The following is a 113,828-nucleotide window of genomic DNA, read 5'->3' on the forward strand; positions in this document are numbered from 1 at the left end:
GGCGCTGACGACGCAGCTGGAAATCATCTCGCGCCAGTTCGACGAGATGGACGATGAATACCTGCGCGAACGCAAGGCCGACCTGGAGCAGGTGGTCGAACGCATTCTGCGGCACATGAAGGGAGCGCCAAGCCCCATTGCCGCCCCCGCAGCGGCGGCCCGGGCGAATGCCGGCCAGCCTGCCATGGAGCTGGATGGCGCCACAGAAACGCCGCTGGTGCTGGTGGCGCAGGATCTGTCGCCGGCCGACATGCTGCAGTTCAAGAGCAAGGTCTTCGCAGGCTTCATCACCGCCGTGGGCGGCAAGACCAGCCACACCGCCATCGTGGCGCGCAGCATGGACATTCCCGCCGTGGTGGGCGCCCGCGCAGCCAGCCAGCTGATTCGCCAGGATGACTGGGTCATCATTGATGGCAACGAGGGCGTGGTCATCGTGGACCCCACGCCCATCATTCTGGCCGAGTACGGCTTTCGCCAGCGCCAGAATGAGCTGGAGCGCGAACGCCTGTCGCGCCTGCGCTTTACGCCGTCTCTCACCATGGATGGCCAGAAGGTCGAGCTACTGGCCAATGTGGAGCAGCCCAGCGATGGCGCCGCCGCCGTGCGCGCTGGCGCTGTGGGCGTGGGGCTGTTTCGTACCGAATTTCTTTTCATGGGCCGAAGCGGCAACCTGCCGGGCGAGGAAGAGCAGTACCGCGCCTACCGCGAGATCATTGACGGCATGCAAGGCATGCCCGTCACCATCCGCACGCTGGATGTGGGTGCGGACAAGCCGCTTGATAAAGCTCAGCCCAAGGATTACTACCTGAACCCGGCCCTGGGCCTGCGCGCCATTCGCTGGAGCCTGGCAGACCCCGCCATGTTCCGTACCCAGCTGCGCGCCATTCTGCGGGCGGCGGCCCATGGCCAGGTCAAGCTGCTCTTTCCCATGCTCGCCCATCGCAGTGAGATTGAACAGACCCTGGCCCAGCTGCGCCAGGCGCAGGCCGAGCTGGATGCCCGTGGCATCTCTTACGGCCCCGTCAAGCTGGGCGCGATGATTGAAATTCCTGCTGCGGCGCTGACGGTGCGCAGCTTCCTCAAGTATTTCGACTTTCTATCCATCGGCACCAACGACCTGATTCAGTACACGCTGGCCATCGACCGGGCAGACGAGGCCGTGGCCCATCTCTACGACCCCATGCATCCGGCGGTGTTGCGGCTGGTGGCCGAGGTCATTGAGGCCAGCAATGCGGCAGGCAAGGAAATCTGCGTTTGCGGCGAAATGGCGGGCGATATCGGCATGACCCGGCTACTGCTGGGCCTGGGGCTGCGCAGCTTTTCCATGCACCCGGCGCAGATTCTGGCCGTCAAGCAGGAAGTGCTGCGTGCTGATGCCGACAAGCTTGCACCGTGGGCACATGCGGTGATGGACAGCGACAGCCCTGCAGAAATGCTGGCACCCTGACGCTGCACGCTATGGGCTACGCCAATATCAGTGAGATTGAGCAGGCGCTGCTTGCCGCGCTGGGCGACGAAGCCGCTGCAAAGCAACTGGCGCAGCAAGCCCGTCCCGGCGTGTGGCTGCAAACCGGGCGGGTTGAGCGCGAGGCACAGATAGCGCTGGGAAGCACCAAGCTTGGCGGCTGCCCCGATCTGCCAGTGGGTGCGAGCTGGCCTTTGCGGCCCGCCTACCCGGATGCGGCCAGCCGGGGCCAGTATCCGCGTGCCAGTGAACGGCCTTTTCAGACCCGTCTGCATAGCGAATTTCCACTCAACTTTCTGGCGCAGATCAATTTTGCGCAACTGCATGCCGCTGCAGATCTGGGCGAAGACTGGCCGCGCCAGGGCTTGCTGTCCATCTTCTACGACCTGACGGAGCAACCCTGGGGGCACAGCCCGGCAGATGCGGTGGGCTTGAAGCTGTTCTATAGCGACGAGGCAGCAGGCCCGCTGCAGCGCCTGCCGCAACCGGAGGCCCTGCAGGCCTTGCCCGCACACTGGCACATGGCTCCGCTTCAATGCAGTCTGCACGCCTGCGTGACGCCTTTGCCGGTGGCTGTGGCAGAGTGGAAGCAGCAGGCAAAGATGCTGGAGCGCGATGTGCAGGACAGCTATGCCGACTGGTACGAAGCGGAAGCGGAGCCCGCCGTGAATGGCGAGAGCTGGGCTTGCCACCATGCGGGCGGCTGGCCCACCCCCATTCAGGGTGATATGCAGACCCAGTGCGCGCTGGTGGCTGCAGGGCTTGATAGTGGCAAGGGTGAGCACTGGTGCGACCCTGCCACGCAGGTGGTGCGTGACGGTGCACGAGACTGGCTGCTCTTGCTGCAGATCGGTAGCGATGAAAAAAGCACGATTAACTGGGGCGATGAAGGCCAGCTCTACCTCTGGATTCGCCGTGAAGACCTGCGTGCGCGGCGCTTCGATCAAGCTCAGTTGGTGCTGCAGTGCTACTAGGGTCTGTTGAGAATTGAGCGAGGTCGCGAAGGATTCTGGCCGCCCGCCAATCTAGGCGCGTGACGCCGTGCGGGTGCCCACCCGCACAAGGAGTGCAACAACGAGTGGCGTGCGGCCAGAGTCCTTCCCTTCGGGTTGTAGGGACAGGAGGCCGTCTGCGTTGTTGCATGCCCTCGCAAGGCATGAGCATTGCTTCGGTCATGCGCCTAGGGCGTGTCATCGAATTCGATAGCTGCTTCGTTATTGATAGTGTGACTCGTAGATACGCTTTGACAGATACACAGTGGGATTGCATCAAAGACCTTCTGCCCGGCAGGGCTGGACACGTCGGTGCTCCTGGTAAAAACAACCGCCTTTTTGTAGATGCAGTGCTTTACCGCTATCGCTCTGGCATTGCATGGCGGGATCTGCCTGAGCGCTTTGGTGATTTTCGTATCATTCATACGCGGCATATGCGCTGGAGCCGTTCTGGTATTTGGCAGCGTGTGTTTGAAACGATCAGTGCCCAAGCTGACAACGAATACACCATGATCGATGCAACCATCGTGCGTGCCCATCAGCACAGCGCTGGCGCAAAAGGGGGATCCAAAAGCATGCTATCGGACGTAGCCGAGGAGGCTTGAGTACCAAGATCCACGCGACGGTTGATGCGCTGGGCAACCCAACTGGCTTTCATCTGACTCCCGGTCAAGCCTCAGACTTGGAAGGCGCAGATGTGCTTTTGAAAGACATTCAGGCTAATGCTGTGCTCGCAGACAAAGCCTATGACGCTCAGGACCGGGTAATTGCGCCCCTGTCAGAGAAGGGCAAGCAAGCTGTCATTCCAAGTCGCCGCGGTCGCAAAGAAAGTAGAGAGCACGACCGGCACATATACAAAGAGCGTCATCTGATTGAGAACCTCTTTGCCCGGTTAAAACAGTATCGGTGCATCGCGACGAGGTATGACAAGACGGCCGCTGCATTTTTAGGTGGAATTCATCTGGCTGCAGCTGTCATCTGGTTGATTTGATGACGGGCCCTAGCATCTAGCCTCCTGTCGCTGCAACGCGATCCTCGCCTAAATCTCAACAGACCCTAACTGTAATGTCCGCTCGAAAATAGCGATTGGTCATACGCAAGCCGTATGCTGTGTGCGTCTATATCAAGCACCGGATACAGCCCATGAACTATTGCAGAGAGCAGGAGATTGCCCAAGCCATCACCGATGTACTGGACGATGCCAGTCTGGCCAGACAACTGGCGGCACAGTCCAAGCCTGCAGTCTGGCTGCAAACGCGGCAGGTGGAGGTTGAAGATGAAATCCCTCTTGCTGCGACCAAGCTGGGTGGCCGTCCAGACCTGACGGCCGAAACCCCGTGGCCGCAGCGCAATCCCTACCCCGATACCCACAAGCGAGTGCAGTCGCACCGCGAAGACAGCGTGGCGCCCGACAGTCGCTGGCGCTGGGCGACACCCGAGCAGGCGCAAAAAATTCGTACCGAAGCGCTGCAGCACATTGCCCGTCTGGAGAGTGTGTTTCCCCTGCACTTTCTGGCGCAGATCAATTTTGCGCAGGTCTGGGCCGCTGGGCCTGTCGATGAAGACATGCCGCGCGGCGGCCTGCTATCGGTGTTTTATGACATGGCCGAGCAACCCTGGGGTTACGACCCCACAGATGCCTGCGCGCTGGCGCTGGTCTGGAGCGAGGATGGGGCGCCCATGCAGCGCAGGCAGCAACCTGAGGCATTGCAAGCGATGGATGATGAGTGGCAGATCAAGCCCGCGGCCTGCACGCTGCATGCCTGCCAGACACCGCTGCCCATGGAGTCGGCCCAATGGAGTGCGCTGCAGCTGGAGCTGACAGAGGAGCAGGGCGACGACTTTGTTGAATGGTGGTTTGACGAAGCCGAAAACGGCGCCAGCAATGATGGTGAAGATGCGTGCTGCCACCGCATCAGTGGCTGGCCCACGCCAGTGCAGGGCGATATGCAGACCGAATGTGCCCTGGTTGCCGCAGGGCACTACTGCGGCAGCGGTCAGTCCTATCAGGACCCTGCTTTGCAGTCGGTGCGCGATAGTGCTGGCGACTGGCTGCTGCTGTTGCAGCTGGGCACGGATGAAAAGCTGGGCATGAACTGGGGTGACGACGGTCAGCTCTACATCTGGATTCGCCGTGAGGATCTTCGTGCGCGGCGCTTTGACCAGGCCAGACTGGTGCTGCAGTGCCACTGATGTAACGAACAGGGCTGCTGCACGGCCTGCGGATCAGCATTGTTTGCAATGTTGTGACGGCTGGCGTTGCAGCCCGGCGACATGAAACTGAAGAACAGCCTGAATCTTTTTGCGGGAATCAATTGATATTGATTCTCATTTAATGCTAAGATTCATTCCAGCTTGCAACGCTGAACTCTGGTGGGATCCATGCGCTGCAAGCTTCAGTTTCATCGTGGGGCGACTCGTCAGGCCTGTTCTGCCTGCAGTCGTTTTTGCCAGCCAGCGGTTTGCCGGTTAGCCAGGCATTTTTTGCGATCGAAGCTGTTTTGTATAGATTTAATAGCATCCCGCGCAAGACCACACTCATATTCCAAGCGATTTGGCCCTGAGGCCACCAGAAATAAGCGATTAAAGCTCCTAATTCAGGAGCTTTTTTGTTTCTGGAGACCCTGTTTTTAGGGCGTTTGTCCAGCAGACTGAAGCCGGGTAGGGGTATGCCTGTTACATCCACGAAACCAAGGGTTTTCCCCTAAATTCAGAAATGTCTGAAGAGAGTGTGCGCAAACTTGCGTGTGATGCGCGCCGCCTTAACTCTCAGGCAAGAGCCTTTTGGGGTTGTCAGCAGCCACATTTCGACTGCCCCATTTCACACGCATGCTGATGTGCTGCTGGCGGTGGTTGCCAGGGCACTTGTTGCGCACAAGCCGAGCTTGCACTGCGCATTGAGAGACACGCATGAAGACTCTTTCTGTGATTGGCACCCGTCCTGAAGCCATCAAGATGGCCCCGGTCGTGCGACTGCTTGCCGCTACTCCTGGTGTGGAATCCGTGGTGGCTGTCAGTGGGCAGCACCGCAGCATGCTGGAGCAGGTGCTGAACCTGTTTCATATCCAGCCTGAATACGACTTGTCCGTCATGGCGCAGGGGCAGTCGCTGAACAGCCTGTCTGCCCGCATTCTGCAGGGCATGGATGAGCTGCTGGAAAAAGTGCAGCCCGACCAGGTGCTGGTGCATGGCGACACCACCACGGCCATGGCTGCGGCCATGGCAGCATTTCACCGTCATATTCCCGTGGTGCATGTGGAGGCGGGACTGCGCACCGGCTCCTTGACCGAACCCTGGCCCGAGGAAATGAACCGCCGGGTGATCGACGTCATGGCGGATCTGCTGCTGGCACCTACCGAAAAGGCCAAGGCCAATCTGCTGGCGGAAAACCTGCAAGGCCGCATCCATGTGGTGGGCAACACCGTGATTGACGCGCTTCAGTGGGTGGCCCAGCGCCTGGAAAAAGATGCTGCGCTGCAAGAGCGCGTGGATGCGGGATTGCCCCGCATTGCCGAAGGTAAGCGCATGGTGCTGCTGACCAGCCACCGCCGCGAAAACCATGGCGATGGCCTGGCCCATATCTGCGATGCCGTGACCGAGCTGGTGGCCGGTGGCGAGGTGGAAGTGGTCTACCCCGTGCACCTGAACCCGCTGGTCAAGGATGTGGTGCAGCAGCGCCTGGGCCATGTGGCGGGCGTGCACCTGATTGCACCGCAGGACTACGTGGGCTTTGTGCGCCTCATGCAGCGCGCTTTCTTTGTGCTGACCGACTCGGGCGGCGTGCAGGAAGAAGCGCCCGCGCTGGGCAAGCCTGTGCTGCTGCTGCGCGATGTGACTGAGCGCCCGTCCGTGGTCGAAGCCGGTGTGGTGAAGCTGGTCGGCACGGACAGGCAGCGCATTGTTTCTGCTGCCAACGCCTTGCTGCATGACAGCGCTGCCTATCAGCGCATGACGCAGGCCGCCCACCCCTACGGCCATGGTGATGCCAGCGAGCAGATCGTGAAAATTCTTCTGGCTGCAAAGGCGGTTTGATCATGGAGATGCTGTCTGATTTTTTCAGTGCCAATTACCGCTTTCTGGAAGCGGCCACGGCCTTTGTTGCCGTGGTGGTGCTGATTTCCTGTATTGATGACCTGTTCATTGATGTGCGCTACTGGGTGCGCGAGATCTGGCGTAAGTTCAAGGTCTGGCCCCACCACAAGGCGCTGACGCCCGAGCAGTTGCGCACCGAGCCTGAAAAACCCATCGCCATCATGGTGCCTGCGTGGCAGGAGCACGACGTGATCGCCTCCATGATCGAGAACATGGTGGCCACACTGGAATACCGTGAATTCATGGTCTTTGTGGGCACCTACCCCAACGACCAGCGCACGATTGACGAGGTGGAGCGCATGCGCCGCCGCTATAAGCAGCTGGTGCGCGTGCCCGTGCCCCATGATGGCCCCACCTGCAAGGCAGACTGCCTGAACTGGATCGTGCAAAGCATCGAACAGACGGGCAAGACGCGCGGCATTGAATTTGCCGGCATGGTGCTGCATGACAGCGAGGATGTGCTGCACCCGCTGGAGCTGAAATACTTCAACTACCTGCTGCCACGCATCGACTTCATTCAGTTGCCCGTCACATCGCTGGAGCGCAACTGGAATGAATGGGTGGCGGGCGTCTATATGGACGAGTTTGCCGAATGGCATGCCAAGGATCTGGTCGTGCGCGAAAGCATGAGCGGCATGGTGCCGTCTGCGGGCGTGGGCACCTGTTTCTCGCGCCGCGCCATGCTGGCGCTGGCTGCCGAGACGCATAACCAGCCTTTCAACCCCAGCACGCTGACCGAAGACTACGACGTGGGCACACGTCTGGCACGCATGGGTATGCGCCAGATTTTTGGCAAATTCCCGGTGACCTATCGCGTCAAACGCAAGGGCTGGACGGGCAAGGAAAAGCAGCTGGACATCACCATGCCGCTGGGCGTGCGTGAGTTCTTTCCCAACACCTTCCGCACAGCCTATCGCCAGAAAGCGCGCTGGACGCTGGGCATTGGCCTGCAAGGCTGGGAACAAGTGGGCTGGAAGGGCAATGCTGCCGTCAAATACCTGCTGTTTCGCGACCGCAAGGGCCTGATTACCTCGTTCGTGGCCATTGCGGGCTACCTGATCTTCTTCAACTACATGATGCTGGCGCTGTTTGGCGCGCTGGGCTGGTGGACGAACAACCTGCCCCCCATCCAGTCGCTGCAGCACTGGGTGCAGGTCGTGATTGCGCTGAACTTTGTCGGCCTGCTGATTCGCGCCGTGCAGCGAGCCTATTTTGTGGGCCGTATCTATGGCGGCATGCATGCCGTGCTGTCCATCCCGCGCATGGTGGTGGGCAACTTCATCAACGCCGCAGCCGCAGGCCGCGCCTGGAAGCAGTACCTGAGCAACAAGTTCTTTGGCACCAAGCTGGTCTGGGACAAAACCATGCACGACTTTCCTTCGGCGGAGCAGCTGACGGAGCAAAAACAGCGTCTGGGCGATTTGCTCAAGACCTGGCACGCCATTGATGACACACAGCTGCAAACTGCGCTGCAGGTGCAGGCTGAAACCGGCGGCTCGCCACTGGGCAGCGTGCTGCTGGGCAGAGGGTGGGTCAAGGAAGAGATGCTGGCCGAAGCGCTGGCCTACCAGTCAGACCTGCCGCGCCTGCACCTGGCGGATGGTGAAGATCGTGTGGATCTGAGCCTGCTGCCCGCGCAGGACATGATTCGCTGGCGTGTGCTGCCACTGGCCAGCAGCAATGCCGAGGCCGTGCATGTGGCCGTGGCCTCGGCTCTGCCTGCCCGCGCGCAGGAGGTGTTCGAGATTCGTCTGCGCCGCCCGGTTCGCCAGTTTGTGGTGTGCGAGAGTGAAATCACGGCTGGCCTGCGTCAGCTCAGCGGCGTGGAAAGTGATGCGCATGCTGCATCGCAATTGCTGGGGGACAGCCTTGTCTATCAAGGCTATCTGCAGCGTGATGATCTGGAAAAGGTACTTGCCTCCTATGACGTTGCGCGGGATGGCCGTTTGGGTGGCTATCTGGTGCGCAAGGGGCTGGTGACGGCTGAGAATGTGCAGAAAGCCTTGCTGCGGCAGCAGAAGGCCTGGTTGCAGCAGGCGAATGCTTCGGAGGTGCTGGCATGAAACACCTCTCGGAAATGCGCATGCGTGCGCTGCCGTTCGCGGTGGCCCTGATGTGCGTGGCGGGCAGTGCCATGGCAGAGCCCGCATTGACCGGCACCGCCTGGAAGCATGCAGACCAAGCTTACAAAGCCTATGCCAAAGGCCAATTTGCGCAGGCGCTCAAGCAGGCGCAAGCCGCACGCCGACTGCGCCCGGATGTGGCGCGACTGGCTGACCTGGAGGCCAAGGCACAGGGTGCCTTGAATGCTGCGACGGCAGCGCAGGCTGAGCAGGGTCAGGCGCAGCGCGCTCAGGAACTGGCGCAGCAGGCCTATGCCAGGGCGCAGCAACCAGAGCAGGCCAAAGCGGCGGTTCTGGATATTCAGCAGGCATTGCAGATCAACCCGCAGCCGCTGCCCTGGCATGTGCTGCTTGCACGGCTGCTGCTGCAGGATCAGCGCTGGGGCGAGGTTGTAGTCGCCGCCGATGCGGGGCTGCAAGTTCACGGCAACGAGGTGGCCTTGCTGCAGGCCAAGGCCTATGCCTTGCAGCAGCTAGGCCAGACAGAGCAGGCCTTGCAGGTATTGAGTCAGGCATTGGCACAGGCGCAAGGCCTCAGTGCCGCTGATCGCGCCAGTGTGTCGCTTCAGGGTGTGGATACCGCACTGCTGGCGGGCGCACCGGCGCAGGGTGAGCAAACCCGCGCATGGCTGCAGCAGTGGCAGAACTTGCCCGCCAGCGATGCAGCTGCTCGTCAGCCCTTGCTGCAAGGCATGGCCTTGTCTGCACTGAAAATGCCAGTGCCTGATTTGGCCTGTAACGGCGATGAAGTATGCGTGGCGCGCTACGCTTTTGATATTGAATCGGGGCTGGCCAATGCCGCCTATGCCGCAGCGCAAGCCAAGCAATGGGCACAGGTGCAGCTACTGGCCGAAACGCTGCTGAAGCTGCAGCCCGCCAAGGGCGCCTATTGGCAGCTGCTGATTGCAGCGCAGCAAGGGTTGGGGCAGGGCGAAGCGGCACGCAGCAGCGCGCAGCGGGCTTTGCTGGCACTGCAAGGGCAGGAATCCGGTCTTGCACCTGTGCAACTGGCGCAGCTGGCCCACACCGCGGGTGACAAGCAGGCCGAAGCGCAGTTCTACAGCGCAGCCGAGCAGGCACGAAGCATTCCGCCCCAGCAGCTGGAAGATGCCGCCTATGCCGCTGAGCATGTGGGCGATGCACCGGCAGCAGTGCGCCGCCATGTCGCCGCGCTGGACAGTGCGGACGCAGGGCAGATTGAGCTGACTGACAAGCAGCGCCAGGACCTGCGCCTGGCCGTGGGTGATCTGGACCGCGAATGGGGCAGCTCTGCAGGCCTGTTCAGCAGCCGAGGCAGCACCTTGCCCGGCGGGCAGAGCAGTGCCAGCGGCTACCGCAGTGTGCAGACCGTGGGTGAGGTGTACTGGCGCCCGCAGGCCCTGCGTGGCGACGGCACCTTTGTGGACTTGTATGGCCGCTACATGGGCAATTTGCGCGCCGCGCCGCAGGATGCCAGGGGCGCAGAGTCCTCCCAGCTGGCGCTGGGCGTGCGTGCCAAGCCTTTTGGCGATCACAACTTCATCGTGGCCGCAGAGCGCTGGGTCAAGCTGGGTGACGCGAGCCGTGATGACTGGCTGCTGCGCGCAGCGTATTCATACACCAAGGATATGTATGGCCCGGTCAACCGCGATCGCTGGATGACGGGCGACCTGTATCTGGAGGCCGGGCGTTATCTGCATGCGCGCGAGAACTACGCCACGGGCGAGTTGCGCTATGGCCCGCAGTGGCGGCTCAAGGGCTCGGACACGGGCGACTGGGGACTGTGGGGCTATGGCGTGGCGGCTGCGGAATACAACAGCAGCTATCGCCGCACATCGGCCAGCAGCGCGGGGGTGGGCGTGAGCCTGCGCCGCTGGCTGCGCGAAGGCCGCACGCATGCGGGCCGTTCCTGGGTAGATTTCACGCTGCAGTATCGTGTGCATCTGGGCGGCGATGACAGGGCCAGCGGACTGGTGGCTCGCGCTTCCTGGTTCTATTGAAGGAGCTGCGCCTTTGCCCAACCGTCGTGAACTGCTGTCTGCTGCGCTGATGCTGCCTGCTATGGCTTGGTCGCAGCCTCACCAGCGCCTGAATCTTCGCGTTCCGGGCATGGTCTGGCAGCCCGACAACGCCACGGCGCGGCCCGAAGGTGAATGGCAGCGACTGGGCATTGATACGCTGCTGATTCAATGGCTGGCCACCGATAACGGCTCAGGCCATGTCTGGAATGTGCCTGCGCTGGAGCAACTGCGCGGCCAGCCCTGGGCGCAGAACATCATTGCGGGCCTGGTGGGTGATGGTGATGAGCCACGGGCGCGCAGCCGCGTGCAGGAGCTTGCGCGCGCCTCGCAACTGCTGGCGCAGCAGCCCCTGCCGTTCGAGCCAGCGGGCTGGTATTTCCCTGTGGAATCCGACCCCAGCTGGGCCGAGGTGCATCGTCTGGCCGAAAGCCTGCGCGACCTGCCGCGCCCGCTATGGGTCAGCGTGTATGACAACAGCAATATCGGCCCCGATGCGCTGGTGCGCTGGCTGCAGCAATGGCTGCCTGATGATGTGGGCGTGTTCTTTCAGGACGGTGTGGGCCTGCACACCCGGGATGCCGCCACGGCTGCGCAGTACACGCTGGCGCTGGCCGATGCACTGGGCTGGCAGCGCGTGAAACTGATTGCCGAGGCTTTCCGGCCTGACGGTTCAGGCAGTTTTCGCAGCGCCACGGCGCAGGAGCTGCGTTCCCAGCTATCGTTTTATGCAGGCTGGCCGGTGCTGCTGTTTGATGGGCCGCACTATCTGCCGCCGGCACTGGTCAATGAGCTGGCGCCTCTTTAGCGTCACGCAGTCTTAGGCGTTGCTATTGAATGAATAGCTGCAGGCGCTTTTGAAATAAACGCTTGGGGCCAATAAGGCAATAAAAAAGCAGCCGCAAAGGCTGCTTTTTTTGTGCTGTCAGTGCACTCACACGCCAGCGGCGTGGGCCTGCTGGTCAGCGTGGTAGCTGGAACGCACCATGGCGCCCACAGCGGCGTGGGTGAAGCCCATTTTGTAGGCTTCTTCCTCGAACATCTTGAAGGTGTCGGGGTGCACATAGCGGCGCACGGGCAGGTGGCTGTTGGTAGGGGCCAGATACTGGCCAATGGTCAGCATATCGATGTTGTGGGCGCGCATATCGCGCATCACCTGCAGGATTTCCTCGTCTGTCTCGCCCAGGCCCACCATGATGCCGCTCTTGGTGGGCACATTGGGGTGCAGTTCCTTGAACTTCTTGAGCAGGTTCAGGCTGAACTGGTAGTCCGAGCCGGGGCGCGCTTCCTTGTACAGGCGGGGCGCAGTTTCCAGGTTGTGGTTCATCACATCGGGCGGGGCCGATTTGAGGATTTCCAGCGCACGGTCATCACGGCCACGGAAGTCGGGCACCAGAATTTCGATCTGTGTCTGGGGCGAGAGTTCGCGGATGTTCTTGATGCATTCCACGAAGTGGCCCGAGCCGCCGTCGCGCAGGTCGTCGCGGTCCACGCTGGTAATCACCACGTACTTGAGCTTGAGCTGGGCAATCGTCTTGGCCAGGTTCAGCGGCTCATCCACATCCAGTGGGTCAGGGCGGCCATGGCCCACGTCGCAGAACGGGCAGCGGCGCGTGCACTTGTCGCCCATGATCATGAAGGTGGCTGTGCCCTTACCAAAGCATTCGCCGATATTGGGGCAGCTGGCTTCTTCGCAGACGGTGTGCAGCTTGTTCTCGCGCAGGATGTCCTTGATTTCATAGAAGCGCGTGGTGGGGCTGCCCGCCTTGACGCGAATCCACTCTGGCTTCTTGAGCACTTCGGCCTGCTCGACCTTCACGGGGATGCGCGAGAGCTTGGCCGCAGCTTTTTGCTTGGCCAGCGGGTTGTAATCGGCTTGGGATTGCGCTTCGCGCACGACTTCATTGGTGCTCATGATCTTGCCTTCAGGGAGTCAGGCGCGCTTTCAACTGGCGACCCAGTATGTGCGCGGCTTCGTCCCAGGTTGTCTGTACGCCGATTGTAGAAAGGTCCACCGTCCTCAGTCCTGCGTATCCGCAAGGATTGATTCGACCGTAGGGTTCCAAATCCATGTTTACATTGAGTGCGACGCCGTGGTAGGTGCTGTGACGGCTCACTTTGATGCCCAGGGCTGCAATTTTGCCCAGCCCCTCGAAATGCGGCTCGGGCGCAGGGCTGCCGGGTTCGCGGTGCTGGGGGCGCTGCTCCAGCATGGCGTGGCTGCGCGGGTCATCCAGGCGCACATAAATGCCGGGCGCACCCGCCACACGGTGGCCGGTGACGCCAAAGTGCTCCAGCGTGCGGATCACTGCATCTTCCAGCCGGTACACATATTCCTTGACGAAGTAGCCCATGCGCTGCAAATCCAGCAGCGGATAGGCCACGACTTGGCCGGGGCCGTGATACGTCACCTGCCCACCGCGATTGGTTGCCACCACGGGAATATCGCCTGGGTGCAACAAATGATCGCTTTTGCCAGCCAGTCCCTGTGTGAAATGGGGTGAGTGCTCACAAATCCATAGTTCATCGCGCGTGCTTGCGTCGCGGGTGCGCGTGAACTCCTGCATGGCTGTGACAGTGGCTTCATAGCCGGTGCGGCCCAGAATTCGCAAATCCATGGGCTCGGGCGGTGTGAAAGGCTCTGTGGAGCTGGCTTGCGCCTGGCTCACAGCACCACCTTGACCAGGGGGTGAGCGGTCAGGGCGCGATAGGTGTCATCCAGCTGCTCGCGGCTGGTGGCCGTGATGGTGATGGTCACGCCCAGATATTTACCGCCCGAGCTGGGGCGCAGCTCAATGGTGCTGGCGTCAAAGCTGGGGTCGAATTTTTCGGCAATCTTCGTGATCTCGTGCACCAGATGATCGTCTTTGATGCCCATGACCTTGATCGGAAACAGGCTCGGGTACTCGATCAGCGAATCCTTGCGCGGATCTTCGGGCTGCTCGGTGGCGGGAGTGGTGTTATTGACGTCGCTCATGTTGTGGTTCCCGTTCAGGCTGAATATGGCGCCCTGTGCAGCAGGGCTAAGTTGCAAAGATTGTGCGCCACGGCTGCTGGGCGCGTGCACGTGGGCCTAATTGCGAGGGCGGGCCTTCAATGTCCCCTGAATGTGGCGGGCAATTCAGGGCAATCAAGTATTTCAGCTGAGGCACACTTGCGCCCGCTCCAAGGTACTGACCCGTAAGTGTTGGCTCTCGACGACAGGCTGCTGCCAACATCAAAGACCTTTTGCGCATGACGGTATCAACCCCTATCGAACGTCGGGGGTTTTTACTTATAATCAGAGGCTTTGTAAAAAAGTCTTGTCCGGTTTACTAGATAAGTGCTGAGTCTTACTGGTCAGTGGCGCGAAAGAAAACATGCAGAAAATGCCCGCTGATTTTCAGGATGAGGACGAAGTCGAAGACTTCAAGCCCCTCACGGCTCAGGAAGCTACAGCCTGGCGCTCACGGTTTCCGCAAGTCTCGGTCTGGCGCATTGTTGCGGTCCAGACTGTGGTGGGGATTGTGGTTGCAGCACTGGCCTGGCTGGTAACAGGACGTGCGGCGGTGGGTTGGTCGGCAGGCTATGGAGCTTTGTCGGTGGTGCTGCCAGCGGCTTTGTTTGCAAGAGGTGTGGTTCGTCAGCGGCCGGGAGGTGCCGGGGCGGCCATGGCAGGAATTTTCGGTTGGGAACTGGTAAAGCTGGTGCTGTGCATCGCCATGTTGGCTGCTGCGCCCAAGCTGGTTCCTGATCTGAGCTGGCTGGCTCTGCTGGTTGGCTTGATTGTTGTAATGAAAACGTATTGGGTTGCGCTGCTGGTGCGATCCGGTGTCCGAAAAACTGAAGCTTAAGAAGAGAGTTGACGATGGCCGCTGATGCGAACGCCCCAACTGCAAGTGAATACATCGTTCACCACTTGCAACACCTGCAAAACATCAAGCAGAAGTCCGTCATTGATTTCTCAGTTGTGAACTACGACTCGATCGCCGTGGCAGCCATCCTTGGCCTGCTGGGCATCTTCGTGCTCTGGCTGGCCGCTCGCAAGGCCACTTCCGGTGTTCCTGGTCGCTTCCAGGCCGCCGTGGAAATGCTGGTCGAAATGGTGGACAACCAGGCCAAGGCCAATATTCACAACGCTCAGTCCCGCAAGTTCATCGCTCCTCTGGCGCTGACCGTGTTTGTCTGGATTTTCCTGATGAACGCCATGGACATGCTGCCCGTGGACCTGCTGCCCGTGCTGTGGCAAGGCGCTACTGCTGACCATCACGCCTATCTGCGTGTTGTGCCTACCGCCGATCTGTCCACGACTCTGGGCCTGTCCTTCGCCGTTCTGGTTCTGTGCCTGTGGTACAGCGTCAAGATCAAGGGCCTGGGCGGCTGGGGCCACGAACTGGTGACCGCTCCCTTCGGCACCTCCAAGAATCCTGTCTTCGCCCTGATCCTGGGCGTGGTCAATCTGCTGATGCAGATCATTGAATACGTTGCCAAGACGGTTTCGCACGGTATGCGACTGTTCGGCAACATGTACGCTGGTGAGTTGGTGTTCATGCTGATCGCTCTGATGGGCGGCGCAGCGGCTATGTCGCTCTCTGGTGTGTTGCTCCCTGTGGGGCACATCATTGCAGGCACGATCTGGGCAATCTTCCACATTTTGGTGATTACCCTGCAAGCCTTCATTTTCATGATGCTGACGCTGATTTATCTCGGCCAGGCACATGAAGCTCACTGACCTTTCCCTTTCAACTTTACTTTCCCTTAATCCCTAGGAGTCATCATGGAAAACGTTCTCGGTCTCGTCGCTCTGGCTTGCGGTCTGATTGTTGGTCTGGGCGCTATCGGCGCTTCGATCGGTATCGCTCTGATGGGCGGCAAGTTCCTGGAATCTTCGGCACGTCAGCCTGAGCTGATCAACGAACTGCAAACCAAGATGTTCATCTTGGCTGGTCTGATCGACGCCGCCTTCCTGATCGGTGTGGCTATTGCCCTGCTGTTTGCTTTCGCCAACCCCTTCCAACTGGTGGCCTAAGCTCCGATCAACGCCCTAAATAGAAAGGTGTTGCCGTGAGTATCAACGCGACCCTGTTCGTTCAGGCCATTGTTTTCCTGATCCTGGTGCTGTTCACGATGAAGTTCGTGTGGCCCCCGATTGCGAAGGCACTGGATGAGCGAGCCCAGAAAATCGCCGATGGCCTCGCTGCTGCCGACAAGGCCAAGACCGAATTGACCGCTGTAAACAAGCGTGTCGAGCAGGAATTGTCCCAGACGCGCAACGAAACAGCTTCGCGGCTTGCGGACGCCGATCGCCGCGCCCAGGCCATCATCGAAGAGGCCAAGGCCCGTGCGACAGAAGAAGGCAACAAGATTGTTGCCGCTGCCCGCGCCGAAGCTGAGCAGCAAGCCATTGCTGCCCGTGAAGCCCTGCGTGAGCAAGTGGCTGCACTGGCTGTCAAGGGTGCCGAGCAAATCCTCCGCAAGGAAGTGAACGCCGGTGTCCACGCTGATCTGCTGAACCGCCTGAAGACAGAGCTGTAAGGAAAAGCAAAAATGGCAGAACTCGCCACCATTGCCCGCCCTTACGCCGAAGCACTGTTCAAAGCCTGCGCCGACAAGGGCGCAGATTTGAGCGGCACTGTCGCTTGGGTGGAGGAATTGGCGGCGATTGCCGCCAATCCGCAATTGCGCCAACTGGCTGACAACCCCAATGTGAGCAGCACGCAAGTGTTTGATCTCATTACGGGTGTGGCCAAGTCGGCATTGCCCGATTCCGCACGCAACTTTCTGCGTGTGATTCTCGATAACGGCCGTCTGGACGCGCTGCCCGAAGCGGCAGCTCAGTTCCGCAGCCTCGTGAACAGCAAGAGCGGCTCTTCGGATGCCGTGGTGTTCAGCGCTTTCCCCATTGCGGATGCAGCGCTGGCCGAGCTGGGCGCTTCGCTGGAAAAGCGCTTTGGCCGCAAGCTGAACCTCACTGTGAAGCAGGATGACTCGCTGATCGGTGGTGTTCGCGTCGTGGTGGGCGACGAGGTGCTGGACACCTCCGTCAAGTCCCGTCTGGAACAAATGAAAGCGGCCCTCACCGCGTAATGCGCGCTTGAGGTCTCGGCTAACACAAGAAAGAAGGAAAGAGTCATGCAACTCAATCCCGCAGAAATTTCTGAACTGATCAAGAGCCGCATCGAAGGGCTGGCTGCTAGCACCGACGTCCGTAACGAAGGCACCGTGGTTTCCGTGACCGACGGTATCGTGCGCGTGCACGGCCTGTCCGACGTGATGGCCGGCGAAATGCTGGAATTCCCCGCAGATGCCGATGGTCAGCCCACCTATGGTCTGGCTCTGAACCTGGAGCGTGACTCCGTGGGCGCCGTTATTCTGGGCGGCTACGAGCACATCGCTGAAGGCAACACCGTCAAGTGCACCGGCCGTATTCTGGAAGTCCCCGTGGGCCCAGAACTGGTTGGTCGCGTGGTGAACGCCCTGGGTCAGCCTATCGACGGCAAGGGCCCCATCAACGCCAAGCTGACAGACGTGATCGAAAAGGTCGCTCCTGGTGTGATTGCACGTCAATCCGTGGATCAGCCTCTGCAGACCGGTATCAAGTCCATCGACTCCATGGTTCCCGTGGGCCGTGGTCAGCGTGAACTGATCATTGGTGACCGTCAGACCGGCAAGACTGCCGTGGCTATTGACGCCATCATCAACCAAAAGGGTCAAGGCGTTACCTGCGTGTACGTGGCGATTGGTCAGAAGGCTTCTTCGATCAAGAACGTGGTGCGCGCTCTGGAACAAGCTGGCGCGATGGAATACACCATCGTTGTGGCTGCTACCGCCTCCGAATCCGCTGCCATGCAGTACGTGTCGGCCTACTCTGGCTGCACGATGGGCGAATACTTCCGCGACCGCGGCGAAGACGCTCTGATCGTTTATGACGATCTGTCCAAGCAAGCTGTGGCTTACCGTCAGGTTTCCCTGCTGCTGCGTCGCCCACCAGGACGTGAAGCCTTCCCTGGCGACGTGTTCTATCTCCACTCGCGTCTGCTGGAGCGTGCTGCTCGCGTGAACGCCGATTACGTGGAAGCCTTCACCAAGGGTGAAGTCAAGGGCAAGACCGGTTCCCTGACAGCTCTGCCTATCATCGAAACACAAGCTGGCGACGTGTCCGCTTTCGTTCCTACGAACGTGATTTCGATTACTGACGGCCAGATCTTCCTGGAAACCAGCCTGTTCAACGCTGGTGTGCGTCCCGCTATCAACGCTGGTATCTCCGTGTCCCGCGTGGGTGGTTCCGCTCAGACCAAGGTTGTGAAGGGCCTGTCCGGCGGTATCCGTACCGACCTGGCTCAGTACCGTGAACTGGCCGCCTTCGCGCAGTTCGCTTCCGACCTGGACGATGCAACCCGCAAGCAGCTGGACCGCGGCGCCCGCGTGACCGAACTGCTCAAGCAAGCTCAGTACTCTCCTCTGTCGACCGCTCTGATGGCCTCTTCGCTGTTCGCAGTGAACAAGGGCTACATGGACGACATCGAAGTCAAGCAAGTGCTGCCTTTCGAAGCTGGTCTGCACCAGTTCCTGAAGACCAGCCACGGTGCTCTGCTGGATCGTCTGAACGAAAAGCGTGCTTTCGACAAGGAAGGCAAGGACGAAGCTGAACTGACTGCAGCCATTACTGCATTCAAGAAGTCCTTCGCTTAATCGTAGCGAGGAGTCATCATGGCAGCAGGTAAGGAAATACGCGGCAAGATCAAATCGGTGGAAAACACCAAGAAGATCACCAAAGCCATGGAAATGGTGGCTGCATCCAAAATGCGCAAGGCGCAGGACCGGATGCTGGCTGCTCGTCCATACAGCGAAAAAATCCGCAACATTGCAGCCCATCTTGGCGAAGCCAACCCCGAATATGTGCACTCGTTCATGCAAGTGAACGATGCCAAGAAGGTCGGCGTCATCGTGGTGACGACCGACAAGGGTTTGTGCGGCGGCATGAACACCAACGTGTTGCGTGTCGTCACCAACAAGTTGCGTGAACTGCAGGATGCGGGTGTTGCGGCAGAGGCAGTGGCCATTGGCGGCAAGGGACTGGGTTTCCTGAACCGTGTCGGTGCCAAGGTGGTTTCCCATGCTACAGGCCTGGGCGACACCCCACACCTCGACAAGCTCATCGGGCCTGTCAAGGTGCTGCTGGACCAATATGCTGAAGGCAAGCTGAGCGCGGTGTACCTCTCGTACACCAAGTTCATCAACACCATGAAGCAGGAATCGGTGGTGGAGCAACTGCTCCCCCTGTCGTCCGACAAAATGCAAGCCGAGAAGACGGGTGCATCGTGGGAATACATCTACGAACCTGACGCTCAAAGCGTCATCGACGAACTGCTGGTTCGTTACGTAGAGTCCCTCGTGTACCAGGCGGTGGCGGAAAACATGGCGTCCGAACAATCGGCGCGCATGGTGGCCATGAAGGCCGCAACCGACAACGCCGGCAACGTCATCAGCGAGTTGAAGCTGGTCTACAACAAGACGCGTCAGGCAGCGATTACGACCGAGTTGTCGGAAATCGTGGCAGGCGCCGCCGCTGTGTAAACGGCTTTAACAGACAAACAGATTGGAGCAAAGAATGGCTCAAGTACAAGGCAAGATTGTTCAATGTATCGGCGCCGTGGTGGACGTGGAGTTCGCTCACGGCCAGGTGCCCAAGGTCTACGATGCCCTGAAGCTCGAAGGCTCGGCCCTGACTCTGGAAGTTCAGCAACAGCTGGGCGACGGCGTGGTGCGTACCATTGCCCTGGGTTCGTCCGACGGTTTGAAGCGTGGCCTGATGGTCACCAACACTGGCAACCCCATCACCGTGCCCGTGGGTCCCGCGACCCTGGGCCGTATCATGGACGTGCTGGGCAACCCTATCGACGAACGCGGTCCTGTGGACCAGTCGCTGATGGCTGCCATCCACCGCAAGGCTCCTGCATACGACGAACTGTCGCCTTCGCAGGAACTGCTGGAAACCGGCATCAAGGTGATCGACCTGATCTCTCCTTTCGCCAAGGGCGGTAAGGTGGGTCTGTTCGGTGGCGCCGGTGTGGGCAAGACCGTGAACATGATGGAACTCATCAACAACATCGCCAAGGGCCACGGTGGTCTGTCGGTGTTTGCTGGTGTGGGCGAGCGTACCCGTGAAGGTAACGACTTCTATCACGAAATGTCTGATGCAGGCGTTGTGAACCAAGCCAACCTGGGCGAGTCCAAGGTTGCCATGGTTTACGGTCAGATGAACGAGCCCCCAGGAAACCGTCTGCGCGTTGCGCTGACCGGCCTGACCATGGCTGAGTCGTTCCGTGACGAAGGCAAGGACGTGCTGTTCTTCGTGGACAACATCTACCGCTACACACTGGCCGGTACCGAAGTGTCCGCTCTGCTGGGCCGTATGCCTTCCGCCGTGGGTTATCAGCCTACTCTGGCTGAAGAAATGGGTAAGCTGCAAGAGCGTATTACCTCCACCAAGGTTGGCTCGATCACTTCCATCCAGGCCGTTTACGTGCCTGCCGATGACTTGACCGACCCCTCTCCTGCAACCACCTTTGCTCACTTGGACTCCACTGTTGTGTTGTCTCGTGACATCGCTTCGCTGGGTATCTACCCCGCTGTGGACCCTCTGGACTCCACCAGCCGTCAGCTGGACCCCCAGGTTGTGGGTGAAGAGCACTACTCCGTGGCTCGCCAAGTGCAGAACACGCTGCAGCGCTACAAGGAACTGCGTGACATCATCGCGATTCTGGGCATGGACGAACTGGCTCCTGAAGACAAGCAGACAGTGTCCCGCGCTCGTAAGATTCAGCGTTTCCTGTCGCAGCCTTTCCACGTGGCTGAAGTGTTTACCGGCGCTCCTGGCAAGTACGTTCCTCTGGCTGAAACCATCCGTGGTTTCAAGATGATCGTGAACGGCGAAGCCGACCACCTGCCCGAACAGGCTTTCTACATGGTTGGTACCATCGACGAAGCCTTCGAGAAGGCCAAAAAACTGGCCGCCTAATCGGCTCGCACCCCCTGAGCGACTGCGTCGCTTCCCCCTCTCTTTCAGGAGGGGGACGACACCTTCGCTGCGGGGCGGCCCTTGCTCGGTGTCACTGGGTTGGGCTGTGTGAGTTTTTAGGACCGGTTTTAACCTTTTCAAGGAGCAAAGATGAACACCATTCACGTTGATGTGGTCAGTGCCGAAGAGTCCATCTTCTCTGGTGAAGCGCGCTTTGTCGCCTTGCCTGGTGAAGCGGGCGAGCTGGGCATTTATCCCCGCCACACACCGCTGATCACCCGCATCAAGCCGGGTTCGGTGCGCATCGAAATGCCTGATGGCAGCGAAGAGTTCGTCTTCGTGGCCGGTGGCATTTTGGAAGTGCAACCCAACTGCGTGACTGTGCTGTCCGACACCGCCATCCGTGGCAAGGATCTGGACGAGCAGAAGGCCAACGAGGCCAAGAAGGCAGCCGAAGAAGCTTTGAAGAACGCCAAGGGCGAACTGGACATTGCTCGCGCTCAGTCCGAGCTGGCCGTCATGGCCGCTCAGATTGCTGCTCTGCGCAAGTTCCGCCAGAAGCGTTAATCATTTCGGGCGCCGGCGGGCGTCTCGACATGAAAAAAAGCCACCCGAGCGATCAGGTGGCTTTTTTATTTTTGCTCACAATATAAGAGCGCGCTGCGCAGATAAGAAAAGGGCTTGAGTGCCAAAAACACTCAAGCCCTTTTGCAGATGGACGCTGCGGTAGCGTCTATCTGGCTATTACTGGTTGCAGGCGGCCTGATAGCCGTAGGTCACCGAGTTGTCCTTGGGGTCCACATGGCGGGACTTGCGGATCACGGCCTTGCTGGGGTCATCGCACATGGCGCGGATCTGGGCTTCGCACTTCTTGGGATCATCGATCTTGAGCTTGCAGCTCAGTGCATAGTCGAATTCCTCAGGCGTTTCGGCGCCCCTGGGGCTGATGGTGGAGCAAGCGCTCAGGGCCAGGGCCGAGCTGATGATGGCAAGAGAGAGCAGAGATTTCTTCATGCTTTAGTGCTTTCTTAGGAAAATACGGCTGCCCTGACGCTAACACAGTCATGTGCAATAGCGCAGATGCTTCTGTGCAGGACAAACATGCATTTTGCCGCTCACAGCGGCGGCACGCAGCGATTTCAACGCTCAATTTTTGGGAAGACGCAGGGAATATGCGATATCAGGGAAGTCTGCTGCAGTGGAACGATGAGCGAGGCTTTGGCTGGATTGCGCCAGACAGCGGTGGCGAGAAGATTTTTGTGCACATCAGCGCGTTCACGCCGCGCCCCTCTGCAGAGCAGCGTCCCAGGGATGGCCTGCGAGTGGAGTTCGGCGTGGGCATGGACAAAGGCAAGAAGCGCGCAGAGCAGGTGGCATGGCGCCTGCCAGCGGCTCGCAGCCCTCAGGCGAGGCCTTCTGCGCAGCCCCAGCGTCGCACGGCATCGGTGAGTGGATCGCAGTCTGCGCGCCAGGACGGTGGCTGGCATGCCTCCAGCCGCTTCAGCTATGGCTCTTTGTTGATCTGGGTGGCGGTGATGCTGGCCTGCATCTCGAAATGGGCTATTGCGGGCTGGATTGTGATCGCGTATCTGGTGCTGAGCGTTGTGACCTTTATGGTCTATTGGCAGGACAAGTGGGCGGCCCAAAAAGGCCATTGGCGCACCCCTGAGAAGACTTTGCAGCTGCTTGCGCTGGCTGGCGGCTGGCCGGGTGCCGTGCTGGCCCAGCAATGGCTGCGCCACAAATCCAGCAAGACCAGCTTTCAGCTGCAATTCTGGTTCATGGTCTTGCTCAATGTGGCTGGCATTCTCTGGTTTTTGTACGGGCGCTATTGAGTAATCTGAAGCCATTTTGGCCTCAAGTCCTTACAGATAAAGCGCTTCAAGCGATTGAATCAAGAGCAATTATTGCTTGCGACCGGGCAGGTGGTGCTGCACCACGGGCGCGTCGGGCAGGTTGGTGTCATCAGATGCGGAGCCTGTCTTTCGCGGAAAGTGGTGCGTCAGTTGCTGGCTCACGCGCTCCAGCGCGGTAACCAGGCCCACGCTGAAATGGCCGCTTTGAAAGGCGGATTGCATATCGCTGATCAGCGTCTGCCATTGCTCGGCACTCATGGTACGGTCCAGCGCACGGTCGGCCACGATTTCGATGGCGTGGTCGGCCAGCAGCAGATAGATGAGGGCGCCGTTGTTGTGCTCGGTATCCCAGACGCGCAGCTTGCCAAACAGCGTGATTGCACGCTGGCGCGCACTGGCATCGCGCCAGATGTAGCTGAAGGGCAGGCCTGCTTCCACACAGATGCGCACCTGGCCGGTGTGGCCCAGTTCGCTTTTGGCGATCAGCGTTTCAAGTTCTTTGAGGGTGGCCGGGGGCAGGGCCTTGCGCAGATGCATTTCGGCCCAGCGGTGACGCACCAGACGTGCAAAGCGTTGAAAAACATTGCGCATATCACCAATCCCCCGAGGCGCCGCCACCACCAAAGCTGCCGCCCCCACCGGAGCTGAATCCGCCTCCGCCGCCAAAGTCTCCGCTGCTGCCGCTACCGCTGCTCCAGCCCCCACCGCCGCCAGTGCTGATATAGGGGCCGCCACCGCCTCCTCCCCCCCCGGAAATATTGGACAGCAGGGTGAACAGCAGGCCCACAAGGGCGGCAAGGCCCGCCGCGATAAGGCTGGCGGTGAAGACATAGACACCGAAACCGACCACGCCCGCCACGACCAGCGAGCCGATGAAACGCCCGAAGATCGCACGGGCCATGGCCATGCCTACGGGAATGCCAAAAAACAGCAGCGGCAGCAGAAAGTCCAGATGGTCTGTCCACGATTGGCTGGCGCGCTGGGGTTGCTGCGTGGGGGCGGGCAGCTTTTCGCCGTGAATCAGCAGACCCATCTGGTCAATGGCGGCAGACAGGCCGCCTGCATAGTCATCAGCGCGAAAGCGTGGCTTCATGGCGCCGTCGATGATGCGCGCGGCCATGATGTCGGGAATGGCGCCTTCGAGCTTGCGCGCCACTTCAATGCGCATGCGTCTGTCATTCTTGGCGACGACGATCAGCGTGCCGTCGCCAATTTCCTTGCGGCCCAGCTTCCAGCTGCTGGCCACGCGCCAGGCGTAGGAGGCAATGTCCTCGGGCGCAGTGCTGGGCACCATCAGCACCACGACCTGCGCGCCAGTCTCGTCTTCCAGCTTTTTGAGCTGGGCGGTGAGCGACTGCACATCGCTGCTGCTGAGCGTGCCGCTTTGGTCAATGACGCGGCCCGTGAGCACGGGAACGGGCGCAACCGGAGCCTGTGCCATGGCTGCAGAGATGCCGAGCAGAGGCAGCAGCATGGCAAGCATCAGCCTGCACAGCCAAGAATTCAAGGAGATCAAACCTGCCTGCATTACCAGCCTCCAGAGGCGCCACCGCCACCAAAACGGCCGCCTCCGCCCGAGCGAAAACCACCGCCTCTGCCGCCACGCCCGCCGCCAAATAGCCTGGACAAACCCAGCAAGGTAATGAGCATGCCAACCAAGGCCGCGCCTCCTGCGACTGGCAGGCTGCGCTCCATTACAAAAACGGCAACGCCGGTGATTGCACCGACGAGCATGGAGGCCTTGACCCGGCCCAGCATCCAGCTGGCGGCAGGGGCGCCCAGCAGCCAGAGCAGGGTAACAGCTGTTACCGCCGGGCTGGATGAGAATTCAGAGGGCGATTCTTCAGGTGCCGGCAGCTTCTCACCCTTGATCAGCAGCGACATTTTTTCAATCGCTGAAGACAGCCCGCCCGCATAGTCGTTGGCCTGAAAGCGGGGCTGCATGCTTTCATCAAGGATGCGGGCAACCATGATGTCGGAGAGCACGCCTTCAAGCGCTCGTGCGACTTCGATGCGCATGCGCCGGTCATCCTTGGCGACAACGATGACCGCACCATCGCCAACGTCCCTTCGCCCCAGTTTCCAGCTGCTGGCCACGCGAAACGCATAGGCGGCAATGTCTTCAGGGGCGGTGCTGGGCACCATCAGCACCACAAGTTGCGCGCCGGTTTCGCTCTCCAGTTGCTGTAGTTGCGTGCTGAGCGATTGCACATCGGCACTGCTCAGGGTATGGCTCTGGTCGATGACTCTGCCGGTGAGCGCAGGCACCGGCTGCAACGCGGTGCTTGCGCCGGTTTGCGCCCAGGAGGCAGGTGCAATCAGCAGGCAGAACCATGCAAAAACAATAGCTGCAAGCGCTCTAATATCAAAGGCTGGAAGCTTGTTTTGCATGGATTGACTGGGCGCGCGTTGCCCTTACTTGCCGCCTGCGGGGGCTGCAGGGGCCGTGGGCGAGAAGTCCACAGTAGGGGGCTGCGAGATCTGCGCTTCGTTTTGCACCGTGAAGGTGGGCTTGACGGCGTAGCTGAAGATCTTGGCCGTGATGTTGGTGGGGAAGCTGCGCGCCAGCACGTTATAGGCCTGCACCGTGCCGATGTACTCGTTGCGCGCCACGGTGATGCGGTTTTCTGTGCCGTCCAGTGTCACGCGCAGGTCGCGGAAGGCCTGGTTGGCTTTCAGTTCGGGGTATTTTTCCGCCACCACCATCAGGCGCGACAGCGCACCGGACAGCTCGCCCTGGGCTTGCTGGAATTTGTTGAAGGCTTCAGGGTTGTTGATCAGCTCGGGCGTGGCCTGAATGGAGGTTGCCTTGGAGCGCGCCTCGATCACCTTGGTCAGCGTGTCTTGCTCGAAGTTGGCCTCGCCCTTGACGGTGGCTACGATATTGGGAATCAGGTCAGCGCGGCGCTGATACTGGTTCAGCACTTCGCTCCAGGCGGCCTTGGATTTTTCATCCAGACGCTGAAAGTCGTTGTAGCCACAACCAGTCAGAGAGAACATCGACGCAGCGGTCGCAAGAACGAGGAACCAGCGTTTCATGGGGGTCTTCCATTCGCGAGAATAAGGCTGAAACGATAGCATAAGGCTCTGTCTGCATCACGTGCGCCCTTGGCTGACAGGCCTGTCCGCCGCTCTTGTCCGTTGCTATTGCGCTTTTCTTTGATTCATGTCCTCTGCCTCACCTCTTGATGCTTTGCGCGCCGCACAACGGCCAGGCCCGGCCACGCCCGTCAGGCCGCACATGCTGGTGGCGGGAGCGACAGGCCCGCTGGGCAACGAGGTGCTCAATCGCGTGGTGGGCGGGCAGAAATACGCGCTGGTGCAGGTGCTGGCCCGCGAGCGCTACACCGAAGGACTGCGCGGCATGCAACTGCTGCCGCAGGCCGGAGACGACCCTGCGCAGTGGCCGCTGCAGATTGCCGAGGTGGGGCTCATCATGTTCGAGCCGCCACGCCCCTTCTATCAGCGTGAACGCGCACTGTGGACGCCCCAGCCCGAGCAGTTGAAGGCCGTGGCGCAGTGGATGCGCTCCTGCGGCGTGAAGACGCTGGCAGTGGTGTTGCCGCACGATATGGGCAGTCTGCCGCAGTCCATACGCCAGGGGCTGGCCAATGTGGATGAGCAGAGGGTGGCGGCGCTGGGCTTTGAGCGCTTGATTCTGGTGCGCTCGGCCAGAGAACCTGCCAAACGCCGCTTGGGGAATTTTCTGCAGCGCACGGCAGGCATGCTGCTTTCGGCGCTGAGCTATATGGTTGCGCAAAGCGACAGGCCGGTGCGCGCCATGCATGTGGCCAGACTGGTGGAAGCCGCTTTGCTGCAGGCGCCCGAGGGCATTCATGTGGCTTCGCCAGAGCGCGTCTGGCGCGCAGCGCAAAAGGACGGTTTGCATGCCGAGTTGCAGGACTGGCTGAAGGCGCGGCATGGGTCTTGAGCAGTTTCGCTCACCCTGGTGGCAGCCCGGCGGCCATGTGCAGACCATCTGGTCGGCACTGTATGCACGCCGTCATTTGCGGGGACAGACTGTGAGAGCGTGGCGGCGCGAGCGCTGGGAGACGGATGACGGTGACTTCATCGATGTCGATTTTTCCAGCCATGCAGTGCCTGCCGCTGCCCCCACGCTGGCTCTGTTTCATGGGCTGGAGGGCTCGTCTGCCAGCCACTATGCACAGGCTATGGCGCATATCTGCGAGCAGCGCGGCTGGCAGCTGGCGGTGCCGCATTTTCGTGGCTGCAGCGGTGAGGCCAACCGGCTCTTGCGCGCCTACCACTCAGGCGATGCGGCCGATGTGGACTGGGTGCTGCGCAGCCTGCGTGCGCACTGCGATGGGCCGCTGCTGGCCATGGGGGTATCGCTGGGTGGCAATGCACTGGCGCGCTGGGCCGGTTTGCAGGGGCGTGCAGCGGCCGATGTGGTGAGTGCGGCAGCCGTGGTCTGCGCGCCGCTGGATTTGGTGGCCGGTGGCGTGCAACTGGGCAAAGGGCTGTGCCGCTGGCTGTACACACCCATGTTCATGAAAACGCTGGTGCCCAAAGCGCTGGGAAAATGGCAGCAGTCGCCGGGCTTGTTTGACAAGGCCAGGCTGCAGCGCGCCCGCACATTGCACGAATTTGATGACGTGTTTACCGCGCCGGTGCACGGGTTTGCCGATGCGGATGACTACTGGCGCAAGGCGTCTGCCAAGCCGCTGCTCAAGCAGGTGGCCCTGCCCATGCTGCTGCTCAATGCCCGCAACGACCCTTTTGTGCCTGTGCATAGCTTGCCCTCGGTGGCGGATGTCAGCACCTCAGTGCAGCTGTGGCAGCCAGCGCATGGCGGCCATGTCGGTTTTTCTGCAGGGCCATGGCCTGCCCATGTGCAAGCCATGCCGCAGGCGGTGGCCGCGTGGCTGGCGCAATGGCTGCAGCACACGAATTTGCAAGATCAGGAGACAGGGAATGGATGACATCGTCAAACAGGCCATGGCCAAGTGGCCCAATGTGCCGGCCTGCTATGGTTGGCTGGCGCTGGATGCACGTGGCCAGTGGTGGTTGAGGGATGCGCAGGCACAGGCCTGCGGTGCGTTCACCAGTGGCATTGAAGGCGCCAAGGGCCATGTGCTGCGCCACGAAAAGCTGGCGGAGTTCATCGGACGCAACTATCTGGTGGAGGCCGATGGCTGCTGGTTCTTTCAAAACGGCCCGCAGCGTGTGTATGTAGAGCTGGAAGTGGCGCCCTGGATCTGGCGTGTGCATCGTGCGCCGCAGGGGCTGGAAATCAGCAGTCATACCGGGCAGCGGCAATCTCTGGCTGATGTGCAGCAAGCTGTGATGGATGAGGCAGGGCGCTTGTATCTGCAACTGCCGCAAGGTCTGGGCATGGTGCACAGCATGGACATGCTGGATGCCGCAGCAGCACTGGAACATGGCGAGTTGCCCGAACCGCAGGAGCAGGCTTGTGCACATTTGCAGCAACAGTTTGGCTTTGTTTTAAGCCCTGAAATGCTTCAAAAAGAATAGCTGTTAGCGCTTGATACATAAGCGCTAGGAGGCTCAAAATAAAAAAACCGGCGCAAGGCCGGTTTTTTCATGAAAGAGGCTGCTTTTTACAGAAAGCGGCTCTTATTTGGCGGCGTCCACCATGTACTGGATGGCTGCCTTGAAATCTGCATCCGAAGCGGTTGAGCCGCCCTTGGGGGGCATGGCACCCACGCCTTGAGTCGCTTTTTGAACCATGTCGTCAATGCCCTTGGCAATAAAGGGCGCCCATGCAGCCTTGTCACCGAACTTGGGTGCACCGGCCACGCCGCTGCCGTGGCAGGCCACGCAGGTGGTGCTGTAGATGTTTTTGCCCACATCAGCGGCAGGCGCAGCTGCAGCCGCCGCTGGTGCTGCTTCAGCTGCGGGGGCGGGAGTGGCCAGGGCTGCAGCAGGTGCTGGTGCGGCTGCTGTCTCTGCGGCAGGGGCTGCATCACCGGCGGCGCCTGCAGGTGCCTTGGGTTCAGGAAAGTTGCCGCCAGCCGCATTGGCCATGAAGACTACGCCACGTGCAATTTCGGTGTCATTGAATTCGCCGCCGCCCTGGGGTGCCATTGCGCCCTTGCCCGCCAGCGCCGAATGAACCAGCGTGTCAAAGCCTTGCTTGATGCGCGGGCCCCAGGCAGCTGCATCCTGGAATTTGGGTGCACCCGCAGCGCCTGTAGCGTGGCAGGCTGAGCACTGGGATTTGTAAACCTCTTCACCGCCGCGCAGAGGACGGTTGGCATCGCGGATTTCCACGGAGCCGACTTTTTGCAGGCGCATGGCCTTGGCCATTTCTGCATTGGCAGAGCCTGCGCCCACCGTGTCGGAAGCGGTCACGAACTTCACCAAGCCAATGATGACGAAGACTGGAACGACAAACGAGAAGAAGACGGCAAGCAGCAAATGCTTGGGGTTTTTGATGGGGCCGGTATGGGCTTCTTCGTGGTGTTGCTCGCTCATGAAGTCCTCTGAGGTCGTGGGTATGAAATTAACAATCCATTATAGAAGTGGGGGTAAAGAACGCCAGTGCACGACGATACGGGTTGACGGCTGCGACATAAAGGAGTTGAGTTGGATCAACCTCTGCATGGCTTTTGCGCCACAGCTTGGCGCTGGCATGAAAAAAGGCGTCCGAAGACGCCTTGATAAAAGATGCGCAATTTGCGCGTATGCCGCAGTGCTTACTGGGGCGCGCTGCCGCTGGCAGTTGCCTGAGCTTCGCGGGCTGGCTCTGTCCAGCCGCCACCCAGCACCTTGTACAGATTGACCTGGTTTTGCAGCTGCTGTAGGCGAACCTGAACCACAGATTGTTCCAGTGCAAACAGCGAGCGCTGTGCATCCAGCAAGTCCAGGTAGCTGGCTACGCCGTTGGTGTAGCGCAGGTCAGACAGCTTGTAGCGCACTTGCTCGGCTTCCAGCTGGCGGCTTTGGGCCAGCAGCTGTTCCTGCAGGGTCTGGCGGCTGACCAGTGCATCGGCAGATTCGCGGAATGCGGTCTGGATGGCCTTTTCATACTGAGCCACGGCAATCTTCTGGTTGGCTTCGGCCACCTGTAGATTGGCACGGTTGCGGCCCGCATTGAAGATAGGCAGGTACAGCGATGGCGCAATGCTGAAGTACTTGGAGCCCGAGCTGAACAGGTCCGAGATTTCGGGGTTGGCAAAGCCAGCAGACGCCGTCAGCGAAATATTCGGGAAGAACGCTGCACGCGCCGCGCCAATGCTGGCGTTGGCGGCAACCATGCTTTGTTCTGCCTGGCGAATATCGGGGCGGCGCAGCAGCAGGTCGGAGGGCAGGCCTGCTGGCACGTCTGCCAGAGGCGGCAGATCTGTCAGCTTCTTGCCCTGCAGACCGGCCAGCAGCTCAGGCGGCAGAGTCTGGCCCACCAGCAGGGTCAGTGCATTGGCATCCAGCTCGCGCTGGCGCGTTTGCTGGGCCAGCGTGGCGCGGGCGCTTTCGGTCAGCGACTGTGCCTGGCGGAAGTCCAGCTCGGAGGTGACGCCAGCATCCAGGCGCAGCTTGGTCAGCTTGATGGACTGCTCTCGCGTACCCAGCGTGCGGCGCGAGATGGCCATCAGCTCTTCATCCGCCTGCAGGTTCAGCCAGGTGTTGGCCACGTTGGAGATCAGGCTGATTTGCGCAGCCTTGCGACCTTCTTCGGTTGCCAGGTACTGGGCCAGGGCTTGCTCCTTGAGGCTGCTGATGCGGCCCCAGAAGTCAATTTCCCAGCTGGGCATGCTCAGGCCGGCGCTGAAGCTGTTGCCGTACTTGCCTGTCAGCTGGCTGCGTGCGCGTTGACCGCCTGCAGCAGCGCCCAGTTCGGGGAACTGGCTGGAGCGCTGGATCTGGTACTGAGCCTGTGCTTTTTCAATATTGAGCACGGCCACACGCAGGTCGCGGTTGTTATCCAGCGCCTGCTGGATGACTTGCTGCAGACGGGGATCGGTGAAGAACTGCTGCCATGGAATATCAGCGGCCGCCACCGAGCCAGCCGTCTGAGAGACTGCCGCCGGGAATTGCTCGGCCACCGGCAGGGCCGGGCGGTCAAGCTGGGGGATGAAGGAGCAGCCGCTGGCCAGCAGCGCGCTGGCCAAGGCGATAGGAAGCAAAGTCTTAGTCATGTTGCGAGCCTCCCTGTGCTGCAGAAGTTGCCGCGGGGGAAGTGGCGTTGTTGTCTTGTTCGGATTTCTTGCCGAAGAACTTGAAGATCGCGACAAAGAACACCGGCACCAGGAACACGGACAGAGGCGTACCAATCACCATGCCCCAGAACACGCCCGTACCAATGGCTTGCTGGCTGGCTGCGCTGGCGCCCGAGGCGATATACAGCGGCACCACACCCAGAATGAAGGCCAGAGAGGTCATCAAAATGGGGCGGAAGCGCAGGTGACCGGCTTCCAGTGCGGATTCCAGCGCGCTCTTGCCTTGTGCATGCAGGTCCTTGGCGAACTCCACAATCAGAATGGCGTTCTTGGCCGAGAGACCAATCACCGTAATCAACGCCACCTGGAAGTAGATGTCGTTAGGCATGTTGCGCATCAGTACACCGGCCACGGCACCGAACACGCCCAGAGGCACGACCAGCATCACGGACAGAGGAATGCTCCAGCTTTCATACAGCGCGGCCAGGCACAGGAACACGGCCAGCAGAGAGAACGCGTACAGCAGCATGGCGGAGGAGCCAGCCTTGCGCTCGTCCAGCGACTGACCTGTCCATTCGTAGCCAAAGCCCTGAGGCAGGTCCATGGCCAGCTTTTCCATTTCCTTCATGGCGTCACCACTGGTGTAGCCAGGTTTGGCTTGACCCGTAATGCTCATGGAGGGGTAGCCGTTGTAGCGGGACATCTGCATGGGGCCGCTGGTCCACTTGGTGGTCGCCAGTGTGGACAGCTCCACCAGCTTGCCATCCGAGTTGGGGATGGTCAGCTTCAGCACATCCTCAGGCTGCATGCGTCGGGACGCATCGGCCTGAATCGTCACGCGCTGCATGTAACCCTTGTTGGGAAAGTCCGTGGAGTTGGTCGAACCCAGGGCTGCAGACAGTGTGGTGGCAATGTCAGAGATGCTGACCTTCTGGGCATAGACGGCATCGCGGTTGATGTCGATCTGCCACTGCGGTGCATCGTCCACGCCATCAAAGCGCACACCCGTGAGGACGGGGCTTGCATTGGCCTTCTTGATCAGCTCATTACGGGCTGCCAGCAGCGCTGCGTGGCCGCTGGCGGAGCGGTCTTGCAGTCGGAAGGTGAAACCGTCGCTGTTACCCAGTTCAGGAATCGATGGAGGAACCAGGGTGTAGATGAAGCCATCGCGCAGCGAGGACATGGCACCCATGGTGCGCCCTGCAAACGACTTCGCATCCGAGCCCTTGGCCTTTCGTTCAGACCAGTCCTTGAAGGTGGTGAAAGACAAGCCCACGTTCTGACCCTGGCCTGCGAAGCTGAAGCCGATGATGCTCACGATGTCCGAGGTTTCAGGCTGGCTCAGGGCAAATTTTTCCAGCTCGCCCATGGTTTTGCTCGTGCGCTCCAGCGTTGCGCCGGGGGGCAGCTGGGTCAGCGAGATCACATAGCCCTGGTCTTCCACAGGCAGGAAGGAGGTGGGCAGCTTCAGGAAGATGAAGGCTGCGCCTGCAATCACCAGCGCGTAAACGATAAGGGCTTGCACAGAGCGCTTGACCACGCCACCCAGGGCGTTGGAATAGCGGTTGGTGCCCGCTTCGAACTTGCGGTTGAACCAGTTGTAGAAGGGGCCAAGCAGGCCGGTCTTCTTGTCATGCGCATGGCCCTGGGGAATAGGCTTGAGCATGGTGGCGCAAAGCGCAGGCGTCAGCGTCAGCGCGAAGAAGCCCGAAAAGAAGATGGAAATGGCCATCACCAGCGAGAACTGGCGGTAGATCGCGCCGGTGGCACCGCCGAACAGCGCCAGAGGCAAGAACACGGTCACCAGAATCACGGTAATACCGACCACGGCGCCCTGAATCTGGCCCATGGCCTTGATCGTGGCGTCCTTCGGAGAAAGCCCTTCCTCCGCCATGATGCGCTCGACGTTTTCAACCACCACGATGGCATCGTCAACGACGATACCAATCACCAGAACCATGGCGAACATGGCCAGAATGTTGATGGTCAGACCCGACACCAGCATGACGGAGAACGTGCCCAGCAGTGCAATAGGCACCACGATGGTTGGGATCAGTGTGTAGCGGATGTTCTGCAGGAAAATCAGCATCACAATGAACACCAGCACGATGGCTTCCAGCAGCGTGTGAACCACCTTTTCGATGGAGATCTTCACAAACTTGGAGGTATCGTAAGGCGAGGACCACTTCACGCCTGCTGGCAGGAAGGGCTCCACTTCAGCCATCTTGGCGTAGACCAGCTTGGCGGTTGCCATGGCGTTGGCCGAGGCGGTCAGCTGCACAGCCATGGCCACGGCAGGCTTGCCATTCAGGCGGGACTCAAAGCCGTAGCTTTCGGTGCCCAGTTCCACGCGGCCGATGTCCTTGATGCGGACGGTCGAGCCATCGGAGTTGGAACGCAGAACCACTTGTCCAAACTCTTCAGGTGTAGACAGCTGGCCAGGAACCACAATCGTGGCATTCATGCCGGTGCCGGGAAGGCTGGGGGTGTTGCCCAGCGAACCACCGGAAATCTGCAGATTTTGCGATGCAATGGCAGAGTTGATCTGCGCGATCGACATGTTGTAGCCCTGCAGCTTGACCGGGTCCACCCAGATGCGCATGGCGCGGCCGGAGGCAAAAAGCTGAGCCTTGCCGACGCCGTCCAGACGCTGAATTTCTGGCAGCACGTTGCGGTTGACGTAGTCCGCGATGTCATCGCGTGAGGTCTCGCCTGTGTCTGACTGGAAGGCCAGAATCATCAGGAAGTTGCTCATGGACTTTTCAACGCGCACACCCAGTGCCTGAACAATCTGAGGCAGGCGGGACTGCACGCGGGCCAGACGGTTTTGAACGTCCACCTGTGCCAGGTCCTGATTGGTGCCAGGCTCGAAAGTGACAGTCAGCGTGCCCTGGCCGGTGGCCGAGGCGCTGGTGTCCATGTACATCATGCCGGTTGCGCCGTTCATCTCACGTTCAATGAGCTGAAGCACGGAGTCCGTCATGGTCTCGGCCGTTGCACCAGGGTAGGTTGCAGTCACCGTGATGGTGGGCGGGGCCACCGTCGGGAACTGAGAAACCGGTAGTTTGGTGATGGAGATCACGCCTGCGAGGATCACGAAAATCGCGATCACCCAGGCAAAAATCGGTCGGTGGATAAAAAATTTGGACATACAGTGCGGCCTGATTTACTTGGCAGCCTGGGTGCTGTCTGCGTTTGCGGATGGGGCTGCGGCGGGCTTGTCCTGCGCTGCAGGGGCTGCTGCGGGGGCGGCAGGCTGCGCGGCTGCAGGAGCATTACCCTTCCATGGCACAGGGGTCACTTTCTTGGCGCCCATGCCGACCTTGATCAGGCCGTCCACCATGACTTTTTCGCCAGCTTTCAGGCCGGAAGTCACAATCCAGTTGGTACCCTGAGACTGGCTGATTTGAACGGGGCGCGGAGCAATGGAGCCATCGTCCGCAACAACCATCACAAAGTTGCCTTTTTCATTGCGCGTTACGGCCTGCTGAGGGATCAGCGCCGCGCTGTCGATCTGGGCTTGTTCCAGTCGCACGCGCACATAGGTTCCGGGCAGCAGCATTCCCTCGGGGTTGGGCAGCTCGGCGCGCACGCTGACCTGGCCAGTCGATGGGTCAACAGTCAAGTCGGTAAACAGCAGTTTGCCGGGCAAGGGGTATTCCTTGCCATCGTCCAAATGGACGTGGACTTTGATGCCGTTGTCGCCTACCTTTGCTAACTTGCCAGAATTGACTGCTTCACGCATGCGCATGATGTCAGAGGCCGATTGGGTCACATTCACATACAGTGGGTTGACCTGCTGGATGGTAGCCAGTTGTGTGGCATCACCTTGGCCAACCAGTGCACCTTCGGTCACCAGAGCGCGGCCAATTCGGCCAGAAATGGGGGCTGTCACGCTGGCGTAGCCCAGGTTAACGTTGGCATTGGTGACGGCAGCCTTGCCTGCTGCAACCTGTGCCAGAGCAGCCTTCTCATTGGCGATCGCCGTATCGTATTCCTGCTTGCTGATGGCGTTGGCTTCTACCAGAGGCTTGTAGCGACGTGCCGTGGCGGAGGCCTGGGCCAGATTGGCTTCGGCTTGCGCCAGCGTTGCCTGTGCACTTTGCAGATTGGCGCGATAAGGCGTGTTGTCGATCTGGAAAAGAGCTTGTCCAGCCTTGACATCCGAGCCCTCTTGGAACAGGCGCTTTTGCACAATACCTGCAGCGCGTGCGCGTACTTGGGCAATGCGAGATGGCTCCAGGCGACCAGGCAGGTCTGAGACCAGTGGAACGTTCTGCAATTCCACGGTCACTACACCGACTTCTGGGGGCTTGGCCTGAGCTGCTGCCTGGGCCTTTTGCTGCTCATCTTTCTTGTCGTTGCAGGCAGAAAGGCCCAAAGCGGCAATCAGGGACAGACCAATGACAGCGGCACGTGTATGGCTGGGGGCGAGCAGAGGCTGGCGTTGTGGAGCCTGCTTTTTTTCATACATGGGATGCATGAAAGTCCTTCCGGTAGACATTTGAAAAAACAACAGAAGAGCGCGGCTCAGATGGGGCAGCGCTCGAAACAGGGAGAGATGTTGACTGAAAGCTCTCACCTTCACAATGACGATGAATTATACATACATACATGCATAAATGTATAATTAAAGAAATGACGCCATGGGCGTGTAGGAGTTTGTTTTTCGCGGTTGCTCAGGCAATCAGGTGCTGACAAAGGATGTGTGATGGCGCGTAGAACCAAGGCGGAGGCCGACGAAACTCGGACCAAGCTGCTGGATGCGGCTGAAGAGGTTTTTTTCGAAAAAGGGGTTTCGCGAACCTCGCTGGGAGACATCGCCCTGCGCGCAGGCGCAACCCGGGGGGCGGTGTACTGGCACTTCAAAGACAAAGTGGATGTCTTCTCTTCAATGCTGGCACGCATCTGCATGCCGTTTGATGAAATCTGCGATGACAAGTATGGTGAGCTGCCCCCGCTGGAGCGTATTCGTCGCTCCATGTTGACCGTGTTCGAGAGCATGGATGGGGATGATCGCCGTCGCAAGATCTTTGAGACCGCACTATTCAAGATGGAATATGTGGGCGAGCTGGAAGATGTCAGGGAAGGCCACGTAGAAAGCGCTCGTCTCTCCCAGGAGAAATTCGCCAGAGACCTGGTGCTTGCCGCACAGGAGCAATCCCTGCAGCTGGCTGTATCGCCGCAGGAGGCTGCGCTGGGGTTGCACTCTCTATTTGTGGGTCTCATACATGGATGGGTCTTGAATGAGGGTAGTTTCCCGCTGGTAAATGTTGGAATGATGTCGGTTGACGTCTATTTGTCTGGTTTGGGATTTCGCGTCAACTCGTGATCTGAGGGGTAAAGCTGTGCAATAATTGCGCCGTTGAATTGTTGTCGGTCATGCATGGTGTGACTAACGGATTCGCGGCTGTAGCTCAGTGGATAGAGTATTGGCCTCCGAAGCCAAGGGTCGTGGGTTCGATCCCCGCCAGCCGCGCCAACAAGCTGTCAATCAGTAAAAACCAAAAAAAATCCCTGATTTCTTTTGAGCTGAAAAAACAGTGCTACAATTCAAATCTCTTCGGAGGGGTGGCCGAGTGGTTAAAGGCAGCAGACTGTAAATCTGCCCGCTAACGCGTACACAGGTTCGAATCCTGTCCCCTCCACCAGTAATGGAGAAGAGTAAATCACTAGAAATAGTGATTGCGTGCAGTGAATCTGTGCGGGAGTAGTTCAATGGTAGAACCCTAGCCTTCCAAGCTAATGACGCGGGTTCGATTCCCGTCTCCCGCTCCAGTTTGCGAGCAAAGATTTTTGAAGTTGCGAAAGCAGCTTTGATGCCCATGTGGCTCAGTGGTAGAGCACTCCCTTGGTAAGGGAGAGGTCGCGGGTCCGATTCCCGCCATGGGCACCATTTTCTGGTGCGCTCGCTTGATAGGGTTGCGCCGATATCCTCTTGCAGTAATTTAGTTTTTTCGGAGTCGGAAAAATGGCAAAAGAAAAATTCGAGCGCACCAAGCCCCACGTGAACGTGGGCACCATCGGTCACGTTGACCACGGCAAGACCACTCTGACTGCTGCTATCGCCACTGTGCTGTCCAAGCACTTCGGCGGCGAAGCCAAGGACTACTCGCAGATCGACAACGCGCCTGAAGAAAAGGCCCGTGGTATCACGATCAACACCTCGCACGTTGAGTACGAAACCGCTGCTCGTCACTATGCTCACGTTGACTGCCCCGGTCACGCTGACTATGTGAAGAACATGATTACCGGTGCTGCTCAGATGGACGGTGCTATCCTGGTTTGCTCCGCTGCTGACGGCCCCATGCCCCAGACTCGCGAGCACATCCTGCTGTCCCGCCAGGTGGGCGTTCCTTACATCATCGTCTTCCTGAACAAGGCTGACATGGTGGACGACGAAGAACTGCTGGAACTGGTCGAAATGGAAGTGCGCGAGCTGCTGTCCAAGTACGACTTCCCCGGCGACGACACTCCCATCATCCGCGGCTCCGCTAAGCTGGCCCTGGAAGGTGACCAGTCCGACAAGGGCGAGCCTGCTATCCTGAAGCTGGCCGAAGCTCTGGACACATACATCCCCACTCCCGAGCGTGCTGTTGACGGCGCCTTCGTGATGCCTGTGGAAGACGTGTTCTCCATCTCCGGTCGCGGTACCGTGGTGACTGGCCGTATCGAGCGCGGCATCATCAAGGTCGGCGAAGAAATCGAAATCGTCGGTATCAAGGACACCGTCAAGACTACCGTCACTGGCGTGGAAATGTTCCGCAAGCTGCTGGACCAAGGTCAAGCTGGCGACAACGTGGGTCTGCTGCTGCGCGGCACCAAGCGTGAAGACGTGGAACGTGGCCAAGTGCTGTGCAAGCCCGGTTCGATCAAGCCCCACACTCACTTCACCGCTGAAGTGTATGTGCTGTCCAAGGACGAAGGCGGCCGCCACACTCCTTTCTTCAACAACTACCGTCCTCAGTTCTACTTCCGTACAACTGACGTGACCGGCTCCATCGAACTGCCAGAAGGTAAGGAAATGGTGATGCCTGGTGATAACGTGTCGATCACTGTGAAGCTGATCGCTCCTATCGCTATGGAAGAAGGTCTGCGCTTCGCTATCCGCGAAGGTGGTCGTACTGTTGGTGCCGGTGTGGTTGCCAAGATCATTGCTTAATTATTGGTTTGTAGGGGTATAGCTCAATTGGCAGAGCGTCGGTCTCCAAAACCGAAGGTTGTAGGTTCGATTCCTACTGCCCCTGCCACCTCTTAATGGTGGAATCAACGAGAGCCCGCCTTTGGCGGGCTTCGTCGTCTGGAAATTGTGCAAAGTATTTGTACATTTGAAATGAAATATGGCCACTACTCAGATTGATACAGTCAGCTCAGGCGCTGACAAAGCAAAGCTTGCCGCAGTTGCGGCTTTAGTTGTTGCTGCAATTGCTGGTTTTTATCTGCTGAGCAAGCAAGGACCAGTGGCGCAGTGGGCTGCTTTGATTGTGGGTTTGTTGGCTGCGGCTGGCGTGTTCCTGATCTCTGAGCCTGGTAAACGTTTTACGGGCTTTGCGCAGGATGCCTGGCGCGAAGTGAAGAAGGTCGTCTGGCCTACCCGCAAGGAAACTCTGCAAATGACTTTGTATGTGTTTGCCTTTGTGGTGGTGATGGCCTTGTTCTTGTGGTTCACCGATAAGACTCTGGAATGGGTTTTGTACGACCTGATTCTGGGCTGGAGGAAGTAATGGCTGATGCTGTCGATACAGATGTGAATGGTGGAGCTGCAGCATCTGCTAATCCGGATCTGCGCTGGTATATCGTCCATGCCTACTCGGGTATGGAAAAAGCGGTTGAGCGCAACATCACCGAGCGTATTGCTCGCTCGGGTATGCAGTCCAAGTTTGGACGCATTCTGGTGCCTTCCGAAGAAGTTGTTGAGATGCGCAATGGTGCTCGTCGCACGACTGAGCGCCGCTTGTTCCCTGGCTATGTGTTTGTCGAGATGGTCATGGAAGATGACACTTGGCACCTGGTCAAGCACACCAGCAAGGTGACAGGCTTTGTGGGTGGCGCCAAGAATCGTCCTGCTCCTATTTCTGAAGACGAAATTCGCAAGATCGTCGATCAGATGCAGGAAGGCACTGAGAAGCCTCGCCACAAGATCGAGTTCATGGTTGGCGAAATGGTGCGCGTCAAGGAAGGTCCTTTTGCAGACTTCAATGGTTCTGTTGAAGAAGTCAACTACGAAAAGAGCCGTCTGCGCGTATCGGTCACCATCTTTGGCCGTGCAACTCCTGTGGAATTGGAATTCTCTCAAGTTGAGAAAACTTGAGATTCGCAATAGAATCTAGGGCTTCGCATTTTTTGACTCGATGCGAAGCTTTTTTATAGAGTCAGCAACCTCGGGGAGCTGTGTGCAGATACTGCATGTGGCGCTATACCCGTAAGGAGCTCAACATGGCGAAAAAAATCGTCGGCTTCATCAAGCTGCAAGTGCCAGCTGGTAAGGCCAATCCTTCTCCTCCTATCGGTCCTGCGCTGGGTCAGCGCGGCCTCAACATCATGGAATTCTGCAAGGCGTTCAACGCCCAGACCCAAGGTGTCGAGCCCGGCCTGCCTCTGCCAGTGGTGATCACAGCTTTTGCTGACAAGAGCTTCACGTTCATCATCAAGACCCCTCCCGCAACCGTTCTGATCAAGAAGGCTGTGAAGCTGGACAAGGGTTCTTCCAATCCTCTGAAGAACAAGGTCGGCAAGATCACACGTGCTCAGCTGGAAGAAATCGCCAAGACCAAGCTGAAGGACATGAACGCCGCTGACGTTGACGCCGCTGTGCGTACGCTGGCTGGTTCTGCCCGTTCGATGGGCGTGATCGTGGAGGGTGTGTAAATGGCCAAGTTGACCAAGAAGCAAAAAGCTCTCCAAGGCAAGGTGGACTCCACCAAGCTGTACTCTTTCGCTGACGCTGTGGCGCTGGTGAAGGAAGCTGCAACTGCCAAGTTCGATGAATCCATCGACGTGGCCGTGCAACTGGGCGTGGATGCCAAGAAGTCGGACCAAGTGGTGCGTGGCGCTGTGGTGCTGCCTCACGGTACTGGTAAGACTGCTCGCGTTGCCGTGTTCGCACAAGGCGCCAAGGCTGAAGAAGCCAAGGCCGCTGGTGCTGACGTGGTGGGTATGGACGACCTGGCCGCTATGGTCAAGGCCGGTGATATGCCTTTCGACGTGGTGATCGCTGCTCCTGACGCTATGCGCGTTGTGGGTCAGCTGGGTCAGATCCTGGGCCCACGTGGTCTGATGCCTAACCCCAAGGTTGGTACTGTGACTCCTGACGTCGCTACGGCTGTGAAGAACGCCAAGGCTGGTCAAGTGCAGTTCCGCGTGGACAAGGCCGGTATCATCCACGGCACGATCGGCCGTCGCTCGTTCGATGCTGACAAGCTGCAGGGCAACCTGGCCGCTCTGATCGACGCCCTGAACAAGGCTAAGCCTGCTACCAGCAAGGGTCTGTACCTGCGCAAGGTTGCGGTCTCGTCGACCATGGGTGTGGGCGTTCGCGTCGACACACAAACCATCTCGGCGTAATTGCTAGAAATCGTCAGATGAGCTTCGGTTCATCTGGTGTGGTGGGTCATCCGGGTGTCAACCCGGGTGGGTCATCCAAGACCGTTGGTGTGATTCGATCACTTAATCATGACGACCAACGCAGATGGCGATCCCGCTGCAGATGGAAAATTTCCAAAACAGTTGGTCGCTGCAACAAGAGCGCGCATGCGGAGTTCGCTCCAAATGCGCATTTAAGGAGTAGACCTTGAGTCTGAATCGCAGTGAGAAAGAAGCGGTCATCAATGAAGTGACCAGCCTCGCCGCTAAAGCTCAAACGCTTGTGATCGCGGAATACCGTGGCATCACGGTCGCCGACATGACCAAACTGCGCGCTGATGCACGCAGCAAGGGCGTGAGCCTCAGCGTGTTGAAGAACACCCTGGCCCGCCGTGCTGTGGCTGGCAGCCAGTTTGACGTGGTGGCTGACCAGATGACTGGCCCGCTGGTCTATGGCTTCTCTGAAGACGCAGTGGCTGCCGCTAAGGTGGTGGCCGACTTCGCGAAGACCAACGACAAGTTGGTGATTCGCGGTGGCGCGTTTGCAGGCAAGGCCCTGGACGTCAACGGCGTTAAGCAACTGGCAAATATCCCCTCCAAGGAAGTCCTGCTCGCACAACTGTGCGGCTTGCTCATGTCGCCTATGTCGCGTACAGCCGTTGTGCTGGGCGCTCTGGCTGCAAAGAAGAGCGAAGGTTCCGCCGAGGCAGCTGCAGCTTAATTGCGGCAAAACAAACCAACATAGATTTAGGAAATCAAAATGGCATTCGATAAAGACGCATTCCTGACCGCCCTGGACAGCATGACTGTTCTGGAACTGAACGACCTGGTCAAGGCAATTGAAGAGAAGTTTGGCGTGTCCGCCGCTGCTATGGCTGCTCCCGCTGCTGGCGGCGCTGGCGCTGGTGCTGCTGCTGCTGAAGAAAAGACCGACTTCGACGTCGTTCTGACTGAAGCTGGCGCCAACAAGGTGTCCGTGATTAAGGCTGTGCGTGAAATCACCGGCCTGGGTCTGAAGGAAGCTAAGGATCTGGTTGACGGCGCTCCTAAGACTGTTAAGGAAGCCGCTCCTAAGGCTGACGCTGAAGCCGCTGTGAAGAAGCTGGTGGAAGCCGGTGCTAAGGCTGAACTGAAGTAATTCAGTGAAATCAAGGGCTGGAGACTCTCAAAAGGGTCTCCAGCCTTTGGCGCTTGTGGAACGCGCTGAAAGAACACACCAAAAAGCAGGTTTCTGACGGAGTCTGCTTTTTAGTGTCTTCTGACAATCCGACAGCAGAAGATGCCTTGGTTCGGGCGATGTGCAACGCATCGCCGTCAGCCATGGTTGGTAGTGGCCAACCGCCAAGCCCGCAGGGTGAATTCCCCTGTGGGGCAGTCGTCGCAGACCCAGGACTCATGTCTTTGCCCGGAGATCTCATGGCCTATTCTTATACCGAACGCAAGCGAATCCGCAAAAGCTTCGGGAGCCGCGATAGCGTGCTCGAAGTGCCTTATCTGCTGCAGATGCAAAAAGATGCCTATACCGCATTCCTGCAGGCAGATGTAGCCCCCAAAAAACGTACCATCGATGGCCTGCAAGCGGCTTTCGATTCTGCCTTCCCCATCGTCTCTCACAATGGTTTTGTAGAGATGAAGTTTGTCGAGTACAACCTCGCCAAACCTGCTTTCGACGTGCGTGAGTGCCAGACCCGCGGTCTGACCTTTGCTTCCGCTGTGCGCGCCAAAGTGCAGTTGATCATCTATGACCGTGAGTCTTCCACGGCTCAGTCCAAGGTGGTCAAGGAAGTGAAGGAGCAAGAGGTCTACATGGGCGAAGTGCCCCTGATGACCGACAAGGGTTCGTTCATCATCAACGGTACCGAGCGCGTGATCGTGTCTCAGCTGCACCGTTCGCCCGGCGTGTTCTTCGAGCACGACAAGGGCAAGACCCATAGCTCGGGCAAGCTGCTGTTCTCGGCTCGTATCATTCCTTACCGCGGCTCCTGGCTGGACTTTGAGTTCGACCCCAAGGACCTGCTGTACTTCCGTGTGGACCGTCGCCGCAAGATGCCGGTGTCTATCCTGCTGAAGGCCATCGGCATGACGCCCGAAACCATCCTGGCGACGTTCTTCGTGAACGACAACTTCCGCCTGATGGACAGCGGTGCGCAGATGGAATTTGTGGCTGACCGCCTGAAGGGAGAAGTCGCACGTTTCGACATCACCGACAAGGCTGGCAAGGTTGTCGTGGCCAAGGACAAGCGCATCACTGCTCGCCACACCCGCGAGCTGGAGCAGTCCGGCACCAAGTTCGTCAGCGTGCCTGAAGACTTCCTGCTGGGCCGCGTGCTGGCCAAGAACATCGTTGACCCAGACACTGGCGAAATCATTGCCAAGGCCAACGAAGAACTGACCGAAGCACTGCTCAAGAAGCTGCGTAGCGCTGGTGTGCAAGATGTTCAGTGCATCTACACCAACGAACTGGACCAAGGCGCTTACATCTCGCAGACTCTGCGTACCGATGAAACCGTGGACGAGTTCGCAGCCCGCGTTGCCATCTACCGCATGATGCGCCCTGGTGAGCCTCCCACCGAGGACGCCGTGCAGGCCCTGTTCCAGCGCCTGTTCTACAACGCCGACACGTATGATCTGTCGCGCGTGGGTCGTATGAAGTTCAACGCCAAGATCGGTCGCGAAGGCGCAACCGGCCCCATGGTGCTGTCCAACGAAGACATCCTGGCTGTGGTCAAGATTCTGGTGGACCTGCGCAATGGCCGTGGCGAAGTCGACGATATCGACCACCTGGGCAACCGCCGCGTGCGTTGCGTGGGCGAACTGGCCGAAAACCAGTACCGCACCGGTCTGGCACGTATCGAAAAGGCTGTGAAGGAACGTCTGGGTCAGGCTGAGCAAGAGCCCCTGATGCCTCACGACCTGATCAACTCCAAGCCCATCTCTGCGGCTCTGAAGGAGTTCTTCGGTGCTTCGCAGCTGTCGCAGTTCATGGACCAGACCAACCCTCTGGCAGAAATCACGCACAAGCGTCGTGTTTCCGCCCTGGGCCCAGGCGGTCTGACCCGCGAACGTGCTGGCTTTGAAGTGCGTGACGTGCACGTGACCCACTACGGTCGCGTCTGCCCTATCGAAACGCCTGAAGGTCCAAACATTGGTCTGATCAACTCGCTGGCTCTGTACGCCCGCCTGAACGAGTACGGCTTCATTGAAACTCCGTACCGTCGCGTGGTGGATGGCAAGGTCACGATGGACATCGACTACCTGTCGGCCATCGAAGAAGGCAAGTACGTCATCGCTCAGGCCAACGCCGATCTGGATGCCGAAGGCCGTCTGGTGGGCGAGCTGGTGTCTGCCCGTGAAAAGGGTGAATCGACCCTGCTGTCGCCAGAGCGCGTGCAGTACATGGACGTGTCGCCTGCGCAGATCGTGTCCGTGGCCGCTTCGCTGATTCCGTTCCTGGAACACGATGACGCGAACCGTGCCTTGATGGGCGCCAACATGTCGCGTCAGGCCGTGCCTGTGCTGCGTCCTGAAAAGCCCATGGTCGGTACCGGCATCGAGCGCGTTGCTGCGGTTGACTCCGGCACCGTGGTCACTGCCAAGCGTGGCGGTATCGTGGACTACGTTGACGCGACCCGTATCGTGATCCGCGTGAACGACGACGAAGCCGTTGCTGGCGAAGTCGGCGTGGACATCTACAACCTGATCAAGTATCAGCGTTCCAACCAGAACACCAACATTCACCAGCGTCCTATCGTCAGCCGTGGCGACAAGCTGGCTGCTGGTGACGTGCTGGCTGACGGCGCTTCTACCGACCTGGGCGAAATCGCCATCGGTCAGAACATGCTGATCGCCTTCATGCCCTGGAACGGCTACAACTACGAAGACTCGGTGATGATCAACGAGCGCATCGTTGCTGACGATCGCTACACCTCGATCCACATCGAAGAACTCGTGGTCATGGCTCGTGACACGAAGCTTGGCCCAGAAGAAATCACGCGCGACATTCCGAACCTGTCGGAACAGCAACTGAACCGTCTGGACGAGTCCGGCATCATCTACGTGGGCGCCGAAGTGCAGCCCGGCGACGTGCTGGTGGGCAAGGTGACACCTAAGGGTGAAACCACGCTGACGCCTGAAGAGAAGCTGCTGCGCGCCATCTTCGGCGAGAAGGCTTCCGACGTGAAGGACACCTCGCTGCGTGTGGACCAGGGTTCGTCCGGCACCGTGATCGACGTGCAAGTCTTCACCCGTGAAGGCATCCAGCGTGACAAGCGTGCTCAGCAGATCATTGACGATGAACTGAAGCGCTTCCGTCTGGACCTGAACGACCAGCTGCGTATCGTGGAGGCTGACTCCTTCGACCGTATCGAGAAGCTGCTGACTGGCCGCGTGGCCAACGGTGGTCCTCAGAAGCTGTCCAAGGGCGCCAAGATCGACAAGGCGTATCTGGACGGCGTGGAGAAGTTCCACTGGTTCGATATTCGCCCTGCCGAAGACGATGTGGCCGCTCAGCTGGAGTCCATCAAGAACTCCATCGAGCAGCAGCGTCACACCTTCGACCTGGCGTTCGAAGAAAAGCGCAAGAAGCTCACGCAAGGCGACGAGCTGCCTGCTGGCGTGCTGAAGATGGTCAAGGTGTACCTGGCTGTCAAGCGTCGTCTGCAGCCCGGTGACAAGATGGCCGGTCGTCACGGTAACAAGGGTGTGGTCTCCAAGATCACTCCTGTGGAAGACATGCCTTTCCTGGCTGATGGCTCCACCGCCGACATCGTGCTGAACCCGCTGGGCGTGCCTTCGCGTATGAACATCGGTCAGGTGCTGGAAGTGCACTTGGGCTGGGCCGGCAAGGGTCTGGGCCAGCGCATTGGCGACATGCTGCAAAAGGAAGCCCGTGCTGCTGAAGTGCGCTCCTTCCTGGAAGAGATCTACAACCGCAGCGGTCGCAAGGAAGATCTGTCGCAACTGGGTGACACAGAAGTCATGTCCATGGCCAAGGAATTGACCACTGGCGTGCCTTTCGCAACCCCCGTGTTCGACGGTGCCTCCGAAGCCGAGATCAAGGACATGCTGAAGCTGGCCTATCCCGACGACATCGCCGCCGCCAAGGGTCTGACCGAGACACGTACACAGGCTTACCTGTATGACGGCCGTACTGGCGAGCGCTTCGAGCGTCCGACCACCATCGGCTACATGCACTACCTGAAGCTGCACCACTTGGTCGATGACAAGATGCACGCCCGTTCCACCGGTCCTTACTCTCTGGTGACGCAGCAACCTCTGGGCGGTAAGGCCCAGTTCGGTGGCCAGCGTTTCGGTGAAATGGAAGTGTGGGCGCTGGAAGCTTACGGCGCCGCTTACGTGCTGCAGGAAATGCTGACCGTGAAGTCCGACGACGTGCAAGGCCGTACCAAGGTGTACGAGTCCATCGTCAAGGGCGAGCACTCGATCGAAGCGGGCATGCCCGAATCGTTCAACGTGCTGGTCAAGGAAATCCGCTCTCTGGGCTTGGACATCGAGCTCGAACGTTCTTAAGCCCTATTAAACAGAGAGCTGCAACCGCTTTAAAACAAAGGATTTGCGCTTGGTTCGTTGCTGAAACCAAGGCAAATCCAGCGGTGGCTGCAATGATTTTTGACGAAAAGGAAAGAGTTACATGAAATCGCTACTCGACCTGTTCAAGCAATTTACGCCTGATGAGCATTTCGATGCCATCAAGATCGGCCTGGCCTCGCCCGAGAAGATCCGTTCGTGGTCTTTCGGTGAAGTGAAGAAGCCCGAGACGATCAACTACCGTACCTTCAAGCCCGAGCGTGATGGTCTGTTCTGCGCCAAGATCTTTGGCCCGATCAAGGACTACGAATGCCTGTGCGGCAAGTACAAGCGCCTCAAGCACCGCGGTGTGATCTGCGAGAAGTGCGGCGTTGAAGTCACACAGACCAAGGTGCGTCGCGAACGCATGGGTCACATCGATCTGGCCGCGCCTTGCGCCCACATCTGGTTCCTGAAGTCCCTGCCTTCGCGCCTGGGCCTGGTGCTGGACATGACGCTGCGTGACATCGAGCGTGTGCTGTACTTCGAAGCCTATGTGGTGACCGACCCCGGCATGACTCCGCTGAAGAAGTTCAGCATCATGACCGAGGACGACTACGACGCCAAGCAGCTGGAATACGGTTACGACGAATTCACCGCCAAGATGGGCGCTGAAGGTATCAAGGACCTGCTGGAAGGCATCGACATCGACGTCGAGATCGAGCGCCTGCGCAACGATCTGACCGGCTCCGAAGTCAAGGTCAAGAAGAACGCCAAGCGCCTGAAGCTGCTGGAAGCGTTCAAGAAGTCCGGTATCAAGCCCGGCTGGATGGTGATGGAAGTGCTGCCCGTGCTGCCTCCCGATCTGCGTCCTTTGGTGCCTCTGGACGGTGGCCGTTTCGCTACGTCCGACCTGAACGACCTGTACCGCCGCGTTATTAACCGTAACTCGCGTCTGCGCCGTCTGCTGGAGCTGAAGGCTCCCGAAATCATTGCTCGCAATGAAAAGCGCATGTTGCAAGAAGCGGTGGACTCGCTGCTGGACAACGGCCGTCGCGGCAAGGCCATGACGGGCGCCAACAAGCGTGCTCTGAAGTCTCTGGCCGACATGATCAAGGGTAAGTCTGGTCGTTTCCGTCAGAACTTGCTGGGTAAGCGCGTGGACTACTCCGGTCGTTCCGTGATTACCGTGGGTCCTTACCTCAAGCTGCACCAGTGCGGTCTGCCCAAGCTGATGGCGCTGGAACTGTTCAAGCCCTTCATCTTTGCCCAGCTGGAGCAACGTGGCATCGCCACGACCATCAAGGCGGCGAAGAAGGAAGTGGAAGCCGGTACGCCCGTGGTGTGGGACATCCTTGAAGAAGTCATCAAGGAACACCCCATCATGCTCAACCGTGCGCCTACGCTGCACCGTCTGGGTATCCAAGCGTTTGAGCCTATCCTGATTGAAGGCAAGGCCCTGCAACTGCACCCGCTGGTTTGCGCTGCGTTCAACGCCGACTTCGACGGTGACCAGATGGCTGTTCACGTCCCTCTGTCTGTGGAAGCACAGATGGAAGCTCGCGTGCTGATGCTGGCCTCCAACAACGTGCTGTTCCCCGCTTCGGGTGAACCCTCCATCGTTCCTTCTCAGGACGTGGTGCTGGGTCTGTATCACGCCACGCGTGAAAAGATCAACGGCAAGGGCGAAGGCATGGTGTTTGCCGACCTGATGGAGCTGCAACGCGCTCTGGATGCGGGCGAGACCGAACTGCACGCCAAGATCAGCGTGCGCCTGACCGAGTGGAACAAGAACAAGGAAACTGGCGAATTCGAGCCTTCCACTTCCTTGGTCGAAACCACGGTGGGTCGTGCTCTGCTGTCTGAAATCCTGCCCAAGGGCCTGGCTTTCAGCAACATGAACAAGGCGCTGAAGAAGAAGGAAATCTCGAAGCTGATCAACGCTTCGTTCCGCAAGTGCGGCCTGAAGGCAACCGTGGTGTTCGCCGACAAGCTGCTGCAAAACGGTTTCCGTCTGTCTACCCACGCTGGTATCTCGATCTCCATCGACGACATGCTGGTGCCTCCGCAAAAGGCCGACATCCTGGCCCGCGCAGAGTCCGAAGTGAAGGAAATCGAGCAGCAGTACGTCTCGGGTCTGGTGACCTCTGGCGAGCGCTACAACAAGGTGGTGGACATCTGGGGCAAGGCCGGTGACGACGTGTCCAAGGTGATGATGGACCAGCTGAAGGTTCAGAAGACCACTGACCGTCATGGCAATGTTGTCGATCAGGAATCGTTCAACGCGATTTACATGATGGCCGACTCCGGCGCCCGTGGTTCTGCCGCTCAGATTCGTCAGTTGGCTGGTATGCGTGGCCTGATGGCCAAGCCAGACGGCTCGATTATCGAGACGCCTATTACCGCGAACTTCCGCGAAGGCCTGAACGTTCTGCAGTACTTCATCTCGACCCACGGTGCTCGTAAGGGTCTGGCCGACACGGCGCTGAAGACGGCTAACTCCGGTTACCTGACTCGTCGTCTGGTGGACGTGACGCAAGACTTGGTCGTGAACGAACAGGACTGCGGCACTTCCAACGGCTACCTGATGCGCGCCATCGTCGAAGGCGGTGAAGTGATCGAATCCCTGCGCGACCGCGTGCTGGGCCGCTCGACCGCTGAAGACGTGCTGCACCCAGAAAACCGCTCCGTGCTGCTGCGCGCCGGTACTCTGCTGGACGAAGACACCATCGAAGAGCTGGAAAACCAGGGCGTGGACGAAATCAAGGTTCGTACCGCTCTGACCTGTGAAACCCGCTTCGGCCTGTGCGCAACCTGCTACGGCCGCGACTTGGGCCGTGGTGGTCTGATCAACCTCGGCGAAGCCGTGGGTGTGATCGCCGCCCAGTCCATCGGTGAACCCGGTACCCAGCTGACCATGCGTACGTTCCACATTGGTGGTGCGGCTTCGCGTGCGGCCATCGCTTCGAGCGTGGAAGCCAAGTCCAACGGTTCCATCGGCTTCAACAGCACGATGCGCTATGTGTCCAACACCAAGGGTGAGTTGGTGGTGATTTCCCGTTCCGGCGAAATCGTGATCAGCGAAAACGGCCGTGAGCGTGAGCGTCATAAAGTGCCTTACGGCGCTGTGCTGACCATCAAGCCTGATGAAGTCATCAAGGCTGGCAAGATCCTGGCGAATTGGGACCCACTGACCCGCCCCATCATTACCGAATACGCCGGTCAGGTGAAGTTCGAGAACGTGGAAGAAGGTCTGACAGTGGCCAAGCAGGTCGACGAAGTGACCGGTCTGTCCACTCTGGTGGTGATCGACCCCAAGCGTCGCGGCTCTGCCAAGGTGGTGCGTCCTCAGGTCAAGCTGATCGATGCCAACGGCCAGGAAGTCAAGATTCCTGGTACCGACCACGCTGTGACGATCGGCTTCCAGGTTGGCGCTCTGATTCAGGTGCGCGACGACCAGGACGTGGGTCCTGGCGAGGTGCTGGCCCGTATCCCTGTGGAAGGTCAGAAGACCCGAGACATTACCGGTGGTCTGCCTCGTGTGGCCGAGCTGTTCGAAGCCCGTACACCCAAGGACAAGGGCACTCTGGCCGAGATGACCGGTACTGTGTCCTTCGGTAAGGAAACCAAGGGCAAGATTCGTCTGCAGATCACTGATCTGGAAGGTAAGGTCTGGGAAGAGCTGGTGCCCAAGGAACGCAACATTCTGGTCCACGAAGGCCAGGTGGTGAACAAGGGTGAATCGATTGTGGACGGCCCAGCCGACCCACAAGACATCCTGCGTCTGCTGGGTATCGAAGAGCTGTCGCGCTACATCGTGGACGAAGTGCAGGACGTGTACCGCTTGCAGGGCGTGAAGATTAACGACAAGCACATCGAGGTGATCGTTCGCCAGATGCTGCGTCGCGTGATCATCGAAAACTCTGGCGATACCACCTACATCCAGGGTGAGCAGGTCGAGCGCTCCGAAGTGCTCAACACCAACGAAGCCATGCAGAAGGAAGGCAAGCTGCCTGCTACGTACTCCAACGTGCTGCTGGGTATTACCAAGGCTTCGCTGTCGACCGACTCCTTCATCTCGGCTGCTTCCTTCCAGGAAACAACCCGCGTGCTGACCGAAGCTGCCATCATGGGCAAGCGCGACGAGCTGCGCGGCCTGAAGGAAAACGTCATTGTGGGTCGTCTGATTCCTGCCGGTACCGGCCTGGCTTACCACCAGGCACGCAAGGCCAAGGACGAAATGGACGACGCAGAGCGCCGCGCCATTGCCGAGGCTGAAGAAGCGGAACTGGCCGGTATCTCGGCTGACGATGCTGAAGTCGCTCCTGCTGGCGACGCATCGGCTGAGTAAGCCAGGCGCTGATCCGGTGCTGTCTGCAGCCCCGGTTCACTGCTGATGCACCGCGCTCCCGCTCTGCCCTGTGCAGACGGGAGCGTTTTTCTTTTCACGATTGATCCGTTTTTTGAATTTCATGACTTCCACCCCCTCTCGACCAAAAAATGCCGGTGCCGGCCAGCCTGCGAACGCTGCTCCGGCGCTGTGGCAGCAGCTGGAAGCCGTTGCGCAGGCCCTGCATGGCATTCTGGGTGGGCAGTCCAGCAAGTCTGTGCTGGCGCAGGTGCCGCAGCGTTTGCGCCCTGGCGTGCAGGCTTTGCTGTTTCAGGTCTTGCGCAATCTGGGGCGCGCCCAGGCACTGCAAAAGCAGCTGGTATCCCGCGCGCCTGCACCCAAGGTCAGCGCCTTGCTGAACACAGCCCTGGCTCTGGCCTGGGATGAGGCCCATGCGCCTTACCCACCATTCACGCTGGTCAATCAAGCGGTGGAGGTGGCCAAGCGCGGCACTGCGCGTGCGCAATCGGGCTTTATCAACGGCTGCCTGCGCCGCTTTCTGCGCGAGCGCGATGAACTGGTCGCGGTCACGGATGGCGACCCTGTGGCCGTCTGGAACCACCCCGCATGGTGGATTGCGCGGTTGAAGAAAGACCATCCCGAAGACTGGCAACTGATCTTGGCTGCCAACAATGCCCAGCCGCCGATGACTTTGCGCGTCAATGCGCAAAAATGCACGCAAGCCCAGTATCAATCTGCGCTTGCTGCTATGAATTTAGAGTCTTTGCCGGTGGCGGAACATGGCCTGCAATTGCTGCAAGCTGCCCCTGTGCAGGAACTGCCTCACTTCGCTGAAGGCTGGGCCTCGGTGCAGGATGCTGCCGCGCAAGCTGCGGCGCCCTTGCTGCTGCAGGGGCTGAAGCAGCCACAGGGCCGCGCTCTGCGTGTGCTGGATGCCTGCGCTGCACCTGGTGGCAAGACGGCCCACCTGCTGGAGCGCGGCGAGCCCGGTAGCCTGCAGGTGACCGCGCTGGAAATTGACCCCGAGCGTGCACGCCGCATTGGCGAAACCCTGTCGCGCCTTGACCTGCAGGCCCAGGTGCTGGTGGCCGATGCAGGCAAGCCCGAGGCCTGGTTTGAATCGCAATGCGGTGGTCAGCAGTTCGACGCCATCTTGCTGGATGCGCCTTGCACGGCATCGGGCATCGTGCGTCGCCAGCCTGATGTGCGCTGGCTGCGCCGTGAAAGCGATGTGGCCCAGCTGGCGCAGATCCAGTCTCAGTTGCTGGACAAGCTGTGGCCGCTGCTCAAGCCCGGTGGGCGCATGGTGTATTGCACCTGCTCCATCTTCAAGGCCGAGGGCGACGCACAGATGAAAGCGTTTCTTGCACGCAACACTACGGCCACCAGCTTGCCTGCTCCCGGCCATTTAATACCTGGCAAAGCTGCCAAAGACGGCTCCGTGGCCGACAATCGTTTGGGTGACCACGACGGCTTTTTTTACGCACTGCTGGAAAAATCGCGCTAACGCTGCAGCGAGAGCCCCATGGCGCATGCTCTGTGCCTGCGTCCTGGTGCTGCTGTTTTGCGCGGTGGCATTGCCCTCACGCGCCGATACGGTGGGGCCGGATATCAGCGCCATGCAGCTGAGCCGTACCGACGAAGGCCTGTTCCTCTCGGCCAGCATGCAGTTCGATTTGCCTTCACAGGTTGAAGATGCCCTGCGCCAGGGCATTCCCATGTATTTCACGGCAGAAGTGCAGGTCCAGCGCGAGCGCTGGTACTGGTCCGATCAGCAACTGGGCACAGCCACGCGCTACTACCGGCTCACGCACCAGCCACTTACAAAGCGCTGGCGTCTGCATATCTCCAACACGGCGTTTGCAAGTTCTGGCACCGGCCTGGCGCTGGGGCAATCCTATGACCAGCTGGATGAAGCGCTTGGCGCCATTCAGCGCATTTCGCGCTGGAAGATTCTGGAGCCAACCCAGCTGAGCGCGACTTCAGGGGTCTCCGTGCAACTGCGCTTCCGGGTGGACCTTTCCGCCTTGCCCAGACCGCTGCAGATTGGCGCACTGGGCCGTTCAGGGTGGAATCTGCAGCTGGCACGCACGCAGGTACTGGAGGCCGCGCCCTGATGCCGCATTTCTCCGAGTCGCCGGACCCCGCAGGTCAACTGGCCGCACGCTGGTCGCGTGCGACGCGCTGGGCCGTGGGAACAGGTGTGGTGCTGATGGTGGTGGTCGGCATCTTGCTGCTGTTCTTGCTGACCATGGCAACGAATAACCGGCTGGCGTACGAGCGCAATTACAACTGGCTGTTTGCCGCCAACGTGGTGGTGGCCGGGTTGCTGCTGCTGATTGTGCTGTGGGGTGGCTTGCGGCTGGCGCTGCGGCTCAGGCGTGGGCGCTTTGGCAGCAAGCTCCTGCTCAAGCTGGCAGGCATTTTTACCCTGGTAGGGCTGGTGCCAGGGCTGTTGATTTATGTGGTGTCCTACCAGTTTGTCTCCCGATCCATCGAAAGCTGGTTTGACGTCAAGGTCGAAGGCGCGCTGACGGCGGGTGTGAGCCTGGCCAGTTCTACGCTGGACACCGTAGCCAACGACATGGCCAACAATACGCGCACGGCAGGCCTGCAGCTCAGTCAGCTCTCCGATGCAGGCGCGGCGCTGATGCTGGAGCGCATTCGCGATCAGATTGGCGCCTCTGATGTGGTGCTGTGGAATGCCTCTGGCAAAGCCATTGCCAGCGCTGGTAAATCGCAGTTCAGCCTGGTACCCGAAAAGCCCAGCACGCAGATGATGCGCAGCCTGCGCGAGCAGGGTGGTCAGCGCGCTGTGTCCAGCATTGAAGGGCTGGATGATGCGGATGACATGCCTTCAGGCAATACCTTGATCAACGCCAAGGTAAGAACGCTGGCGCTGGTGCCCAGTTCCGCAGTGAACCTGCTGGAAGAAGCGCGTTATCTGCAGGCCACGATTGCACTGCCTGAAACCCTGGTGCGCAACGCCTTGGCTGTGCAAGAGGCCAACCGCGAATACCAGGAAAGAGCACTGGCGCGCGGTGGCTTGCAGCGCATGTATATCGGCACACTGACGCTGGCACTGTTTCTGGCCGTGTTTGGTGCGGTGGTACTGGCCATTGTGCTGGGCAACCAGCTGGCCAAGCCCTTGCTGCTGCTGGCACAAGGCATGCGCGATGTGGCGCGTGGTGACTTGCGCCCCAAGCCCGCACTGCAAAACCGCGATGAGATTGGTGGCCTGACGCGATCTTTCGCCGTCATGACCCAGCAGCTTGCAGATGCTCGCTCTGATGCCAATCGCAACCTGCTGCAACTGGATGCGGCGCGCAGCAATCTGCAAACCATTCTGGACAACCTCACCTCCGGCGTCATCGTGCTGGATCGCGATGGCCGCATTGTGCTGAGCAATCCAGGCGCCACGCGTATTTTGCGTGAGCCCATGGCCGTGTTTCAGGGCAAGCGCCTGCGCGATATTTCCGCGCTGCAGGACTTTGCCCGTGTGGTGCAGGAACAGTTCGAACTGTTCTTTGGTGACCCCGCAGCGCAGCAGGGGCGCGAGCGCTGGCAGCAGGTTTATGAACTCGATGGCGGTGATGGCGATGTGGTCCACAACACCACGAGTCTGGTGATGCGCGGTGCAGAGTTGCCTGATGAGCAGCGCCTGCTGGTGTTTGATGACATCTCTGAAATCGTTTCGGCCCAGCGTGCGCAGGCCTGGGGCGAAGTGGCCCGTCGCGTGGCTCACGAAATCAAGAATCCGCTGACACCGATTCAGCTCTCGGCCGAGCGCATGGCCATGAAGCTGACCGACAAGCTGCAGCCACCAGAACAGGCACTGCTGGCCAAGTCCGTCAAAACCATCGTGGATCAGGTTTCTGCCATGAAGCGTCTGGTGGACGAGTTCCGTGATTACGCCCGCCTGCCAGCTGCCAAGCTGCAGGCCATGGATTTGAATGCGCTGGTTGTCGAAGTTCTGCAGCTGTATGGCGAAGAAAATGCCACCGTGCGCGTAGAGGCCTCACTCGACGAAAATTGCCCCATGATCAAGGGTGATAGCCAGCAATTGCGGCAGGTCATCCACAATCTTTTGCAAAATGCCCAGGATGCGACAGAACAGAGAGCCTTGGAAACAGGGCAGACTCAGGGGATCGTCACTATCGAGACCCGTTGGGTTGATGCCGCGCAGCGAGTGCGCTTGAGCATCAGTGACAGTGGCACGGGTTTTGCTCCGAATATTCTGCAAAGAGCTTTCGAGCCCTATGTCACCACCAAGGCTCGAGGTACCGGATTGGGTTTGGCCGTCGTCAAGAAAATCGCGGATGAGCACGGCGCCAGAGTGGACCTGGGTAATCGAGAGGAAGACGGGGTAGTTCAAGGCGCGCGAGTGTCGCTATCATTCGTACCTAATGAAGGTGGTCAGGCGGGTTGATCCCTGCCGGGCACACAGTACAGCAACAGGCTTAAGACAACATGGCAAACATACTGGTGGTCGACGACGAACTGGGGATCCGGGATTTGTTGTCGGAAATCCTCAACGACGAAGGTCATAGTGTGGACTTGGCGGAGAACGCCACGCAGGCCCGGGTTGCCCGCGCAAGCAATACCTACGATCTGGTTCTGCTCGACATCTGGATGCCCGACACCGACGGTGTGACCCTGCTCAAGGAATGGGCCACAGCCGGTCAACTCAGCATGCCCGTCATCATGATGAGCGGTCATGCCACCATTGAAACAGCCGTAGAGGCAACCCGCATTGGTGCGCTGTCCTTCCTTGAGAAGCCCATCACCATGCAAAAGCTCCTCAAGGCCGTGGAGCAGGGCCTGGCGCGCAGCACTGACAAAAATGCAGCAGAAGCTGCCGCGGCCCCAAGTGCTGGCGCAGCCCCTTCTGCAAGTGCCAGCGTGACGGCACAGTCGGCAGAAGACAATATGCCCAGCTCACATCAGGGCTTCGATCTCGATCGTCCCCTGCGTGAGGCGCGCGATGGCTTTGAGAAAGCCTATTTCGAATTCCATCTGGCGCGTGAAGGCGGCTCCATGACCCGCGTGGCCGAGAAAACAGGGCTGGAGCGTACCCACCTCTACCGCAAGCTGCGTCAGTTGGGCGTAGATTTGGGCCGCAATCGGCGCGGATAATTTTCAAAAAATCGCAAGTTTCGATTTGGGGCTGAAAAGTGTGCCTATAATCGTGGCTTCAGTACTCAAGGGTGCTGAAGAAAAGGCCCGGTAGCTCAGTCGGTAGAGCAGAGGATTGAAAATCCTTGTGTCGGCGGTTCGATTCCGTCCCAGGCCACCAAATATAAAACCCTAGATTAGCAATGATCTGGGGTTTTTCTTTGCGTAAAGACGGTTCTTCGCTCGCCCAACTTACCTCGCAGCGCATCGCGGGTGAAATTGAAGATCGAAAATCTGCCTATAATCAGCGGCTCAGCAGATTTCAATGCTGAATTGCACAGGCCCGGTAGCTCAGTCGGTAGAGCAGAGGATTGAAAATCCTTGTGTCGGCGGTTCGATTCCGTCCCAGGCCACCAGACATCAAGCCCCAGATCAGCAATGGTCTGGGGCTTTTCTCATTGCCAATACGCTTTTGTTTTGATGCCAGGGGCAGGTCTTGAGCGGCCTCTGCCGTTAAGCTTGCAGGCTTCATGAGATAAGAACAGGCATGGGGGAGTGTGTGGCCGCAGATCAGCAATCAACTCAGAAGCAATCGTCCAGTCGCTGGCAGCCGGGTCTGATCGCCCTGCATGGCAACCAGACCGAGGCGCTGGCCGATACCGTGCTGGCATGGCTGGCGGCGCACCCGCTGGATGCGCTGGAGCCCGAGATCGTGCTGGTGCAAAGCAACGGCATGGCTGAGTGGTTCAAGATGCGCATGGCCGACACACTGGGCGTGTGCGCTGCGGCACAGGTGGAGTTACCAGCGCGTTTTGTCTGGCGCAGCTACCGGCAGATTCTGGGCAAGCACGAAGTGCCGCGCGAATCGCCGCTGGATAAAACACCCATGATCTGGCGGCTGATGCGCATTCTGCCGCTTTGTCTGGAAGAGCCTGCCTTCGCACCTATTGCTAATTTTCTGCGTCCCGGCGAGCCACAGCGCCTGCTGCAACTGGCCGAGAGGCTGGCCGACCTGTTTGACCAGTATCAGATCTACCGTGCTGACTGGCTGACCGCCTGGGAGGTAGGGCAAGACGTGCTGCGCACGCCAGGCAAGCCTGATGCGCCAGTGCCTGAAGGCCAGTTGTGGCAGCCCCAGTTGTGGCGCAAGGTGCTGGCTGAACTGAGTGAGGCAGAACGCGCCGCCACCCGCCCTGCCTTGCTGGCACGCATTCTGGGCGCGTTGCAAAGTGGCCAGCCGCCGGTCACGCCGCTGGCACGCCGTGTGGTCGTGTTTGGCATGAGTCAGATGCCGCTGTCGCTGATGCAGTTTTTGAGCGGCGTGGCCCAGCACAGCCAGGTGCTGATTGCCGTGCCCAACCCCTGTCGCTTCCACTGGGCCGATGCCATTGATGGGCGCGAGCTGCTGCGCCAGCAGCGCCGCCGCCATGCGGACAAGGGGGGCAAAGACCTGGCGCAGATCCCACTGGAAGCCATGCACGCCCACGCCCACCCGCTGCTCGCGGCCTGGGGGCGCCAGAGCCGCGACTATGTGCGCCAGCTGGACCAGTTCGATACGACCACCGATACCGCAGTGCAATGGAACTGGCCACGCGTGGATGTGTTTGAAGAGGACGATGCGCAGGATTTGGCCGCCGCCCCCTTGCTGCGGCAGGTGCAGCAGCGCATACGCGATCTGGTGCCGCTGGCCGAGCATCCGGCGCTGAGCATTGCCGCTGCCGATGACTCCATCGTCTTTCACAAAGCCCATGGTTTGGTGCGCGAGCTGGAGGTGCTGCACGACCAGTTGCTGCAATGGCTGGCTCAGCCCGCTGCACAGGGGCAGGCTGCGCTGGCACCGCGTGATGTGGTGGTCATGCTGCCCGCCATTGAAGAGGCAGCCCCCGCCATTCGCGCCGTGTTTGGTCAGTATGGTCGGCACGATGCACGCCATATTCCGTTTGATATTGCAGACGTGGGTGCACGTGCCAGCAGCCCGCTGGTGACGGCGCTGCAATGGCTGCTGAAGCTGCCGCAGCAGCGCTGCCGCCTGAGCGAGCTGTGCGATCTGCTGGACGTTCCTGCCGTGGCCGCACGCGTGGGGCTGGCGGCCGATGATCTGCCCCAGCTCACGCACTGGATGGCAGGTGCCGGCATACGCTGGGGCTTGAACCACGCGCAGCGTGCCCAGCTGGGGCTGCAAGCCTGTGGCGACCCCAACAGCGCCTGGTTTGGCCTGCAACGCATGTTGCTGGGTTATGCCCGCGGCACGGCGGTGGATGCAAGGGGCGCAGAAGCGGCACAGGCTTTTGCGGGCATTGAGCCATATGACGAAGTGGGCGGCCTCACGGCAGAGCTGGCAGGGAGTCTGGCCAGTCTGCTGGCACGCATGCTGCAGTGGTGGCAGTCGGCGGGTGCTGAGGCTTCGCCCGATGTCTGGGCACAGCGTTTTCGGGCGCTGCTTGATGATTTCTTTGTCGCCCAGACGGATGAAGATCAGGCGCTGGTATCTGCACTCGATACCGCCTTGATGAGCTGGCAGAACGCCTGCGAGCAAGCCGGTTTTGTGTCCGCTATTCCGCTGGAAGTGGCGCAGGAAGCATGGCTGCAGGCGCTGTCTGAACCCGCACTGAACCAGCGTTTTCGCGCGGGCGGCGTGACCTTTTGCACGTTGATGCCCATGCGTGCCATTCCGTTCGAGGTGGTCTGTTTGCTGGGCATGAACGATGGCGACTACCCGCGCCGTGCCACGCGGGTGGACTTTGACCTGATGGCCCAGCCCGGCCAGCAGCGCCCCGGCGACCGTGCGCGGCGTGATGATGATCGCCAGCTGATGCTGGATGCATTGCTGTCCGCCCGGCGCAGGCTCTACATCAACTGGGCGGGCCGCCATGTGCGCGACAACAGCGAGCAGCCCCCGTCAGTGCTGGTCTCGCAGCTGCGCGACTATCTGGCACAGGGCTGGAGTGGAGAGAATGGTGGCGACCTGCTGGCGCAGCGCAGCTGGCAGCACCCGCTGCAACCCTTCAGCCGCCGCTATTTTGAGCAAGCCTCTGGCCTGCGTACCTATGCCCGGGAGTGGCATGGGGCACACGAGGCATCGGCTGCACCGGCGTTGCCGCAGGTGGCCGAGTTCAAGCCCGATCCCGAAGTGCCGCTCACGCTGGCTCGTTTGACCGATTTTTTGCGAAACCCCGCCCGCAGCTTTTTGCGCAACCGTCTGCTGGTGCGCTTTGAGCAGGAGGACGAGGTGGTGGAAGACGATGAGCTGTTCACTGTCGATGGGCTGATGGCCTATGGCCTGGTGCAGCAACTGCAGCAAGGTGTGCGCACCCAGCTGGCGCAGGCCGGTGCGGCCATCGATGTGCAGGCGCAGGTGCAAGGCCAGGTACAGCGCCTGGCGCGTGCAGGGGTACTGCCGCTGGCGGGCCTGGGCTCGCGCGAGGCGCAGTTGCTGCAGGCGCAGACCACGCCTTCGCTACTGGCCTGGCAGCAGCAGATGCAGGAATGGCCGCATGCTGCACCGCGTCAGCGTCTGCTGCTTCAAAAAGATGACTTGAAGCTGGACGACTGGATGGATGGCCTGCGCGAACGCGATGACGAAATCACCGCAGGCGACGGTGCGCTGGCAGAAGGCTTTTCTCGCTGCTGGTTCGCGCTGGAGCCGCGCAGCCTGTGCAACAAGGATGGCGAGCTGCAGGCGTACAAGCTGCTGTCGGTGTATGTGCGCAGCCTGGCGCTGTCTGCTGCAGACAGCAAAACCTTGATGTGCGTGATTGCACGTGATGTGATCGTCTGGGTGGTGCCACTGGAGGTGGAAGACGCCCGCCAGCAGTTGCTGGCGCTGATGGACTTGTGGCTGCAGGGGCAGAACGCACCGCTGCCCATGCCCTTGCGCAGCGCGGTGGCGGCTGGCAACGACGACTTGCGTGCAGCGGCGCAAGCCTATGAGGGCGGCTATATGAGCACTGGCGAGAGCGAAGACCCCAGTTGGGCGCGTTGCTACCCGGACTGGGAGGCATTGACAGGCGACTTGCGTTTTGAGGCGCTGGCCAAACAGGTGTACGGCCCGCTGCACGACTGGCTGGATGCGCATGTGACCACCGACAAGGTGCCCGAGGTGGCATTCCAAGGAGAGCAGGCATGAGCACGCCCGCTGAAACAAAAGGCAGCCAGCCGCTGCAGCCATTGAATTTTCCGTTGTGGGGCTCGCGCCTGATCGAGGCCAGCGCAGGCACGGGAAAGACCTGGACGATTGCCGCGCTGTATCTGCGCCTGGTGCTGGGCCATGGTGCCGGGCACGGCTTCATCAAGCCGCTGATGCCGCCCGATATTCTGGTGATGACCTTCACCCGCGCCGCCACGCGCGAGCTGTCGGACCGCATCCGCGCCCGGCTGATCGAAGCCGTGCAATGCTTTCGCGGTGAAGCCGAGCCAGAACTGCATGACCAGTTTCTGCGTGATCTGCGCGACGCCTATGCACCGGGAGCGGAGCGTGACACTGCCGCCTGGCGTCTGGATATGGCCGCGCAATGCATGGACGATGCTGCCATTCACACCATCGATGCATGGTGCCAGCGCATGCTGCGCGAACATGCGTTTGACAGCGGCAATCTGTTTGACGAAACGCTGGAAGCCGATGAAAGCCAGCGCCAGACCGAAGCCGCGCAGGACTACTGGCGTCAGCAGTGCTACCCGCTTTCCGGCGAGGTGCTGGAGGAAGTGCTCAAGGTCTGGTCCAGCGTGCATGCGCTGGTCAAAGACATGCAGTCGCTGCTGCGTGAAGCCGTCCCGCAAAGTGACGGTGATCTTGCGCTAGGCGAGCTAGTCAGTAAGGCGCTGCAGCAGCAAAAAGACCAGCTTCAGAAGCTCAGTGCAGGCTGGGTGGAGAAAGCCCAGAAGCTCGAAGACTGGCTGGATGGCCAATTGGCCAACAACAAAAGCGCGTGGAACGGCACCAAGCTGCGGCCCGCTTTTTACAAGGGCTGGCTGCAGACCCTGCGCCAATGGGCTGCTGCGCCAGATCTGGATCTGGAAGCCGCCTTGAAAACCGGTGCCAAGCGCCTGATTCCCGCAGGGCTGGACGAGGCACGCAAGGGCGATGCACCGGTCGATCTGCCCGTCGAATCGCAAGAGCTGGCCGAGCTGCTGATGCAGCTGGCCGCCATGCCCAGCTTTGCCAGCCAGCTGCGCTTGCATGCTGCGGCCCATGTGCAGCAGCGCCTGCTGTGGATCAAGCGCCAGGCGGGCACTTTTGGTTTTGCTGACATGTTGCAGCGGCTGGATGTGGCTCTTGCAGGAGACAACGGCGCGGCGCTGCGTGCCAGCATTCTGGCCCAGTACCCGGTGGCACTGATTGACGAGTTTCAGGACACATCGCCGCTGCAGTACCGCTTGTTTGACCAGATTTACCGCACGGCCGACAACGGCGCGGAGAGCGCTCTGCTGCTGATTGGTGACCCCAAACAATCCATTTACGGCTTTCGCGGTGCGGACATTTACAGCTATCTGCAGGCCCGTGAAGCGACGGCTGGGCGGCACTATGTGCTGGACACCAATTTCCGCTCTACCTATGCGCTGGTCGATGCCGTCAACCAGTGGTTTGTACAGGCCGAAGAGCGTGCAGGCGAGGGCGCTTTCATGTTTCGCGCCGGGCACAGCAACCCGCTGCCGTTCGAGGCCGTCAAGGCCAATGGCCGCAGCGAGGTGCTGGTGCAAGCCGGTCAGGCCGTGCCCGCACTGACCATCGCCTGGGATGAGGGTGCAGATGAGCCCCGCGCACCGCTGAGCAATGACGACATCCGCCGCCGTGGGGCTGAGTTTTGTGCCAGCCAGATCGTGCAATGGCTGATGGATGAAAGCGCCGGCTTTGCCAAACAAGGCCAGCCGCTGCAGCGCATTCGCCCTGCTGATATTGCGGTGCTGGTGCGCACCGGCAAAGAGGCCAGCGCCGTGCGCCGTGCGCTGGCCAAGCGCTCGGTGGCATCGGTGTATTTGTCTGATCAGGATTCGGTGTTTGCCAGCAGCGAAGCGCAAGACCTGTTGCTGTGGCTACGCGCCGTGGCTGCGCCGCTCGATGGTCTGGCGGTGCGTGCAGGGCTTGCCACGCCGCTGATGGGCTTGTCGTTTGACGAGCTGGCCTGGCTGGCCAGCGATGACGAGGCTTTTGACGCACGCAGCGAACAGCTCAAGGAGCTGCATAGCGTGTGGTTGCGCCTGGGTGTGCTGGCCATGCTGCGCCAGACCTTGTACCGCTTTGATCTGCCTGCACGCTGGCTGGCCGACATCGGCGGCGAGCGGCGCCTGACCAACTATCTGCATCTGGCCGAGCTGCTGCAGGCCGCAGGTGCGCAGCTGGAGGGCGAGCAGGCGCTGATCCGCTGGCTGGCCACGCAGATCGAATCACCGGGTGCGACCGGTGATGCTCAGATCGTGCGGCTGGAATCGGACGCCGATCTGGTCAAGGTGGTTACCGTGCACAAAAGCAAGGGGCTGGAATATCCGGTGGTATGCCTGCCGTTCGGTGGCAGCTTCAGGCCGCTGGACAGCAAGGCCGCTTATCTCTCGCTGCCCGTGCAGGGTGACGATGGCCCGGCGCGCGAGTTGGTGCTGGACTACAGCACAGCGCAGCTGTTGCAGGCCGACAAGGAGCGATTGCGTGAAGACCTGCGCCTGCTGTATGTGGCGCTGACCCGCCCGCGCCATGCGCTGTGGATGGGCCTGGCGCCCATGAAACGCGGCAGCAGCAAAAATTGTGTCAATGAACAGGGGGCAGCCGGCTATCTGCTGGCGGGAGATGCTTCGCAATCCATAGCAAACTGGCGTGCCAGTATTGGTGGTTTGTGTGAGCGCTCTGCGCACATTCAGGTGCTGGATTTGCCGCCTGAGCTGCCACTGGTGCAGCGCTATGTGCCCGCGCAGGAGTTGCCAGCGCTGCAGGATGCACCGCTGTACACGGCTGAATTTGATCGCCGCTGGGGCATTGGCAGCTTCTCGTCGCTGACCCGCGCCATGGCCGCGCCCAGCTTGCCCGTGTTGGCGGTGGCCGCCATCAGCCCTGCGGAAGACGAACGTCAGATGCAGGTGGACGAAACGCCCGCGCTGGATCTGGATGCTGTGGCCGCATTGCCCATGGCTGCTGGTGCACGCAGCACGGCGGCCGTATGGCATCGCTTTATGCGCGGGCCGGTGGTGGGCAACTTCTTGCACGATCAGATGGAATGGCTGGCGGGCGAAGGCTTTGCGCTGGCGGCGCAGGACGACCCGGATGGTAGCGAGCCCATGGCTGCCCGCCTGCTGCGCCGCTGCGAGCGTGCAGGACGCAAAGACCAGGCGGCAGACGTGCTGCAGTGGCTGCGTGCCGTGGTGCACCTGCCGCTGCCACCCATCAAGGTATCGCTTGCACAGCTGGGCGAGCAAGATGCGCTGCTGGCCGAGATGGAGTTCTGGCTGCCCGCGCAGCGCCTGTCGGCCACGCGCATTGATGCGCTGTGCCGCAAGCACATCCTGCCCGGGCTGGCTCGTCCCACGCTACCCGAGCGCGAGCTGCACGGCATGTTGATGGGCTTTGCCGACCTAGTCTTCAGCCACGAAGGCCGCTACTGGGTGCTGGATTACAAGACCAACCACCTGGGGGTAGAAGCCGCAGCCTATACGCCCGACGCACTGGCCCGTGCCATGCTGGAGCACCGCTACGACGTGCAGGCTGCGCTTTATCTGCTGGCGCTGCACCGTTTGCTGAAAAGCCGTCTGGGCGACGCTTATGACCCGGCAGAGCAACTGGGCGGTGCGCTTTACTTTTTTATGCGCGGCATTGATGGCGAGGCGGCAGGCATGCATGTGCAGCCCGCGCCGCTGGCTTTGCTGCAGGCGCTGGATGCGCTGCTCAGCGACAGTGCCGAAACAAGCGAGGAGGTGCAGCCATGAAGGCCCGCCGCAAAGCCGATCTGCAAACACTGGACCTGTTTGCTGCCCCGGATACTGAGATGCAAGGTGGCGCCGCGCTGGTTTTGAGCACCCAGGATGTTCTGACTGCGCTGGAGCGCTTGGCCGACGCTGGTTTGCTGCGTCGGCTGGACAGCGCACTGGCCGCTTTTATCGCGCAGCAGGATGATGAAGCCGAGCCTGCCTTGTTGGTAGCCACCGCCGTGCTGGCCCAGATGGAAGGGCGCGGCCACAGCTGCCTGCCGCTGGCGGCCTTGCCTGCCAGTCCCAATGAAATTCTGGCCTGGCCTAAGGAAGCCATGCCAGTGCAGCTATCACTGTGGGAGCAGTTGCCCGTCACACTGGACGCTTGGTTGCAGGCCCTGCGCCGCAGCCCTGTGGTGCGCGTGGTTGGCGGTGACATTGGGTTGGCGCCTGATCTGGGGCAGCCGCTGGTGCTGCTCGATGGCGCGGCGCCCTTGCTCTATCTGCGCCGCTACTGGGACTATGAACGCAGCGTGGCCGCGCAGATGGCGCAGCGCACCACTATCGACGCTGTGCCGCTGGATGAGGCGCTGGTCAAGCGCTGGCTGGATCGCTTGTTCAGCACATCAGCCACTCAGCCCGACTGGCAAAAGCTGGCCTGCGCACTGGCGCTGCGTGGGCGGCTGTCTGTCATCACCGGCGGGCCGGGTACGGGCAAAACCTATACCGCCGCCCGCCTGCTGGCCTTGCTGTTTGCCACGGCACCCGATGCCTCCCAGCTGCGCGTGGCCCTGGCCGCGCCTACGGGTAAGGCGGCAGCGCGGCTCAAACAGTCCATTGATTTTTCGCTGCTCGAACTGACTGAGGCCGTGCAGCCAGAGCTGGATCTGGCATCGCTGGTGCAGCGCATGGGCGGGGCACGTACTTTGCATTCGCTGCTGGGTGCCAGGCCCGATACGCGGCGCTTCGCTCACCACGCGGGCAATCTGCTGGATGTGGACGTGCTCATCGTCGATGAAGCCTCCATGATCCACCTGGAGATGATGAGCGCCCTGCTGCAGGCTCTGCCGCCCACGGCACGTTTGATTTTGCTGGGCGACAAGGACCAACTGGCCTCGGTTGAAGCTGGTGCCGTGCTGGGCGATCTCTGCCGCGATGCGCAGCAGGGCAACTATGCCGCCGACACCCTGGCCTATGCCCAGCGCGTGGCCGGCCAGCAATTGCCCGCGCAGTTCATGGCCAAAGGACCGGTGTTGCCGCTGGCCCAGCACACCGTCATGCTGCGCGAAAGCCGCCGCTTTGGTGGCCCTATCGGCCAGCTGGCACTGGCGGTGAATGCGGGCGATGCGCCGGGTGCCATGGACTTGCTGCGGGTGCAAACGCAAAGTGGCATGAACGCCGAACTCTGGGCGCGTGAAGGCGGTGATGTAGATGCCCTGGTGCGCAGTGCCGTGCAAGGCCGTGGCAGCGCTGCCAGTTATGCGGCTTATGCCCAGGTGCTGGCGCAGGGCGTCAACACGCGTTTTGAGAGCAATGAAGCGCACCGGGAGTGGGCGGCTGAAGTGCTCAAGGCTTTTGACCGCTACCGCCTGCTGTGTGCCGTGCGTGAAGGTGCATGGGGCGTCAGCGGCCTGAACCGCGCCGTCGAAGCCGCACTGCACGCGCGTGGCGCGATTCGCAAAGATGGTGAATGGTATGCAGGCCGCCCCGTCATGGTCACGCGCAACGATGCGCAGCTGGGCGTGTTCAATGGCGACATCGGCATGGCTCTGCCCAGCTTTGCCGACCCCAGGCGATTGCGCACCTACTTCATGCAAGGCGAAAAACTGCACGCCGTCAGCACCGCACGTCTGGCCCATGTGGAAACTGCATTTGCCATGACGGTGCACAAAAGCCAGGGTTCGGAGTTTGAACACACCGCCCTGGTGCTGGCAGCCCAGGGCGGCAGCGTGCTCAGCCGGGAGCTGGTCTACACCGGCATCACGCGAGCGCGGATGGCGTTTTCGCTGTGGTCTGAGGTGCCGGGCTTGCTGGTGTCGGCGATGGGGAGTCCTACGCAGCGCAGCAGTGGGTTGCTGCGGTTTTTTGAGGCGGAGTAGCTCTCGGTTGTTTGGGCCCCAAGAAAAGATAGAAATAAAAATGACGATTGATAAACGGTTTGTGCTTCACACCGAAACGGGGCAAGTTCTCTATCCCTATCAGAAGCACCAGAAAAGTACGGGGCGCTTCGGGTTCGCATTGACCCATGCGGGAAATCAGGATCGTCGGGGAGGCGGCGATTACACCCAGGATATTGAGGAAGTTATTCGACGCGTAGTGCTGGAGGGGTGGGGCGTGCGTGCACGAGCGGAGGTGGGCGAAAAGCGCGATGGCTCATTCAAGCTGGGTGCAAGAGCCATCGTTGGGTATGACGTTGCTCCTGAGTTTCGTCATTTGGTTGCATCTGCAGCCATGCAGCCACGTGATTTGACTCCGGCTTATGAAGAGCGCAGAGCAGAACAGGCATGGGATCAGGTTGAGCATTTGACGACTGAGGATTTTCAGGAGGCTCTTGTCGAACTGGATGAGGAAATTGACCACAGCTTATATGCGCTGCTTCTTGGACTGGCGACAGCACCTGAGCAAACCCTGTCCATGCAAAAGATCGCAGAGTTCGGGGGCTACGGCGATTACCGAGCAGCTAATTTGCACTTGGGACGCCTGGGGCGTTTGTTTGCGAATTACTTCGCTATCGAAGGGCTGGGCAATCAGACGCAGGTGCTGGCTCATGGTGGCGTAGGTACTGACGTGCACGGACATTGGCAGTGGACATTGAGAAAGCCGTTGTATGAGGCCTTGAAGAAAGGAAACTTTCTGGATTCTGTCGCAGATCTTGCAGTTACTGAGGCCGATGAAATCGATGCACAGTTGCCGGCAACGCAGCGTCGAGCGCTGATAAATGCTCGCGTAGGGCAGGGTGGTTATCGGCAGCGAATGCTGCGCATTTGGGGCAAGCGTTGTGCAATCACTGGCTGCGATATCGAGTGCGTGCTCGTTGCCTCACACGCCAAGCCATGGCGGGACAGCAGCAATGCTGAGCGTTTAGACCCGTATAACGGTTTGCTGTTGGCAGCCTCCATTGATCGGCTTTTTGACCAGGGACTCATTGCTTTTGATGAGAGGGGATTGGTGCTTTTCTCTGCTGCATTGGGTACTTCAAATTTGGCGTCAATAGGATTGGATTCAACGGCGCAGCTGAGGCAGGTTCATGCGCGTCACAAGCCATATTTGCAGGCCCATCGAGTTCGTCACGGATTTGAGTGAATGAGCTTTGCAAGATAGTCATGCTTGTCGTCTCATTTTGAGTGCGGGGGCCGGGATTTCGCCCCGGCGGGCGACCTACTTTCTTGCTGGTGCAAGAAAGTAGGCAAAGAACACCGGCCCCGATGCCCACGTCCCTACGGCTTCGCCTGCGGGCAACCTGCGCCGTCAAGCTCTTGGGGCTGTGCGGCAAAACTCACTGCGCGCCTTTGGCGCTTCGTTCAAACAGTTGCCGCAAATTTGATGACGAGGCAGTTGCACTCTGCGGTGCAACTGCCAGCCCCAAGAACTTACCGTCGCAGGCGTGGTCACAAGGGGCAATACCGGGATAGCTTCTTCGTGTTTTGATAGCTGCTACCGTAATCTGGATAAGCGCTAGAAGCCAATTTCGTCATATATCTTGCAGGCCGCCCGTACCCGCTCCCACCCGTGTGGATGCGCCTGCGGCTCGCGGTTCAGGCTGCGGGCAACGCTGCCGCAGGACAGCGTTGTTTCGTGAACTGACTTGCGGCAACTGTTTGAACGGAGCGCCTCGGCGCGCAGTGAGTTTTGCCGCACTGCAGACTGAATGGCGTGACGCAGGTTTGCCCGTAGCGAAGTGAAACGCAGCGTAGGGACGCAGAAAGTCGGGTCGCCTTTTCTTTGGGTACTTGTCTTTTGGCGAAGCAAAAGAAAGTACCTCGGCTGGCGGGCCGAGACCCGCCCTCTGGCCAGAGATGGCAAAGCAGCCCTCGCGAAGATCAGTGCTTGATCTTCACCATCTGAATCGCATCAAACGGACACCGCACCGCACACAAAGCACATCCCGTACACCCCGGCGCATCATGCAAGGTAGATCGCTTGGGTCCAAACCCCGTGGCACTTTGCACCTGCAGCGACAACACATGCGGCGGGCACACGCCTATGCACCAGCCGCAGCCGGTGCAGCGATCTGGATCGATCTCAGGTAGTGCTTTGCGCGGGCCGTCCATGGGTGTCAGTGCTCGTACACCGCTTCCCAATTAGCAAACCCTTTGACCTCAATCGGGTTGCCACTCGGGTCGTAGAAGAACATGGTCCATTGCTCGCCGCTCTCGCCTTCAAAGCGCACTTGCGGCTCCAGCACGAATGGGGTGTTGGCGGCTTTCAGGCGTTCGGCCAGGGCCATCCAGTCGGGCTTGAGCAGGATCACGCCCAGGTGGGGCATGGGCACCATGTGGTTGCCGACTTTGCCGGTGTTGGCTACGGCAAAGGGCTGGCCCAGGTGCAGAGAGATCTGGTGGCCGAAGAAGTCGAAATCGACCCAGGTGTCGGTGCTGCGGCCTTCGCGGCAGCCGAGGATGCCGCCGTAGAAACGGCGGGCTTCGTCAAGGTCGGTGACGTGATAGGCGAGGTGAAACAGGCTTTGCATAGTGCCCGCAAGCGTAGCACCGCCGCGGGCGGTGCAAGATCAGCGGGCGGCCTTGGCTTTCATGTGTTCCATCAGCTCGATGGTGTTGGTCTTGCGGTCGGTGTTGACCTTCTGCACCGAGGGGCGCTCGCTCATGCGGGCCAGGTAGTCGCGCACAGGCAGGTCGGCCAGCAGGTCGGTGCCGCCCATGATTTTGCTGGCGCTGCTGACAAGTGGCAGGTGAACGATGGCGCTGCAGTCGGCCATGCTGAACTGATCGCCTCCGATGAAGGGCGTGTCAAAGCGGGCAATTTTCGCAAAGGCGGCAATGTTCTTTTTCAGCTGTTCCAGCGTTTTGTCGCGGGTGGCGTCGCTGACTTTACCGCCGAAGAACGCCTGCGGGTAGAGGTTGCGAGCCACAAGTTCCAGGTGCAGGTTCAGGTAAACGCACAGCTCGCGCACCTTGGCGGCGGCAAAGGGGTCGCTGGGCAGCAGCGGGGTGGTGGGCGACAGCGTGTCCACATACTCGATGATGGCGTCGGATTCGCTGATGGCGCCGTGCCTGGTGCGCAGATAGGGCACTTTGCCCAGCGGCGATTCATCGGGGTTGGTTTCGCCCAGCCAGGCCAGTTCTTCCTCGAAGGGAATTTGCTTTTCCATCAGGGCCAGCTTGACCTTGTTGTAGTAGTTACTGGCCGAGAATCCGCACAGAGTCAGCATGCATGTCTCCTTGGTGATTGATGCCGGTTGGCCCGTCTATCGTAGACGCAAGCGCGCCATGCCCTGCGTCGCCAACCGGATAGCGGTGTGGCTTCTACAATGGACCATGCTTTGGCGCGCGCCCCCACATCGCTCCACACCGGCACGCTGGCTGCTGGTGGCATGGCTGTGCGTGCTGCTGACCAGCGTGGTTGCACCGTTTGCCAAGGCCCAGCCGCCTGCAGGCTGGGAGCCGGTTTGCAGCGCCACCAGGTCTGCCCTGTGGGTGCCCAGCCCGGCTGCGGTTGATGAAGCTGCTCCGCAGGGCCACGGCCTGGACTGCGCCCTGTGCCTGCCCATGCTGGCGCCGCCACCGGCGCAACTGGTGGATGGAGGGCAGGGCGCGCCGATGCCGGTTCTGGCCCAGCGCGGGCAGGGCGTGCAGCATGTCTTTGCCTCTACCTTGCCGCCTGCGCGTGCACCGCCATTTCAGCTACTTTAAAAATCATAGCTGCAAGCGCTTTTGTATCAAAGGCTTGCGATGAATTTGACTGCTGATGGCAGTCTGCAAAGTTGTTGAGAATGGAGAAATTTCATGAATATGCGTCGTACCGCCGTGATGGCTCTGGGTTCCCTGTTGATTTCTGGCATGGCCTGGGCCCATGCGGATGCCGCCCATGTGAAGGTGGACAACGCCTGGGCCCGCGCCAGCGTGCCGGGTCAGCAGGCATCGGGGGCGTTCATGCGCCTGACAGCCGAAGAGCCGCTCAAGCTCGTTGCCGTGGAAACCACCGCCGCTGGCGTGGCCGAGGTGCACGAGATGAAGATGGAAGGCGATGTGATGCGCATGCGTGCCATTGAGTCGCTGGATTTGCCCAAGGGCGTGGCGGTGGAACTCAAGCCCGGTGGCTATCACCTGATGCTGCAACAGCTTAAAGGCCCGCTGGTCAAAGACACGCAAGTGCCCATCACCCTGGTCTTCAAGGATGCCAAGGGCGAACAGTCTCGCCTGAGCCTGCAGGTGCCGGTGCGCATGAGCGCGCCGGGCGCTGCTGCGGGCAATGCGCATGAAGGCCATGGCGCCATGAACCACGGCGCTCACATGCACTGATGGGCGCCTGAGTCTGCTCATCGCCCCGTAAATGCACAGCTAGCGCACACCCACAATGCGCAGGCTGCTCCTTTGTTTGCAGCAAATGCAGCAAGTGAAGTAAGCTCGGTTCCGTGCCTGTTGAAACAGGCGCGGAATCTGGTTCCCATCCCTGCAGCGGAGAGCACTATGAGCGGCGACACATCGGCATTCGGTTTCGGAAAGTTCATTCCGGGTTTTGAATTTCTGCAGGGGCTGGCGCAAGGCGCTGGCACTGCGGCAAACCCTCTGGGCCGTGTGCCCCAGTGGGTGGCTCCCACGGTCAGCGTGGAAGAGGTGGACAAGCGCATTGCCGAGCTGAAGGCCGTGCAGTTCTGGCTGGAGCAAAACGGCCGCGCACTGGCCGCCACCATTCAGGCGCTGGAAGTGCAGCGCATGACACTGTCCACCCTGCAGGGCATGAACGTCAGCATGAGCGAGCTGGCCAAGAATTTCGCATTTCCCGGCGCGGGATCTGCAACGGCGGCCACAGCGGCCTCGGCTTTTTCGGGGGCGGCTCAAGCCAGTCCATCCGGCCATGCAGGCTGGCCCATGGGTGCTGATGCGGGCTGGCCTGCATCCGCCCCTGAGAGTGCTGCTGCGCCTGCGGAACCTGCCGCAGCGCCAGAGCCTCAGGCCAAGGAATCTGCCGAGCCTGAAACCACGGCTTCCGCCGCTGCGGATGCAGCTGCCAGCGCCCAGCAGCAGACGCAGGCCGCATTGGGCCAGGCCATGCAATGGTGGGGTGCACTGACCCAGCAGTTCCAGCAGATTGCCGCCAAAGCCATGGCAGAACCCGTGCCTGCTGAAACCATGGCTGCCGCCCAGCGTGCGACCGAAACTGCCAGCAGTTTTGCCAAATCCGCCATGGACAAGGTCATGGCACAGGCCAGTGCCTTCAAGCCTGCGGGCGGCGCAGAGCCTGCAGCCCCCAAAACAGCCAAGACCAAAGCCGCACCGGCTGCTGATGCGCCCAAGCCCGCCGCTAAAAAGGCGGCGGCCAGAAAGCCTGCCGCCAAGGCTGCGAGCAAATCTGCATCAGCACCCGCAGCCCGCAAGCGCACTGCAGCGGCGCGAAAGAGCTAAGGAAAGAGCTAAGGAATCAGGCCGTGGGCGCAGGCAGCGCCCGTACCGATCAGGGCAGGAGAGCGTATGTCGTTGTTTCCCGTCGGACATGCCAGCCACGAGGACTGGCACCATGCGGTAGAGCAGGTCGTGCTGCAGCTGCGCGGGCAGATGCTGCGCCAGCCGCAGCTCCAGCATCGGCTGGGAATGGTGTATTTGTCGCAAAGCCTGGCGCGCCATGCGCAGGAGCTGCTGGCGCTGCTGGCCCGCTCGCTGCCACAGGTAACAGACTGGGTAGGCAGCTCCGGCCACACCGTGCTGGCCATGGAGCATGAGTATTCCGAGTCCTATGCGCTGTCCGTAATGCTGCTGGATATTCCTGCGGCGCACTACCGCGTCTATTCCGGCGTGGCGCCGCTGGCGTTCAGTGGTGCAGAAGCGGGGTTTGATGCGCATTCGGCGCTGGTGCACTCCAGCATCGACCAGCCCGATCTGGCCGAGCTGCTGCTGGAGCTGTCAGAGCGCACCAGTTCGGGCAATCTGTTTGGAGCCCTTAGCGATGAGCAGGGCGCGCAGATTGCCTGCCGTGCCGAAGACATGCCACAGCTGCGCAGTGGCGCGGCAGTGGGCGTCTTTCACGCAGGCTTTTCGGGTGTGGCTTTTGATAGTGATGTGGCCTGTATTTCACGGCTGGCGCAAGGCTGCTCGCCACTGGGTGTGGGCATGGAAATCACCGAGGCCAAAGGCGCCGTGCTGCTGGAGGTAGAGGGCGAACCGGCCCTGCCGCGGCTGCTGCAAATGCTGGATGTGCAATCTAGCGCCAGCGACGGTGGCGGCTGGCAGGCCGCGATATCGCAGCTGCGCAAGACGCAGGCCGCCATTGCGCCGCTGGGCCGGGGCCTTGAGCGCGGCATGCTGACCGATGAAGCGCAGGTGCTGCACATCGTGGGCCTGGACCCCGTGCGGCAAGGGGTGGCACTTTCGTCACCTGTTGAGACAGAACACACGGTGATCTTCTGCCAGCGCGATACCAGCGAAGCACGCCATGAACTCATGCAAATGGGCGCTGCGCTGAAAGACGCGCTGCAGCCAGACTTTGCTGATGTGAGAGACGACGACGGCATGCCGCCCGAGGCCTCCGAAACCGCAGTCACCCAGCATATTCGCGGCGCCATTTATGTCAGCAGCAAAGGCCGGGGCAGTGAGTTGTTTGGCAGTGCCGATGCCGAACTCAAACTGTTGCGCCACGCACTAGGCCCCGTGCCGCTGATAGGCATTGTTGCCGATGCCCAGCTGATGGATGCGCGCGTGCATCAACTGGCTGGAGTGCTGACCGTGTTTACCGGAAAGTGACGCAAATTTGATAGCTGCTAGCGCATGTATTCAAAGGGATTTATGGGTAAAAACTACAAGACCATTAAATGACAAGCGCAGCCAGCTATCAAAAAGAAAGCGCCAGCTAAAAAACTGGCGCAATCCAACAAAGAGACAGCAAGCAAGGGCCGTCCCGCAGCGAGGCTGTCGTCCCCCTCCGCGAAGCAGAGAGGGGGAAGGCGCAAAGCGCCTCAGGGGGTGTAAATCTCAATCCCCAGGTTCAGCATCAAGCGATTAGCCCACCCAAACAACGCTGCCGAGTGCAGCATGTCCAGAATTTCCAGATCGCTCAGACCCGCATCGCGCAGCGGCTGCAGGTGTTGCTTGCCAAAACTGCCGGGCGCACGGGTCAGCACCAGCGATGCCTGAATGATGGCGCGTTCGCGGGCATTGGTGCCGGCGGTGTCGGGGTCGTCAAACATCTGGGCCATCACATCGTTGCGCTTGGCCAGTTGCTCAAAACGCTGGGCGTGCACCGAGGCGCAGTACACGCAGCCGTTGGAGCGCGACACCGCCGTGGCAGCAACCTCGCGCTCGGCACGCGACAGGCCGCCCGGTGCGTACATGATGGCGTTGAAGGCCTGAGATCGCTCCAACAGTACCTGGGGCTGGCGGGCCAGCACCAGGTAAAAGTCCATGGTCTTGGCCTTGGGGTGGCTGACTTCCAGCACATGCTGCTGCTCGGGCGTGGCGGTCTCGGGGTTGAGCACTTCCAGCCAGGCCTTCCAGCCGAGGGTTTCGCTGGTAAAGCCATTGCGGCGTAGCGGCTCACCGGGAGCGGGCAGATTGGCCGGGTGCACAAAGGGCGCGGCCGCTACAGGCTCCGCCGCCGGTGCTTCGGCCACGCCACCCAGGTCGTTCATGGCCTGCACGCCGACCAGCAGACGGGCCTGATAGGCCACAAAGCCAATCAACTGGGCCAGCAAAACCGTGTCGTTCAGCGACAGACCAGCCGCGGGAATGGCCAGCAGCGCAGCCTGATCGCTTTCGGCGGGGTTCAGTGCCAGTGTGCGCACAAAGTGCAGCATGGCATCCATGCGCGCATTGCCGGTCTGTGCGCCGGGCTGGTTGAGGAGGGTGCGCAGCTCAGGTGTGAGGGCGGCGGTATCCAGCGCCAGCGCACGGGCACGGTACACGGCCTGCAGCACGTTCACACCGCTGACACGGGCCTGTTCGCTGGCCAGCACCAGGCGCTCGGCCTGGGTCAGATCGGTTGCGAGTGTGTCGCCCAGCAGCAGGTCTTCGCAGGCCTGCGTTGCCACGGCTACTTTTTCGCGCTCGTGGCGGGTGGTGAAGGTGGGGTTACCTTGATCAAGGCCAGCCAGGCGGTCAATGGTGTCTGCGATGGTGTCGGTCATGTGCGGTCTCTTTATTGTTGGAGTTGTTGAATGCGCGAGGCGCTGTCGGCGGCGGTCCATTCGCTGCCGTCCAGCTCCGGCTCGGCATAGGCTTGCAGTTTGGCAAAGTGCTGCTCGATATCGTCGCGATAGAACAGCGAAGCGATGCCCTGAGCCAGCTTGCGTGCACCATCGCTGATGGCGGGAATATCGCCCGACACCGTGCCGTGCGAGAGTGCTGCGGGGTAGCAGAAGCAGTGGATATGGTCCAGGCCGGGCAATTCGCCGGGCACTTTTTCCTGAAACTCAAACAGCGGGCCCAGGTCGGGCGAGGCGCTCAGTTCTGCATCTTCGTCACCGGCCTCGGGCGTGAAGCGGTTGTTCCACAGCTTCACATGCGGGGCGATGTCGGCAAACTCGGGGCGCAGGCTCCAGTCAATGGCAAAGCCGGTGGAGATGATGAGAAAGTCCAGCACAAACACACCGGCCGTGGTCTGCACATGCAGCTTGTCGCCCACGACGGTGGCGCTTTGCACGGCGCAGCCCAGGTTGAAAAAAGCATTGTCATGGCGCGAAACGCGCAGCGTGCTGCCGTGGGGTGGAGGCACTTGCTGGGCGTTGATGTAGTGGCGAATGCGCCATTTCCATTCGTCGGGCAGCAAGTACTGGCCGTGGGTCAGGCCGGGCACGCCAGAGCCCTTGGATTTGTTGATCTGTGGCAGCTGTTTGCGGCGAATCAGCAGGTCCACACTGGCCGCACCGCTCTCCAGCGCGGTGGCGGCGCTGTCCATGGCCGACGCACCAGCGCCCACCACCCCCAGATGCTTGCCTGCCAGCGTGGCGTAGTCCAGCTCGTCCGACGAGTGCGCCCAGAACTTTTTATCCACACCTTGCATAAAGGCGGGAATCGTTGCGCCGCCCAGACCATCACGGCCCGTGGCCAGCACCAGGCGGCGGGTTTGCCAGGTGGCGATGACGTTGTTGGCCTTCACATCCACTTCCACCACGCCATCGGCCTGCGGGCGCACGGCCACCACTTCATGGCTGTTGCGCACATCAGCGGCAGTGACGCGGCGGTACCAGCGCAGATAGTCCATCCACTGCAAGCGGGGGATTTTGTCCAGCGTGGTCCAGGTTTCGATACCGAACTGGGCAATAAACCAGGCGCGGAAAGACAGCGAAGGAATGCCCATGGCCGGGCCGGTCAGCTCCTTGGGCGAGCGCAGCGTTTCCATGCGTGCCGTGGTGGCCCAGGGGCCTTCAAAATCCAGCGGCGACTGGTCCAGCAGCACGGGCTTGATGCCCACTTGCTGCAGCGCCACATTCAGCGCCAGACCGGCCTGACCCGCGCCAATGACGATCACGTCATGCACAGGCTGACCGTTGCGGGAGGTGGGCGTAATCCAGGCCTTGGCAGGCCAGCCCAGCGTGAGCAAATCGTCGCGCAGGCGCTCTTGCAGCGCTGCCAGCCCGGGAGCTGTGGTGGCTGCGGCGGCCGTAGAAGTTGAAATTGACATAGCTAAAACCCAAAAAACCAAAAGCGCCTGCGGCTTGGCGCAGCAGGCGCATCCAACGAATACCAAGAACTTAACACCGAAACAAGCTACGCCCGAAACTGGCTCGGCTCAAAACTGTCGTGGCCCAAGTCAGTGACGCCAAGCAAGAGCCGCCTCGCGGCGATGGCGTCGTTCCCCTTCCATAGCGCGAAGCGCGTAGAGAAAGGGGGAAGGCGCAAAGCGCCTCAGGGGGTTAGTCAATACTAATCCTAGCGTCCTTGACCACCTTCGCCCACTTGATACGGTCGTTGTGCACCGTCTTCTTGAACTGCTCAGGGGTCTCTTCGCGGATGGTGTTGCCCTGCGAGACAAAGCGCTCGCGCACCTCGGGCTGGTTCAGCACTTCGTTGACGGCGTGGTTGAGCTTCTTGACGATCACCGGGTCTGTGCCCTTGGGGGCGAAGATGCCAAACCAGATGGAGCTGTTAAAGCCCTTGGTGCCGGGCAGGCCGCTGGAGGCAATGGTGGGCACTTCCTTGACGGCTTCCACGGGCTTGGCGGTGGTCACACCCAGCAGGCGCACCTTGCCCGCCTTGTAGTGGCTCAGCACGGTCTGCACCTGGTTCATGATGCAGCAGGTCTCGCCGCGCAGCACCGAGGTAATGGCTTCGGGGCCGCCCTTGTAGGGCACGTGCACCATGTCCAGACCCAGGCGCGAGTTGAACTCGGCAAACGCCATGTGCGTGCCTGCACCATTGCCGGTGGAGGCGTAGTTGTACTTGCCGGGGTGGGCCTTGACCTCGTCCACGAACTCCTTGAGGTTTTTGACGTTAATGACGTTGGGGTTGATGGTCAGCACATTGGCCACATCCACCAGCGGTGCCACGGGCACAAAGTCAGTCTCGACGTCAAAAGGCAGCTTTTTGTACAGGGCGGCGTTGCTGCCGTGGGTGGCGGCGGTGCCGAAGTAAATCGTGTAGCCATCGGGCTTGGCGCGGGCCACGAACTCGCTGCCGATATTGCCGGCAGCGCCGGTCTTGTAGTCAATGATGATGGGCTGGCCCAGGATCTTGCCCAGCGGCTCCTGCGCCACGCGGCCAATCACGTCCACGCCCGAGCCTGCGTTGAAGCCCATGATCATGGTGATGGGCTGGTGCGGATAGCTGGCCGCGCCAGAGTCGGCGGCATGGCTGGCAACGGGCAGGAAAGCAGCAGCTGCCGCTGTGGCAGCAAGACCGGAAAGAAAACGGGGCAGCAAACGCATGGTGGGACTTGTCCAGATGAACCTTGAATGTTGGCAATTGTGTCCGTAATTTCATACCTTGCTTCTATATGCTTATGCAGCATAAAGACTGTAGGGTTAAGAACTGGTTTCCCGGCAGACCTCTGAAAACTGGAATGAAAAACAGCCTGCACTCATGACAAGTGCAGGCCGAAATCCGCTGGAAAGTGATGACTCGGAGGGACCAGCGGAGGGAGCGATCAACGCTGTGAATTAACGGCGGTGCGGGTTGTTGGGGTTGCGGTCATGGCGGTTGGGCACTCCATCGCCATCACGATCCCAGCGGCTGGCGCGGTAGTCCCAGCGGTTGCCATGCTGGCTCCAGACGGGCTGGCGGTACACATAGCCGGGGCGGCTTTGCACCCAGTGGCCTGCTCGCCACACATGGCGGTGGCCGCGTGGCTCCCAGTAGCCCGGTGCCCAGAAATAGCCACGGCGGGGGGCGGGCACAGCTTCATAGCGGGCGGGAGGAGGGGCGCCGAACTGCACATTCACATAAGCGCCCTGGCTGGCGCTGGGGCCGTGGTTGCCATAGGCGTGGGCTGGTGCGGCAAAACCGATCAATGCCAGTGCGCTGGCAGCCAGAGCAGATTGAACAGTGGAGCGGATTGTCAGCATGAGAGCCTCCTTGACTTGAGTGAGTGGGCTGCCTGTGCGTTCTCAGGCATCCCTTGGGCTCTATGTTCATGCGCTTGCGTCAAGCAGCCATTGCCGCTGTGCGAAGTCTTGCAATCTTGTGTGTCTGCTTGGTGAAGTTTGTATGAAATCAGCAGGAGGTCAAGGAATATAGACGGGGTGATGCTATCGATACAGAAGCGTTCGCTTAGCGGCGCAAAGACGCAAATGCGGGCAGCTCCCATTTGCGCATGCCCAGCACCAGGGTGTAGCCCTCCAGCTTGTTCTGGCCCAGGCGCTGGTCCTGCTGGTGCTGCTGAGAGAAGTCCTGGCCTATGCGCTGAATGCGCTCCACAAAATTGGGTGCCAGATGCGGCGCGATGGAGCCGTGCACCAGCAGCATGGTTTCGTCCTCATCGGAAAACTGGCCGCCAAAGTAGTCCAGTACGGCGTTTTCGCGGAAGAAATCCATCACCGGACCATTGGGCTGCCAGCGGAAAGTCTTGGCCAGGCGCAGCTTGTAGCGGTTGCCGGGGCGCAGCTCGATGATGCCGATACGGTCCAGCTGGGCCAGGTAGCCAATGCCCTCGGGCTCGCTGATGCGGTATGTGGCAACAATCTGCTCCAGCGTCCACTGGCTGAGCACGCAGATGGCTGTCAGCAGCAGCTTGCGGTCGGCCACCACGGCAATTTCCTGCTCGCGGCTGATTTGCTGCAGCAGAGGGCGGCTGTCGGCCACGCTGCGCGCCAGATCGGCAAAGTCCAGATGCAGGGCGCGGCAGATCTCGTCGATGCGTGACAGCGGCATATCGCCCTTGGCCAGCATGCGCTTGACGCTGGATTCCGCCATGTCGATCGCCTCGGCCAGATCGGCATAGGTCATCTGCGCGGCCTTGAGTTCTTTCTTGATGGCGGTGACGAGGTCTGCGGTCGTGCTCATGGTATCGGTCTGTAGTACTGCCGGTGCAGCGATGTAGTGCAAGTGTAGAAGATCGATGCTGCAGCGGTATTGAATTTCCATACTGCGCGGCAATGACACAAGGAGCCGCGCCATGCGCCTGCACACATCACCCCTGACCACTGTGGAAACGGCCACATCCCGCCGCTACGGCACGCTGGAACAGCACTTTGCGCTGTTCGGCGGCATGGCGTTCTTGCTGACGCTGGCGCTGGTGCTGCCCGGCATGGCCCAGCCCGCGCACTATCACGCGTTTGCCGACCAGCGCGGCTGGGGCGCCTTGCCCCATGCGGCTGATGTGCTGAGCAATCTGGGCTTTGTGATTGCCGGACTTGCCGGTCTGGTGGTGCTGTGGCGTGCAGACCGCTACCGGCTTTGCGCAACGGCCCGGGCCCTGTGCGCGCTGTTTTTTGCGGGCCTGCTGTGCTCGGGTGCGGGATCGACCTTCTATCACTGGGCGCCGCAGGATGCGGGGCTGGTCTGGGACAGACTGGGCATGAGCGTGGCGTTTGCCGGTCTGCTGGGGCTGGCGGTGCAAACGCGCATTGACGACATCAGCGCCCGCATTACAACGGCCGTGGTGCTGCTGGCTGCGCCCATCAGCGTATGGGTGTGGTCGCAGACCAGCAATGTGCTGCCCTGGGTGTTGGTGCAGGCGGGTGGCATGGTCATCATCCTGTGGCTGTCTTTTGTCGCGCCGCGCCGCCATGCTCTGCCGGTGGAGCTGGGCTGGGTGATTGGCCTGTATGCCGTGGCCAAGCTGCTGGAGATGTCTGACAGCGATGTGTTTGAAATCAGCGGCCATGCGATCTCTGGCCACAGCCTCAAGCACTGGGTGGCGGCTGCGGCGGCATTGCCGGTGCTGCGCGCACTGCAGCAATGGCGCGCAAGGTAATTTTCATAGCGGCTTACGCAAGAGCAATAAGCGATTGCGGCATAAAACCTACAAAGAATTCAAAGCAGATAGGCACAATGCCAGCAGCGCACCAGGGAGAGAACCATGAATTCAAAGCAGGCCGGTGAGGTGGCAGTCACCCAAGACAAGCCCTCACATACAGACTCGCACCCCAACCAGTTTGCCCTGCTGGGCCAGCGCCGCTTTGCGCCGTTTTTCTGGACGCAGTTTGCCGGGGCGGGCAACGACAACCTGTTCAAGTTTGCCTTCACGGTGATGGTGACCTACCAGCTCAGCGTCTCGTGGCTGCCGCCTTCGCTGGCCGGGCTGGTGATTGGTGCGCTGTTCACGCTGCCGTATCTGCTGTTTTCGGCCACCTCGGGTCAGTTGACGGACAAGTGGGACAAGACGCGCATGTTCCGCCTGGTGAAGAACCTGGAGATCGGCATCATGCTGATTGCGGGCTGGGGCTTTGTGCAGTCCAACGTGCCGGTGCTGCTGTTGTGCGTGTTTTTAATGGGGCTGCATTCCACGCTGTTCGGCCCTGTCAAGTTTGCCTACCTGCCCCAGGTGCTCAATGAGCGGGAACTGACGGGCGGCAATGGCATGGTGGAAATGGGCACTTTTGTGGCCATTTTGCTGGGGCAGGTGGCGGGTGGTTTGCTGATTGCCATTCCCGAGGTGGGCCATCTGCAGGTGGCTGTGGCCTGCGTGGGCGTGGCCATCATCGGGCGTATCTGCGCGCAGTTCATTCCCCATGCGCCAGCGACGGACCCGAATCTGGTCATCAACTGGAACCCCTTCACCGAAACCTGGCGTAACCTGCAACTGGCCCGCCAGCAGCCCGTGGTGTTTCGTTCGCTGCTGGGCATCAGCTGGATGTGGTTCTTTGGCGCGGTGTTTCTGAGCCAGTTCCCCAGCTTTGCCAAGGATGTGCTGCACGGCAACGAGCAAGTGGCTTCGCTACTGCTGGTGGTGTTCTCCATCGGCATTGGCACGGGCTCGCTGCTGTGCGAGATGATGTCGCGCCGTCAGGTGGAAATTGGTCTGGTGCCGCTGGGCGCCATTGGCATGAGCGTGTTTGCCATTGACCTGTACTTTGCCTCGCGCGGCCTGCCGCCCTCGTCTTCACCGATGAGCGCGGCCGAATTTCTGAACGTCGGTGCGAACTGGCGCGTGCTGGTGGATTTGCTGCTGCTAAGCCTGTTTGCAGGCCTGTACAGCGTGCCCATGTATGCGCTGATTCAGATGCGCAGCCAGCCCACGCACCGTGCGCGGGTGATTGCGGCCAACAATATTCTGAATGCGCTGTTCATGATTGTCTCGGCCGTGCTGGCCGGTGGTTTGCTGGCGGCGGGCTGCACTATTCCGCAGGTGTTTCTCATCACCGGCATTGCCAATGCCATCGTGGCGCTGTACGTGTTCCTGCTGGTTCCCGAATATCTGCTGCGCTTTGTGGCCTGGGTCATCACACACTTTGTCTATCGCTTCAAGGTGCGCGGCTACGAGAACATTCCCAGCCAGGGCGCGGCCGTGCTGGTCTGTAACCATGTGAGCTTTGTCGACGCCATCTTGCTGATGGCCGCCAGCCCGCGTCCCATTCACTTTGTGATGGACCACCGCATCTTCCAGACGCCGGTGCTGGGCTGGATGTTCAAGCTGGCCAAGGCCATCCCCATTGCTCCGCACAAGGAAGATCCGGCCACCTATGAAGCGGCCTTTGCCCGCGCTGGCGAGGTGCTGCGCGAGGGCGATCTGCTGGCCATCTTCCCTGAAGGCGGCATCACCTTCGACGGGCAATTGCAGCCCTTCAAGGGCGGCATCATGAAGATTCTGGAGCGCGCCAAGGCCGACGGTCTGGACGTGCCCATCATCCCCATGGCGCTGACCAATCTCTGGGGCTCGTACTTCAGCCGTGTCGAGGTGCGCGGCGGCAAAAACGTCGCCATGGTCAAGCCGCTGCGCCGTGGCTTGTTCAACCGCGTGGGGCTGGAAGTGGGTGAGCCAGTGCCTGCAGCAGAGGCCACCCCCGGCCTGCTGCAGCAGCGCGTGGCAGATTTGCTGCAGCGCGGCTGATTGCCGCTATCAGGGCTGCAGGCGGATATCGCCCATATAGGCCAGGCCGCTGCCGTGGGTGTTGTCTGAATCGGCGGAGATGGTGATGCCAATCAGCATGGGCATGGCGCTGGATTCATCGCCAAAAGCCTGCGCATAGTCGGCGGCCAGATTGCGCTGCTCCGTCATCCACTGGCCCAGGTGCTGGCTGCCACTTTGCAGCACGATGTAGCGCATGCGGTGGGTGAAGGCGTTGTGCTGCGCGCTGCCCACGGGCTGCTTGTTGTCCCAGACGTAGCACAGCGTTTCGGCCGGAATGTCTTCGCCCGTGCTGATCTTGCCCAGACGCAGCTTGGTGCGCTCCCCCAGACTGAGCTGCGACTTGTCGTAGTCAAACGATACGCAGAGCTTGAGCGCCGCGTCATCGCCCGCCTTGCGGGTGATATCGGCTTTTTCCACCAGATGGTCCACACGCCAGCGCCACTGCAGCTGCGGGCTGGCCGATGGGCTCTGGTGCAGCGTGTGCACCATATTGCCGTAAGCGTCCTGTGTGGCTATACGCAGCGCATGCTGGCCATCGACTTCGGCAATCGCAAACTCGGTGGCGTTCTTGTTGGGCAGGGTAGCAAAGTGCCAGGGCGCAGGCAGCGGGCCGGTGGCCATTTTGGAGAAGGAAAACTGGATATCTCCCTGTGCCCAGCTGCTGGCGGCCATAGCCAGCGTGGCGATGACCGCTGCTGCGCCAATGCGCCGCGCCCGGTGTTGTGGATTGCTCCGCATGATGTGCCTCATGATTGTTGATAGTTGTGGGCAATGGAAACGTGCAAGATGTTGCTGGGGTCTAAGCCCTGCGAAGAAGTATCAATTCAAGATACTGCAGGCGCTGCAACACGCTGATTCTGACAAAACAAAGGGCCAGCGGGTGTGGGCGCACCGATGATTCATCTGTCGCCGCAACCAACGCGGGACAGATTTCAACAACAAGCGGGAGCTTTCAATGATTACCACCTCGACTTTGATTCGTCCTCTGCGCAACAGCCTGTGTGCACTGGGCATGGCCTGCGCCTTGCTGGGCGGCACCAGCGCTTATGCGCAAAGCGAAACTTCGCTGGTGCTGTCGGCTTTGCCTGTGGCCTCGGTGGTTGCAGGAGTGGCTTCTGGTGGTCAATCGGAGAACATTGTGGCGGTTCCTGTATTTCTTTCTCTGGCTGGCGCTTTCGCAGTGGTCGAGGCCGTGGAGTCTTCCGCAGACGGCGTAAGTTATGTGCTGAAAAGCATGGCCGATGGCGCCTCTGCCGTGGTCAAAGTCTCTGGCCAGGCCGCAGGTGCGCTGTCGGTGGGCGTGGGCACGGTGGTGGAAACCAGCGTGAACGGCGCGGGCGTGATTCTGTCTGCCGCAGGCAAGGTGCTGGCCTTTATCCCCAATGAAATTGGCAAGACGCTGATGCACAACGAACGCCTGTGAGCACGGAGATGACCATGGAGCAAATTCCCGTTGTGCATGCTGTATTGCCGGTGCCTAGCTCTAGCCGTCGCCTGCCCAGTACCGCTGTGCTGGTGCTGGGGGCAGCCTTCATTGCGTGGGCGGGCTCAGCCCACGCCGGTCGCAGCTGTGAGAACAAGCCGCTGACAGCCGAGACCATGAGCAAGGGCCTGAACCTGGCCGTGAAAGCCGCCAAGGCGCTGGATGCCGAATACAAAAAGAATGGCACCCAGGTCGTGCTGCTGGCGCGGGAAGGGCAGGACTTGAGCAAGTACGAGCTCAAGTACTCGCACTACGGCTGGGCCTATCGCACGCCCGAAGGTGTCTGGCGCGTGGCGCACAAGCTCAACGAATGCGGCACGGCCGGTGGCCATGTCTATCGCCAGGGGCTGGGTGAGTTTTTCCTGGACGATATGTGGAGCTATACGGCAGGCGTGCAGGTGCCAACCCCTGCGGTGCAGAAGGCGCTGTGGAGTTTTCTGACCCAGCCCTCGGTGCTGCGTCTGCAAAACGAGCCCTACAGCATGGTCAGCTATGCATGGGGGCAGAAATATCAGCAGTCCAACCAGTGGGCCACAGAGACGCTGGCTGCTGCCATGAACCCGGCCGGCATTCAGAACCGTGCGCAGGCCCAGAGCTGGCTGCAGGCCCAGGGGTATGAGCCCAGCTCGCTCATCATTCGTGCGTTTTCCCGGCTGGGTGGCCGCATGACGGCGGCCAATATCGCCTTTGATGACCACCCCAATGACAAGCGCTATGCCAGCCGTATCGAGACGGTGACGGTCGATTCCGTCACCCGCTGGCTGCAGCGCACGCAAATGGCGGCAGCCGTGCAGGAAATTCGTTGAGTTTGCAAGAAATGTGGCTCTGGCGCTTTTAAGTATTGCGCTTTCAGCTATGAATTCAGGAGTAATTGGCTATGAGTAAATCCTTGCGGCTGCCCGAAAGATGGTTTCGCCGTGGCCTGTGGCTGGTGGCCGCAGCCTTTGCGTTCTTCCTGATCGGGCTGGGCAGCCTGGTGGTGGGCAACCTGCCCCAGCCCAATACCGCGCTGGAAGTGGAGCAGTTCATTCCCGAAGCCGACGCACAGCGCGTGCAGGCGCAGATTGACAAGGCGCAGGCCCTGGCCAGCCAGACGGGGCGAGCACACGACAAGGCGCAGCTCAAATACGACGCCGAGCGGGCGCGTTACCAGTCTGCACGAGACACCTTCCAGAACTGGGTTTCCACCCGCCGCGTGACCGAGCGGCCCGAGCAGGATTCCGAACTGCTGGCCCGCACCAAGGCGCTGGACGATATCAAGCAGGCCGAGAACAAGGCCCGTGAAGAACTGGAAAAGCAGGCGCAGACGAATCTGGAAGCCTCGCAAGCTGTCTCTAATGCTGAGCAGGAAATGAGCCAGCTGCGCGATGCGGCCTACCCCGAATATCAATCCGCCGCCCGCGCCAGCGAGCTCAAGGTTTTCCTCTACCGCCTGGCCATTACCTTGCCATTGCTGGTGGTGGCAGGCTGGCTGTTTGCCAAGCAGCGCAAGAGCACCTGGTGGCCGTTTGTCTGGGGCTTTATCTTCTTTGCGCTGTTCGCCTTCTTTGTCGAGCTGGTGCCCTATCTGCCCGATTACGGCGGCTATGTGCGCTACATCGTGGGCATTGTGGTCACGGTGCTGCTGGGGCGCTACGCCATCATTGCGCTCAACCGCTATCTGGAAAAACAAAAGCTGCGCGAGGCCATGCCCGAGGTGCAGCGCCGTGAGGAGCTGAGCTACGACGTTGCGCTGGAGCGGCTGTCCAAAAGCGTCTGCCCCGGCTGCGAGCGCCCGGTGGACCTGAAGAACACCGAGATCGACTTCTGCCCCCATTGCGGGATTGGCCTGTTCGATCATTGCGGCCATTGCCATACCCGCAAGAGTGCTTTCTCCCGCTTCTGCCATGCCTGCGGTACGCCTGCTGGAAAGCTGTTGCCCGCACTTGATGGCGCGCCTGCAACACGCGATGGCGCCGCAGCAGGGACAATAGCCAGCGATTGAACAGTTTCAGTGAGTTGACCATGGGCCAGGCAACAAATAAGGAAAACGCAGAAAACCAGGCATGCTCTGCATGGGGCCGGGGCTGGGCCCATTTCGTCCCCTGGCTGCTGCAGGTGGCATTTGTGCTGCTGCTGACGGCGGTCAGCATCAGCGCTCTGCAGTGGAGTCTTTCCGGGCTTCTCAGCTGGTCGCTGGGCTGGGCGGTGGCCTCTGCTGTGTGGTGGGGGCTGTGCCGCAGCCAACAGTCCAGCTGGCCGCTGGTGGGCTACGGTGTCTTGAGCAGTCTGGCCGCTGGCGCCCTGTGGTGGGCACAGCCCGCATTCTTTTCGCTGGCCTTGCCGCTGTGGTTCTCTGGCTCGGTCATGCTGCTGTGGGGCTGCAACCCCTTTCCCCGGCTGCGCCAGTCAGGCCTGATCTTGGCGGCGGCGCATGTGCTGGTGGCTTTGCTGGCGGTTGTGCTGACAAGCCCCCAGACTGAACGATTTTTGCAGCCCTATCAGGTGATCGCCTGGGTTCTGGTTCTGATGGCCCATGCAGGCCTGGCAGCTGTCGCGCTTCATTGCCAGACTTTGCGCGCCAGGCAGGAGATTGCGCAGCTGGAGCTGCAATGCATCGCGCTGCAGCAGAAGTCTGAGGAAAAAGCTTCTCCCACAGATCCACTGACCGGCGCCGACAGCCTGCCCCGCATTACAGAATTCATCAACCAGCTGCGCGAACGTCATGCGCGCAAGACGGAAACCTTCTGTGTGGCACTGGTTGAAATGGACCCCTGGGTACCGCGTGCGCAGCAGCTTTCCAGTGCCAGAAGCACGCCGCTGGAGCAGCAGGTGCAGATGATGCTGGGAGGCTTGCTCAGCGCCCAGATTCGCTCTGTGGACAGACTGGGGCGCCACCGGGCAGCCGCTTTCTGTCTGGTGCTGCCGGATACCAACTCCATGCAGGCTATCTGGGTGCTGCACCGTATTCGCGCCAGCATGCGCTATGGGGAATGGAAAGACATCGAGACTCTGGGCCAGAGCAGTCATCACCACCCCACACTGACCATTTCTGTGGCCGAGTACCTGAAGGGCGAGACGGCAGAGCAACTGCTGAACCGTGCAGACATGGCACTGCAGCATGGCCGCTCTCTGGGCCTGGATCAGATCGTGATTGCCGAAGACCTGAACTTTTAAACGCGAGTTCAGCGCATGTTTGAAGGCTACAGAAAACGGGCTTCGAACCGGTCGCGCCCCTGGCTCTTGGCCTGATAGAGCGCGGTATCCGCTTCCTGCAGCAACTGGCTGAGCTGGTGAGGCGCTTCCATGGTCTGCACATGAACCAGGCCGATGCTGACAGTCGCCTCAATCTGGTGAGGGCCGCAATCTACCCTCAGCTCTCTGGTTGCCTGATTGATGCGCTCGGTGATCTCCACAGCGGCTGTCCGGTCCACCTGCGGCAGCACTGCAGCAAATTCTTCCCCGCCCAGGCGCCCCACGGCATCCTGAGGGCGCAGGTTCTGCATCAGCAGCTGGCTGAAGCTGCGCAGCAACTGATCTCCTGCAGCGTGCCCATAGCTGTCGTTGACGCGTTTGAAGTGGTCCAGGTCCAGCATCAGCACCGCTGCCGACTGCCCGGCGTGGCTGCTGCGGTCCAGCAGCCGCTGGCCCCGGTGCAGCAGGGCAGAGCGGGTCAGCACATCGGTCAGAAAGTCGTAATTCACGGCACGGCTCAACTGGCGCATCAGCGCTGAGCGCGATACCTGTGCGCTGGCCACTGCCAGCGGGCCCAGAATCAGCATGCACAGCCCGAGGCGGAAGGAGACGGTTTCCAGAAAGTGCTCTGGCGTAAAGGAAAAAAACGCCATGGAAATCGCCAGAGTCTTGCTCAGGCACAGCGCTGATGTGATGAGCGTCAGCGTGAATACCCGGTAGCTCAGCGCGCACCACAGCAGGGCAGGCAGCGAAAATGCCAGCGCCCCGGGCCCGCCCATCCAGTAGCTGCTGGCCTCCAGTGCAATGACTGCCAGCAGCGGAAAGGCCTTGAGCCATAGCGGGCGAGCGTCGTTCATCCGATGCGGCAGCTGGCGGGTGGGCCAGGCCAGCAACGGTGGCAGCACGATCATGTAATTCATCCACTCGCTGCTGATCCACATGGAAAACGCCTTGAGCGGTGGTGTGCCGAACACGGCGCTCAGCACCGGGCCGCCTATGCATGCGGAAGCCAGAGACGCCGTGCCTGTGCCCAGAAACAGCAGCAGGGCAGAGGCCTGGCGCTGCATGAAGATGGTTTCCTGGCTGCGCTGGCGCATGATGAGCCAGGCGCAGCCCACACCCGTCATATTGGCCATGCTGAGCAAGATCGCCACATCGGGGCGGCTGTCTGTCAGCAAGTCGGCGCAGATATAGCCCAGTAGCACGGCCAGCATGGCCCCGGGCCGCAACCAGTCAGGGCGGTGCAGCAGACAGCCCAGCAGCAAGGCATTGGCTGGCCAGAGCGAGGACAGAAAGCCAATGGGCCTGGCCCATATGCCTAAAAGAGAGGCGGCAAATACCATGCCGCCCAGCATGACTGCCGCTTGCAAGGAGTCTTTGCTGTCCTGGTGCATGGGAGCGTTGAGAGGAGGATGGGCGGTGGGCACCTAGGTCAGTAAGTGAGGCCTTCGATGCACTAACCGCTTTTAATGTGACAAAATTTTAACAGGAATCATTCACTCTCTTATGTGCATATGGTCAATTGCAACGCAAATTGACGTATTTTTTCAATTGATAACGGCAATTTTGGGTATTTGAAGCGTTCTCACTCGCCAGCTCGTCAGAAAAGGCTGCCCATATGAAAAAAGCCAGAGCAATGCTCTGGCTTTTCAATGAATGCCGCAGATCAGTGCAGCGGCTTCACACACCGCGTGCGCGGTCTTCCTTGAACTTGGCGCGGAACTGGGCGAAGGTGCCTGCATCCAGCGCGTTGCGCACTTCCTGCATCAGGTTCAGGTAGTAGTGCAGGTTGTGGATGGTGGTCAGCATCGGGCCCAGCATTTCGCCGCAGCGGTCCAGGTGGTGCAGATAGGCACGGCTGAAACCGTCGCGGCCGCCGTCGTCCCAGCTCACGCCGCTCTTGCCCGCGCAGGCGTGGCAGGTGCAAGTGGTGTCGATAGGCTGGTGGTCCACCTTGTGGCGGGCATTGCGGATCTTCAAATCGCCATAGCGGGTGAAGATGGTGCCGTTGCGTGCATTGCGGGTGGGCATCACGCAGTCGAACATGTCCACGCCGTCGGCCACGCCTTGCACCAGATCTTCGGGCGTGCCCACACCCATCAGGTAGCGGGGCTTGTTGGCGGGCAGCAGATGCGGCGTGTGGGCCATGATCTCCAGCATCTCGTCCTTGGGCTCGCCCACGGAGACGCCGCCCACGGCATAGCCGGGGAAATCCATTTCCACCAGCGCCTGCAGCGACTCTTCGCGCAGGTTGGTGAACATGCCGCCTTGCACAATGCCGAACAGGGCGTTGGGGTTCTCCAGGCGCTCGAACTCTTCCTTGGAGCGCTTGGCCCAGCGGCGGCTCATCTCCATGGATTTGCGTGCTTCGGCTTCGGTGGTCTTCTTGCCGTTGGTCTCGTACGGTGTGCACTCGTCCAGCTGCATGACGATGTCCGAATTCAGAATCGTCTGGATCTGCATGCTGACTTCGGGCGACATGAACAGCTTGTCGCCGTTCACCGGGCTTTGGAAGTGCACGCCTTCCTCGGTGATCTTGCGCATGGCGCCCAGCGACCAGACCTGGAACCCGCCCGAGTCGGTCAGGATGGGCTTGTCCCATTTCTCAAAGCCGTGCAGGCCGCCAAAGGACTTCATGATGTCCAGGCCGGGGCGCATCCACAGGTGGAAGGTGTTGCCCAGAATGATCTGCGCGCCCATTTCTTCCAGGCTGCGGGGCATCACGCCCTTGACGGTGCCATAGGTACCCACGGGCATGAAGATGGGGGTCTGGACCTTGCCGTGGTTCAGGGTCACGGTGCCACGGCGGGCGTGGCTGGTCGGGTCGGTTTTGAGAAGGTCGAACTGCAGCATAGCCCGCCATTTTCCCAGATGCCCGGGGGCGCTGCTGCAATGGCCTGTTCTTGACCTATGTGCTCTCCCTGTTTTTGCCACCTGGGCCTACACTGATCTGCAAGACAACAAGGAGAGCCAGATGGTCAAGATCATGATTGCGGTAGATGGTTCAGAGGCTGCGCTGGAGGGCGTGCGTCATGGCATCAAGCTGATGCAGCAAGGGCTGGATGCTCACTTTGTGATTGCGCATGTGCAAAAGGAAGCATCCTTGCTGGAGTTGGCCACCACAGATTCAGACCTGATTGCCAACGCCAGCATCGAAGCCGGGATGGACCTGGTCGCACCCGCTCAGGAATTGCTGAAAGCCGCAGGCGCTCAGTACGAGGTGGAAATCAGTCTGGGAGAGCCTGCGAACACGCTGATCGACATTGCCGAGAGCACCGAGTGCGAGCAAATCATCATTGGCGCAACGGGGCAGGGCGGGCTGGGCAGTATTTTGATTGGCTCAGTGTCCCGGGAAATTGCGCGGCATAGCCGCTTGCCGGTGACGATCGTGAAACTGCCTGAAATCATTCAGGTGGATGAGGTGGACGAAGCGTCCTGATTGCTCATCAATTAATAGCTTCTTGCGTAGTAAATAAAAGGGCTTGAGGCTGATTTGAATCTTATGCGGCGTAGCGCTTCTGCGCCTGCTCACGGTGCTGCCAGTGGCCGTGAGTGCTGGCTTTTCGAGGGCTCATCTTGCCGTGGGGCATATGGGCCAGCCGGGCCAGCAACCAGCGGCAATAGCCCTGCACGCTCAGGCACTTGTTGAGCTCTTCTTCCGGCAGTGGGCCGGCAACCACGACCAGCCTGTCTGCTTCATCCCAGTCGCCTGCCATGCGCAGGCGCCGCTGCGCGCCCATGGCCCAGGCATTGATGCGTGTGGGGTGGCCGTGCTGATGCACGCGACCCGTGACGCGGTCAAAGGCAATGGCCACCAGTTCGCTCTTGAGACGATACGGTCGCTCGCCGGTGATGGCGTTGGGCGCATCACGCATGTCGTACAGGTAGTAGTGCCCCGATCTGAGCTGATATCGCAGATGCCGTAAATCCATGAACCATGCCCCTCAAAGCGTATGCACGCAGGACTGCGTGCAGGGCATTCTCCATGAAATAGCGTGCGGATGGTGTTTTTTGCGGCGGCCCTAGCCGCCATCGGCAGGGCTGAGCACAAGGCGCAACTGGCCCAGCTGTTCGTACAAGCTCTGCGCCTGCTCCTGCCCCAGTGGGGCCAGCAGCTGTTCAAGCCACTGCTCATGCGCAGCAGCCATGGTCTTGAACTGCTTTTTTCCAGCGCGGGTCAGTCGCACGGTCATGGAGCGGCGATCTTCCTCATCGGCCACACGCTCTACCCAGCCCTCGGCTTCGAGCTGATCGGTCAGCCCCGTCACATTGCCGCCCGTCACCATCAGGTACTCGGACAGCGTCTTCATGCGCAGCCCCTTGGGAAAGCGGCTGAGCTGCGCCAGATAGTCAAAGCGCGGCAAGGTGGTGCCGAATTCGGTACGCAGCTGGGTGCGAATCACCTGTTCAATCTGCGTGCTGCAGGTCAGCAGGCGCAGCCACAGGCGCACCGCCTGATGCTCGTTGTGCGAGAGGCCAGCTTCCCGCCCCAGAGCTTCTGGCGCAGAAGAGCAAAGATCGGATTGGGCTTTGTCCATGGCTTCAATGGTGCGCAGGCTGGCGCGTTATGACTTCAGGGTTAGGCCCGATTCTAGTGAAAATTTCATGCATTAATAATTTAGACATAAAGTAATTTTCAACGAGCCTGAATCGGATCCTTGAGATGAAAATTGTCTGCATAGGTGGTGGCCCCGCGGGCCTGTATTTCGCGCTGCTGATGAAGCAGATGAACCCCGCGCACGATGTGACGGTGGTGGAGCGCAACAAGCCTTACGACACCTTCGGCTGGGGCGTGGTGTTCTCGGACGCCACCATGGACAACATGCGCGAATGGGACCCTGTCACCGCTGCGCAGATCGAAAAAGCCTTCAATCACTGGGATGACATTGAGCTGCTCTTCAAGGGGCGCAAGATTCGCTCAGGTGGCCACGGTTTTGTGGGCATAGGCCGCAAACATCTGCTCAACATCCTGCAGGCGCGCTGCGAGGCGCTGGATGTGAAGCTCGTTTTCGAGACCGAGGTGCAAAGCGATGAAGACTATCCCGACGCCGATCTCATCATTGCCAGTGACGGTGTGAACTCGCGGATTCGCACCAAGTACCAGGACATCTTCAAGCCCGATATCGTCACCCGCCCCAACCGCTTTATCTGGCTGGGCACCAACAAGGTGTACGAGGCATTCACCTTTGATTTTGTGCGCACAGAGCATGGCTGGTTTCAGGCCCATATCTACAAGTTCGACGACAAGACATCGACCTTTATTGTCGAGACCACGGAAGAAACCTGGAAGGCCAGCGGTCTGGAAAATGCCGATCAGGAGCAGTCCATCGCTTTCTGCGAAAAGATTTTTGCGGACAATCTGCAGGGCGAGAAGTTGATGACCAATGCGCGCCATCTGCGCGGCTCGGCCTGGATCAACTTCAACCGTGTGGTCTGCGATCAGTGGTCGCTGAAAAATGCCCAGGGCAACCACGTGGTGCTGATGGGCGATGCTGTGCACACGGCGCACTTTGCGATTGGCTCGGGCACCAAACTGGCGATTGAAGATGCGATCGAGCTGGCACGCCAGTTCAAGATTGCGGGCGACACCAAGGAGCATATCCCCGAGGTGCTGGATGCCTACCAGGCGGTGCGCCGCATCGAGACGCTGCGCATTCAGAACGCGGCGTGGAACGCCATGGAATGGTTCGAGGTTTGCGGCAAGCGCTATTGCGACCAGCTGCAGCCAGAGCAGTTCATGTATTCCATGCTGACGCGCAGCCAGCGCATCAGCCACGAAAACCTGCGCTTGCGTGACGCAAGCTGGCTGGGTGGCTATGAAAAATGGCTGGCTGAGCACAACGGTGTCAAGGTCGATGGCAAGGCCCCGCCACCCATGTTCCTGCCCTACACGCTGCGCGGCGTGACGCTCAAGAACCGCATCGTTGTCTCGCCCATGGCGCAGTACTCGGCGGTGAATGGCGTGCCCGGTGATTTCCATCTCGTGCATCTGGGGGCGCGCGCCATGGGCGGTGCAGGTCTGGTGTTTGCAGAAATGGCCTGCGTCAGCCCCGAAGGCCGCATCACCCCGGGCTGCCCTGGCACGTACACCGAAGAACAAAAGCAGGCCTGGAAGCGCATCAGCGACTGGATTCATACCAACACCGACGCCAAATTTGCCATGCAGATCGGTCATGCGGGTGCCAAGGCATCGACCCGGCTTGCCTGGGATGGCACGGACATGCCGCTTGAAGAAGGCAACTGGCCCATCATGGCGGCGTCAGAGCAGCAATATCTGCAAGGTATGAGCCAGATTTCCAGGTCCATGACGCGTGCCGATATGGACGAGGTCAAACAGCAGTTTGTACACGCCGCACAGATGGCCGCAGACATTGGCGTGGACTGGCTGGAGCTGCACTGCGCGCACGGCTATCTGCTGTCCAGCTTTATCTCGCCGCTGACCAATCACCGTACCGACGAATATGGCGGTAGTCTGGAAAACCGGCTGCGCTATCCGCTGGAAGTATTCAAAGCTGTGCGCGCTGTCTGGCCTCAGGATAAGCCCATGTCGGTGCGCATCTCTGCCCACGACTGGGTGCCCGGCGGCATTACGCCCGATGATGCGGTGGAGATTGCCAAGGCCTTCAAGGCGGCGGGTGCCGATCTGATTGACTGCTCATCAGGCCAGGTCAGCAAGGAAGAAAAGCCCGTGTTTGGCCGCATGTTCCAGACACCGTTTGCCGACCGCATTCGCCAGGAAGCAGGCATTGCCACCATGGCCGTGGGCGCCATCAGCGAGGCCGATCACGCCAACTCCATCATCGCCGCAGGCCGTGCCGACCTGTGCGCCGTGGCCCGTCCGCATCTGGCCAACCCAGCGTGGACGCTGACTGAGGCTGCCAAGATTGGCTATACGCCCATCGTCTGGCCCAAGCAGTATTTCGCTGGAAAACGCCAGATGGAAAGCCTGTTCGAGCGTGAAAAGGCACAGAGATGAAGCACCCCCTGAGCGGCTGTGCCGCTTCCCCCTCTCTCTACGCGCTGCGCGCTATGGGAGGGGTACGCAGCCTTCGCTGCGGGGCGGCGCGGCCGGCTCAGGCCCTTGCTTGGCTGCCTTGGCTTGGAGTGCGCCAGTTTCGTGGGCTATGGAGAACTAAATGACAGGTGGTCTGAACGATCAGCATGCGCTGGTAACCGGCGCGGGCCAAGGCATTGGCGAGGCAATCGCGCGTCAGTTGCTGGCGCAGGGGGCACGCGTCACGGTGCTGGGCCGCCGCGCTGAGACGCTGCAAAAGCTGGTGGCAGAACACCCACAGCAATGTCAGATGGTGCTGGCTGATGTGGCCGATGAAGCACAGGTAAAAGCCGCATTTGAGCAGGCTGTAAAAGCGCAAGGCGCTATCAATATCTTGATCAACAACGCCGGGCAGGCCAGCAGCGCACCGTTCATGAAGATGGATGCCGCGCACTGGCAGCAAATGCTGAATGTGAACCTGACCGGCACCATGCTCTGCATTCAACAGGTGCTGCCGGGCATGGCAGCCGCAGGCTACGGGCGCATCGTCAATGTGGCCAGCACAGCGGGGCTGGTGGGCTATGCCTATGTGGCGGCCTATGTGGCAGCCAAGCATGGCGTGGTGGGCCTCACACGTGCGCTGGCACTGGAATTTGCCAGGAAGGGCATTACCGTCAACGCCGTGTGTCCGGGCTATACCGAAACTGAAATCATGACGCAAAGCATAGAGCGTGTGGTCGCCAAGACGGGGCGCACGGCTGAAGAAGCCATGGCCGAGTTTGTCAAAGGCAACCCGCAAGGCCGTTTGGTGCAGCCGCAGGAAGTGGCGGATGCCGTGCTGTGGTTGTGTGGAAAAGGCGCGAGCGCGATTACCGGCCAATCCATTGCCGTCGCTGGCGGCGAGGTCATGTGAACAAGAATTTGTGGAGACAAGCATGAGCGAATACACCATCGACCCCGGCCTGGCGGCAGGCAACCGCAAGCCGCTGGCGGGCTATCAGGCTGAGCACTTTCTCTGGCAGGTGGCAGATGGCGTTGCCACCATCACGCTCAACCGCCCGGAGCGTAAAAATCCGCTGACCTTTGAGTCGTATGCAGAGCTGCGCGATCTGTTCCACAACCTCAAATGGGCCAACGATGTGCAGGCCGTGGTACTGGTAGGCGCGGGCGGCAATTTCTGCTCGGGCGGCGATGTGCATGAAATCATCGGCCCGCTGGTCGCGCTCAAGGCTCCTGAGCTGCTGATGTTCACCCGCATGACGGGCGAGCTGGTCAAGATGATGCGTGCCTGCCCGCAGCCCATCATTGCTGCCGTGGATGGTGTGTGTGCCGGTGCGGGCGCCATCATGGCCATGGCGTCAGACATGCGTCTGGGCACAGCGCGCAGCAAGACAGCGTTTCTGTTCAACCGCGTGGGGCTGGCGGGTTGCGATATGGGCGCCTGCGCTTTTCTGCCGCGCATCATTGGCCAGGGCCGCGCCAGTGAATTGCTGTACACCGGGCGTTCTCTGGGGGGCGAAGAGGGCGAGCGCTGGGGCTTTTTCAACCGTCTGTGCGAGCCCGAAGCCGTGCTGGCCGAGGCGCAGAAGCTGGCCGCTGATCTGGTCGCGGGCCCCAGCTTTGCCAACGGCATTACCAAGACCATGCTGCACCAGGAATGGGCGATGACGATTGAGCAGGCGATTGAAGCCGAGGCGCAGGCACAGGCCATCTGCATGCTGACCGAAGATTTCTCTCGCGCTTATCACGCCTTTGTGGCCAAGCAAAAACCTGTATTCAAGGGGAACTGAGATGGCCGATACCAGCTATTTGAAGTGGCCGTTTTTTGAAGCACGCCATGCCGACATGGCAACGGCGCTGGATGCCTGGGCCGCGCAGCATGTGGCCCATATTCACAGCGATGACAACGACGCCGATTGCCGCCAGTTGGTCAAGGCATTGGGGCAGGCAGGCTGGTTGCGCCATGCCGTAGCAGGCACTGCCAATGGCGGTGCGGGTGAGCATATTGACACGCGCACCATTTGCCTGATTCGTGAAATCCTGGCGCGCCACAACGGGCTGGCCGACTTTGCGTTTGCCATGCAGGGGTTGGGTTCAGGGGCAATATCGCTGGCAGGCAGTGATGCGCAAAAGCAGCGTTATCTGACCCGGGTTGCCAGTGGCGAAGCGATTTCGGCGTTTGCGCTGTCTGAGCCTGATGCGGGCTCAGATGTGGCAGCCATGGCTTGTGAAGCCAAGCTCGATGGCGATCACTATGTCTTGAATGGCGAGAAAACCTGGATTTCCAACGGCGGCATTGCTGATTTCTATGTGGCTTTTGTGCGCACGGGCGAGGCGCCTGGCGCGCGCGGCATTTCGGCGCTGATTGTGGATGCGGGAACGCCCGGTTTTGAGATTGCCGAGCGTATCAACGTCATCGCTCCGCACCCGCTGGCGCGCCTCAAATTCACCAACTGCCGTGTGCCTGTGTCGCAGCGTGTGGGTGCTGCGGGTGAGGGCTTCAAGGTGGCCATGCGCACGCTGGATGTGTTTCGCACATCCGTGGCCGCCGCAGCGCTGGGCTTTGCGCGCCGCGCCATGGACGAGGCCTTGCAGCGCGTCACCAGTCGAAAGATGTTTGGCGGCGTGCTGGCCGACTTCCAGCTGACGCAGGCCAAGCTGGCGCAGATGGCCACCATGATCGACAGCGCCGCGCTGCTGACCTACCGCGCCGCATGGCAGCGCGATCAGGGCGAGAACGTAACGCGTGAAGCGGCCATGGCCAAGATGACAGCCACCGAAAACGCCCAGCAGGTGATTGATGCCGCAGTGCAAATGTGGGGCGGCATGGGGGTGGTGAGCGAGCAGCCGGTGGAGCGGCTGTACCGCGAGATTCGCGCCCTGCGCATCTACGAAGGCGCGACCGAGGTGCAGCAACTCATCATCGGTCGCGATCTCATCAAAAGTTATAGCTGATAGCGCAATCCAGTCCTGCACAAACCACGGATTTGATCGAGAGGTGGGTTCATGTCGAACACTGTTTCATACAGCGCGCATATCGATACCTTTGCAGCCGACAATCTGCCGCCGCCCGCGCTGCAGCCCGAGTTCATTTTTGAGCTGCCAGAGCTGCAATTTCCCGAGCGACTGAACTGCGCGGTGGAGTTGCTGGACAAGCATGTGCGCGAAGGCCGTGGAGAGCGCCTGTGCATACAAGCCGAAGGCCTGCGCTGGACTTATGCTGACTTGCAGGACAAGGCCAACCGCATTGCCAATGTACTGACGCAGACCTTGGGCCTGCAGCCTGGCAACCGCGTGCTGCTGTGCGCGCCCAATAACCCGATGATGGTGGCGGCCTGGTTTGGCGTTATCAAGGCTGGTGGCATTGCCGTGGCCGCCATGCCGCTGCTGCGTGCCAAGGAGCTGGGCACGATTGTCGATATCGCGCAGATCAGCCATGCGCTGTGCGATGAAGCGCTGCGTGCCGAGGTGCAGGGGGCGCAGCAAAAGTCAGCCACGCTCAAAGCCGTGCGCTTTTTCAACAGCGGTGCCAGCGACGGGCTGGAAGCGTTGATGGCGCAAGCTTCTGGCAATTTCACCGCGGTGGATACCGCCGCCACCGACACCTGTTTGCTGGGCTTTACCTCGGGCACCACGGGCGTGCCCAAGGCCACCATGCACTTTCACCGCGATGTGATGGCTGTGTGCGCCTGCTGGCCGCAATCCATGCTGCGCGCCAATGCCGACGATGTGTTTATCGGCAGCCCGCCCATGGCGTTCACCTTCGGGCTGGGCGGGCAGGTGCTGTTTCCTATGTCGATTGGTGCATCCATGGCGCTGCTGGAAAAAGCCAGCCCGCCGCTGCTGCTGGACGGCATTGAAAAATTTGGAGCCACCGTCGTCTTTACCGCACCAACTTCTTATCGAGTGATGGCGCAGCAGGGTGAGCGTGTGCGTGCCAGCAAGCTGCGCAAATGCGTATCGGCGGGCGAGGCGCTGACGGCATCGACGCGCGCGCTGTGGAAAGATGCCACGGGCATCGAGATCATTGACGGCATTGGCTCTACCGAGATGCTGCACATCTTTATCTCGCACCACGAGGACGATGCCAGGCCCGGTGCCACTGGCAAGGCCGTGCCAGGCTACCGTGCCAAGGTGGTCGACGACGATGGCAAAGAGGTGCCCGTGGGCACGGTGGGCAAGCTGGCGGTGCAAGGCCCCACGGGCTGCCGCTACCTCAACGATGAGCGCCAGACCAAATATGTGAGCCGGGGCTGGAACCTGACGGGCGATGCCTACCTGATGGATGCAGACGGCTACTTCGTCTATCAGGCCCGCACGGACGACATGATTATTTCGGCGGGCTACAACATCGCCGCGCCTGAGGTGGAAGATGCCTTGATGGCTCACGCCGCCGTGGCCGAATGCGCAGTGATTGGTGTGGCTGACAGTGAGCGCGGCCAGATCGTCAAGGCCTTTGTGGTGCTGCGTGCGGGCCATGCGGCGGACGATGCAATGGCTAAAACCCTGCAGGATTTTGTGAAGAGCACCGTGGCCCCCTACAAGTATCCGCGTGCCGTGCAGTTTGTCGACCAGTTGCCGCGCACGGCCACCGGCAAGCTGCAGCGCTTTCGTCTGCACGGGCAATGAATACTATGAATTTGATAGCTGCTAGCGATTTATCAATGAGTGCTACAGACTAATTTGATTAAAAGAATGAGTGAAGAGATGAATAACGAGAACCTCGCCGCCAGGCGCTTTGTGACCCAGGTTCCCATACGGTTTGCGCACTGTGATCCGGCGGGCATCATCTTCTTTCCGCAGTATCTGGTGCTGTTCAACGGGCTGGTGGAAGACTGGTTCAACCAGGCGCTGCAAGTGTCTTATGCAGACATGGTGCAAAAAGACCAGATTGGCCTGCCCATCGTGCACCTGGAGTGCGACTTTCGTGCCATCACCCGCATGGGCGAGGTGGTGGAACTGGGGCTGAGCATTGAAAAGCTGGGCAACCGTTCGCTGACGCTGGCGGTGGATTGCACAGGCCCGGACGGGCAGTTGCGCCTGACTGCGCGCAAGGTGCTGGTCTTCACCAGCCTGCAAACCCATCAGGCCATCAGCGCCCCTCTTCCTATTCGCCGTGCCATGGAGCACTGGTCAGGCCCCTCGAAACCATCACAAGAAAGGACTTGAGCATGCAAGTACTGTTGCCACCGGGCTGGCCCCGGCCCAAGGGTTATGCGAATGGAGTGTCCGTCAGTGGCCGCCAGATCTATGTGGCGGGCATGATTGGCTGGGATGCGCAGGGCGTGTTTCACACCGATGATCTGGCGCAGCAGGCCCGCCAGGCGTTGCAGAACATTGTGGAAGTGCTGGCGGCAGGCGGTGCCAAGCCCGAGCACATTGTGCGCATGACCTGGTACATCACCGACAAGAAGGAATACCTGGCCCAGCAGGCCGAGATCGGCAAGGCCTACCGCGAGCTGATTGGCTCGTTCAGCGTAGCCATGACGGCTGTGCAGGTGGCGGCCTTGATTGAAGACCGTGCCAAGGTGGAGATTGAAGTGACGGCGGTGGCGCCGGAGTGACTCTGTTTTTAATAGCTGCCAGCGCTTGATTTGATGGGGCTTCAAGATGAAATGCCTTGAAATTCATCAATGCCAAGCGCAGCAAGCTATCAAATATGAATCAGGCGCCAATCTGCAAAACGGGTGCGGCCCAGGTAAGGGGCAGCGAGGAAGGGTGCCCCGCACCGAAACTGACTTCCTCCGTTGAGGGGGAAGGCGCGGAGCCGCCTGGGCACAGCGCCTCAGGGGGCTAGAAATCCAGCAAGCTGAAGCCCACGCTCAAGACCGTGCGCTTCTTGTTGTAGTCGATCATGCTGTCGCCATAGCCGCTGAACAGCTGTACGTGCAGGCGCAGATTGCTCTTGCCGCCATTCCAGCCTTCGCCCAGCGTGCGCAGCCATTCAACGCGGCCAGAGCCTTTGCCTTTGCCCAGTGAGCCGCGGGCGGTGACGCCTACATAGTTTTGTTCGTTGACGTTCCAGCCCAGACGAACCTCACCGCGACCGATGTAGTCCTGGATGTGGGGGTTGTCGTCATCCGCAGCGTTTTCGCGCAGACGCTGCCAGGCTTTCAGGTGCAGCTGCCAGCGGTTGCCCAGCTCGGCACCGGTCATCAGATACCAGCGGTTCCAACTGCGCGAGAGAGGCTCGCTCTGGCCGTTGGACTGGTGTGACAGGCCGACGCCCGAATAGCGCCAGCGCCAGCCAAAGGGTAGCTTGGCATCGGTGGGGTAGACGTAGAAGACTTCAGGCTCGTGATCGGTGGCGCGGAAGGGGCGGGAAATATCGCCGTTGAACAGCTGCCAGTACGACTGCTGGGTGTAGCCGAACCACAGCGAATCTTTGCCTGCCGAGGTGGGGCCGGTCAGCAGGCCCGATGCAACCTTGGTACGCGCTGACAGTTGCAGCCGCATCTCGTGCTTTTGATAGGGCTGCTCATTGGCATAGCCGCGCGTGGGCGAATAAGGCTGCTGGTTGACTTCGCCCGCCGCCACCACCGAAACGGACAGGGGGCGGTAGCCGCGAAAGTTGAACGTGCCGCAGTCCGTGCCGGGCTCCAGCTCGTAGTAACGCGACAGCTCGCTGTAGCGCGGGTCACGGCAGCCGCCGTTGGTAGGGGTGGCGGGCAGTGCCAGGCCCTGAGCTTGATCCGGGCTGCCTGCATTGGCCACGGCGGCGGGTGCAGGCTGGGCGGGGGCTTCGGCGCTGCGGGTCGCTGGCGCTGTCCAGCCTGTGGCGGGTGGGGGTGTCAGTGGCTGCTCGTGCTGGGCCCAGGCGTCAAAGCAGGCCAGACGGGCTTTGTTGTCCGTTGTTGCTGCGCACTGGCGCCAGCCTTGTTCTGGCGGCGGCAACTCCGTTTCGGCGGCCATTGCGGGTGCTGCACTGCCAAGGCAGGCGAGGGTGAGGGCCAGAGGCAGAGGCTTGAACAGAGAGTGAGACGGGTTGGCTGGCATGGTGGTGAAAAGGTGTGCAGGTGACGAAGGGTTCAGGGCTGCTTTTGAATCACGAAGTCCTGGGGGGCATCGTCTTCAGAGGCGCTAAAACTGCCGCGAATTTCCCGGCCGCAGCTGGCAGGGCTGGCCTCTCCCAGCCAGGTGCCGGTGATGTGCGTGCCATCTGCACTTTCTTCCAGTGTGATTGTTCCGTTGTTGAGGTCGCCGACCATGGGGTGGGATGAGGCCAAGCCAGCGCGCTCAACCGAGCCTTTGACCATGCCTTGCCACTCCGGGTGCGGCCCAAGCACCAGGCGAACCGATTCACTCTGGTGGTTGATGGAGCCTACCCACTCGCCCTGCAACTGCTTGTCAGTCATTGCCCAGCCTGCGGGGCAGGCGCTGCTTTCCTGAGCGGTGTTTTGTGCTGTAGCGCCCATTAAATATGCGCTGCTAGCTATGAAAACGAGAGTTTTAAGAGTTTTCATGGACTGTTGTCAGTTGGCTGCATCTGGCGTTTGCTGCGCTTTGCGGGCGGCAAACTCCTCGCGCAGTTTGCGCAGTTTTTCACGCGGGTCTTCTTTGGCAGTGGCTGCATCCAGCCCCATTTCCTTGATGAAGCGGCTGGGCATGCAGGCCACCATTTCGCGGCCTTTTTTGCGGCGCTTGGTCCAGCTGACGGCCAGTGTGCGCTGGGCGCGGGTGATGCCCACGTACATCAGGCGGCGCTCTTCCTGCAGGCGGGCGGCGGTTTCGTCGCTCACTTTCTGCTGGCGGCCATCGTCGTCATCAAGTTTGAAGGGCAGCATGCCCTCGGTCACGCCCACCAGCATGACGTGGGGCCATTCCAGACCCTTGGAGGCGTGCAGGGTTGAGAGGATGACCATGTCCTGCTCTTTCTCACGCTCGCTGATGGTGGAGAGCAGGGCAATGTTCTGCGAGACTTCCAGCAGGCTTTTGACCTCGGTCTGCGTGGTGGTGCCTGCCGCATCTTCGATCTGGCCGCCAGCGCGCTGGGCCATCCAGTCGCAGAACTCCAGCACATTGCTCCAGCGGGCGGCGGCCACGGATTCGCTGTCTTCGCTGTCGTACAGATACTGCTCGTAGCCGATCTCCTTGAGCCAGTCCATCAGAAAGGCGCGGGATGCATCCACGCCCAGCGTATGGCGGGCGCGGTATTCCAGGTCGTTGATGTAGCGGCCAAACTCCAGCAGGCTTTCAAAGGCCTTCTTGGGCAGGGCGTCTTCCAGCATCGAATTGAACAGCGAGCCGAACATGGACAGTTTGTGCGCGCCCGAAAACTCGCCCAGCTTGCCCAGCGTGGTGTGGCCTATGCCGCGCTTGGGCGTGCCGATGGAGCGCAGGAATGCCGGGTCGTCGTCGTTGTTGATCCACAGACGGAACCAGGCGCACAGATCCTTGATTTCCGCACGGTCAAAGAAACTGGTGCCGCCCGAGACCTTGTAGGGAATATTGAGCTTGCGCAGTGCCTTCTCGAAAGGCTTGGCCTGGTGGTTGGCGCGGTACAGGATGGCCATGTCCTTCCACGCCGGCTGCGGGTTCATGCTGGCGCGCAGGCTTTGAATGCGGGCGGCTGCACGCTCGGCCTCGTGCTCTTCGGTATCGCAATCGACAATGCGCACGGGCTCGCCCTCGCCCAGTTCCGAAAACAGCGTCTTGGGGAACAGCTTGGGGTTGGGGCCGATCACATTGTTGGCAGCGCGCAGGATGGCGCTGGTGGAGCGGTAGTTCTGCTCCAGCTTGATGATCTTGAGCTGGGGAAAATCGATGGGCAGCTTTTTCAGGTTGTCCAGCGTGGCCCCGCGCCAGCCGTAGATGGACTGGTCATCATCGCCCACGGCAGTGAAATGGCCGCGCTCGCCCACCAGCATTTTCAGCAGTTCGTACTGAGTGGCGTTGGTGTCCTGGTATTCATCGACCAGCACATGCCCTAGCAGACGCTGCCATTTTTCGCGCACATCGGGATGGCCTTTGAGCAAACGCATGGGCATGCCGATCAGGTCGTCAAAGTCCACGCTCTGATAGGCGGCCAGGCGCTCTTCGTAGCGCTGCATGATGAGCGCAATGCTGCGCTCGTTGTCATCCTGGGCCATGGCCAGCGCCTTGCGGCTGTCCCAGCCATCGTTCTTCCAGCCGCTGATGGTCCATTGCCACTGGCGGGCGGTTGCTGCATCGGTGGTGCCGCCCGCACAGTCCTTGAGAATGCCCGTCACATCGTCCTGGTCTAGGATGCTGAACTGGGGCTTGAGGCCCAGCACATGCCCATCCTCGCGCACCATGCGCACGCCCAGCGAGTGAAAGGTGCAGATCAGCACTTCCTTGGCCTGGCGGCCAATCAGGCCGGCAGCACGCTCGCGCATTTCAGCAGCGGCCTTGTTCGTAAAGGTAATGGCCGCAATGCGGCGCGGAGCCATGCCGTTTTCAATCAACCGGGCAATCTTGTGCGTAATCACCCGGGTTTTGCCCGAGCCCGCTCCGGCCAAGACAAGGCATGGTCCTTCGGTGTAGTGCACGGCCTGGAGCTGAGCGAGATTTAGTCCAGCAGACATGAAACAGATTGCTCCTTCATCCTCAAAACAAGGTCTGGGAGGATACCGCTTTGCCATGAAGACTCCTGAGGCCGACTGTCACAACTGACAAATTGAAGGGGTGGAGTGAGGCATGCACCTACATTTCTGACGGACGCGGGGCAGGATAATTGTTGTAAGAAGGTGTTGACTTCAGTGTCAAAAATTGTTGAATGCAGTGTCAGCTACTTGGGTGATCAACGCATTGTTGCTATTGTTTCGAAATAGCAATTTATTTCGACTATGAACAACAGGCAGGGCGATTTGCATGGCGAAAACCATTGGTGAGGTCAGTTGGGCGGCGCAGTTGTGGACGCCCGCAGTGCAGCAGCGCTTCGAGGCGTTGTTTGCCGTGGCATCGCGCAAGTCGCTGTCTGGCTGGCGCCAGGTGTCAAGCGATTCGGCAGAGGTCTTGATTCTGGATGGCTCGGTTCCCACTGCCGCGCCAGATGCCAAGACTTCCCCCTGTGTGGTGTACGTGGGCGGTGAGGCTTCGGCGCAACCGCTTGGGCGCTCTTCACAAGGCTGGGCTGCGCATCTGGATGTGGAATTCACGCTGTCCGATCTGATCGACATGCTCGATCGCGCAGCCGTCTTTTTGATGGACTGGAAAGCCCGCCAGAAGGCGGCGGTGGTGCTGACCCTGCAGCGCGCCATGGCGGACCTGAAAGAGCAGGGGCTCAATTGCCCGCACCGCTTTCAGCTCAAATCCTGGGTGGCTTTGCCAGGCAGCGCCAACACGGCAGAAAACATGCGCGCACTGGCCTTGATGTCGCGTGGGCCGATTGCGGCGCAGTCACTCAGCGATCACTCCGGCATGGAAGTGCCCCAGCTTATTTCCCTGTTGTCTTTGCCACAGGTTCAGGCAGTATTGCGCTGCAGCTTGAAAACTGCAGAGGCTTCCAAGTCTCAGGCCACTAAAAATACAACTCCAGCGACTTCGGTCACACGCCAGTGGGTGCAGAAGCTGACCGGCTGGATTACGCGCGGAGGGCGTACATGACATCTTTCATCCCCACGCAGCCCGGACAGGGCCTGCTGCGGGTAAGCCTGCTTGGCCCCATGGGCATAGGCAAGACTACGGCACTGCACAGCCTTTGTGGCCAGCTCATGGCCGGCAGCGACGTTCCCAATCTGGACAAGGGCGCCCACGCCAAGGAATTCACCACGGTGGGGGCTGAGTTCGGTGAAATCGATCTGGGGTCTGGCGAGCGACTGCAACTGGTGGGCAGTCCCGGGCAGGATCGTTTTGACTTTGTGCGCCGCTGGGTGCTGTCGGCATCGGTGGGCGCGCTGCTCATGGTGGATGTCAACGACAGCGATGCGCTGGATTACGTCAGCGAGATGCTGGGCGGCGTGGCAGAGCTGGAAACAGCGCCACTGCTCATCATTCTGAGCTGCCGTCCTGCCAGTGGCGATCAGCTGGAGGCGTTCAGCGCCGCCTTGATGTCCCGTGGACATCCCATGGTGCCCATTGTTCAGGCCGACCCACGTGACCGTCAGCAGATGCTTGATGCTCTGGGCGTGCTGGCCTCGCTGCTGTCCTTGCAAAGTCAGACTCTATGAAGACCAATACACCCCTCGTTATTCCTGCTGACGTGGTTCAGACAGGGCACGAAATTCTCCAGCGCATTGTGGCCCCCGTGGATGGTGTGCGCATCGCGCTGCTGTGCACGCCCGATGGCTTCGAGATCACGGCATTGCGCATTCGCAGCGAGCTGCCGACCGAGCGCCTGTCGGCCATGGCTGGCTCGCTCATGGCCATGGCCAAGGCGGTGGCCAATGAAATCGGACACAAGGATTGCAAGCGCCTGACCTTCGAGACGGAGTCAGGCACGGTAGTGTTCCAGGCAGTAGGCGGCCAGTTCCCGGCCGTGCTGTGTCTGGTTGTGGATCAGAACGCCTTGCTAGGACGCGCACTCTGGGCGGCCGGTGAGGTTGCAACCGGGTTCATGCCCTGACCGGTGGATCGCGGTCGTTCTGAGTTTCAAAGTGTGCGCATTGATCGCACGGGTTCCTGGCTTCGCATTTTTCAAAAGGTGGATTTATGGCATCGATTCAAGACTCTCTGAACGCTTTGATGACTGCGGATGGCGCTGTCTGTGCGGCTCTGGTCGACAGCACCAGCGGTATGCTGATGGGCAGCGTCGGCAGCGGCGTGGACATGGAGCTGGCTGCAGCTGGCAATACCGAAGTGGTGCGAGCCAAGCTCAAGACCATGCGCATGCTGAATCTGAACGATCAGATCGATGACATCCTGATCACACTGGGCAAGCAATACCACATCATCCGTCCCGTGGTGGCCAACGAAGGCGTGTTCTTCTACCTGGTGCTGGACAAGGCCCGTGGCAACCTGGCGCTGGCCCGCCGCAAGACTGCGGATGTGGAAAAGGAACTCAAGCTCTGATTGGCTTGCACCTTCACACCTCAGCAAAGCCTGCCCTGTGCAGGCTTTGTTGTTTCCGGGCTTTCCGGCGTCCAGCCTTTTCTTTGCACAGCTTCTGCTCTTCTCTCTGCGCGACGGCAGGCTGCAAATAATTTCAGGTGTCTGCAGCGCACCATCTGACCGCTGTGCCTGCACAATTTGCCGGTGCTGTCTGTTCTTCTCATCACCTTCCCCTTTTTCGCGCTGGTCGCCTGCGGCTTTATTGCCACCTGGCGCGGCGTGCTGCCGCAGGTCGCCATTCCGGGGCTCAACGCCTTTGTGCTGTACTTTGCGCTGCCCTGCATGCTGTACCGCTTTGGCGCGCAAACGCCGATTGCACAGTTGCTGGATGCACAGGTCACGCTGATCTATCTGCTGTGCGCCGTGCTCATGGTGGGCGCTACCGTGGCCCTGACCCGCAAGCGCATGGGCTGGAACGACGCCGCCTTTGGCGCGCTGGTCGCAGCCTTCCCCAACACCGGCTTTATGGGCGTGCCCATGCTGGTGGCCCTGCTGGGCGCGCAAAGCGCAGGGCCGGTGATCGTGACCATGGCCATAGACATGGTCATCACCACATCCGCCTGCATCGCCCTCTCGCGCCTTGATCTGGCGGGCGGGCAGGGTCGAAACGGTGTCTGGACGGCGGTGCGCAACTCCCTCAAAGGCATGCTCTCCAACCCCATGCCCTGGTCGATCTTGCTGGGCGGACTGGCATCGGCCATGGGCTGGGTGCTGCCCGGCCCGGTGGACAAAACCGTGGCCATGCTGGCCGGAGCTGCCTCGCCCGTCGCACTCTTCACCATTGGCGCAGTGCTTGCGCGCTCTCAGATGAATAGCAATGAGCGTGTGTCCGCTATGGACTATGTGCCAATTGCGCTCGCAAAGCTGGTCATTCACCCCCTGCTGATATGGGGGGCGGGCATGGCGGCCATCTCTCTGGGCATGCAGCTCAAGCACGAAACGCTGGTGGTTCTGGTGCTGCTGGCGGCCCTGCCATCGGCCAGCAATGTATCGCTGCTCACCGAACGCTACGGCGCCCACAGCGGCCGCGTGGCCCGAATCATTCTGGTGTCGACCAGTCTGGCGTTTCTGACCTTCTCCGGCGCTGTGGCCTTGATGGTTTGACAAAAATAATAGCGGCCTGAGCGTACCCAGTAAGCGCAAGCCGCTGTTTTGAATGTTGTTTGATAAGTCGGCTGGAATTTTAGTCTGCTGCTATTGACCTCAGCGGATGGTCAAACCACTAACGCTTGATTCAGGCTAAGGCAGCTGTGATTTGGAGGGGGTGAGAGGCGCTGTTGCTGGTTGAGTGTTAGGAGCGATGCGATCTGCAAGTTTTGTGGCCGCGGCACCTAGTACTGCCCCGAGGATTGCTGAAACTACTGCAACAATGATGCTATCTGAATTGCGCTGGAAGAAGCTCCTGCCATCCTTGGGCTCATGAGTGAGTAGTAATCCGTGCTTACGCAACTGAATAAAGTTGATCCAGATGTACCAAGCAAATATCAGCCCCATGGAGCTGATGAAGCCCAACTGCATAGACTTAAGCGCAGGAACGTAAGTCAGGACTTGCAAAAAAAACATGAGCGGGAGAAGCCGAGAATCTTTGTACAGGGCTCTAGGTGATCTTTCTGCAGCTGAAAGGATTGTGGCAATACGCGCAAAAAGGCCGGATGACACCAGATCATCACTGCTCGCATAAAGGTGCACCGACATGGGAGAAAGCTCGAGAGTTAGATACGGATGCCGGGTGCTTATCTTTAACTCTCGAGGGCTCTTGCCTAGCAAATGACCTGCAAGCTCGTCGACACTTTCATACTCATTGCGATCTGCGATGATTTTTACATCTTCCGCTGGGGCAAGGATCGTGATGATCTCTCGAAGCCCATCGAGACGCAGTACCAAGGGAGAAAAATAACGCGATTGGGACGCTTCAAGTCGCTTCAATTGCGGCCTCCTAAAGCGTAACTAGATTCAGATGGCAGGAGGAACAATGCTCGTCACTCTTATAAGAAAAAGAAAGAATCTATCCGTAATGATGAGGGCGGGCAATCGCAAGCCAACTTTTTAGGCAGACCTCAAATTCCGAATCGAGGCCTGCTATTAGTCATCAAAAGTCTGTGATGGAATGACTGTTATGGGGGCAGAGTCAATAAGCGCCAAACAATCCCAACCAAAAACAATAGCGACCTACGCATACCCCGTAAGCGAATACCGCTGTTTTGGCTAAATATCGCAAATCAAGCACACCCCAGCGCCAGAGACAGCCAGCAAGGGCCGCCCCGCAGCGAGGCTGTCGTCCCTCTCCCATAGCGCGCAGCGCGTAGAGAGAGGGGAAGGCGCGTCAGCGCCTCAGGGGGAGTTTCTTAGAGTCGCTTGTATGTTTACGGTGTCGGGGTGAGGGACAAGAGTCGCTATCGGCTGTTTGCGCAGACCGACTGAGTTAGATCCCTCCCACCCCACCTCATAGCGTCGATAAGGAACTGAGCAGCACGTAGCCATCAGGCTGCGTGACTGCCGATCTGAAGGCAAGCCAACGCACGTAGGTGGAACAGGCACCCCGACAAGCCATTGTCTTTGTTGGAGGTGCTGTTATGCAAACGACCTTTATCGGAGTGGATGTCTCCAAAGCGGAGTTGGTCATCAGCGTTGGCGATCAAGCTGCCGTGAGCGTGACCAATGACACATCTGCGATCATGCGCTGGTTGGCCTCGTTACCCCAAGATTGCTCTGTCGCCATGGAATCTACAGGGCGCTACCACTTGCTGCTCGCACAACTGGCTTTGCAAGCAGGGCTGAATGTGTATGTGCTCAATGCCCGGGATGTGTTCTTTTATGCCAAGGCACTGGGCGCCAGGGCTAAAAGCGATGCTCTGGACTGCGTGGTGATTCGGCGCTATCTGCAGGAGCATGTTCAAAGCCTGTATCCCTGGCAGCCTGGCACACCCGTTCAGCAGCAGCTCCATCTCTTGCTGACTCGACGTGCGCAGCTTAGCGCGCACCAGGCAGCCTTGAAGCAGACGCTCAAGGCGGTTGACTTACCCGGGCCGCAGATGGTGCACTTGATGGAATCGTTCAAAGCCCTGCTGCAGGCCATTGATGAGCAGGTTGTGCACCTGATCTCCAGTGACGACGCCATGCACCAAGGCTGCCAGCGACTGCAGTCGATTACAGGGATTGGCCCACAAACCAGTGCACTGCTGACAGAGCTTTTAAGTCGCCTGCACTTTGCCAACTCGGACGCACTGGTTGCCTATAGCGGGCTGGACCCTCGTGCCAATGACTCTGGCACAAAGCGTGGGAGGAGGCGTTTAAGCAAACGAGGCCCAGCCTTGCTGCGCAGGCAGATGTATCTGGCCGCATTCGCTGCCAGCCACTGAATCGCCCCGGGTTTTCTAGACACTTCTGAGCCTCAATCCCGAGGCCCAATAGGAGGTGCCATGAGTAAGCCTAAATATCCAGACGAATTCAAGATCGAAGCCATCAAGCAGATCACACAACGAGGCCACAAGGTCGCTGACGTGTCACAGCGCCTTGGCGTTAGTCAACATAGCCTGTATCAGTGGCTGAAGACGCATTCAGGGCCTCCCGCAGAGCGACAAGCTCAACTTACGCAGACAGAAGAGTTGCGCAGACTAAAGTCCGAGCTCAAGCGTGTGACCGAGGAGCGTGACATCCTAAAAAAGGCCGCAGCGTACTTTGCCAAGCAGCTCGGGTGAAGTACGCATTTATTCAGAAACATGAGCACGAATACAGCATTCGTAGCATGTGCAAAGTCATGGTGGTACATCCCAGCGGGTATTACGCTTGGAAAGCTGAACCCGTCAGCCCACGGGCTCGGGATGATCTGCGACTGCAAGGTTTGCTCAAACAAGCCTGGCTTGAAAGTGGTGGTGTGTACGGCTACCGCAAGCTCACACTGGACATGCGGGATCTGGGAGAGCGCTGCGGTAAACACCGCGTGGCCCGTTTGCTCAAGCTCCAAGGGCTGCGTTCGCAAACGGGATACCGGCGCCGCCCTGGGATGCGCGGAGGCAAGCCCGCCATAGTTGCCCCTAACCACCTGCAGCGCCGCTTCGCTGTGGATGAGCCCAATCAATCGTGGGTGACCGACATCACGTACATCCGCACTCACGAGGGATGGCTGTACCTGGCAGTGGTGGTTGATCTGTTCTCCCGTCTGGTCGTGGGCTGGTCCATGGGCAGCCGCATCGATACCGACTTGGTACTCGATGCACTACTGATGGCTCTGTGGCGTCGTCGACCTGATCAGGCGGTCATGGTGCATTCGGATCAGGGAAGTCAGTTCACCGGGCATGACTGGCAGGACTTCCTACGAGATCACAACCTAGTCTCCAGCATGAGTCGCCGCGGTAACTGTCATGACAACGCAGTGGCCGAGAGCTTCTTCCAGTTGCTCAAGCGCGAGCGAATTCGTCGCCAGATCTACACGTCGCGCGAGGACGCAAGGGCAGATATCTTCAACTACATCGAGATGTTCTACAACCCAAAAAGGCGTCACGGCACTGCAGGAGATATTTCTCCGATAGAGTTCGAGAAACGCCATTCCCAACGGCTTAAAAGTGTCTAGGGAATCCGGGGCGATTCAGATTCCCGTATTTACACCATCAGTCAAAGGCGGTGCACGCAAGCTTGGCGTGAGCAATGAGGCAGCCCTCAATGGCATCCTATTTGTGCTTCACACCGGCATTCCATGGGCAGACCTACCTCTTGCCTTGGGCTACGGCAGCGGCATGACCTGCTGGCGACGTCTACGCGATTGGAGTGCGGCAGGCGTGTGGGAGCAACTTCACCAAGCCATGCTCGTGCGACTACGTGAGCACGACCAGATTGATTGGAGCCGCGCCAGTATTGATGGCTCATCGGTGCCAAGCCCCCGGGGGGCCAGGAAACGGGCCCAAACCCCACCGACAGAGGCAAACTAGGCTCCAAACGTCATCTCGTTGTGGATGCTCGGGGCATTCCGTTGGCTGTGCTTGTCAGTGGTGCTAACAGACATGATTCCATGCTGTTCGAGCGCTGCATGGATGCAATTCCTGCTATCAAAGGTTTGCAAGGCCGCCCTCGCAGGCGGCCTTACAAACTTCATGCAGACAAAGGCTATGACTACCGACGCTGCAGAGCACATCTAAAGAAACGAGGGATCCTCAGCCGCATTGCAAGGCGAGGTGTCGAGAGCAGCGAGAAACTGGGTAAACATCGCTGGGTCGTGGAACGCACCCACGGGTGGTTTGCAGGCTTTGGAAAGCTGCGAATCCGCTTCGAGAGGCGACTGGACATACATCGCGCCTTACTCAAATTGGCTGCAGCAATCATCTGCTCACGCTTCGTGGATAGGTGGTGTTAGGTTCTATGTTTCGCGTCAAGCAGTTTTCGGCAGCAATTGCTCGGGGTTGAACACCGTATTGCCTCGCCAAACAGCAAGGGCCACTCGAAGCAGCTTACGCCCCAAGATCACCATCGACTCTGTCGTTGAGAAGCCCTTAGCGCGAATATGCGCATAAAGCGGCTTGAGCGCTTTGCTGTGGCTGGCAGCGAATGCGGCCAGATACATCTGCCTGCGCAGCAAGGCTGGGCCTCGTTTGCTTAAACGCCTCCTCCCACGCTTTGTGCCAGAGTCATTGGCACGAGGGTCCAGCCCGCTATAGGCAACCAGTGCGTCCGAGTTGGCAAAGTGCAGGCGACTTAAAAGCTCTGTCAGCAGTGCACTGGTTTGTGGGCCAATCCCTGTAATCGACTGCAGTCGCTGGCAGCCTTGGTGCATGGCGTCGTCACTGGAGATCAGGTGCACAACCTGCTCATCAATGGCCTGCAGCAGGGCTTTGAACGATTCCATCAAGTGCACCATCTGCGGCCCGGGTAAGTCAACCGCCTTGAGCGTCTGCTTCAAGGCTGCCTGGTGCGCGCTAAGCTGCGCACGTCGAGTCAGCAAGAGATGGAGCTGCTGCTGAACGGGTGTGCCAGGCTGCCAGGGATACAGGCTTTGAACATGCTCCTGCAGATAGCGCCGAATCACCACGCAGTCCAGAGCATCGCTTTTAGCCCTGGCGCCCAGTGCCTTGGCATAAAAGAACACATCCCGGGCATTGAGCACATACACATTCAGCCCTGCTTGCAAAGCCAGTTGTGCGAGCAGCAAGTGGTAGCGCCCTGTAGATTCCATGGCGACAGAGCAATCTTGGGGTAACGAGGCCAACCAGCGCATGATCGCAGATGTGTCATTGGTCACGCTCACGGCAGCTTGATCGCCAACGCTGATGACCAACTCCGCTTTGGAGACATCCACTCCGATAAAGGTCGTTTGCATAACAGCACCTCCAACAAAGACAATGGCTTGTCGGGGTGCCTGTTCCACCTACGTGCGTTGGCTTGCCTTCAGATCGGCAGTCACGCAGCCTGATGGCTACGTGCTGCTCAGTTCCTTATCGACGCTATGAGGTGGGGTGGGAGGGATCTAACTCAGTCGGTCTGCGCAAACAGCCGATAGCGACTCTTGTCCCTCACCCCGACACCGTAAACATACAAGCGGCTCTTAATACTCCATAAACATCCGCTGCAGCTCCGCCGTGCTCGCACCCTTGGTCAGCGCCAGCATGGTCAGCAGGCGGGCTTTTTCGGGGCGCATGTCGTGGGCCACGACCCAGTCGTACTTGTCATCAGGCTGCTCGGCATTGCGCAGCACAAAGCCGTAGGGCACGCGCGATGAGCGCACGATCAGCACGCCTTTGCCACGGGCGTCCTGCAGCGGCTTGACCATGCGGTCGGCCACCGAGCCGTTGCCCGTGCCGGCGTGGATGATGGCCTTGGCACCGGCATCCACCAGCGCGTTCACGGCGGTGGGCTGGACGCTGCCGTAGGCGTAGACGATGTCCACCTGGGGCAGCTTGTCGATGTTGTCGATATTGAATTCGGAGTTGTTGGTGTGGCGCTTGGCGGGGGCGCGGAACCAGTAGTTCTTGCCTTCGACGACCATGCCCAGCGGGCCCCACTGGCTGTGAAAGGCGCTGGTCTGGATGTTGATGTCCTTGTTCACATCGCGGGCGGTGTTGATTTCATCATTCATGGTGACGAAAACGCCTTTGCCGCGTGCATCCTTGGATCCTGCCACGCTGACGGCGTTGAGCAGGTTCAGCGCACCATCGGCCGACAGGGCGGTGCCGGGGCGCATGCTGCCGACGACGGCGATGGGCTTGTCGGTGTGCACGGTCAGGCTCAGGAAGTAGGCGGTTTCGGCCAGCGTGTCGGTGCCGTGGGTGATGACAATGCCATCCACATCGGGCTGCTTGGCCAGTTGCGAGACGCGCTTGGCAAGGGTCAGCAGGTTGTCGTTGGTAAAGCTCTCGGAGGCGATCTGAAAGACTTGTTCGCCGCGCACATTGGCGGTGTTGGCCAGCTCGGGCAGGCCGGCCAGCAGCTTGTCCACAGGCACTTTGGCGGCGGTGTAGGTGGCGCTGTTGACGGTAGAGGCCCCTGCGCCCGCAATGGTGCCGCCCGTGGCCAGCACGACGACATTGGGCTTGGCGGTCTGCGCCTTGGCGGTTGCTGCGGCTGGGGATGCATCTTGCGCCAGCGCTGCGCCGGGGGCAGACATGAGGCCCAGAACGGCAATGGTGGCGGCCAGCAGTGTCTGGCGGAAAGCTTGTTTTTGCATGAAGTAGTGCTCCGATGTGAAAGAAGCCGGTCTCTTGTGGAGCCGGGGTTCACACCATGCAATAGCCATGCCGGGCTGCCCATTCGCGCAAATCCCGATGGTGGCAGAAATGCCGCAGGGTCAGTCCTGATTTGATAGCTTTCAGCGCTTGTTAAATAAGGGCTTTAGGCCTGAAAGACTTGATTTTGTAACGGCTTAGATGCTCAGCGGGTCCACATCCACCAGCCAACGCACCAGCGGGCGATGCTCAGGCAGGCCGCGCAGCCAGTGCAGATATTGCTGCCAGGCGTTCAGAAAGCGCAGCAGGGCGCTGCGGTTGCTGGCTTCCAGCAGCATCTGGGCACGTTCCACATTGGCCACGCGCTGCACGGCCATGGGTATGGGCGGGTAGATGAAAACCTCGTCCAGATAGGGCAGGTTCGCATCGCGGGCGACCTGGGTCGCTGCGCTCAGAAAAGCCTGGGCGGCTTCCTGCGTGCGGGCATCGGCACGCACGATGGCCTGGAAGGCATAGGGCGGCATGCCTGCGTCTCGCCGCTCCTGCAGTTGCTGGCGGGCAAAGGCCGGGTAGTCGTGCTGGCGCAGCGCGGTATAGACGGCGTTTTGCGGGTCGTAGGTCTGAATCCACATCTCCGGGTGGCTGCCTTGCGCTTTGACGTACTGCGCATCGCGCCCGGCGCGGCCTGCGGCTTGCATCAGCAGGCAGAACAATCGCTCTGGCGCACGGTAGTCGCTGGAGTACAGCGCGCTGTCGGGCTGCACGGCGGCCACCAGTGTGATGCGGCGAAAGTCATGGCCCTTGGCCACCATCTGGGTGCCGACCAGCACATCCACATCGCCCGCGTGCACCTGGGCTAACTGCTCTTCAAGGCTGCCCTTGGCCTTGGTGGTGTCGGCATCGATACGGGCCACACGAGCCGGGTCGCCGTCGGGGCGCTGCACATTGCGCAGCAGGCGCTCCAGCTCTTCCTGCAGTTGCTCGGTGCCCTTGCCCAGCGGCAGGATGTCGGGGTTGCCGCAACTGGGGCAGGCAAAGGGTACGCGCTGCGTAAAGCCGCAGTGGTGGCAGCGCAGCGTGCGGTCGCCCTTGTGAAAGACCTGGTGGGCGCTGCAGTGTGGGCAGTCGCTTTTCCAGTTGCAGTCGGCGCAAAACAGCACGGGCGCAAAACCTCGGCGGTTGAGCAGAACCAGGCTTTGCTCGCCGCGCTGCACGCGTTCGGTAATGGCGGCAATCAGCGGAGGTGAGAACACGGCCTTGCGTGGTTGCTGCGTCATATCCACCAGACGCACCCTGGGCAGCGAGGCTGCACCAATGCGGCTGGGCATATTCAGGCGCAGGTAGCGGCCCACATCGCGGTCGCTGGCGTGCCAGCTCTCCAGCGACGGCGTGGCGCTGCCCAGAATCACTTTGGCCCCGCTGTCGCGCCCGCGCCAGAGGGCCAGATCGCGGGCCGAATAGCGCGCGCCTTCCTGCTGCTTGTAGCTGGCGTCATGTTCTTCATCCACCACGATCAGCATCAGCTGCGGCAGGCTGGCAAAAATCGCCATGCGCGTGCCCAGCACAATGCGGGCGCGGCCGGTGTGGGCGGCCAGCCAGCTTTTCAGGCGCTGCGGGTTGGTCATGCCGCTGTGCATGCTCACAACAGCTTCCTTGCCGTACTGGGGCACAAAACGGGCCACAAAGCGCTCTTCCAGCTGGGGTGTGAGATTGATCTCGGGCACCATCACCAGCGCCTGGGCTGCGGGGTTGGCATCCAGCACAGCCTGCACGGCC

The 113,828-nt window shown here is 60.2% G+C and carries 96 protein-coding genes, 7 tRNA genes and 1 pseudogene (2 of these 104 running past the window's edge); 72 read left to right on the forward strand and 32 right to left on the reverse strand.

All coding sequences use genetic code 11. The features are described from left to right. The 8 genes and pseudogenes from ptsP to JDW18_RS01635 form a co-directional block, all read left to right on the forward strand. Positions 1-1,447, forward strand: partial view of a phosphoenolpyruvate--protein phosphotransferase gene (gene ptsP, locus JDW18_RS01600; RefSeq protein ID WP_218242034.1) — the 3' portion only. It extends 314 nt beyond the left edge of the window; the window shows 1,447 of its 1,761 coding nt (coding positions 315-1,761); its start codon lies beyond the left edge, outside the window; the stop codon is at positions 1,445-1,447. Positions 1,448-1,458: 11 nt separating this feature from the next. After that, positions 1,459-2,439, forward strand: coding sequence for a YwqG family protein (locus JDW18_RS01605; protein ID WP_218242035.1), 981 nt, complete (start codon positions 1,459-1,461; stop codon positions 2,437-2,439). Between the two features lie 200 nt (positions 2,440-2,639). Further along, positions 2,640-3,448: pseudogene (locus JDW18_RS01610) on the forward strand (IS5 family transposase). A gap of 152 nt (positions 3,449-3,600) precedes the next feature. Next, positions 3,601-4,650, forward strand: a complete 1,050-nt coding sequence (locus JDW18_RS01615) for a YwqG family protein (RefSeq protein WP_218242036.1) — start codon at positions 3,601-3,603, stop codon at positions 4,648-4,650. Positions 4,651-5,367: 717 nt separating this feature from the next. Continuing rightward, on the forward strand, positions 5,368-6,489 hold the full coding sequence (gene wecB, locus JDW18_RS01620; RefSeq protein WP_218242037.1) for a non-hydrolyzing UDP-N-acetylglucosamine 2-epimerase: 1,122 nt from the start codon (positions 5,368-5,370) through the stop codon (positions 6,487-6,489). 2 nt (positions 6,490-6,491) lie between these two features. Next, positions 6,492-8,612, forward strand: coding sequence for a glycosyl transferase family protein (locus JDW18_RS01625; protein WP_218242038.1), 2,121 nt, complete (start codon positions 6,492-6,494; stop codon positions 8,610-8,612). Then, entirely contained in the window at positions 8,609-10,651 is a 2,043-nt protein-coding gene (locus tag JDW18_RS01630; RefSeq protein ID WP_218242039.1) for an NfrA family protein, read from the forward strand. The genes JDW18_RS01625 and JDW18_RS01630 overlap by 4 nt, the downstream gene beginning before the upstream one ends. 13 nt (positions 10,652-10,664) lie before the next feature. Next, entirely contained in the window at positions 10,665-11,477 is an 813-nt protein-coding gene (locus JDW18_RS01635; RefSeq protein WP_246610214.1) for an alpha-amylase family protein, read from the forward strand. Positions 11,478-11,603: 126 nt separating this feature from the next. Here JDW18_RS01635 and lipA read toward each other — a convergent pair whose 3' ends face one another. Genes lipA through JDW18_RS01650 form a run of 3 tightly spaced genes read right to left on the reverse strand, consistent with a single transcriptional unit; the run spans position 11,604 to position 13,646 of the window. Next, positions 11,604-12,584, reverse strand: coding sequence for a lipoyl synthase (gene lipA / locus JDW18_RS01640; RefSeq protein ID WP_218242040.1), 981 nt, complete (start codon positions 12,582-12,584; stop codon positions 11,604-11,606). Positions 12,585-12,594: 10 nt separating this feature from the next. Continuing rightward, positions 12,595-13,287, reverse strand: coding sequence for a lipoyl(octanoyl) transferase LipB (lipB, locus tag JDW18_RS01645; protein WP_218243742.1), 693 nt, complete (start codon positions 13,285-13,287; stop codon positions 12,595-12,597). Positions 13,288-13,334: 47 nt separating this feature from the next. After that, entirely contained in the window at positions 13,335-13,646 is a 312-nt protein-coding gene (locus tag JDW18_RS01650; RefSeq protein WP_218242041.1) for a YbeD family protein, read from the reverse strand. 391 nt (positions 13,647-14,037) lie between these two features. Between JDW18_RS01650 and JDW18_RS01655 the strand changes: the two genes are divergently transcribed. The 9 genes from JDW18_RS01655 (at position 14,038) to JDW18_RS01695 (ending at position 21,236) form a co-directional block, all read left to right on the forward strand. Then, entirely contained in the window at positions 14,038-14,502 is a 465-nt protein-coding gene (locus JDW18_RS01655) for an ATP synthase subunit I (protein WP_218242042.1), read from the forward strand. Between the two features lie 14 nt (positions 14,503-14,516). Beyond that, positions 14,517-15,380, forward strand: a complete 864-nt coding sequence (gene atpB, locus JDW18_RS01660) for a F0F1 ATP synthase subunit A (protein ID WP_218242043.1) — start codon at positions 14,517-14,519, stop codon at positions 15,378-15,380. 45 nt (positions 15,381-15,425) lie between these two features. Next, complete coding sequence (atpE, locus tag JDW18_RS01665) at positions 15,426-15,677, forward strand: F0F1 ATP synthase subunit C (protein ID WP_003059376.1); 252 nt, start codon at positions 15,426-15,428, stop codon at positions 15,675-15,677. A gap of 35 nt (positions 15,678-15,712) precedes the next feature. Beyond that, positions 15,713-16,183 carry a F0F1 ATP synthase subunit B gene (locus JDW18_RS01670; protein ID WP_218242044.1) on the forward strand — a complete coding sequence of 157 codons (471 nt, stop codon included), beginning with the start codon at positions 15,713-15,715 and terminating at the stop codon, positions 16,181-16,183. 12 nt (positions 16,184-16,195) lie between these two features. Next, positions 16,196-16,735, forward strand: coding sequence for a F0F1 ATP synthase subunit delta (locus JDW18_RS01675; protein ID WP_218242045.1), 540 nt, complete (start codon positions 16,196-16,198; stop codon positions 16,733-16,735). Positions 16,736-16,780: 45 nt separating this feature from the next. Continuing rightward, on the forward strand, positions 16,781-18,340 hold the full coding sequence (gene atpA / locus JDW18_RS01680) for a F0F1 ATP synthase subunit alpha (RefSeq protein WP_218242046.1): 1,560 nt from the start codon (positions 16,781-16,783) through the stop codon (positions 18,338-18,340). Between the two features lie 18 nt (positions 18,341-18,358). Next, complete coding sequence (gene atpG, locus JDW18_RS01685; RefSeq protein ID WP_218242047.1) at positions 18,359-19,225, forward strand: F0F1 ATP synthase subunit gamma; 867 nt, start codon at positions 18,359-18,361, stop codon at positions 19,223-19,225. Between the two features lie 34 nt (positions 19,226-19,259). Then, entirely contained in the window at positions 19,260-20,669 is a 1,410-nt protein-coding gene (gene atpD, locus JDW18_RS01690; RefSeq protein ID WP_218242048.1) for a F0F1 ATP synthase subunit beta, read from the forward strand. A 150-nt stretch (positions 20,670-20,819) separates the two neighbouring features. Next, positions 20,820-21,236: a F0F1 ATP synthase subunit epsilon gene (locus tag JDW18_RS01695; protein WP_218242049.1), complete on the forward strand. Its 417-nt coding sequence runs from the start codon at positions 20,820-20,822 to the stop codon at positions 21,234-21,236. A 177-nt stretch (positions 21,237-21,413) separates the two neighbouring features. On the opposite strand, the gene JDW18_RS01700 is transcribed toward JDW18_RS01695, so the two are convergent. Then, complete coding sequence (locus JDW18_RS01700; RefSeq protein ID WP_218242050.1) at positions 21,414-21,683, reverse strand: YqhG/Tai3 family protein; 270 nt, start codon at positions 21,681-21,683, stop codon at positions 21,414-21,416. A gap of 158 nt (positions 21,684-21,841) precedes the next feature. Between JDW18_RS01700 and JDW18_RS01705 the strand changes: the two genes are divergently transcribed. Further along, positions 21,842-22,504 (forward strand): DUF1294 domain-containing protein, encoded by a 663-nt coding sequence (locus tag JDW18_RS01705; RefSeq protein ID WP_218242051.1) that lies wholly within the window; start codon positions 21,842-21,844, stop codon positions 22,502-22,504. Between the two features lie 69 nt (positions 22,505-22,573). Here JDW18_RS01705 and JDW18_RS01710 read toward each other — a convergent pair whose 3' ends face one another. Genes JDW18_RS01710 through JDW18_RS01725 form a run of 4 tightly spaced genes read right to left on the reverse strand, consistent with a single transcriptional unit; the run spans position 22,574 to position 25,564 of the window. Further along, on the reverse strand, positions 22,574-23,116 hold the full coding sequence (locus JDW18_RS01710) for a TPM domain-containing protein (protein ID WP_218242052.1): 543 nt from the start codon (positions 23,114-23,116) through the stop codon (positions 22,574-22,576). A gap of 1 nt (position 23,117) precedes the next feature. Further along, positions 23,118-23,999 (reverse strand): TPM domain-containing protein, encoded by an 882-nt coding sequence (locus JDW18_RS01715; RefSeq protein WP_425514764.1) that lies wholly within the window; start codon positions 23,997-23,999, stop codon positions 23,118-23,120. A gap of 53 nt (positions 24,000-24,052) precedes the next feature. Then, a complete protein-coding gene (locus JDW18_RS01720; RefSeq protein WP_218242054.1) occupies positions 24,053-24,916 on the reverse strand; it encodes a TPM domain-containing protein in 864 nt (287 codons plus the stop codon). Between the two features lie 24 nt (positions 24,917-24,940). Beyond that, the gene (locus JDW18_RS01725; protein ID WP_218242055.1) at positions 24,941-25,564 is read right to left on the reverse strand and encodes a LemA family protein; all 624 of its coding nucleotides are present in this window, start codon (positions 25,562-25,564) and stop codon (positions 24,941-24,943) included. A gap of 127 nt (positions 25,565-25,691) precedes the next feature. Between JDW18_RS01725 and JDW18_RS01730 the strand changes: the two genes are divergently transcribed. Genes JDW18_RS01730 through JDW18_RS01740 form a run of 3 tightly spaced genes read left to right on the forward strand, consistent with a single transcriptional unit; the run spans position 25,692 to position 28,021 of the window. Then, positions 25,692-26,456, forward strand: coding sequence for a Rossmann-fold NAD(P)-binding domain-containing protein (locus JDW18_RS01730; protein ID WP_218242056.1), 765 nt, complete (start codon positions 25,692-25,694; stop codon positions 26,454-26,456). Beyond that, on the forward strand, positions 26,446-27,468 hold the full coding sequence (locus tag JDW18_RS01735) for a YheT family hydrolase (protein WP_218242057.1): 1,023 nt from the start codon (positions 26,446-26,448) through the stop codon (positions 27,466-27,468). Before JDW18_RS01730 ends, JDW18_RS01735 begins: the two co-directional genes overlap by 11 nt. Next, complete coding sequence (locus JDW18_RS01740; RefSeq protein WP_218242058.1) at positions 27,461-28,021, forward strand: DUF2946 family protein; 561 nt, start codon at positions 27,461-27,463, stop codon at positions 28,019-28,021. Before JDW18_RS01735 ends, JDW18_RS01740 begins: the two co-directional genes overlap by 8 nt. Positions 28,022-28,123: 102 nt before the next feature. On the opposite strand, the gene JDW18_RS01745 is transcribed toward JDW18_RS01740, so the two are convergent. From JDW18_RS01745 to JDW18_RS01760, 4 genes are all read right to left on the reverse strand, one after another. Further along, on the reverse strand, positions 28,124-28,984 hold the full coding sequence (locus JDW18_RS01745; protein ID WP_218242059.1) for a c-type cytochrome: 861 nt from the start codon (positions 28,982-28,984) through the stop codon (positions 28,124-28,126). Between the two features lie 221 nt (positions 28,985-29,205). Then, entirely contained in the window at positions 29,206-30,645 is a 1,440-nt protein-coding gene (locus JDW18_RS01750) for an efflux transporter outer membrane subunit (protein ID WP_218242060.1), read from the reverse strand. Continuing rightward, positions 30,638-33,817, reverse strand: coding sequence for an efflux RND transporter permease subunit (locus tag JDW18_RS01755; RefSeq protein ID WP_218242061.1), 3,180 nt, complete (start codon positions 33,815-33,817; stop codon positions 30,638-30,640). The genes JDW18_RS01750 and JDW18_RS01755 overlap by 8 nt, the downstream gene beginning before the upstream one ends. A 15-nt stretch (positions 33,818-33,832) precedes the next feature. Further along, positions 33,833-35,140 carry an efflux RND transporter periplasmic adaptor subunit gene (locus JDW18_RS01760; protein WP_218243743.1) on the reverse strand — a complete coding sequence of 436 codons (1,308 nt, stop codon included), beginning with the start codon at positions 35,138-35,140 and terminating at the stop codon, positions 33,833-33,835. A gap of 237 nt (positions 35,141-35,377) precedes the next feature. Here JDW18_RS01760 and JDW18_RS01765 point away from each other — a divergent pair, with 237 nt between their 5' ends. The 25 genes from JDW18_RS01765 to JDW18_RS01885 all read left to right on the forward strand — a co-directional run bounded on the left by JDW18_RS01765 (position 35,378) and on the right by JDW18_RS01885 (position 66,430). Beyond that, positions 35,378-35,998, forward strand: a complete 621-nt coding sequence (locus JDW18_RS01765; protein WP_218242062.1) for a TetR family transcriptional regulator — start codon at positions 35,378-35,380, stop codon at positions 35,996-35,998. Positions 35,999-36,072: 74 nt separating this feature from the next. Next, positions 36,073-36,148, forward strand: a tRNA-Arg gene (locus tag JDW18_RS01770). An 83-nt stretch (positions 36,149-36,231) separates the two neighbouring features. Next, positions 36,232-36,317, forward strand: a tRNA-Tyr gene (locus tag JDW18_RS01775). A gap of 53 nt (positions 36,318-36,370) precedes the next feature. Then, positions 36,371-36,444: transfer RNA gene (locus JDW18_RS01780), tRNA-Gly, on the forward strand. Positions 36,445-36,487: 43 nt separating this feature from the next. Next, positions 36,488-36,562 (forward strand) — tRNA-Thr (locus JDW18_RS01785). A gap of 75 nt (positions 36,563-36,637) precedes the next feature. Beyond that, the gene (gene tuf, locus JDW18_RS01790; RefSeq protein WP_218242018.1) at positions 36,638-37,828 is read left to right on the forward strand and encodes an elongation factor Tu; all 1,191 of its coding nucleotides are present in this window, start codon (positions 36,638-36,640) and stop codon (positions 37,826-37,828) included. A 12-nt stretch (positions 37,829-37,840) separates the two neighbouring features. After that, positions 37,841-37,916 (forward strand) — tRNA-Trp (locus tag JDW18_RS01795). 90 nt (positions 37,917-38,006) lie between these two features. Next, positions 38,007-38,390, forward strand: a complete 384-nt coding sequence (gene secE / locus JDW18_RS01800) for a preprotein translocase subunit SecE (protein ID WP_218242063.1) — start codon at positions 38,007-38,009, stop codon at positions 38,388-38,390. Next, positions 38,390-38,977, forward strand: coding sequence for a transcription termination/antitermination protein NusG (gene nusG / locus JDW18_RS01805; protein ID WP_218242064.1), 588 nt, complete (start codon positions 38,390-38,392; stop codon positions 38,975-38,977). Before secE ends, nusG begins: the two co-directional genes overlap by 1 nt. A 125-nt stretch (positions 38,978-39,102) precedes the next feature. After that, positions 39,103-39,534 (forward strand): 50S ribosomal protein L11, encoded by a 432-nt coding sequence (gene rplK, locus JDW18_RS01810; protein ID WP_034359623.1) that lies wholly within the window; start codon positions 39,103-39,105, stop codon positions 39,532-39,534. Then, complete coding sequence (rplA, locus tag JDW18_RS01815) at positions 39,535-40,230, forward strand: 50S ribosomal protein L1 (protein ID WP_218242065.1); 696 nt, start codon at positions 39,535-39,537, stop codon at positions 40,228-40,230. 226 nt (positions 40,231-40,456) lie between these two features. After that, entirely contained in the window at positions 40,457-40,969 is a 513-nt protein-coding gene (gene rplJ / locus JDW18_RS01820; protein WP_218242066.1) for a 50S ribosomal protein L10, read from the forward strand. 39 nt (positions 40,970-41,008) lie between these two features. Then, a complete protein-coding gene (rplL, locus tag JDW18_RS01825; RefSeq protein WP_218242067.1) occupies positions 41,009-41,386 on the forward strand; it encodes a 50S ribosomal protein L7/L12 in 378 nt (125 codons plus the stop codon). Between the two features lie 278 nt (positions 41,387-41,664). Then, positions 41,665-45,777, forward strand: a complete 4,113-nt coding sequence (rpoB, locus tag JDW18_RS01830; protein WP_218242068.1) for a DNA-directed RNA polymerase subunit beta — start codon at positions 41,665-41,667, stop codon at positions 45,775-45,777. Positions 45,778-45,898: 121 nt separating this feature from the next. After that, positions 45,899-50,125, forward strand: coding sequence for a DNA-directed RNA polymerase subunit beta' (rpoC, locus tag JDW18_RS01835; protein WP_218242069.1), 4,227 nt, complete (start codon positions 45,899-45,901; stop codon positions 50,123-50,125). 121 nt (positions 50,126-50,246) lie between these two features. Continuing rightward, entirely contained in the window at positions 50,247-51,632 is a 1,386-nt protein-coding gene (gene rsmB / locus JDW18_RS01840) for a 16S rRNA (cytosine(967)-C(5))-methyltransferase RsmB (RefSeq protein WP_218242070.1), read from the forward strand. Between the two features lie 25 nt (positions 51,633-51,657). Beyond that, a complete protein-coding gene (locus JDW18_RS01845) occupies positions 51,658-52,242 on the forward strand; it encodes a DUF4390 domain-containing protein (RefSeq protein WP_218242071.1) in 585 nt (194 codons plus the stop codon). Then, positions 52,242-54,554 (forward strand): sensor histidine kinase, encoded by a 2,313-nt coding sequence (locus JDW18_RS01850; protein WP_218242072.1) that lies wholly within the window; start codon positions 52,242-52,244, stop codon positions 54,552-54,554. Before JDW18_RS01845 ends, JDW18_RS01850 begins: the two co-directional genes overlap by 1 nt. A gap of 41 nt (positions 54,555-54,595) precedes the next feature. Then, complete coding sequence (locus tag JDW18_RS01855) at positions 54,596-55,261, forward strand: response regulator (RefSeq protein WP_218242073.1); 666 nt, start codon at positions 54,596-54,598, stop codon at positions 55,259-55,261. Between the two features lie 84 nt (positions 55,262-55,345). After that, a tRNA-Phe gene (locus JDW18_RS01860) sits at positions 55,346-55,421 on the forward strand. Between the two features lie 159 nt (positions 55,422-55,580). After that, positions 55,581-55,656 (forward strand) — tRNA-Phe (locus tag JDW18_RS01865). 143 nt (positions 55,657-55,799) lie between these two features. Then, entirely contained in the window at positions 55,800-59,366 is a 3,567-nt protein-coding gene (recC, locus tag JDW18_RS01870; RefSeq protein ID WP_218242074.1) for an exodeoxyribonuclease V subunit gamma, read from the forward strand. Further along, on the forward strand, positions 59,363-63,145 hold the full coding sequence (gene recB / locus JDW18_RS01875) for an exodeoxyribonuclease V subunit beta (RefSeq protein ID WP_218242075.1): 3,783 nt from the start codon (positions 59,363-59,365) through the stop codon (positions 63,143-63,145). Before recC ends, recB begins: the two co-directional genes overlap by 4 nt. After that, entirely contained in the window at positions 63,142-65,226 is a 2,085-nt protein-coding gene (gene recD, locus JDW18_RS01880) for an exodeoxyribonuclease V subunit alpha (protein ID WP_218242076.1), read from the forward strand. The genes recB and recD overlap by 4 nt, the downstream gene beginning before the upstream one ends. 40 nt (positions 65,227-65,266) lie before the next feature. Continuing rightward, entirely contained in the window at positions 65,267-66,430 is a 1,164-nt protein-coding gene (locus tag JDW18_RS01885; RefSeq protein WP_218242077.1) for an HNH endonuclease, read from the forward strand. A 737-nt stretch (positions 66,431-67,167) separates the two neighbouring features. On the opposite strand, the gene JDW18_RS01890 is transcribed toward JDW18_RS01885, so the two are convergent. From JDW18_RS01890 to JDW18_RS01900, 3 genes are read right to left on the reverse strand one after another with little or no spacing between them, the layout of a single operon-like run. Then, positions 67,168-67,398 (reverse strand): ATP-binding protein, encoded by a 231-nt coding sequence (locus JDW18_RS01890; RefSeq protein ID WP_218242078.1) that lies wholly within the window; start codon positions 67,396-67,398, stop codon positions 67,168-67,170. A gap of 5 nt (positions 67,399-67,403) precedes the next feature. After that, entirely contained in the window at positions 67,404-67,817 is a 414-nt protein-coding gene (locus JDW18_RS01895) for a VOC family protein (protein WP_218242079.1), read from the reverse strand. A 39-nt stretch (positions 67,818-67,856) separates the two neighbouring features. Next, positions 67,857-68,516: a glutathione S-transferase family protein gene (locus tag JDW18_RS01900; RefSeq protein WP_218242080.1), complete on the reverse strand. Its 660-nt coding sequence runs from the start codon at positions 68,514-68,516 to the stop codon at positions 67,857-67,859. A 106-nt stretch (positions 68,517-68,622) separates the two neighbouring features. Between JDW18_RS01900 and JDW18_RS01905 the strand changes: the two genes are divergently transcribed. From JDW18_RS01905 to JDW18_RS01920, 4 genes are all read left to right on the forward strand, one after another. After that, entirely contained in the window at positions 68,623-68,997 is a 375-nt protein-coding gene (locus JDW18_RS01905; RefSeq protein WP_246610216.1) for a hypothetical protein, read from the forward strand. A gap of 93 nt (positions 68,998-69,090) precedes the next feature. Next, the gene (locus tag JDW18_RS01910) at positions 69,091-69,606 is read left to right on the forward strand and encodes a copper chaperone PCu(A)C (protein ID WP_218242081.1); all 516 of its coding nucleotides are present in this window, start codon (positions 69,091-69,093) and stop codon (positions 69,604-69,606) included. A 168-nt stretch (positions 69,607-69,774) separates the two neighbouring features. Further along, complete coding sequence (locus JDW18_RS01915; protein ID WP_218242082.1) at positions 69,775-70,710, forward strand: PhaM family polyhydroxyalkanoate granule multifunctional regulatory protein; 936 nt, start codon at positions 69,775-69,777, stop codon at positions 70,708-70,710. 66 nt (positions 70,711-70,776) lie between these two features. Beyond that, entirely contained in the window at positions 70,777-72,042 is a 1,266-nt protein-coding gene (locus JDW18_RS01920) for an FIST signal transduction protein (protein WP_218242083.1), read from the forward strand. Between the two features lie 212 nt (positions 72,043-72,254). Here the strand turns inward: JDW18_RS01920 and JDW18_RS01925 are convergent, their stop codons facing one another. The 5 genes from JDW18_RS01925 to JDW18_RS01945 form a co-directional block, all read right to left on the reverse strand. Further along, the gene (locus tag JDW18_RS01925) at positions 72,255-73,421 is read right to left on the reverse strand and encodes a CMD domain-containing protein (protein WP_218242084.1); all 1,167 of its coding nucleotides are present in this window, start codon (positions 73,419-73,421) and stop codon (positions 72,255-72,257) included. Positions 73,422-73,432: 11 nt separating this feature from the next. Next, the gene (locus tag JDW18_RS01930) at positions 73,433-74,917 is read right to left on the reverse strand and encodes a SidA/IucD/PvdA family monooxygenase (RefSeq protein ID WP_218242085.1); all 1,485 of its coding nucleotides are present in this window, start codon (positions 74,915-74,917) and stop codon (positions 73,433-73,435) included. A 232-nt stretch (positions 74,918-75,149) separates the two neighbouring features. After that, positions 75,150-76,160: a Bug family tripartite tricarboxylate transporter substrate binding protein gene (locus JDW18_RS01935; protein WP_218242086.1), complete on the reverse strand. Its 1,011-nt coding sequence runs from the start codon at positions 76,158-76,160 to the stop codon at positions 75,150-75,152. Between the two features lie 231 nt (positions 76,161-76,391). Further along, on the reverse strand, positions 76,392-76,796 hold the full coding sequence (locus JDW18_RS01940; RefSeq protein ID WP_218242087.1) for a YXWGXW repeat-containing protein: 405 nt from the start codon (positions 76,794-76,796) through the stop codon (positions 76,392-76,394). Between the two features lie 205 nt (positions 76,797-77,001). Continuing rightward, a complete protein-coding gene (locus JDW18_RS01945; protein WP_218242088.1) occupies positions 77,002-77,733 on the reverse strand; it encodes a helix-turn-helix domain-containing protein in 732 nt (243 codons plus the stop codon). A gap of 112 nt (positions 77,734-77,845) precedes the next feature. On the opposite strand from JDW18_RS01945, the gene JDW18_RS01950 reads away from it, so the two are divergent. Beyond that, positions 77,846-78,646, forward strand: a complete 801-nt coding sequence (locus JDW18_RS01950) for a hypothetical protein (RefSeq protein ID WP_218242089.1) — start codon at positions 77,846-77,848, stop codon at positions 78,644-78,646. A gap of 105 nt (positions 78,647-78,751) precedes the next feature. Further along, the gene (locus JDW18_RS01955; protein WP_218242090.1) at positions 78,752-80,722 is read left to right on the forward strand and encodes an MFS transporter; all 1,971 of its coding nucleotides are present in this window, start codon (positions 78,752-78,754) and stop codon (positions 80,720-80,722) included. A 9-nt stretch (positions 80,723-80,731) separates the two neighbouring features. Here JDW18_RS01955 and JDW18_RS01960 read toward each other — a convergent pair whose 3' ends face one another. Beyond that, on the reverse strand, positions 80,732-81,481 hold the full coding sequence (locus JDW18_RS01960; RefSeq protein WP_246610218.1) for a DUF3047 domain-containing protein: 750 nt from the start codon (positions 81,479-81,481) through the stop codon (positions 80,732-80,734). A 217-nt stretch (positions 81,482-81,698) separates the two neighbouring features. Between JDW18_RS01960 and JDW18_RS01965 the strand changes: the two genes are divergently transcribed. The 4 genes from JDW18_RS01965 (at position 81,699) to JDW18_RS01980 (ending at position 85,382) form a co-directional block, all read left to right on the forward strand. After that, the gene (locus tag JDW18_RS01965) at positions 81,699-82,166 is read left to right on the forward strand and encodes a hypothetical protein (protein WP_218242091.1); all 468 of its coding nucleotides are present in this window, start codon (positions 81,699-81,701) and stop codon (positions 82,164-82,166) included. 14 nt (positions 82,167-82,180) lie between these two features. Beyond that, on the forward strand, positions 82,181-83,032 hold the full coding sequence (locus JDW18_RS01970) for a DUF2145 domain-containing protein (protein ID WP_218242092.1): 852 nt from the start codon (positions 82,181-82,183) through the stop codon (positions 83,030-83,032). A gap of 71 nt (positions 83,033-83,103) precedes the next feature. Continuing rightward, a complete protein-coding gene (locus JDW18_RS01975) occupies positions 83,104-84,210 on the forward strand; it encodes a zinc ribbon domain-containing protein (protein ID WP_218242093.1) in 1,107 nt (368 codons plus the stop codon). Positions 84,211-84,230: 20 nt separating this feature from the next. Continuing rightward, positions 84,231-85,382 carry a GGDEF domain-containing protein gene (locus JDW18_RS01980; protein ID WP_218242094.1) on the forward strand — a complete coding sequence of 384 codons (1,152 nt, stop codon included), beginning with the start codon at positions 84,231-84,233 and terminating at the stop codon, positions 85,380-85,382. Between the two features lie 26 nt (positions 85,383-85,408). Here JDW18_RS01980 and JDW18_RS01985 read toward each other — a convergent pair whose 3' ends face one another. Further along, positions 85,409-86,794, reverse strand: a complete 1,386-nt coding sequence (locus tag JDW18_RS01985; RefSeq protein WP_218242095.1) for a GGDEF domain-containing protein — start codon at positions 86,792-86,794, stop codon at positions 85,409-85,411. A 286-nt stretch (positions 86,795-87,080) separates the two neighbouring features. Then, entirely contained in the window at positions 87,081-88,253 is a 1,173-nt protein-coding gene (gene tgt / locus JDW18_RS01990; RefSeq protein WP_218242096.1) for a tRNA guanosine(34) transglycosylase Tgt, read from the reverse strand. A 121-nt stretch (positions 88,254-88,374) separates the two neighbouring features. Between tgt and JDW18_RS01995 the strand changes: the two genes are divergently transcribed. Then, complete coding sequence (locus JDW18_RS01995) at positions 88,375-88,839, forward strand: universal stress protein (RefSeq protein WP_218242097.1); 465 nt, start codon at positions 88,375-88,377, stop codon at positions 88,837-88,839. A gap of 61 nt (positions 88,840-88,900) precedes the next feature. Here JDW18_RS01995 and JDW18_RS02000 read toward each other — a convergent pair whose 3' ends face one another. Next, positions 88,901-89,332: a hypothetical protein gene (locus JDW18_RS02000; RefSeq protein WP_218242098.1), complete on the reverse strand. Its 432-nt coding sequence runs from the start codon at positions 89,330-89,332 to the stop codon at positions 88,901-88,903. Between the two features lie 90 nt (positions 89,333-89,422). After that, positions 89,423-89,938, reverse strand: a complete 516-nt coding sequence (locus tag JDW18_RS02005) for a MarR family winged helix-turn-helix transcriptional regulator (RefSeq protein WP_218242099.1) — start codon at positions 89,936-89,938, stop codon at positions 89,423-89,425. Positions 89,939-90,063: 125 nt separating this feature from the next. Here JDW18_RS02005 and JDW18_RS02010 point away from each other — a divergent pair, with 125 nt between their 5' ends. The 7 genes from JDW18_RS02010 to JDW18_RS02040 all read left to right on the forward strand — a co-directional run bounded on the left by JDW18_RS02010 (position 90,064) and on the right by JDW18_RS02040 (position 97,958). Continuing rightward, positions 90,064-92,376: a bifunctional salicylyl-CoA 5-hydroxylase/oxidoreductase gene (locus tag JDW18_RS02010; RefSeq protein WP_218242100.1), complete on the forward strand. Its 2,313-nt coding sequence runs from the start codon at positions 90,064-90,066 to the stop codon at positions 92,374-92,376. A 160-nt stretch (positions 92,377-92,536) separates the two neighbouring features. Further along, positions 92,537-93,307 carry an SDR family NAD(P)-dependent oxidoreductase gene (locus JDW18_RS02015; protein ID WP_218242101.1) on the forward strand — a complete coding sequence of 257 codons (771 nt, stop codon included), beginning with the start codon at positions 92,537-92,539 and terminating at the stop codon, positions 93,305-93,307. Positions 93,308-93,329: 22 nt separating this feature from the next. Next, the gene (locus JDW18_RS02020; RefSeq protein ID WP_218242102.1) at positions 93,330-94,184 is read left to right on the forward strand and encodes an enoyl-CoA hydratase family protein; all 855 of its coding nucleotides are present in this window, start codon (positions 93,330-93,332) and stop codon (positions 94,182-94,184) included. A gap of 1 nt (position 94,185) precedes the next feature. After that, a complete protein-coding gene (locus JDW18_RS02025; RefSeq protein ID WP_218242103.1) occupies positions 94,186-95,349 on the forward strand; it encodes an acyl-CoA dehydrogenase family protein in 1,164 nt (387 codons plus the stop codon). A 51-nt stretch (positions 95,350-95,400) separates the two neighbouring features. After that, positions 95,401-97,023 carry a benzoate-CoA ligase family protein gene (locus JDW18_RS02030; RefSeq protein WP_218242104.1) on the forward strand — a complete coding sequence of 541 codons (1,623 nt, stop codon included), beginning with the start codon at positions 95,401-95,403 and terminating at the stop codon, positions 97,021-97,023. 78 nt (positions 97,024-97,101) lie between these two features. Next, positions 97,102-97,563 carry an acyl-CoA thioesterase gene (locus JDW18_RS02035; RefSeq protein ID WP_218242105.1) on the forward strand — a complete coding sequence of 154 codons (462 nt, stop codon included), beginning with the start codon at positions 97,102-97,104 and terminating at the stop codon, positions 97,561-97,563. A 2-nt stretch (positions 97,564-97,565) separates the two neighbouring features. After that, positions 97,566-97,958 (forward strand): RidA family protein, encoded by a 393-nt coding sequence (locus JDW18_RS02040; protein ID WP_218242106.1) that lies wholly within the window; start codon positions 97,566-97,568, stop codon positions 97,956-97,958. A 229-nt stretch (positions 97,959-98,187) separates the two neighbouring features. Here JDW18_RS02040 and JDW18_RS02045 read toward each other — a convergent pair whose 3' ends face one another. The 3 genes from JDW18_RS02045 to JDW18_RS02055 all read right to left on the reverse strand — a co-directional run bounded on the left by JDW18_RS02045 (position 98,188) and on the right by JDW18_RS02055 (position 101,939). Beyond that, positions 98,188-99,390, reverse strand: a complete 1,203-nt coding sequence (locus JDW18_RS02045) for a phospholipase A (protein WP_218242107.1) — start codon at positions 99,388-99,390, stop codon at positions 98,188-98,190. A gap of 32 nt (positions 99,391-99,422) precedes the next feature. Then, positions 99,423-99,749, reverse strand: coding sequence for a hypothetical protein (locus JDW18_RS02050; protein WP_246610220.1), 327 nt, complete (start codon positions 99,747-99,749; stop codon positions 99,423-99,425). Between the two features lie 117 nt (positions 99,750-99,866). Then, the gene (locus JDW18_RS02055) at positions 99,867-101,939 is read right to left on the reverse strand and encodes an ATP-dependent helicase (protein WP_218242109.1); all 2,073 of its coding nucleotides are present in this window, start codon (positions 101,937-101,939) and stop codon (positions 99,867-99,869) included. A 286-nt stretch (positions 101,940-102,225) separates the two neighbouring features. Here JDW18_RS02055 and JDW18_RS02060 point away from each other — a divergent pair, with 286 nt between their 5' ends. The 5 genes from JDW18_RS02060 to JDW18_RS02080 all read left to right on the forward strand — a co-directional run bounded on the left by JDW18_RS02060 (position 102,226) and on the right by JDW18_RS02080 (position 105,507). Beyond that, positions 102,226-102,960: a hypothetical protein gene (locus tag JDW18_RS02060; RefSeq protein WP_218242110.1), complete on the forward strand. Its 735-nt coding sequence runs from the start codon at positions 102,226-102,228 to the stop codon at positions 102,958-102,960. Then, positions 102,957-103,523: a GTP-binding protein gene (locus JDW18_RS02065; RefSeq protein WP_218242111.1), complete on the forward strand. Its 567-nt coding sequence runs from the start codon at positions 102,957-102,959 to the stop codon at positions 103,521-103,523. Before JDW18_RS02060 ends, JDW18_RS02065 begins: the two co-directional genes overlap by 4 nt. Then, positions 103,520-103,918, forward strand: a complete 399-nt coding sequence (locus tag JDW18_RS02070; RefSeq protein WP_218242112.1) for a roadblock/LC7 domain-containing protein — start codon at positions 103,520-103,522, stop codon at positions 103,916-103,918. Before JDW18_RS02065 ends, JDW18_RS02070 begins: the two co-directional genes overlap by 4 nt. 86 nt (positions 103,919-104,004) lie before the next feature. Next, a complete protein-coding gene (locus JDW18_RS02075) occupies positions 104,005-104,364 on the forward strand; it encodes a hypothetical protein (protein ID WP_218242113.1) in 360 nt (119 codons plus the stop codon). Positions 104,365-104,547: 183 nt separating this feature from the next. After that, positions 104,548-105,507, forward strand: a complete 960-nt coding sequence (locus JDW18_RS02080; RefSeq protein ID WP_218242114.1) for an AEC family transporter — start codon at positions 104,548-104,550, stop codon at positions 105,505-105,507. A 135-nt stretch (positions 105,508-105,642) separates the two neighbouring features. On the opposite strand, the gene JDW18_RS02085 is transcribed toward JDW18_RS02080, so the two are convergent. Continuing rightward, positions 105,643-106,329: a hypothetical protein gene (locus JDW18_RS02085; RefSeq protein ID WP_218242115.1), complete on the reverse strand. Its 687-nt coding sequence runs from the start codon at positions 106,327-106,329 to the stop codon at positions 105,643-105,645. 647 nt (positions 106,330-106,976) lie between these two features. On the opposite strand from JDW18_RS02085, the gene JDW18_RS02090 reads away from it, so the two are divergent. From JDW18_RS02090 to JDW18_RS02100, 3 genes are all read left to right on the forward strand, one after another. Beyond that, the gene (locus JDW18_RS02090; RefSeq protein WP_218242116.1) at positions 106,977-107,762 is read left to right on the forward strand and encodes a transposase; all 786 of its coding nucleotides are present in this window, start codon (positions 106,977-106,979) and stop codon (positions 107,760-107,762) included. 60 nt (positions 107,763-107,822) lie between these two features. Continuing rightward, positions 107,823-108,973 (forward strand): IS3 family transposase gene (locus JDW18_RS02095; RefSeq protein ID WP_218239616.1). Its coding sequence is split into 2 segments (ribosomal slippage): positions 107,823-108,069 and positions 108,069-108,973, totalling 1,152 coding nucleotides; the frame shifts between segments, so codons are not numbered across the junction. Beyond that, positions 108,948-109,750 (forward strand): IS5 family transposase gene (locus JDW18_RS02100; RefSeq protein WP_425514791.1). Its coding sequence is split into 2 segments (ribosomal slippage): positions 108,948-109,278 and positions 109,278-109,750, totalling 804 coding nucleotides; the frame shifts between segments, so codons are not numbered across the junction. The genes JDW18_RS02095 and JDW18_RS02100 overlap by 26 nt, the downstream gene beginning before the upstream one ends. Positions 109,751-109,765: 15 nt before the next feature. On the opposite strand, the gene JDW18_RS02105 is transcribed toward JDW18_RS02100, so the two are convergent. From JDW18_RS02105 to priA, 3 genes are all read right to left on the reverse strand, one after another. Beyond that, positions 109,766-110,710 carry a transposase gene (locus tag JDW18_RS02105; RefSeq protein WP_218242117.1) on the reverse strand — a complete coding sequence of 315 codons (945 nt, stop codon included), beginning with the start codon at positions 110,708-110,710 and terminating at the stop codon, positions 109,766-109,768. A 225-nt stretch (positions 110,711-110,935) separates the two neighbouring features. Beyond that, positions 110,936-112,054 carry an asparaginase gene (locus JDW18_RS02110; protein ID WP_218242118.1) on the reverse strand — a complete coding sequence of 373 codons (1,119 nt, stop codon included), beginning with the start codon at positions 112,052-112,054 and terminating at the stop codon, positions 110,936-110,938. A gap of 195 nt (positions 112,055-112,249) precedes the next feature. Beyond that, positions 112,250-113,828 carry the 3' portion of a replication restart helicase PriA gene (gene priA / locus JDW18_RS02115; protein WP_218242119.1) on the reverse strand. Its footprint extends 602 nt past the window's final position, so the window shows 1,579 of its 2,181 coding nt (coding positions 603-2,181); its start codon lies off the right edge, out of view; the stop codon is at positions 112,250-112,252.

The organism is Comamonas fluminis (assembly GCF_019186805.1).
Classification (GTDB): Bacteria; Pseudomonadota; Gammaproteobacteria; order Burkholderiales; family Burkholderiaceae_C; genus Comamonas; species Comamonas fluminis.

What these genes read in the sequence shown, in the direction of transcription:
- JDW18_RS02055 (WP_218242109.1), bottom strand. Translation starts at nt 101,939, where the DNA reads ATGTCTGCTGGACTAAATCTCGCTCAGCTCCAGGCCGTGCACTACACC.
- wecB (WP_218242037.1), top strand. Translation starts at nt 5,368, where the DNA reads ATGAAGACTCTTTCTGTGATTGGCACCCGTCCTGAAGCCATCAAGATG.
- atpG (WP_218242047.1), top strand. Translation starts at nt 18,359, where the DNA reads ATGGCAGCAGGTAAGGAAATACGCGGCAAGATCAAATCGGTGGAAAAC.
- JDW18_RS01970 (WP_218242092.1), top strand. Translation starts at nt 82,181, where the DNA reads ATGGAGCAAATTCCCGTTGTGCATGCTGTATTGCCGGTGCCTAGCTCT.
- JDW18_RS01700 (WP_218242050.1), bottom strand. Translation starts at nt 21,683, where the DNA reads ATGAAGAAATCTCTGCTCTCTCTTGCCATCATCAGCTCGGCCCTGGCC.
- JDW18_RS01725 (WP_218242055.1), bottom strand. Translation starts at nt 25,564, where the DNA reads ATGAAACGCTGGTTCCTCGTTCTTGCGACCGCTGCGTCGATGTTCTCT.
- JDW18_RS02035 (WP_218242105.1), top strand. Translation starts at nt 97,102, where the DNA reads ATGAATAACGAGAACCTCGCCGCCAGGCGCTTTGTGACCCAGGTTCCC.
- JDW18_RS02000 (WP_218242098.1), bottom strand. Translation starts at nt 89,332, where the DNA reads ATGGATTTACGGCATCTGCGATATCAGCTCAGATCGGGGCACTACTAC.
- JDW18_RS01705 (WP_218242051.1), top strand. Translation starts at nt 21,842, where the DNA reads ATGCGATATCAGGGAAGTCTGCTGCAGTGGAACGATGAGCGAGGCTTT.
- JDW18_RS01735 (WP_218242057.1), top strand. Translation starts at nt 26,446, where the DNA reads ATGGGTCTTGAGCAGTTTCGCTCACCCTGGTGGCAGCCCGGCGGCCAT.
- JDW18_RS01845 (WP_218242071.1), top strand. Translation starts at nt 51,658, where the DNA reads ATGCTCTGTGCCTGCGTCCTGGTGCTGCTGTTTTGCGCGGTGGCATTG.
- JDW18_RS01755 (WP_218242061.1), bottom strand. Translation starts at nt 33,817, where the DNA reads ATGTCCAAATTTTTTATCCACCGACCGATTTTTGCCTGGGTGATCGCG.
- JDW18_RS02105 (WP_218242117.1), bottom strand. Translation starts at nt 110,710, where the DNA reads ATGCAAACGACCTTTATCGGAGTGGATGTCTCCAAAGCGGAGTTGGTC.
- JDW18_RS01995 (WP_218242097.1), top strand. Translation starts at nt 88,375, where the DNA reads ATGGTCAAGATCATGATTGCGGTAGATGGTTCAGAGGCTGCGCTGGAG.
- JDW18_RS01750 (WP_218242060.1), bottom strand. Translation starts at nt 30,645, where the DNA reads ATGACTAAGACTTTGCTTCCTATCGCCTTGGCCAGCGCGCTGCTGGCC.
- JDW18_RS01885 (WP_218242077.1), top strand. Translation starts at nt 65,267, where the DNA reads ATGACGATTGATAAACGGTTTGTGCTTCACACCGAAACGGGGCAAGTT.
- JDW18_RS01950 (WP_218242089.1), top strand. Translation starts at nt 77,846, where the DNA reads ATGCGCCTGCACACATCACCCCTGACCACTGTGGAAACGGCCACATCC.
- JDW18_RS01980 (WP_218242094.1), top strand. Translation starts at nt 84,231, where the DNA reads ATGGGCCAGGCAACAAATAAGGAAAACGCAGAAAACCAGGCATGCTCT.
- JDW18_RS02020 (WP_218242102.1), top strand. Translation starts at nt 93,330, where the DNA reads ATGAGCGAATACACCATCGACCCCGGCCTGGCGGCAGGCAACCGCAAG.
- JDW18_RS01715 (WP_425514764.1), bottom strand. Translation starts at nt 23,999, where the DNA reads ATGCTGCTGCCTCTGCTCGGCATCTCTGCAGCCATGGCACAGGCTCCG.
- JDW18_RS01630 (WP_218242039.1), top strand. Translation starts at nt 8,609, where the DNA reads ATGAAACACCTCTCGGAAATGCGCATGCGTGCGCTGCCGTTCGCGGTG.
- JDW18_RS01965 (WP_218242091.1), top strand. Translation starts at nt 81,699, where the DNA reads ATGATTACCACCTCGACTTTGATTCGTCCTCTGCGCAACAGCCTGTGT.
- tgt (WP_218242096.1), bottom strand. Translation starts at nt 88,253, where the DNA reads ATGCTGCAGTTCGACCTTCTCAAAACCGACCCGACCAGCCACGCCCGC.
- JDW18_RS01710 (WP_218242052.1), bottom strand. Translation starts at nt 23,116, where the DNA reads ATGCGCAATGTTTTTCAACGCTTTGCACGTCTGGTGCGTCACCGCTGG.
- JDW18_RS02015 (WP_218242101.1), top strand. Translation starts at nt 92,537, where the DNA reads ATGACAGGTGGTCTGAACGATCAGCATGCGCTGGTAACCGGCGCGGGC.
- JDW18_RS02050 (WP_246610220.1), bottom strand. Translation starts at nt 99,749, where the DNA reads ATGACTGACAAGCAGTTGCAGGGCGAGTGGGTAGGCTCCATCAACCAC.
- JDW18_RS02005 (WP_218242099.1), bottom strand. Translation starts at nt 89,938, where the DNA reads ATGGACAAAGCCCAATCCGATCTTTGCTCTTCTGCGCCAGAAGCTCTG.
- atpB (WP_218242043.1), top strand. Translation starts at nt 14,517, where the DNA reads ATGGCCGCTGATGCGAACGCCCCAACTGCAAGTGAATACATCGTTCAC.
- JDW18_RS02010 (WP_218242100.1), top strand. Translation starts at nt 90,064, where the DNA reads ATGAAAATTGTCTGCATAGGTGGTGGCCCCGCGGGCCTGTATTTCGCG.
- JDW18_RS01930 (WP_218242085.1), bottom strand. Translation starts at nt 74,917, where the DNA reads ATGTCAATTTCAACTTCTACGGCCGCCGCAGCCACCACAGCTCCCGGG.
- rpoC (WP_218242069.1), top strand. Translation starts at nt 45,899, where the DNA reads ATGAAATCGCTACTCGACCTGTTCAAGCAATTTACGCCTGATGAGCAT.
- JDW18_RS01760 (WP_218243743.1), bottom strand. Translation starts at nt 35,140, where the DNA reads ATGTATGAAAAAAAGCAGGCTCCACAACGCCAGCCTCTGCTCGCCCCC.
- JDW18_RS01955 (WP_218242090.1), top strand. Translation starts at nt 78,752, where the DNA reads ATGAATTCAAAGCAGGCCGGTGAGGTGGCAGTCACCCAAGACAAGCCC.
- JDW18_RS01890 (WP_218242078.1), bottom strand. Translation starts at nt 67,398, where the DNA reads ATGGACGGCCCGCGCAAAGCACTACCTGAGATCGATCCAGATCGCTGC.
- atpA (WP_218242046.1), top strand. Translation starts at nt 16,781, where the DNA reads ATGCAACTCAATCCCGCAGAAATTTCTGAACTGATCAAGAGCCGCATC.
- JDW18_RS01905 (WP_246610216.1), top strand. Translation starts at nt 68,623, where the DNA reads ATGCTTTGGCGCGCGCCCCCACATCGCTCCACACCGGCACGCTGGCTG.
- lipB (WP_218243742.1), bottom strand. Translation starts at nt 13,287, where the DNA reads ATGGATTTGCGAATTCTGGGCCGCACCGGCTATGAAGCCACTGTCACA.
- JDW18_RS01985 (WP_218242095.1), bottom strand. Translation starts at nt 86,794, where the DNA reads ATGCACCAGGACAGCAAAGACTCCTTGCAAGCGGCAGTCATGCTGGGC.
- JDW18_RS02045 (WP_218242107.1), bottom strand. Translation starts at nt 99,390, where the DNA reads ATGCCAGCCAACCCGTCTCACTCTCTGTTCAAGCCTCTGCCTCTGGCC.
- lipA (WP_218242040.1), bottom strand. Translation starts at nt 12,584, where the DNA reads ATGAGCACCAATGAAGTCGTGCGCGAAGCGCAATCCCAAGCCGATTAC.
- JDW18_RS02040 (WP_218242106.1), top strand. Translation starts at nt 97,566, where the DNA reads ATGCAAGTACTGTTGCCACCGGGCTGGCCCCGGCCCAAGGGTTATGCG.
- rplL (WP_218242067.1), top strand. Translation starts at nt 41,009, where the DNA reads ATGGCATTCGATAAAGACGCATTCCTGACCGCCCTGGACAGCATGACT.
- JDW18_RS01975 (WP_218242093.1), top strand. Translation starts at nt 83,104, where the DNA reads ATGAGTAAATCCTTGCGGCTGCCCGAAAGATGGTTTCGCCGTGGCCTG.
- JDW18_RS01915 (WP_218242082.1), top strand. Translation starts at nt 69,775, where the DNA reads ATGAGCGGCGACACATCGGCATTCGGTTTCGGAAAGTTCATTCCGGGT.
- JDW18_RS01720 (WP_218242054.1), bottom strand. Translation starts at nt 24,916, where the DNA reads ATGCAAAACAAGCTTCCAGCCTTTGATATTAGAGCGCTTGCAGCTATT.
- JDW18_RS01850 (WP_218242072.1), top strand. Translation starts at nt 52,242, where the DNA reads ATGCCGCATTTCTCCGAGTCGCCGGACCCCGCAGGTCAACTGGCCGCA.
- JDW18_RS02090 (WP_218242116.1), top strand. Translation starts at nt 106,977, where the DNA reads ATGCAAACGACCTTTATCGGAGTGGATGTCTCCAAAGCGGAGTTGGTC.
- rplK (WP_034359623.1), top strand. Translation starts at nt 39,103, where the DNA reads ATGGCGAAAAAAATCGTCGGCTTCATCAAGCTGCAAGTGCCAGCTGGT.
- JDW18_RS01910 (WP_218242081.1), top strand. Translation starts at nt 69,091, where the DNA reads ATGAATATGCGTCGTACCGCCGTGATGGCTCTGGGTTCCCTGTTGATT.
- recD (WP_218242076.1), top strand. Translation starts at nt 63,142, where the DNA reads ATGAAGGCCCGCCGCAAAGCCGATCTGCAAACACTGGACCTGTTTGCT.
- tuf (WP_218242018.1), top strand. Translation starts at nt 36,638, where the DNA reads ATGGCAAAAGAAAAATTCGAGCGCACCAAGCCCCACGTGAACGTGGGC.
- JDW18_RS01740 (WP_218242058.1), top strand. Translation starts at nt 27,461, where the DNA reads ATGGATGACATCGTCAAACAGGCCATGGCCAAGTGGCCCAATGTGCCG.
- JDW18_RS02075 (WP_218242113.1), top strand. Translation starts at nt 104,005, where the DNA reads ATGGCATCGATTCAAGACTCTCTGAACGCTTTGATGACTGCGGATGGC.
- JDW18_RS01625 (WP_218242038.1), top strand. Translation starts at nt 6,492, where the DNA reads ATGGAGATGCTGTCTGATTTTTTCAGTGCCAATTACCGCTTTCTGGAA.
- JDW18_RS01605 (WP_218242035.1), top strand. Translation starts at nt 1,459, where the DNA reads ATGGGCTACGCCAATATCAGTGAGATTGAGCAGGCGCTGCTTGCCGCG.
- recB (WP_218242075.1), top strand. Translation starts at nt 59,363, where the DNA reads ATGAGCACGCCCGCTGAAACAAAAGGCAGCCAGCCGCTGCAGCCATTG.
- JDW18_RS01960 (WP_246610218.1), bottom strand. Translation starts at nt 81,481, where the DNA reads ATGCGGAGCAATCCACAACACCGGGCGCGGCGCATTGGCGCAGCAGCG.
- JDW18_RS02110 (WP_218242118.1), bottom strand. Translation starts at nt 112,054, where the DNA reads ATGCAAAAACAAGCTTTCCGCCAGACACTGCTGGCCGCCACCATTGCC.
- JDW18_RS01855 (WP_218242073.1), top strand. Translation starts at nt 54,596, where the DNA reads ATGGCAAACATACTGGTGGTCGACGACGAACTGGGGATCCGGGATTTG.
- JDW18_RS01675 (WP_218242045.1), top strand. Translation starts at nt 16,196, where the DNA reads ATGGCAGAACTCGCCACCATTGCCCGCCCTTACGCCGAAGCACTGTTC.
- atpD (WP_218242048.1), top strand. Translation starts at nt 19,260, where the DNA reads ATGGCTCAAGTACAAGGCAAGATTGTTCAATGTATCGGCGCCGTGGTG.
- JDW18_RS01695 (WP_218242049.1), top strand. Translation starts at nt 20,820, where the DNA reads ATGAACACCATTCACGTTGATGTGGTCAGTGCCGAAGAGTCCATCTTC.
- JDW18_RS01945 (WP_218242088.1), bottom strand. Translation starts at nt 77,733, where the DNA reads ATGAGCACGACCGCAGACCTCGTCACCGCCATCAAGAAAGAACTCAAG.
- JDW18_RS02070 (WP_218242112.1), top strand. Translation starts at nt 103,520, where the DNA reads ATGAAGACCAATACACCCCTCGTTATTCCTGCTGACGTGGTTCAGACA.
- JDW18_RS01765 (WP_218242062.1), top strand. Translation starts at nt 35,378, where the DNA reads ATGGCGCGTAGAACCAAGGCGGAGGCCGACGAAACTCGGACCAAGCTG.
- atpE (WP_003059376.1), top strand. Translation starts at nt 15,426, where the DNA reads ATGGAAAACGTTCTCGGTCTCGTCGCTCTGGCTTGCGGTCTGATTGTT.
- JDW18_RS01940 (WP_218242087.1), bottom strand. Translation starts at nt 76,796, where the DNA reads ATGCTGACAATCCGCTCCACTGTTCAATCTGCTCTGGCTGCCAGCGCA.
- JDW18_RS01925 (WP_218242084.1), bottom strand. Translation starts at nt 73,421, where the DNA reads ATGACCGACACCATCGCAGACACCATTGACCGCCTGGCTGGCCTTGAT.
- JDW18_RS02030 (WP_218242104.1), top strand. Translation starts at nt 95,401, where the DNA reads ATGTCGAACACTGTTTCATACAGCGCGCATATCGATACCTTTGCAGCC.
- JDW18_RS01895 (WP_218242079.1), bottom strand. Translation starts at nt 67,817, where the DNA reads ATGCAAAGCCTGTTTCACCTCGCCTATCACGTCACCGACCTTGACGAA.
- JDW18_RS01900 (WP_218242080.1), bottom strand. Translation starts at nt 68,516, where the DNA reads ATGCTGACTCTGTGCGGATTCTCGGCCAGTAACTACTACAACAAGGTC.
- JDW18_RS02025 (WP_218242103.1), top strand. Translation starts at nt 94,186, where the DNA reads ATGGCCGATACCAGCTATTTGAAGTGGCCGTTTTTTGAAGCACGCCAT.
- rpoB (WP_218242068.1), top strand. Translation starts at nt 41,665, where the DNA reads ATGGCCTATTCTTATACCGAACGCAAGCGAATCCGCAAAAGCTTCGGG.
- nusG (WP_218242064.1), top strand. Translation starts at nt 38,390, where the DNA reads ATGGCTGATGCTGTCGATACAGATGTGAATGGTGGAGCTGCAGCATCT.
- JDW18_RS01730 (WP_218242056.1), top strand. Translation starts at nt 25,692, where the DNA reads ATGTCCTCTGCCTCACCTCTTGATGCTTTGCGCGCCGCACAACGGCCA.
- JDW18_RS01745 (WP_218242059.1), bottom strand. Translation starts at nt 28,984, where the DNA reads ATGAGCGAGCAACACCACGAAGAAGCCCATACCGGCCCCATCAAAAAC.
- JDW18_RS01615 (WP_218242036.1), top strand. Translation starts at nt 3,601, where the DNA reads ATGAACTATTGCAGAGAGCAGGAGATTGCCCAAGCCATCACCGATGTA.
- JDW18_RS01650 (WP_218242041.1), bottom strand. Translation starts at nt 13,646, where the DNA reads ATGAGCGACGTCAATAACACCACTCCCGCCACCGAGCAGCCCGAAGAT.
- secE (WP_218242063.1), top strand. Translation starts at nt 38,007, where the DNA reads ATGGCCACTACTCAGATTGATACAGTCAGCTCAGGCGCTGACAAAGCA.
- rplA (WP_218242065.1), top strand. Translation starts at nt 39,535, where the DNA reads ATGGCCAAGTTGACCAAGAAGCAAAAAGCTCTCCAAGGCAAGGTGGAC.
- rsmB (WP_218242070.1), top strand. Translation starts at nt 50,247, where the DNA reads ATGACTTCCACCCCCTCTCGACCAAAAAATGCCGGTGCCGGCCAGCCT.
- JDW18_RS02065 (WP_218242111.1), top strand. Translation starts at nt 102,957, where the DNA reads ATGACATCTTTCATCCCCACGCAGCCCGGACAGGGCCTGCTGCGGGTA.
- JDW18_RS01935 (WP_218242086.1), bottom strand. Translation starts at nt 76,160, where the DNA reads ATGCGTTTGCTGCCCCGTTTTCTTTCCGGTCTTGCTGCCACAGCGGCA.
- JDW18_RS02060 (WP_218242110.1), top strand. Translation starts at nt 102,226, where the DNA reads ATGGCGAAAACCATTGGTGAGGTCAGTTGGGCGGCGCAGTTGTGGACG.
- JDW18_RS01655 (WP_218242042.1), top strand. Translation starts at nt 14,038, where the DNA reads ATGCCCGCTGATTTTCAGGATGAGGACGAAGTCGAAGACTTCAAGCCC.
- JDW18_RS01920 (WP_218242083.1), top strand. Translation starts at nt 70,777, where the DNA reads ATGTCGTTGTTTCCCGTCGGACATGCCAGCCACGAGGACTGGCACCAT.